Annotated in this window: 106 protein-coding genes and 1 other RNA gene (2 of these 107 cut by a window edge); 24 read left to right on the top strand and 83 right to left on the bottom strand. The window is 39.5% G+C overall.

The annotated features are described in order from the left end of the window. Positions 1–225 carry the start of a hypothetical protein gene (locus AC6JA8_RS00805; protein ID WP_497975336.1) on the bottom strand. 597 nt of this gene lie to the left of the window's left edge, so the window shows 225 of its 822 coding nt (coding positions 1–225); the start codon lies at positions 223–225; the stop codon falls past the left edge of the window. Between the two features lie 168 nt (positions 226–393). Here AC6JA8_RS00805 and AC6JA8_RS00800 point away from each other — a divergent pair, with 168 nt between their 5' ends. Continuing rightward, positions 394–798: a hypothetical protein gene (locus AC6JA8_RS00800; RefSeq protein ID WP_102241961.1), complete on the top strand. Its 405-nt coding sequence runs from the start codon at positions 394–396 to the stop codon at positions 796–798. A 3-nt stretch (positions 799–801) separates the two neighbouring features. On the opposite strand, the gene AC6JA8_RS00795 is transcribed toward AC6JA8_RS00800, so the two are convergent. Further along, positions 802–1,035 (bottom strand): hypothetical protein, encoded by a 234-nt coding sequence (locus AC6JA8_RS00795; protein WP_497975335.1) that lies wholly within the window; start codon positions 1,033–1,035, stop codon positions 802–804. A 39-nt stretch (positions 1,036–1,074) separates the two neighbouring features. Continuing rightward, positions 1,075–1,323 carry a hypothetical protein gene (locus tag AC6JA8_RS00790; protein WP_102241959.1) on the bottom strand — a complete coding sequence of 83 codons (249 nt, stop codon included), beginning with the start codon at positions 1,321–1,323 and terminating at the stop codon, positions 1,075–1,077. A 104-nt stretch (positions 1,324–1,427) separates the two neighbouring features. On the opposite strand from AC6JA8_RS00790, the gene AC6JA8_RS00785 reads away from it, so the two are divergent. Both AC6JA8_RS00785 and rpoZ read left to right on the top strand, forming a co-directional pair. Continuing rightward, positions 1,428–3,242 (top strand): AMP-dependent synthetase/ligase, encoded by a 1,815-nt coding sequence (locus tag AC6JA8_RS00785; RefSeq protein ID WP_497975334.1) that lies wholly within the window; start codon positions 1,428–1,430, stop codon positions 3,240–3,242. 100 nt (positions 3,243–3,342) lie between these two features. Next, complete coding sequence (gene rpoZ / locus AC6JA8_RS00780; protein WP_102241957.1) at positions 3,343–3,555, top strand: DNA-directed RNA polymerase subunit omega; 213 nt, start codon at positions 3,343–3,345, stop codon at positions 3,553–3,555. Between the two features lie 217 nt (positions 3,556–3,772). Here the strand turns inward: rpoZ and lon are convergent, their stop codons facing one another. From lon to AC6JA8_RS00675, 21 genes are all read right to left on the bottom strand, one after another. Continuing rightward, on the bottom strand, positions 3,773–6,280 hold the full coding sequence (lon, locus tag AC6JA8_RS00775; protein ID WP_497975333.1) for an endopeptidase La: 2,508 nt from the start codon (positions 6,278–6,280) through the stop codon (positions 3,773–3,775). 17 nt (positions 6,281–6,297) lie between these two features. Then, on the bottom strand, positions 6,298–6,786 hold the full coding sequence (locus AC6JA8_RS00770; protein WP_102241955.1) for a hypothetical protein: 489 nt from the start codon (positions 6,784–6,786) through the stop codon (positions 6,298–6,300). A gap of 47 nt (positions 6,787–6,833) precedes the next feature. Further along, positions 6,834–8,627, bottom strand: a complete 1,794-nt coding sequence (locus AC6JA8_RS00765; protein ID WP_497975332.1) for a matrixin family metalloprotease — start codon at positions 8,625–8,627, stop codon at positions 6,834–6,836. Position 8,628: 1 nt separating this feature from the next. Beyond that, complete coding sequence (locus AC6JA8_RS00760) at positions 8,629–9,351, bottom strand: hypothetical protein (RefSeq protein ID WP_497975331.1); 723 nt, start codon at positions 9,349–9,351, stop codon at positions 8,629–8,631. Positions 9,352–9,480: 129 nt separating this feature from the next. Further along, a complete protein-coding gene (locus AC6JA8_RS00755; RefSeq protein ID WP_497975330.1) occupies positions 9,481–12,084 on the bottom strand; it encodes an excinuclease ABC subunit UvrA in 2,604 nt (867 codons plus the stop codon). 77 nt (positions 12,085–12,161) lie between these two features. Next, entirely contained in the window at positions 12,162–12,566 is a 405-nt protein-coding gene (gene rpsI, locus AC6JA8_RS00750) for a 30S ribosomal protein S9 (protein ID WP_102241951.1), read from the bottom strand. Positions 12,567–12,581: 15 nt separating this feature from the next. Next, positions 12,582–13,022: a 50S ribosomal protein L13 gene (gene rplM / locus AC6JA8_RS00745; protein WP_102241950.1), complete on the bottom strand. Its 441-nt coding sequence runs from the start codon at positions 13,020–13,022 to the stop codon at positions 12,582–12,584. A gap of 159 nt (positions 13,023–13,181) precedes the next feature. After that, the gene (locus AC6JA8_RS00740) at positions 13,182–15,626 is read right to left on the bottom strand and encodes a BamA/OMP85 family outer membrane protein (RefSeq protein ID WP_497975329.1); all 2,445 of its coding nucleotides are present in this window, start codon (positions 15,624–15,626) and stop codon (positions 13,182–13,184) included. Continuing rightward, entirely contained in the window at positions 15,626–19,657 is a 4,032-nt protein-coding gene (locus AC6JA8_RS00735; RefSeq protein ID WP_497975328.1) for a translocation/assembly module TamB domain-containing protein, read from the bottom strand. Before AC6JA8_RS00735 ends, AC6JA8_RS00740 begins: the two co-directional genes overlap by 1 nt. Then, on the bottom strand, positions 19,641–20,810 hold the full coding sequence (locus AC6JA8_RS00730) for a hypothetical protein (protein WP_497975327.1): 1,170 nt from the start codon (positions 20,808–20,810) through the stop codon (positions 19,641–19,643). The genes AC6JA8_RS00735 and AC6JA8_RS00730 overlap by 17 nt, the downstream gene beginning before the upstream one ends. Before the next feature lie 185 nt (positions 20,811–20,995). Further along, positions 20,996–21,568 (bottom strand): elongation factor P, encoded by a 573-nt coding sequence (gene efp / locus AC6JA8_RS00725; protein WP_497975326.1) that lies wholly within the window; start codon positions 21,566–21,568, stop codon positions 20,996–20,998. A 14-nt stretch (positions 21,569–21,582) separates the two neighbouring features. Beyond that, positions 21,583–22,026 (bottom strand): type II 3-dehydroquinate dehydratase, encoded by a 444-nt coding sequence (locus tag AC6JA8_RS00720; RefSeq protein ID WP_102241945.1) that lies wholly within the window; start codon positions 22,024–22,026, stop codon positions 21,583–21,585. 14 nt (positions 22,027–22,040) lie between these two features. Further along, positions 22,041–23,372: a tetratricopeptide repeat protein gene (locus AC6JA8_RS00715; RefSeq protein ID WP_497975325.1), complete on the bottom strand. Its 1,332-nt coding sequence runs from the start codon at positions 23,370–23,372 to the stop codon at positions 22,041–22,043. An 8-nt stretch (positions 23,373–23,380) separates the two neighbouring features. Continuing rightward, on the bottom strand, positions 23,381–25,168 hold the full coding sequence (pilQ, locus tag AC6JA8_RS00710; RefSeq protein ID WP_497975324.1) for a type IV pilus secretin PilQ: 1,788 nt from the start codon (positions 25,166–25,168) through the stop codon (positions 23,381–23,383). Positions 25,169–25,279: 111 nt separating this feature from the next. Then, on the bottom strand, positions 25,280–25,756 hold the full coding sequence (locus AC6JA8_RS00705; protein WP_497975323.1) for a pilus assembly protein PilP: 477 nt from the start codon (positions 25,754–25,756) through the stop codon (positions 25,280–25,282). Between the two features lie 2 nt (positions 25,757–25,758). Next, positions 25,759–26,403, bottom strand: coding sequence for a hypothetical protein (locus tag AC6JA8_RS00700; protein ID WP_497975322.1), 645 nt, complete (start codon positions 26,401–26,403; stop codon positions 25,759–25,761). A 3-nt stretch (positions 26,404–26,406) separates the two neighbouring features. After that, the gene (locus AC6JA8_RS00695; protein WP_497975321.1) at positions 26,407–27,021 is read right to left on the bottom strand and encodes a PilN domain-containing protein; all 615 of its coding nucleotides are present in this window, start codon (positions 27,019–27,021) and stop codon (positions 26,407–26,409) included. Beyond that, on the bottom strand, positions 27,018–28,127 hold the full coding sequence (gene pilM, locus AC6JA8_RS00690; protein ID WP_497975320.1) for a type IV pilus assembly protein PilM: 1,110 nt from the start codon (positions 28,125–28,127) through the stop codon (positions 27,018–27,020). The genes AC6JA8_RS00695 and pilM overlap by 4 nt, the downstream gene beginning before the upstream one ends. Before the next feature lie 59 nt (positions 28,128–28,186). Continuing rightward, positions 28,187–28,957 carry a prepilin peptidase gene (locus AC6JA8_RS00685; RefSeq protein WP_497975319.1) on the bottom strand — a complete coding sequence of 257 codons (771 nt, stop codon included), beginning with the start codon at positions 28,955–28,957 and terminating at the stop codon, positions 28,187–28,189. A gap of 2 nt (positions 28,958–28,959) precedes the next feature. Beyond that, positions 28,960–29,730 (bottom strand): ABC transporter permease, encoded by a 771-nt coding sequence (locus tag AC6JA8_RS00680; RefSeq protein WP_497975318.1) that lies wholly within the window; start codon positions 29,728–29,730, stop codon positions 28,960–28,962. Then, positions 29,727–30,587 carry an ABC transporter ATP-binding protein gene (locus AC6JA8_RS00675; protein WP_497975317.1) on the bottom strand — a complete coding sequence of 287 codons (861 nt, stop codon included), beginning with the start codon at positions 30,585–30,587 and terminating at the stop codon, positions 29,727–29,729. Before AC6JA8_RS00675 ends, AC6JA8_RS00680 begins: the two co-directional genes overlap by 4 nt. A gap of 21 nt (positions 30,588–30,608) precedes the next feature. On the opposite strand from AC6JA8_RS00675, the gene AC6JA8_RS00670 reads away from it, so the two are divergent. Next, positions 30,609–31,442, top strand: a complete 834-nt coding sequence (locus tag AC6JA8_RS00670) for a tetratricopeptide repeat protein (protein WP_497975316.1) — start codon at positions 30,609–30,611, stop codon at positions 31,440–31,442. On the opposite strand, the gene AC6JA8_RS00665 is transcribed toward AC6JA8_RS00670, so the two are convergent. From AC6JA8_RS00665 to AC6JA8_RS00585, 17 genes are all read right to left on the bottom strand, one after another. After that, complete coding sequence (locus AC6JA8_RS00665) at positions 31,436–31,963, bottom strand: type IV pilin protein (protein WP_497976869.1); 528 nt, start codon at positions 31,961–31,963, stop codon at positions 31,436–31,438. The genes AC6JA8_RS00670 and AC6JA8_RS00665 overlap by 7 nt on opposite strands. A gap of 198 nt (positions 31,964–32,161) precedes the next feature. Next, positions 32,162–32,707: a type IV pilin protein gene (locus AC6JA8_RS00660; protein WP_497975315.1), complete on the bottom strand. Its 546-nt coding sequence runs from the start codon at positions 32,705–32,707 to the stop codon at positions 32,162–32,164. Between the two features lie 178 nt (positions 32,708–32,885). Next, positions 32,886–34,106: a type II secretion system F family protein gene (locus AC6JA8_RS00655; RefSeq protein ID WP_497975314.1), complete on the bottom strand. Its 1,221-nt coding sequence runs from the start codon at positions 34,104–34,106 to the stop codon at positions 32,886–32,888. A 6-nt stretch (positions 34,107–34,112) separates the two neighbouring features. Further along, positions 34,113–35,261, bottom strand: coding sequence for a type IV pilus twitching motility protein PilT (locus tag AC6JA8_RS00650; RefSeq protein WP_497975313.1), 1,149 nt, complete (start codon positions 35,259–35,261; stop codon positions 34,113–34,115). A gap of 7 nt (positions 35,262–35,268) precedes the next feature. Further along, positions 35,269–36,945 (bottom strand): GspE/PulE family protein, encoded by a 1,677-nt coding sequence (locus AC6JA8_RS00645; protein WP_497975312.1) that lies wholly within the window; start codon positions 36,943–36,945, stop codon positions 35,269–35,271. Positions 36,946–37,033: 88 nt separating this feature from the next. After that, positions 37,034–37,735 (bottom strand): shikimate dehydrogenase family protein, encoded by a 702-nt coding sequence (locus tag AC6JA8_RS00640; protein WP_497975311.1) that lies wholly within the window; start codon positions 37,733–37,735, stop codon positions 37,034–37,036. Then, entirely contained in the window at positions 37,728–38,663 is a 936-nt protein-coding gene (locus AC6JA8_RS00635; protein ID WP_497975310.1) for a bifunctional riboflavin kinase/FAD synthetase, read from the bottom strand. Before AC6JA8_RS00635 ends, AC6JA8_RS00640 begins: the two co-directional genes overlap by 8 nt. Next, positions 38,660–40,372 (bottom strand): BatD family protein, encoded by a 1,713-nt coding sequence (locus tag AC6JA8_RS00630; RefSeq protein ID WP_497975309.1) that lies wholly within the window; start codon positions 40,370–40,372, stop codon positions 38,660–38,662. Before AC6JA8_RS00630 ends, AC6JA8_RS00635 begins: the two co-directional genes overlap by 4 nt. Beyond that, positions 40,372–42,201, bottom strand: coding sequence for a vWA domain-containing protein (locus AC6JA8_RS00625; protein WP_497975308.1), 1,830 nt, complete (start codon positions 42,199–42,201; stop codon positions 40,372–40,374). Before AC6JA8_RS00625 ends, AC6JA8_RS00630 begins: the two co-directional genes overlap by 1 nt. Then, the gene (locus AC6JA8_RS00620) at positions 42,198–43,184 is read right to left on the bottom strand and encodes a VWA domain-containing protein (RefSeq protein ID WP_497975307.1); all 987 of its coding nucleotides are present in this window, start codon (positions 43,182–43,184) and stop codon (positions 42,198–42,200) included. Before AC6JA8_RS00620 ends, AC6JA8_RS00625 begins: the two co-directional genes overlap by 4 nt. After that, positions 43,181–43,957: a hypothetical protein gene (locus AC6JA8_RS00615; RefSeq protein WP_497975306.1), complete on the bottom strand. Its 777-nt coding sequence runs from the start codon at positions 43,955–43,957 to the stop codon at positions 43,181–43,183. The genes AC6JA8_RS00620 and AC6JA8_RS00615 overlap by 4 nt, the downstream gene beginning before the upstream one ends. After that, positions 43,954–44,799 carry a DUF58 domain-containing protein gene (locus tag AC6JA8_RS00610; protein ID WP_497975305.1) on the bottom strand — a complete coding sequence of 282 codons (846 nt, stop codon included), beginning with the start codon at positions 44,797–44,799 and terminating at the stop codon, positions 43,954–43,956. Before AC6JA8_RS00610 ends, AC6JA8_RS00615 begins: the two co-directional genes overlap by 4 nt. Positions 44,800–44,802: 3 nt before the next feature. Further along, positions 44,803–45,753, bottom strand: a complete 951-nt coding sequence (locus AC6JA8_RS00605; RefSeq protein WP_497975304.1) for an AAA family ATPase — start codon at positions 45,751–45,753, stop codon at positions 44,803–44,805. A 3-nt stretch (positions 45,754–45,756) separates the two neighbouring features. Beyond that, entirely contained in the window at positions 45,757–46,890 is a 1,134-nt protein-coding gene (locus AC6JA8_RS00600; protein ID WP_497975303.1) for a class I SAM-dependent rRNA methyltransferase, read from the bottom strand. Between the two features lie 181 nt (positions 46,891–47,071). Continuing rightward, the gene (locus tag AC6JA8_RS00595) at positions 47,072–51,379 is read right to left on the bottom strand and encodes a hypothetical protein (protein ID WP_497975302.1); all 4,308 of its coding nucleotides are present in this window, start codon (positions 51,377–51,379) and stop codon (positions 47,072–47,074) included. A gap of 6 nt (positions 51,380–51,385) precedes the next feature. Beyond that, positions 51,386–52,216 carry a hypothetical protein gene (locus tag AC6JA8_RS00590; protein ID WP_497975301.1) on the bottom strand — a complete coding sequence of 277 codons (831 nt, stop codon included), beginning with the start codon at positions 52,214–52,216 and terminating at the stop codon, positions 51,386–51,388. 63 nt (positions 52,217–52,279) lie between these two features. Next, complete coding sequence (locus tag AC6JA8_RS00585) at positions 52,280–53,593, bottom strand: hypothetical protein (protein ID WP_497975300.1); 1,314 nt, start codon at positions 53,591–53,593, stop codon at positions 52,280–52,282. Between AC6JA8_RS00585 and AC6JA8_RS00580 the strand changes: the two genes are divergently transcribed. Further along, the gene (locus tag AC6JA8_RS00580) at positions 53,592–55,964 is read left to right on the top strand and encodes an endonuclease MutS2 (RefSeq protein ID WP_497975299.1); all 2,373 of its coding nucleotides are present in this window, start codon (positions 53,592–53,594) and stop codon (positions 55,962–55,964) included. The two genes, AC6JA8_RS00585 and AC6JA8_RS00580, sit on opposite strands and share 2 nt — an antisense overlap. Here the strand turns inward: AC6JA8_RS00580 and lepB are convergent. The 8 genes from lepB to AC6JA8_RS00540 all read right to left on the bottom strand — a co-directional run bounded on the left by lepB (position 55,961) and on the right by AC6JA8_RS00540 (position 63,031). After that, on the bottom strand, positions 55,961–56,767 hold the full coding sequence (gene lepB, locus AC6JA8_RS00575; RefSeq protein ID WP_497975298.1) for a signal peptidase I: 807 nt from the start codon (positions 56,765–56,767) through the stop codon (positions 55,961–55,963). The genes AC6JA8_RS00580 and lepB overlap by 4 nt on opposite strands. Beyond that, positions 56,739–58,187, bottom strand: coding sequence for a penicillin-binding transpeptidase domain-containing protein (locus tag AC6JA8_RS00570; protein WP_497975297.1), 1,449 nt, complete (start codon positions 58,185–58,187; stop codon positions 56,739–56,741). Before AC6JA8_RS00570 ends, lepB begins: the two co-directional genes overlap by 29 nt. 52 nt (positions 58,188–58,239) lie before the next feature. Further along, positions 58,240–58,833, bottom strand: a complete 594-nt coding sequence (locus tag AC6JA8_RS00565; protein ID WP_491639051.1) for an RlmE family RNA methyltransferase — start codon at positions 58,831–58,833, stop codon at positions 58,240–58,242. A gap of 3 nt (positions 58,834–58,836) precedes the next feature. After that, the gene (locus AC6JA8_RS00560; RefSeq protein WP_102241914.1) at positions 58,837–59,169 is read right to left on the bottom strand and encodes a barstar family protein; all 333 of its coding nucleotides are present in this window, start codon (positions 59,167–59,169) and stop codon (positions 58,837–58,839) included. Positions 59,170–59,261: 92 nt separating this feature from the next. Continuing rightward, positions 59,262–60,212, bottom strand: coding sequence for a sigma 54-interacting transcriptional regulator (locus AC6JA8_RS00555; RefSeq protein ID WP_497975296.1), 951 nt, complete (start codon positions 60,210–60,212; stop codon positions 59,262–59,264). Positions 60,213–60,265: 53 nt separating this feature from the next. Next, positions 60,266–61,054: an inositol monophosphatase family protein gene (locus tag AC6JA8_RS00550; RefSeq protein WP_497975295.1), complete on the bottom strand. Its 789-nt coding sequence runs from the start codon at positions 61,052–61,054 to the stop codon at positions 60,266–60,268. Between the two features lie 383 nt (positions 61,055–61,437). Next, positions 61,438–61,671 (bottom strand): hypothetical protein, encoded by a 234-nt coding sequence (locus AC6JA8_RS00545; RefSeq protein ID WP_102241911.1) that lies wholly within the window; start codon positions 61,669–61,671, stop codon positions 61,438–61,440. 115 nt (positions 61,672–61,786) lie between these two features. Continuing rightward, a complete protein-coding gene (locus AC6JA8_RS00540) occupies positions 61,787–63,031 on the bottom strand; it encodes a hypothetical protein (RefSeq protein WP_497975294.1) in 1,245 nt (414 codons plus the stop codon). Positions 63,032–63,544: 513 nt separating this feature from the next. On the opposite strand from AC6JA8_RS00540, the gene fliD reads away from it, so the two are divergent. The 12 genes from fliD to AC6JA8_RS00480 all read left to right on the top strand — a co-directional run bounded on the left by fliD (position 63,545) and on the right by AC6JA8_RS00480 (position 74,945). Then, the gene (gene fliD / locus AC6JA8_RS00535) at positions 63,545–64,933 is read left to right on the top strand and encodes a flagellar filament capping protein FliD (RefSeq protein ID WP_497975293.1); all 1,389 of its coding nucleotides are present in this window, start codon (positions 63,545–63,547) and stop codon (positions 64,931–64,933) included. A gap of 22 nt (positions 64,934–64,955) precedes the next feature. Then, a complete protein-coding gene (gene fliS / locus AC6JA8_RS00530; RefSeq protein ID WP_102241908.1) occupies positions 64,956–65,363 on the top strand; it encodes a flagellar export chaperone FliS in 408 nt (135 codons plus the stop codon). A gap of 16 nt (positions 65,364–65,379) precedes the next feature. Next, positions 65,380–65,784 (top strand): hypothetical protein, encoded by a 405-nt coding sequence (locus AC6JA8_RS00525; protein ID WP_497975292.1) that lies wholly within the window; start codon positions 65,380–65,382, stop codon positions 65,782–65,784. A 136-nt stretch (positions 65,785–65,920) separates the two neighbouring features. Next, complete coding sequence (locus AC6JA8_RS00520; protein ID WP_497975291.1) at positions 65,921–66,595, top strand: hypothetical protein; 675 nt, start codon at positions 65,921–65,923, stop codon at positions 66,593–66,595. Between the two features lies 1 nt (position 66,596). Further along, entirely contained in the window at positions 66,597–68,261 is a 1,665-nt protein-coding gene (locus tag AC6JA8_RS00515) for a glycosyltransferase family 9 protein (RefSeq protein WP_497975290.1), read from the top strand. Between the two features lie 28 nt (positions 68,262–68,289). After that, positions 68,290–68,436 (top strand): hypothetical protein, encoded by a 147-nt coding sequence (locus tag AC6JA8_RS00510; RefSeq protein WP_158649508.1) that lies wholly within the window; start codon positions 68,290–68,292, stop codon positions 68,434–68,436. Then, positions 68,420–70,120 (top strand): glycosyltransferase family 9 protein, encoded by a 1,701-nt coding sequence (locus AC6JA8_RS00505; RefSeq protein ID WP_497975289.1) that lies wholly within the window; start codon positions 68,420–68,422, stop codon positions 70,118–70,120. Before AC6JA8_RS00510 ends, AC6JA8_RS00505 begins: the two co-directional genes overlap by 17 nt. Positions 70,121–70,127: 7 nt before the next feature. After that, complete coding sequence (locus AC6JA8_RS00500; protein WP_497975288.1) at positions 70,128–70,559, top strand: DUF8042 domain-containing protein; 432 nt, start codon at positions 70,128–70,130, stop codon at positions 70,557–70,559. Then, on the top strand, positions 70,511–72,028 hold the full coding sequence (locus AC6JA8_RS00495) for a sensor histidine kinase (protein ID WP_497975287.1): 1,518 nt from the start codon (positions 70,511–70,513) through the stop codon (positions 72,026–72,028). Before AC6JA8_RS00500 ends, AC6JA8_RS00495 begins: the two co-directional genes overlap by 49 nt. 16 nt (positions 72,029–72,044) lie before the next feature. Continuing rightward, positions 72,045–72,428, top strand: a complete 384-nt coding sequence (locus AC6JA8_RS00490) for a response regulator (RefSeq protein ID WP_497975286.1) — start codon at positions 72,045–72,047, stop codon at positions 72,426–72,428. Continuing rightward, positions 72,415–73,317: an NAD(+)/NADH kinase gene (locus AC6JA8_RS00485; protein ID WP_497975285.1), complete on the top strand. Its 903-nt coding sequence runs from the start codon at positions 72,415–72,417 to the stop codon at positions 73,315–73,317. Before AC6JA8_RS00490 ends, AC6JA8_RS00485 begins: the two co-directional genes overlap by 14 nt. Then, positions 73,314–74,945, top strand: coding sequence for a DNA repair protein RecN (locus AC6JA8_RS00480; protein ID WP_497975284.1), 1,632 nt, complete (start codon positions 73,314–73,316; stop codon positions 74,943–74,945). The genes AC6JA8_RS00485 and AC6JA8_RS00480 overlap by 4 nt, the downstream gene beginning before the upstream one ends. Here AC6JA8_RS00480 and AC6JA8_RS00475 read toward each other — a convergent pair. The 10 genes from AC6JA8_RS00475 to AC6JA8_RS00430 all read right to left on the bottom strand — a co-directional run bounded on the left by AC6JA8_RS00475 (position 74,942) and on the right by AC6JA8_RS00430 (position 84,554). Continuing rightward, positions 74,942–75,703: a UDP-2,3-diacylglucosamine diphosphatase gene (locus AC6JA8_RS00475; RefSeq protein ID WP_497975283.1), complete on the bottom strand. Its 762-nt coding sequence runs from the start codon at positions 75,701–75,703 to the stop codon at positions 74,942–74,944. The genes AC6JA8_RS00480 and AC6JA8_RS00475 overlap by 4 nt on opposite strands. Positions 75,704–75,755: 52 nt before the next feature. Continuing rightward, on the bottom strand, positions 75,756–76,463 hold the full coding sequence (locus AC6JA8_RS00470) for a PilZ domain-containing protein (protein ID WP_497975282.1): 708 nt from the start codon (positions 76,461–76,463) through the stop codon (positions 75,756–75,758). 132 nt (positions 76,464–76,595) lie between these two features. Beyond that, positions 76,596–77,429, bottom strand: coding sequence for a flagellin N-terminal helical domain-containing protein (locus tag AC6JA8_RS00465; RefSeq protein ID WP_497975281.1), 834 nt, complete (start codon positions 77,427–77,429; stop codon positions 76,596–76,598). 445 nt (positions 77,430–77,874) lie between these two features. After that, positions 77,875–78,708, bottom strand: a complete 834-nt coding sequence (locus AC6JA8_RS00460; RefSeq protein ID WP_102241895.1) for a flagellin N-terminal helical domain-containing protein — start codon at positions 78,706–78,708, stop codon at positions 77,875–77,877. A gap of 249 nt (positions 78,709–78,957) precedes the next feature. Further along, a complete protein-coding gene (locus tag AC6JA8_RS00455) occupies positions 78,958–79,791 on the bottom strand; it encodes a flagellin N-terminal helical domain-containing protein (RefSeq protein WP_497975280.1) in 834 nt (277 codons plus the stop codon). A gap of 259 nt (positions 79,792–80,050) precedes the next feature. After that, the gene (gene rfaE2 / locus AC6JA8_RS00450; protein WP_497975279.1) at positions 80,051–80,512 is read right to left on the bottom strand and encodes a D-glycero-beta-D-manno-heptose 1-phosphate adenylyltransferase; all 462 of its coding nucleotides are present in this window, start codon (positions 80,510–80,512) and stop codon (positions 80,051–80,053) included. A 4-nt stretch (positions 80,513–80,516) separates the two neighbouring features. Continuing rightward, positions 80,517–81,287 (bottom strand): RDD family protein, encoded by a 771-nt coding sequence (locus AC6JA8_RS00445; protein ID WP_497975278.1) that lies wholly within the window; start codon positions 81,285–81,287, stop codon positions 80,517–80,519. Between the two features lie 78 nt (positions 81,288–81,365). Further along, positions 81,366–82,064 carry a 16S rRNA (uracil(1498)-N(3))-methyltransferase gene (locus AC6JA8_RS00440; protein WP_497975277.1) on the bottom strand — a complete coding sequence of 233 codons (699 nt, stop codon included), beginning with the start codon at positions 82,062–82,064 and terminating at the stop codon, positions 81,366–81,368. Further along, positions 82,061–83,038: a 50S ribosomal protein L11 methyltransferase gene (locus AC6JA8_RS00435; RefSeq protein WP_497975276.1), complete on the bottom strand. Its 978-nt coding sequence runs from the start codon at positions 83,036–83,038 to the stop codon at positions 82,061–82,063. The genes AC6JA8_RS00440 and AC6JA8_RS00435 overlap by 4 nt, the downstream gene beginning before the upstream one ends. Beyond that, positions 83,028–84,554, bottom strand: coding sequence for an ABC transporter substrate-binding protein (locus AC6JA8_RS00430; protein ID WP_497975275.1), 1,527 nt, complete (start codon positions 84,552–84,554; stop codon positions 83,028–83,030). Before AC6JA8_RS00430 ends, AC6JA8_RS00435 begins: the two co-directional genes overlap by 11 nt. A gap of 78 nt (positions 84,555–84,632) precedes the next feature. On the opposite strand from AC6JA8_RS00430, the gene udk reads away from it, so the two are divergent. The 3 genes from udk to AC6JA8_RS00415 are packed head-to-tail and all read left to right on the top strand — an operon-like array spanning position 84,633 to position 87,516. Beyond that, positions 84,633–85,283 carry a uridine kinase gene (gene udk / locus AC6JA8_RS00425; protein WP_497975274.1) on the top strand — a complete coding sequence of 217 codons (651 nt, stop codon included), beginning with the start codon at positions 84,633–84,635 and terminating at the stop codon, positions 85,281–85,283. Then, positions 85,280–86,908 carry a ribonuclease J gene (locus AC6JA8_RS00420; protein ID WP_497975273.1) on the top strand — a complete coding sequence of 543 codons (1,629 nt, stop codon included), beginning with the start codon at positions 85,280–85,282 and terminating at the stop codon, positions 86,906–86,908. Before udk ends, AC6JA8_RS00420 begins: the two co-directional genes overlap by 4 nt. Continuing rightward, a complete protein-coding gene (locus AC6JA8_RS00415; protein ID WP_497975272.1) occupies positions 86,905–87,516 on the top strand; it encodes a hypothetical protein in 612 nt (203 codons plus the stop codon). Before AC6JA8_RS00420 ends, AC6JA8_RS00415 begins: the two co-directional genes overlap by 4 nt. A gap of 22 nt (positions 87,517–87,538) precedes the next feature. On the opposite strand, the gene ftsZ is transcribed toward AC6JA8_RS00415, so the two are convergent. The 15 genes from ftsZ to mtnP all read right to left on the bottom strand — a co-directional run bounded on the left by ftsZ (position 87,539) and on the right by mtnP (position 105,443). Beyond that, positions 87,539–89,215 (bottom strand): cell division protein FtsZ, encoded by a 1,677-nt coding sequence (gene ftsZ / locus AC6JA8_RS00410; protein WP_497975271.1) that lies wholly within the window; start codon positions 89,213–89,215, stop codon positions 87,539–87,541. Between the two features lie 35 nt (positions 89,216–89,250). Further along, entirely contained in the window at positions 89,251–90,531 is a 1,281-nt protein-coding gene (gene ftsA, locus AC6JA8_RS00405; RefSeq protein ID WP_102241884.1) for a cell division protein FtsA, read from the bottom strand. Positions 90,532–90,597: 66 nt separating this feature from the next. Next, positions 90,598–91,377 carry a cell division protein FtsQ/DivIB gene (locus tag AC6JA8_RS00400; protein WP_497975270.1) on the bottom strand — a complete coding sequence of 260 codons (780 nt, stop codon included), beginning with the start codon at positions 91,375–91,377 and terminating at the stop codon, positions 90,598–90,600. A 23-nt stretch (positions 91,378–91,400) separates the two neighbouring features. After that, a complete protein-coding gene (locus AC6JA8_RS00395) occupies positions 91,401–92,300 on the bottom strand; it encodes a UDP-N-acetylmuramate dehydrogenase (protein WP_497975269.1) in 900 nt (299 codons plus the stop codon). A 33-nt stretch (positions 92,301–92,333) separates the two neighbouring features. Continuing rightward, complete coding sequence (locus tag AC6JA8_RS00390) at positions 92,334–93,221, bottom strand: hypothetical protein (protein WP_497975268.1); 888 nt, start codon at positions 93,219–93,221, stop codon at positions 92,334–92,336. Next, positions 93,214–94,602, bottom strand: coding sequence for a UDP-N-acetylmuramate--L-alanine ligase (gene murC / locus AC6JA8_RS00385; protein WP_497975267.1), 1,389 nt, complete (start codon positions 94,600–94,602; stop codon positions 93,214–93,216). Before murC ends, AC6JA8_RS00390 begins: the two co-directional genes overlap by 8 nt. 40 nt (positions 94,603–94,642) lie before the next feature. Further along, positions 94,643–95,842 (bottom strand): putative lipid II flippase FtsW, encoded by a 1,200-nt coding sequence (gene ftsW, locus AC6JA8_RS00380; protein WP_497975266.1) that lies wholly within the window; start codon positions 95,840–95,842, stop codon positions 94,643–94,645. A 106-nt stretch (positions 95,843–95,948) separates the two neighbouring features. Further along, positions 95,949–97,337, bottom strand: a complete 1,389-nt coding sequence (murD, locus tag AC6JA8_RS00375) for a UDP-N-acetylmuramoyl-L-alanine--D-glutamate ligase (RefSeq protein WP_497975265.1) — start codon at positions 97,335–97,337, stop codon at positions 95,949–95,951. Between the two features lie 29 nt (positions 97,338–97,366). Then, on the bottom strand, positions 97,367–98,434 hold the full coding sequence (gene mraY / locus AC6JA8_RS00370) for a phospho-N-acetylmuramoyl-pentapeptide-transferase (RefSeq protein WP_497975264.1): 1,068 nt from the start codon (positions 98,432–98,434) through the stop codon (positions 97,367–97,369). Positions 98,435–98,468: 34 nt separating this feature from the next. Further along, positions 98,469–99,872 (bottom strand): UDP-N-acetylmuramoyl-tripeptide--D-alanyl-D-alanine ligase, encoded by a 1,404-nt coding sequence (locus AC6JA8_RS00365; protein WP_497975263.1) that lies wholly within the window; start codon positions 99,870–99,872, stop codon positions 98,469–98,471. A gap of 5 nt (positions 99,873–99,877) precedes the next feature. Then, positions 99,878–101,290: a Mur ligase family protein gene (locus tag AC6JA8_RS00360; protein WP_497975262.1), complete on the bottom strand. Its 1,413-nt coding sequence runs from the start codon at positions 101,288–101,290 to the stop codon at positions 99,878–99,880. A gap of 3 nt (positions 101,291–101,293) precedes the next feature. Continuing rightward, positions 101,294–103,267, bottom strand: coding sequence for a penicillin-binding transpeptidase domain-containing protein (locus tag AC6JA8_RS00355; protein WP_497975261.1), 1,974 nt, complete (start codon positions 103,265–103,267; stop codon positions 101,294–101,296). A 17-nt stretch (positions 103,268–103,284) separates the two neighbouring features. After that, positions 103,285–103,602 (bottom strand): hypothetical protein, encoded by a 318-nt coding sequence (locus AC6JA8_RS00350; protein ID WP_497975260.1) that lies wholly within the window; start codon positions 103,600–103,602, stop codon positions 103,285–103,287. 27 nt (positions 103,603–103,629) lie between these two features. Next, a complete protein-coding gene (gene rsmH / locus AC6JA8_RS00345; RefSeq protein ID WP_497975259.1) occupies positions 103,630–104,598 on the bottom strand; it encodes a 16S rRNA (cytosine(1402)-N(4))-methyltransferase RsmH in 969 nt (322 codons plus the stop codon). Beyond that, positions 104,598–105,443, bottom strand: a complete 846-nt coding sequence (gene mtnP, locus AC6JA8_RS00340) for an S-methyl-5'-thioadenosine phosphorylase (protein ID WP_497975258.1) — start codon at positions 105,441–105,443, stop codon at positions 104,598–104,600. Before mtnP ends, rsmH begins: the two co-directional genes overlap by 1 nt. Before the next feature lie 85 nt (positions 105,444–105,528). Between mtnP and AC6JA8_RS00335 the strand changes: the two genes are divergently transcribed. Then, positions 105,529–106,716 (top strand): hypothetical protein, encoded by a 1,188-nt coding sequence (locus tag AC6JA8_RS00335; RefSeq protein ID WP_497975257.1) that lies wholly within the window; start codon positions 105,529–105,531, stop codon positions 106,714–106,716. Here AC6JA8_RS00335 and AC6JA8_RS00330 read toward each other — a convergent pair. From AC6JA8_RS00330 to AC6JA8_RS00300, 7 genes are all read right to left on the bottom strand, one after another. Further along, positions 106,708–107,298, bottom strand: coding sequence for a GTP-binding protein (locus tag AC6JA8_RS00330; protein ID WP_102241869.1), 591 nt, complete (start codon positions 107,296–107,298; stop codon positions 106,708–106,710). The two genes, AC6JA8_RS00335 and AC6JA8_RS00330, sit on opposite strands and share 9 nt — an antisense overlap. A 9-nt stretch (positions 107,299–107,307) precedes the next feature. After that, a complete protein-coding gene (locus AC6JA8_RS00325) occupies positions 107,308–107,841 on the bottom strand; it encodes a roadblock/LC7 domain-containing protein (protein ID WP_102241868.1) in 534 nt (177 codons plus the stop codon). 11 nt (positions 107,842–107,852) lie between these two features. After that, positions 107,853–108,446: a recombination mediator RecR gene (recR, locus tag AC6JA8_RS00320; RefSeq protein WP_491638966.1), complete on the bottom strand. Its 594-nt coding sequence runs from the start codon at positions 108,444–108,446 to the stop codon at positions 107,853–107,855. A gap of 3 nt (positions 108,447–108,449) precedes the next feature. Further along, a complete protein-coding gene (locus AC6JA8_RS00315) occupies positions 108,450–108,761 on the bottom strand; it encodes a YbaB/EbfC family nucleoid-associated protein (protein ID WP_102241866.1) in 312 nt (103 codons plus the stop codon). A 91-nt stretch (positions 108,762–108,852) separates the two neighbouring features. Beyond that, positions 108,853–110,571: a DNA polymerase III subunit gamma/tau gene (gene dnaX, locus AC6JA8_RS00310; RefSeq protein WP_497975256.1), complete on the bottom strand. Its 1,719-nt coding sequence runs from the start codon at positions 110,569–110,571 to the stop codon at positions 108,853–108,855. Positions 110,572–110,662: 91 nt separating this feature from the next. Next, positions 110,663–110,758, bottom strand: an RNA gene (ffs, locus tag AC6JA8_RS00305) — signal recognition particle sRNA small type. A 41-nt stretch (positions 110,759–110,799) separates the two neighbouring features. Beyond that, the gene (locus AC6JA8_RS00300) at positions 110,800–111,804 is read right to left on the bottom strand and encodes an alpha/beta fold hydrolase (protein ID WP_497975255.1); all 1,005 of its coding nucleotides are present in this window, start codon (positions 111,802–111,804) and stop codon (positions 110,800–110,802) included. 117 nt (positions 111,805–111,921) lie between these two features. On the opposite strand from AC6JA8_RS00300, the gene AC6JA8_RS00295 reads away from it, so the two are divergent. Continuing rightward, positions 111,922–112,608 carry a YjjG family noncanonical pyrimidine nucleotidase gene (locus AC6JA8_RS00295; protein ID WP_497975254.1) on the top strand — a complete coding sequence of 229 codons (687 nt, stop codon included), beginning with the start codon at positions 111,922–111,924 and terminating at the stop codon, positions 112,606–112,608. Between the two features lies 1 nt (position 112,609). Beyond that, the gene (locus AC6JA8_RS00290; protein WP_497975253.1) at positions 112,610–113,332 is read left to right on the top strand and encodes a sulfite exporter TauE/SafE family protein; all 723 of its coding nucleotides are present in this window, start codon (positions 112,610–112,612) and stop codon (positions 113,330–113,332) included. A 2-nt stretch (positions 113,333–113,334) separates the two neighbouring features. Here the strand turns inward: AC6JA8_RS00290 and AC6JA8_RS00285 are convergent, their stop codons facing one another. Both AC6JA8_RS00285 and AC6JA8_RS00280 read right to left on the bottom strand, forming a co-directional pair. After that, positions 113,335–113,814, bottom strand: coding sequence for a nucleoside deaminase (locus AC6JA8_RS00285; protein ID WP_497975252.1), 480 nt, complete (start codon positions 113,812–113,814; stop codon positions 113,335–113,337). Next, positions 113,807–114,526, bottom strand: a complete 720-nt coding sequence (locus AC6JA8_RS00280) for a hypothetical protein (protein WP_497975251.1) — start codon at positions 114,524–114,526, stop codon at positions 113,807–113,809. Before AC6JA8_RS00280 ends, AC6JA8_RS00285 begins: the two co-directional genes overlap by 8 nt. 169 nt (positions 114,527–114,695) lie before the next feature. Here AC6JA8_RS00280 and AC6JA8_RS00275 point away from each other — a divergent pair, with 169 nt between their 5' ends. Next, a protein-coding gene (locus tag AC6JA8_RS00275) for a porin (protein WP_497975250.1) crosses the window boundary here: on the top strand, positions 114,696–115,343 show its 5' portion. 423 nt of this gene lie beyond the right edge of the window; 648 of the gene's 1,071 nt are visible here — the first part of the coding sequence; its start codon is at positions 114,696–114,698; its stop codon lies beyond the right edge, outside the window.

The following is a 115,343-nucleotide window of genomic DNA, read 5'->3' as shown; positions in this document are numbered from 1 at the left end:
AGAGTTCGATCCTTTAATCCCCAGCCCATTAGTCAGTTTAAATTTTTTGTAGAAATCCTTGGCCGACAGTAAATTTACGGCCTTTTTCACACTGCCACCTAAAGCCTCTGCATTTTTATTTAAAACATCCGCCGTCCCTTCCTGACAGGGAACGCTAGAATCATGACCTTCATGAGCGAAGGCCTGAGACATTAGGAATAGAAGAAAAACCAGTGTTTTCATCATTTTTAGTTTAGCATGGCTGATACCCGATCATTTTCATTTGATCACCCTTTCAGGCAACTTTTTCCCACCGGCCCCTCCCTTTCGTAGCGCTTCTTATCTAGGTGGCCATTGGCGCCGATAAAAAAATAAGATTCAAAGACTGCACTTTGAATAACGGCGAGTTTAGTCATGAAAAAGTTTTTTGAGCTACCAGTTCTCTTTATGATTGCTTTGACATTTACGGCTTCAATGGCCATTGCCAAAGATTACGTCATTTACAGCATCGCTCAAGACATCCCTATGGGCAATAAAGATGAAATTATCAGAAAGAACTTCTACGTGGACATGGGTAAAAACCAAGGCGTGAAAAAAGGAAGCGTCCTTGATGTTTACCGCGTAGTCTCTGTTCTTGATCCATATGAAAGCAAAAAACGCTTCAACCACCGTGTGAAAATCGGTGAGGTAAAGGTTCTTCATGCCGAAGACTCTTCTGCTATTGGCGTTTTAAATAAGCTTGAAGAAGGCGAAGAAACACCAGTCTTTGAAGTTGGAAAACTAATGATTGGGGATATTGTAACGGTAAAAGTTAAGTAAGCCTTAGCTTTTGGCGTGTAGCACGGCCCTTCTTTCCTGAATTGATTCCGTCATTTTATTAATCGCGGCAAGTGCTTTTTCCAGGCGCTCAATCTCGCGTGCTTCTACATTCGGATTATCTCGTAATGTACGAAGAACAAATGTCGTCATCCCATGGGCCACGACTATGTGATTTGAAATATCATGAAGAAACTTTCTTTCTTCAGCCGTTGTTTCTTTCGATGTTTCTTCACTCATAGTCTTTCCTCTTTTTCGAAAGTATATCACGTTTTTTATTTACTCAATTTTTTTATACTTAAGCAACGTCACTTCCAGCACAGATTCTCGCACACATTTCAAAGTAACCCATAGCAGGTAATCCTCCCCCTTATCCAAGGCCACCGATTGATGAGGGTAGACATGAATTTCCTTAATTTTTAGTCCACTATAAAAACCGCGGAAGTGAAACCTGAAAAAAGTTTTTTTACTGCGTGGAGAGATTCTCTTGGCCTGACAACGTGAGAGAATTAAGATCATATCTTGCATAAAATACTCCAGTATCAAATGCCTTGATATTGCAGAAATCGAGCAAAAGTTTTTTAACTAAGATGCCGAAATTAAGTTAAGCAAATTATTTAAAGGTTCAATTTATGATGAAAGATTCAACAATTTCAAAACTCTTTTTTAAAAAGACTTCGAAATCACCTCATAGAAAAGCTATCGGATGGGTTGATGGAAACGACCTTAACTTCTACAACAACGATGAATACCAACAGAAAGTTCGTCAGTTTTTTTACGGACTGATTAAATTAGATACTCAGCCCCAAGACCGCGTAGCGATCCTGGCACAAACTTCTAAAGAGTGGCACTTTTTTGATCTTGCAACGATGTGTGCACGCGCAGTAGTGACTCCCGTCTACCCAACTTATCTTGCTCACGAAGTTGAATACATTCTCAACCACAGTGAAACAAAAATTCTCATCCTGGAAAACGAAGCTCAGATGCAAAAGATTCTTGAGATCCAACACAATCTTCCGCATCTGAAATATATTGTTGCCTTAAAAGAAGTCACTGAAGACTCAGTGAAAAAACTTTCAGACAAAATTATTTTTCAGAGTTTTCAACAATTCCTCGACAATGGGGCAGCTGAATCACAGAACTCTCCTAAACTTTTTGAAGCGACGATTGAAGCCAGCGAGCCGCAAGATATTGCTTCAATCATTTACACTTCAGGGACAACTGGTGAACCAAAAGGTGCTGTAATCTCTCAACGCGCTTTTGTGGTTATGTTAAATAACGTCTACACTTCCCTGAAAACAAATATTCTTCCAACAGACCGAACGCTGACGTTCCTTCCGCTCTCTCACGTCTTCGGCCGTTGTGACTCGCTGTTGAACTTAGTTTTTGAATTTGAATGCGTCTTTGCTGAATCTCTTGATAAAGTTGTCGACAACCTTCAGGTTGCTAAACCAACTCTTCTTCTGGCCGTTCCAAGAATCTTTGAAAAGGTTTACTCAAAAGTTCTGGAAAATATCCAAAAGGAAAACGATCTCAAAAAGAAAGTTTTCGATTGGGCACTTAAAGCTTCTAATGATTATTTTGAAAAAATTAATCAGGATAAATCACCAAGCACCTATGAGATTCTGCAAAAGAATCTTGCTTATAAACTAGTCTTTGAAAAAATCTACAATCGCCTAGGTGGACGTATTCGCTTCTTAGTTTCTGGAGGTGCTCCTATTTCTCCTGAAATTATCCGCTTTATGCAAAATGCGAATCTTACGATCCTTGAAGGCTACGGTCTGACTGAGACAGTTGCTCCTTGTATCCTGAATCCTCCAGTGAGACAGATTCCGGGAACCATCGGTCTGCCTCTTGGTGATGTACAAGTGAAGTTCGCTGAAGACGGCGAGATCATGGTGAAGACTGAGGCAATGCTAACAGAATACTACAAAAACAAAGAAGCTACGAAAGAGGCCATTAAAGACGGCTGGTTTTATACCGGGGATATTGGAGAACTTACAGTCGAAGGCTACGTTAAGATCACCGACAGAAAAAAAGACATCATCATTACCAGCGCAGGAAAAAACGTGGCCCCTCAAAAAATTGAGAACACGCTTAAGCTGCAAAAGCATATCTCCAATGCCATGGTTGTCGGAGACCAGAGAAAATTCCTGGTCGCGATTATCAGTATTGACCACGAAGCCTTCCGCGACGATGGCGTGAGCGGCAGAACCTATGAAGAGCTCGCTGAGGACTCGAAAGTGTATGAGATCGTCGACCAGGAGATCCATGCCGTAAACAAAGAGCTCGCTAGCTTTGAGAGTATTAAAGGGTTTTTTATTGCACCGAGTGATTTTACGGTCGAAAACGGCCAGATTACCCCTTCCTTGAAGCTTAAGAAGAAGGTTATCCTGAAAACTTACGCTAAAGAGATTGATGCGTTATATAAAAAGCTGGAATCATAAGGGACCCAAGCGGGTTCCTTTGACAAAAATACCGATTCCGTCTATAACCTAAAGTTCGTAAATCTATTTTTAGCCCCAATCGGCTTTAGGAGACAATCCAATGGCAAGAATTACTATCGAAGACTGTTTAGAAAAAGTTGAAAACAGATATGAGCTAGTTCACCTAGCGACTAAGAGAGTAAAGCAACTAAGAGAAGGAGCTGAGCCTCTAGTTAAATCTAAAAACAAAGAAGTTGTAACAGCACTAAGAGAAATCGCTGCTGGTAAAATCAAGCACGCTCCAATCAGCGAGTACGACTCAGACGAATTCTAAGACCTTATTCTTCATTTATTTCTTATATAAAAGACCGCCTAATTTAGGCGGTTTTTTTATGCCCAAATCTTAAGGTTAATTCCATTTAAAGATAAATACCGGTATCCGATATGAGAAGTGTAAACATCTCATGTTTGCACAAGAAACGGGGAATTGTGTTTATCTAGAGTGTTTATAAAAAAGGCCGGTGGAGACCGGCCTTTCTATTTTTAGATCATTACTTTTTCAAAGCAATTTTTAGAACTTCATCAAAATGCGCAACCGGATAAAACTTCATTCCTTTTCTATGAAGAGCTGGAACTTCTTTTAGGTCTTTCTCATTTTGTTTTGGAAGGATGATGTTTTTAATCCCAGCGCGTTTTGCCGCCAGAACCTTCTCCTTAATCCCACCAACAGGAAGAACCTTACCTGTTAAGCTTAACTCCCCTGTCATGGCGATATCAGAATCAACCGCTTTGTTAGTCGCTAAGCTGTAAAGAGCAAGGGCCATCGTAATACCAGCAGAAGGTCCATCCTTAGGAGTTGCTCCCGCAGGAAGGTGAAGGTGAACTTCGTGTGCTGCCAGGTAATCTTCATTCTCATGCTCATCTTTCTTAACAACTGGAGTTGCCGGAGCTTTAGTCGCTTTCTTCTTAACTGGAACTGGCTTCTTCTCGTCCATTTGGTTTTGAAGAAGTTTTTTAACGTATGAGTAAGCTAGTGTTGCTGATTCATTCATGACGCCACCAAGCTGACCTGTAAGCTTGAATCCTTTTCCTTTAAGAGGAAGAGTTTCAATGAAAAGAATCTCTCCACCGTATGCAGTCCAAGCAAGACCTGTAACAACACCTGGTTTATTTTTCTTTTCTGCAGAGTCAGAGTGGAAACGTGGAGTTCCCAGCATTTCTTCCAGACTCGTTGTTGCTGGAACAAATTTTTTCGCTTTATTTTTAGGGCGAGACACTTTTTCAAGAGCTGCACGTCTACAAAGTTTAGCGATATGTTGCTCAAGAACACGCACACCTGGCTCACGAGCGTAGTCTGCAATGATTTTCTTGATAACGTTTAAGCTTAGAGAGAAATCTGATTTTGTCAGACCATGTTTCTTAAGCTGACGAGGAATAATCCATTTCGTTGTGATCGCTACTTTTTCTTCCAACGTATAACCAGAGAGCTCAATAACTTCCATACGGTCTAGAAGGGCTTCCGGGATATCGTTGATGTAGTTAGCTGTCGCAATGAAAAGCACTTTTGATAAATCAAAAGGGATGTCCAGGTAGTTATCGATGAATGTCGAGTTCTGTTCTGGATCTAGAACTTCAAGTAGAGCTGATGCAGGGTCACCTTGGAAAGACTTCCCGATTTTATCAATCTCATCCAGCATGATAACCGGATTGTTTACTTCGACTCTCTTTAAGGCCTGGATGATCTTACCTGGCATTGCTCCCACGTAAGTTCTTCTGTGTCCTTTGATCTCTGCTTCATCTCTCATTCCCCCTAGAGAGAAACGGTAGAACGTTCTTCCTAGAGATGCGGCGATTGATTTACCAAGAGATGTCTTACCTACTCCCGGAGGACCTGCTAAACACAGGATCGTTCCGTCGTATGAAGGCTTAAGCTTTCTTACGGCAAGGAATTCAAGAATTCTTTCTTTGGCCTTCTCAAGACCGTAATGGTCTTTTTCAAGGATCTTTTTAGAAGCAGCGATATCGATGTTGTCATCTGTCGACTTCTTCCATGGAAGTTCAATCAACCATGTTAAGTAAGTTCTCGCTACGTTGTATTCTGGAGATGAATCTGGAATAAGCTCCAGTCTCTCAAGTTCTTCCTTCGCTGTTTTTAAAACATCTTCAGGCATTCCCACTTTTTCAATTTCTTCTTTGATTCTCTTGATATCGCGAGACTTTTCATCCTCTTCCATACCAAGCTCAGAGCGGATAACTTTTAGCTGCTCACGCAGGAAGTACTCTCTTTGATACTTGTTAACTTTATCGTTAACTTCATCTGAGATTTTCTTTTGGATATCAGCTACATCTTTTTCACGCTTTAAATAAACAAGAAGTTTCGCAAATCTCTTCTTAACAACAAGTGTTTCAAGGAAATCCTGCGCTTCCGGAATATCGAGAGAGATCGCGAATGCGACAAGGTCGGCCAGCGATCCCGGAGATGGCGAGTTTAACATCGCCAGCTTCATCTCTTCATTGAAGTATGGATTGATTTCTGAAAGTTTCTTTACCTGATTAATAACTGATCTTGTATAAGCATCAAGTTCTTCATCAGTCTCAAGGATGTCATCAAAAACTTCAATTTTTGTTTTTAAAATTGGAGACTCAGAAAGAATTTCTGAAGCTCTGTATCTCTTCATCCCGTGAACAAGAACGTTCACTGATCCATCTGGTAGTTTAAGTTTCTTTACAACCTTACAAAGAACCCCAACTTTGTAGATATCACCTGATTTGATCTCTTTTTTATCGAAATCAATTTCTTCCTCAGGGATCACTTCGCCTTCATCATTCTTCAGGTCGTTTTTAACCAAGTTAAGAGCAACATAACCTGTTTTTAAAAGTGACTCATCCAGTTCTGGTGTGAATTTTTCTTCACTCAGAATAATAGGTGCGATCATTCCCGGGAAAATCGGGCTGTTCATGATCGGGATAATAACAACGACTTCAGGAAGCTTTGGTAGCTCTTCCTTGCCTGTCGACGGCTTTAGTTTTACTTGGAAATCACTTTCTAAATCAGACATTATTAAACTCCAGGAAATTAATTTTTCAAATCAATAACGAGACGGCCTGGGTTTTCCAGGTAAAAAATATCAGCGATCACTTTGCCTTTTAATTGCATATCAATAGACAAATGATTTGATTCGATTGGGAAAAAATTGATCTTGTTAATAAAACGAGTATTGGCCACAGTCTTAAAATCTTTAGCTAGGCTTGTTTCAAAAATATCTAGGTACATTTTTTTATCATCTGAAGAAATGTGTCCGTAGATTTTTGGAACTTGATTTGTCGAGAAGTCGATAACGATTCTTTCAAAACCTTGTTTTGGGTTATACGACTGGCGCAGAGATTTAAGCGTCGATTGAAGCTTAACTCCACCGTTGTGAAAGATTCCCTTTTCAACGTAGATTGAAGTTTTGTTGTTGCTTAGTTTTCTGATTCTTTCTTTTAAAAGATCCTGGCCTAGTGCTGGTCCTGTAAAGATTGATGTTAAGCAAAACAGAGAGAGAGAAAGAGCGACAAGTTTCATATAAGCCCCGGCTAAATATACTCATAAAAAGTATAAATCAGCTTGGGTTATCTTGCTATATGTTTTGGTTTATTCTGCTTAATGATTGAAGAGGTTAGATGGCAAAGAATTAGACTCAAAATCAGACCAATAAAAAATCCTCCCGGCCCATTGCCAGATCCGCCGTTAAGGTCCACCGTTCCACAAGCGATACCATCGTCTTTCTTGCGCGCCCCACTCGATATCGTGCCCTTGGTTGTGAAATCTGTTAACGCGTAAGTGTTGTTTGCATCAGTACATTGAGTGTTGTCAGTGAGCACTTGTTCCTTCGAAGACACCAATGAAAAAGTCGAATTTCCATTGTCTCTCACAATAGATGCACTGACTAAATAGAAGTATAGAGAATCTTCAAAGTATCCCGACGATGGGAAATAATCTGTTTTAGTATACGGAAGCCCATTCGGGAAGTTGGGGAATTCCATTGATTCAGGCGTCACAGTAATTTCGAAGTTATTATCCGACAAAAGTGATCTGTTAATCGGAACGCGTACAACCGTTTCAAGATTTAACCAGCCATCCGATTCCTGAACATATTTTGGCGTGACACTAGTTGTTCCGGAATCTCTTTTAACAGAAATATTGGCCTTAAAGGGAGAATAGAAACTTTGGTTTAAAATCCTGAACTCAGCATAAAGGTTCCCGGTCCCCACCGCATCCCAATCCGAAACGCCGGAAAGGTCCATGCGGAAATAATCAGCACTTCCCGATTGCCCCATTTCTTGAGCAGAGAAAAAACCAACAAAAGCGTTACCTAATCCACTCATCACACTACTTTGGATATCAAAACCCGCCGGAGTGATGTTTTTATTTTGCATATACTCCACCGGAACATCAAGGCCACAACGAATCGTTACATTCCCCACATTCACGCTTGAAGAATTAAGACTCACGGCCTGAGGAAAACCCTCTCCGGCAGAACCACATTTCTGAAAGAAACTTCCGCGGTATTTTTTCGAGTTATCACAGTAATCGTAATGGGCATTTGAGTATTTATTAGGAAGACCTACAAGCACAATTGGTGACGTGTACAAGTAATACTTGTCATTTTTATCCAGGCCATCAATCACAAAAGTTCCGTCATAATCACTGATATTAGATCCGGCCACTTGCCCGGTTTTAAGTGAAATCGCCTGAACATGAACTCCAAAAACACTAATTAATGAGCGCCCACCAACAATTTTTCCATTCAATGACCCTTTGGTAGAATCACCATTCGGGTAAATAGAGTAAACTCCGGCCTTATCATCACTCGATATTTGGTTTTGTCCTCTGCTTAAAGCATAAAACATACTCGAGCCATTAACCTGACTATGTCCTAAACCAAGAAAGTGCCCCATCTCATGGGTAAGAACGTTCCCTAGATAATTTACCTCTATCACACTCGTAGAAAAGGTAAAATTATCATTGATCAAAATATCTGCTTCAATAATTTCACCGGTGTTATTTTTATAATAAACCTGAGTGACTCCAACAACACCTGTCCCGTTAAAAACCGAAGGGTCTGTTGAAAAGTAAATTTCATTTAATCCCGTCTGTCCGGAGCCAGCTGTTTGGTTTTTACGCAAGCTGATTTTAGATTTTCCATCCCATTGAGCAATCGAGTTGGCGGCAATCGACTGAACCGTCGCCGAAGAAAGAGACTGAGTGTTTGTACTGTTAACAAAAATATCTAATAGTGCAATGCCGTTCGTCCAGTGGACTAAAGAGTCGCTGGTCGTGCGGTTTTGCACATAGGCCTTCGCCTCTGTTAAAAACAGACTTACTGAAAGTGAAAATAGAATCGCAATAACTGTTTTTTTCAATTTAAGTTCTCGTTCCCTTTTTCAACTTCCACCACATCGTCAAAGCACTAATAACCATCAAACCGAAAAAAGACCACATGGCCACAATGCCATCATTGTGTCCTTGCTCATCGACCTGCGCCGGAGCACGTTTTTCAAAAGTTACATTTTTGGCAAAGACGCCCTGTTTTTTTGATCCTTCAACAGGAGCAGCACTATCAACCTCAGGCGCACGAGTTGTTTTAAATTTCATTTTGATCATGTCGATCATACGCTCTTTTTTTACCTGACCGATATCGGCGTCGTATGGGAACACGCTCGAAACATAATAAACCTGCCCGTCGCGGTTTTCGATTTTATATTTCCCCATAGTGAAATTGCTCAGGTAAATTTTAGATTCAATTTTCTTAAGCAAAAGAAATGATTTCTCTCCAACTGCAAACTCAGGAGCTCCATCGATAAATGAAGTCACCCCGTTTACCGTTCCTCCCGTCATGGTAATTTTTAAAAACTCTCCATCCAGGTCGCTATTGTCTAGGTTGTAAGATTCACTCATAGCAAATGTGTACTCAGTAAAAATAAGTCCCATTTTATTCATGAATGATTTTTTAGATTTGAGTTCCACTTCAGCAGCGCTGTTTGATTCATCGACTAACTTCTCCAAAGGCATAACTTGGAAAGTCGTGGCAAATGCACTCAATGAACTTACTAAAAGAACTAAAATGAATAAGCCTTTCTTTAGCACTGTCTTCCCCCTGGAATTAAGTACTATTTTATCGGCTTTTCATTCTTATAAATTGATAAAAAAACAGTGGTTTGATGACTAAAAAATAGACACCTTTCTCTCTAGAAATGCCTGCAAAGCTGCTGATTTTTAAAACTCAATCTGATGGTGAGAGATTTGAGCAAAAAAAGCATTTTGGTCAATTACTACTACGGTGTTGCCACTGCCAGATAATTGGTGCAAAAGCTCAGCAAGAGGGGCGTACTCGTGATGAGAAAGACCACTCGTGAGGTTCTCGAAAATGATCATCGCCCCCTGGATTTTTTTATCCAAAAGAGTAAGAAGTTGTAGCCTTTGTCTTTCTCCACCAGAGAGTGAAATGAGCGTTCTATCAAGCGAAAGATAATCCAGCTTGAGGATTTTAAAATACTCCCAGATTCTCTTTCCTTTTGGCGTAAGTTTAATATGCCCCAGGACTTCGGAAAGTGGAAGATTGAAAGCCTCATAGGCCGTCATCGTTCCATCTGAAATATTGGCGTAATAAGGTTTTAGCTTTTTCCCTTGGCAGTCTTCACAGACAAATTCCACGTCTTCCATAAATTGCATTTCTACAATCTTTACTCCACGCCCTTCACAACTCAAACACTGCCCAAGTTCTGAATTTGAAGAAAAATGCCCTTCTTTAAGTCCTAACTTTTTTGAAACTTCCAACCCTGCAAAATACTTGCGCACGAATCCACCAAGGTCAGTATAAGTGGCCACAGTAGAGCGCGAGCTGATTTTATCCAAACTGCTATTGATCACAATAACATCTGAAACATCTTTGACGCCTTTTAATTTCTTAAATGTATAATCTTCAAATGACAGCCTGGTTCCATAAACATTTTTATGAATTTCATTGGCAATGATATTCACTATAAACGATGTCTTCCCGGTTCCCGACTCGCCGTGAACCCAGTTGATTGCATCTTTTTGAATTTCAATTTTTTTCTTAGTGAGCCCTCTGATATTGGCCTCTTCCAGCTCAATAAAATGTTTCGGCCCTTTTAAATTGTAATCGAACTTTGGCAGTTTATTTTTATCTTCTTTATACGGCCCCTGATACAGAACCTCTCCACCGCGCCCTCCAGCAAACGGTCCCATCAAAATGAGTTCATCCGAAGTCGATTTTAAATACTCCGAGTGCTCGACCATGATGATGGTATTTCCCTGATCGCGAAGTGAGCGCAGGTACTGAATCAATTTTTTCTGAGTTGAAAGCGAAAGCCCTAAGCTTGGCTCATCCAAAACAAACAACGATTGCGAGCCTTCATAAGAAAGATACTTTGATAAAAGGAGCCTTTGGTATTCACTCGAACTCATCGAGCGAACTTTTCTGGTATTTTGTAAATGCCCCAATCCCAGGTCCACTCCAACCAGATAAAGGCGCTCGAGCTTTTCAAAAGTCGTCATTAACTTCTCATGAAGTAAAACAGACTTTAAATCCTCTTTAATTTTTTTCAAGCAAGCACTTGAATCAAAGAAATTGTTTTTTAAGAAATCTTTATAAGTAACCACTCTGTCTTTAAGTACAAGTGACATACTTCCTGCTCTTTCAGAAACACGAGTCCCTTCACAATCTTCACACAGAACTTCAGTCTGCATGCTTCTCATGTAAATACGAATGTTCTTTTTATAGCGCTGAGTTTTTAAATATTCGAAATACTCATTAAAGCCTTCGTATTTTCCGGCCCCATCATAAAGGAACTTCCAGATGCTTTGCGGCTGATCCTTAAAAGGAACATCAACATCGTAACCAGCTTTTTTTGCTTCTTTTAAAAAGGTCGGAAACAAATGCTGAAAATGGGAGAAATTAAGAAAATTAATCGCCCCTTCACGAATAGTCTTTGTCGGGTCCTTAACCAATTTCTCTCTGTCGTAAGTTAAAATCGCACCATGCCCTTCACACGTCGGACAAGCACCAAGAGCATTAAGCGGTGAAAGCGACTCTACGTTAGTGACCTTCTGGGCCTCTGAATGGCGGTTGCAAACCGGGCAACGGTATTCATAAGTGTGCTTTAACTGAATCTTTTTCTTCGCCCCCAATACATAGAGTAAAACGTCTGCATCTTCGCGCAGTTTTGCTTCTTTAAGTTTTGGAAGAATTTGATCTATATTTTTTCTTTTCACTCTAAAGAGTTCATACCAAGGGTCTTCCTCGTTAAACTCATTGAGCGTTTTACCAAATGACCTTGATGGATTCATCTCGCTCGAAACTGTGCGACGGTAATCATCCGCTTTGGCAAAAACGTGATACACCTCTTCATCAGAGGCCTTCTCTTTTTTAAGTTTTAGAATCTCACTTTCCATCGCCAGGAATTTTTCATACGGAACATGATGATCAGGACAAACAAACGAGCCCAGCTCCATAAAAAGACGCTGAAGCCTCTCATGACCCCCTAAAACATCCAAGGCCACTGGTCTAGAGTTAATGACCGGATTGTGCTGAGGAAGTCCCCAGGCCGGCAATACAGGATAAATACTATCGACATCAACAGTATGCGGGATTTCCCAAAAAAACTTCATATCGGTCGGAAGCGAATTGATAAAACGCCTCTTCGACTCTGTTAACAGAGTATGAAACGCCAATGAACTTTTCCCCGATCCCGACGGACCAGCGATACAAGTGATCTTTCCTTGAGCGATATCAATATTGATATTTTTTAAATTGTGAGTTCGTGCGCCGCGAACCTTGATGACATTAAAGTTCTGCATGATTGGATTCTAGGCCCAGAAAATAAAAAAGCCCACATTTCTGTGGGCTTTTTGCGAGGACAATATATAGACAAATATTATCTTTTCGAGAATTGGTATCTCTTTCTAGCACCAGCGCGTCCAGCTTTCTTTCTTTCTACAGCTCTTGGATCTCTTGTTAGGAATCCAGCAGCTTTTAGTTCAGAACGAAGACCTGGTTGAACTTTAATAAGTGCTCTAGAGATAGCTAGGCGGATAGCTCCAGCTTGTCCAGAAATCCCACCACCAGCAACGTTGATTACGAAGTCGAATTTCTCAGCAAGTTTTACTAGGTTTAATGGTTGGTTAACAACGTATAGGTTAGTTTCTTGTTTAAAGAAGTTTCTTACGTCTCTTTTATTGATTGTGATTTTACCTGACCCGTTAGCCATGTAAACTCTTGCAACAGCAGTTTTTCTTCTACCGATTGCGTGTGTGTCGTATGTTTTACCTTTTGCAGCCATCTTATGATCCTTTTATTATTTTAATTTATATTCAACTGGGTTCTGAGCAGCGTGATCATGAGTTGCGCCTGCAAAAACCTTAAGCTTTGTTAATTGTTTTCTACCAAGAGTGTTCTTTGGTAGCATACCTTTTACAGCTTCCATAACGATTAGTTCTGGGTGCTTTTCAAGTTGTTCTTTAGCAGATCTAGTTTTGATCCCGCCTGTGAAGTTTGTGTGCCAGTTATATTCCTTAGCATTCCACTTATCACCAGTGAATTTTACCTTATCTGCGTTGATAACTACTACGTAGTCACCAGAATCAGTATTGTAAGTAAATTTTGGGTTCAGTTTCCCTCTTAGGATGTCAGCAATTTGAGTTGCTAGTCTTCCTACGATTTGGTCTTGAGCATCGACTACGAACCATTTTTTGTCTGCTTCAGCTGGCTTTAGAACGAACGATTTTTGAGTATACATAAACGCTTTCCCTTAAAGTGATCCCTTCAATATTGTTTTTCGCGAACGAAAAATTACGAAGTATTTATTCAAATATAAAATGCAGAAAAATGCAAGTGTTGTCCCTTATAGCGAGTTTTACGGCCCTCCGTCAAGCACTTCTTGGAGAGAATCTGGAAACTAAAAGAATCCTATTGAGAGGTGGAAACGACCTACTGAGTCGCGTTGCTTGTCTGCATATGCCTTGCGCTGCAGCTTAAATCCATAATCAAAGTCCAGGGACCCTACAGGGGTCAAGTACTTAAGCCCAGCTCCAACGGAAGTTCGCAGTTTTGTAGGTTGAAAATCGCTCACAAATACTCGCCCAGCGTCAAAAAAGACTCCTAATCTCAGGTTGTCAGTCAGGTTATAACGAGGTTCAAATTTAAGGGCCGTAAAATAAGCTTCCTTTTGAACAATGACTTCCCCGATCGGAGTTCCATCCATAAGCCTGTTAATCTCCCCCTGGTCGTATCCGCGGATCTCATCATAGCCGTCCAACCTGAACACCTTAATACTTGGAATATAACCGCGTGTGCGCGGCTGCCCATTGGCATTGAGAAGGACATTTCCGTTGGCGTCTTTTAAGACATCTTCAGCAAAGTTTTTCTGGTATCCGGCCGCAATTGAAAGCGCCAGAGTAAAATCCCCAACAGGATAATAGAAGCGGTTGCGGCTGATCACTTTAACAAAATTCACTTCCAGGTCTTTTTCATGCATCGATCCGAAGTACTTATTGGCCCACTCAGAAGATAATGTAAAAAAGGCCCCTTTTCTTGGATTAATCACATCATCTCTAAAGTCAAAAGTAAGCGTCGGAGTAAGACCTCCGATCGAGAAGTTATCATTATCTTTTTCTTCAGTGGCATCAAACTGAACAATGCGCTCGAACTGGTAACGTAACGACGTTGAAAACCACCTATTAAAGTTCTTAGAAAGCTGTGGGGAAATTCTTAAAATATCAGCATCGAATCCATAGAAACGAATGCGCTGATAAGAGGCCGATGTTTCAAATTCTATCTGAGTCTTTATATACTCATGAAAAAGATAAGGCTCGGTGAAGGTCAAACGTGACGAATATTCAAACAAGTCCTTGTCATCTTTTCTTCTTCTCTCATCAAATCCATCTAAATTAAAGCGCTCGTTTCCTTGAAGCCTTAAACTCAGTGAGCGGTTCATCCCACCAAGGTTATTCCATGAAACACCTGTAGAAAGTTTAGCCCCCAGGTCAGTACGAAATCCTGGAGCCACTTCAATCAGACCGAAGTCCTTTTCTTTAACCTGAATCACCAGATTAGTTTTTGCACATCCAGACGCTTCAGATTCATACATCATATAAGGAGTGATACGCAGGGAAGAGAACAGGTTTAGACCCGAGAGTTTCTGTCTTAGGATTTCCAGCTTCCCAGGAGTGATCAGCTCTCCGGGTTTAATATCAATTTCGCGGTTAATAACCGTAGATTTAGTTTTCGCATTTCCATTTATAATGGCTTCGTTAAAACAAATCTGACGATCAAGAGCGATTTCTGGTTTTAAATCTACATAAGTATAGGCACGGTCATAAACCATTAGGTCATTGCGGTTTAAATTAGAGATTGTCGCAAAATAATACCCTTCGTTTTGGAAATGAATGATCATCTTGCGAAGGTCACTTTCAATTTCAACAATATTGATCGGCGTCCCTTCTTTGTTAACCAGCGCGCTCTTTACACCAGTGGCCAGCTCTTCTGGAACTTTCTGAAAAGTGATGTTTCTTAAAATGACTTGTTGTTTTTCTGCAATTCCGTACTCAATACTGACTGTGTCGTCTTCGTCATTAGTCACAACTCTCGGCTTTGAAACCTCGACAAAAACAAACCCACGGCTTAAGTATTCCTTTTTCAAAATATCCGAGAACTCATCAAAGAATTTTTTATCATAAAAGCCACCTTGGGCCAGGGGAGTTCCATTCTTTTTAAAGATCTCTTCAATCTCTTTTGCTTTAAGATATGAATTCCCTCTATAAACAATTTCTTTAACGATAACCTTAAAACCTTCATCAATAACAAAGAAGTAATTGATGACTTTCCCTTTTTCCAGGTCCTGGCCTTCATTTTGGTAAAACTTTACACCTGTCTGATAAAAACCCGTCTCCTCATATTGATCGGCAATATAAGTAGCAAGGCCTGCGATATCAAATTTTCCGAATTCGTTTTTAATTTTTTCCAAAAGTTTAGTTCTTAGCTCTTGATGGCTAAAAACACTATTTCCTCTGAATTCAAAGTTCACTCTCTCTCTAGGCTCTACGGTAATCTTAGCGTAAACATTCCCGCCTTCAACCTGAAGTTCGTGTTTAACAACGGCATTGAAATACCCACTATTAAATAAGTCTTTGGTGATCTGATCAATTTGGATTTTTAAAGTCAGGTTATCGTACGTTTTTCCAGTGATCGCTTTAAAATAAGTTCCAAAACGCTTCTTCATCGCCGGGTTATTTAACTCGACAGCTTTTAACACCGCACCCTTTGGTGCGGATGATTCCTGGGCCATGGCCAGATTAACCATCATGGTGCTTAAAAGTATTAAAAGAAGAAGGAGGTTTTTCATTAAAATGACTTCCTCCACTTTAAATCGGCACCAAGCGAGTTTGGCGTATTCGTGTTTTCATCTTCCGTCGGCTTAACTTCGTAAACCCCTTCTAATGAAAAGTTCTTATTGATGTTAAAATTGATGTTCATTTCCTGCTTCTGTTCTAATGATCCACCAATTGTACTTGAAAGCGATACATCTACGCGATTGTTAATTTGCTTATTAATCTTAACTTTTGTCGCAGACTTTAGTCTGCTGGTGCTTCCGTCACTCACTGCAGACTTTCCTGAAATAAGTGTTGTCTCATCTTCCTTAAATTCCGGCTGCACGCTGAGCTTTAATCCCAGAGTTGAATTGAGATCTTCATTGATTTTAAGCTGATCCACTAAAAGCGTCCCGATTCCTACAGTTGTAACAAACCTGCGCTCACCAGCTTCCAGGTTTTTTGACATATCTGAGGTGACCCCTAAAGTTAGAAGCGATAGTAAATCTTCTTTTGAAAGCGCTGGCTCTGATGAAAGCTCAACATTAACGTTGCTGATGGTTCCAGATAGATCCAGGCGCATATCGTAGTCGTTAATCTTAGCGGCACCAGCAAACTTCAAATCAGAAATCCGGTTCTTGCCGCGGTCTCTGATTTCTACATAACCCTGGCTTAAAGCAAAGTCGTGGCCTTTGAATTTGAACTTACTAATATTTGGAACTGTCTCCAGCCTGGTGTTAAATTCAGGGGAAAGCACATCTCCAGTCACCTGTCCGTTTCCACGGAAGTACACTTCCACCATGTTATTTTTAATTAAAACCGGGCTTGCTGTTTCAAATGAAAGGTTCAGGTCAATAAAGCCCTTGTTTCCTAAAACATCTTTTTCTGGAAGATACTTTTTATATTCATCAATACTGACTTTGTTTTCTTTCATCAGATCAGCTGGGTCTTCCAGGATTTCTCCATGAAGGAAAGTCACTTTACCATTGAGTTTATAAGGAAGATCAGTTCCTGTGACTGATCCCGTACTGCTAATAATAACATTCGAACGTTTAAAAAGTGGTACAGTCGCGCGGTCAATCTGATAGTTAAGGTTAACTTGCGGGTACATATCATCGAAGAAAATCTTCCCGCCGATTTTAAACTCACCTTCTCCATAATTCCCGCGCATTCTGGAAATCTCAAAAGATTCACCATTTTTAATAAGCGTATAATCAAATGAAGTGATGTACCCCGGAAGTCCCTTGATCTTTAACGAGTGATTGTCTCCTGAAATATTGAGATCTTTCACAGTAATGTTTTTATTTAAAACGACTTTAGACTGACCTTTAATAACACCAACGGCGCGCTCAATGTAATTAGTGGCCATTTCAAAAAGACTCGCCTTAAGAGCAAAGCGGTGATCAACTTCAATTACACCGTTAGAAAGATTGCGTCCCCGACTTAAGAAGAAATCTTTTCCATCATGCAAACGAAGATCCCAGCTTTTAACAATCCCTTCATCAACCTGAATCATGTTGTATTTTGGGTCAATCTGCAGAGAAATATCGCCTTTCTTTAAAGTCAGGTCTTCAACATCCAGGAAGAAGCGTCTTACGCCCAGTGACCCCAAGCTGATCTGAGTGTTGAGTTTCGCTTTAATTTTACCGTTGATCCCGCGATCGATCATATTGTGAGCAGAGAAAACTCCCAAGAACTCTCTTAGGTCACCAGTCTCAATGCTTGATTTAATGGCCGCGATATCGGTTTTAAAACTGACTAGTGAATCGACTTTAATCTTTCCACCCAAAAGGCTGGCGTTAGTTACGATATCGTTAGTGTTAATATAAAAAATTGCCGTTGATGATGATGCCGGCGCATTTCCGATAAAAGCATTGGCCACTCTAGTTTTAAAACGTGAACTGAAATCTTTCGTTGTTCCATTTCCGTCAAAGTCTAAGAACAAGTCCCCATCGTACTCCAAATTTAAGTGGCGATAAAAATTAAAATCTCTTAAACGCAGAGACTGCGTCGCTCCAGTGAGATCAATGTAATCATTTTTTAAATTCACATTCACATTCGCATTAAGTTCACCACGTGATTTATTAATTTTAATTTGCTTGAAATTTAACAAACTATTGGCCAGAGAGAACTTAAGCGAAATTTTCTCCGCCTCTTCTCCGGCAACTTTTAGATCGGTCCCTTTAATTTGCCCGTCAATTTTTAAAGTATCGAGACCAAAGCCCCCTTTGACTGCATAATTGGCTTCAAAGTTAAACTCTGGATCTACCGGAAGCTTAATATTTTTAAAAACCAGCTGATACATTTTTCTGGCATCAGAGAAAGTCGTATTAGCGAAATCAATCTTAAGGTCCATCCCTTCGTTCTTATCATCAAACCCTAAACGCCCTTTGGCATTGAAGTTTGATTTATTAAAGACACCATCCAGATTCCTGATATCCATTTCAAGTTCATTTAAGGCCAGAGAAAAATCAGCCTTTACTTTACCAAAATTCAATTCAACAACACTGAAGTTATTCCATTCAACATTGAAGTCAAACATAACATCATCAAGTGGCCCTGAAACTTTAAGATTGGCCGGTCCAGACCCAGTGAGTTTTACGCCGGCAATCGGTCCCAATGCCTGAAGATCAATTTTTGAATTTGTGACATCAACGTTAATTCCTTTTTCAGAAATTTTCCCGACCGCATTTACAAGTGTATTGGGCATCGACAATTTAGCATCAAGATTAACTGAATAATCTTCGTTAATCGTAACAGTCGTATTTTCTAAATTAAAACCACTATTTTTTAGAATATCGCTTTTACCATTAGGGGTCGTCAGCCTGAAATTCTGAACACTCGCTTTCTCTTTAATCGTAAAAACCGCTCTATTACTAAAAAGTGCCGCTTCCACATCTCCACTCACTGAGCCTTTTAATGTTTCAAGTGAGTCCTTGGCAGCTAACAAAAAGGTATTAGTGTATGCATTTTTTAATCTAAGGCTGAAATTAAAATCAGTGAATTTACCGGTATTCAGATCGAGGAATGCCTGAGGTTTTCTAAGCAAGTACTCTTCAATTCCATTTTTTGCCTGAAGCTTTTGGGCAATCAAGAAGTTCTTCTTTTTTGCCACTGTTCCCTCGACGGCCTGAAGCTTGATCCAAGGAGTATCAGCGTTAGTTGCATGAAAAGTTAATACGACATCAGGGTTATCAATCACTCCAGATGTTTCAAACTCTCCTTTCAAATCCCCCTTGATTGCTTTGATATCCGATGGAAGTGTCTTAAAATTATTGAGAACAGTTTCAACATTGGCCGTTAAAGTTCCTGTTGTTTTTAAATGCAGCAAACTTCCTTCATTAAAGGCGGCACCCTTGAGTTCAACAATATTCTGGTCTTTTTCAACTTTAAGCTCGTCAATCCTCCACTCTTCTTTTTCCATCGCTCCCAGGAGTTGGATTTTAGAGATATTAACTGGAGCAAAGTCAGGGCTGTCATGTTGAATCGAAAGATCAGAGATATCACCTTTGACACGGACACCTTTGCGCGATGGTGAAACTGAAAGCTTATTCACGTAGAGCGATGTTGTATCAATATCCAGTTTGATTTTTTCCAGATCAAGAATATTCAATCGCACAGGCAACGAAGTAAGGATTTCTGTATATTTAGCAAAGATCTCTCTGGTTTTAAGTTCTCTGACAATTGTGTCTTCTTCGCTTTTTTTGTAGATGTCTAAATTAACCGATCCGTCGCGAACGCTGACTTCATCGATTTCTAATTCGCTGGAAATGAAACTGGCGTAAGTGAAGGCCACCTCAAGCTCTTCGGCCACAACTTCAACATCAAGCAAAGTCGGATCTTTTTTTACAACATGAACATTTTTAAAAGTTGTTGATAAGGGAACAAGACTGAAATCAACACCAGAGAAACTTAATTGAGCACCAAATTTTTGAGTCAAGATTCTTGAAACTTTCATCGAAGCTTCATGTGAGAATCTTTCTGAGTGAATGAATCTCCACCCACCATACAGGGTGAGAAAAGTGATCACCAAAAATACAAGAAGAATTTTATTTAATCTCTTCAAGACTTCTTAACCTTTCTCCCACTAAACGATAGTGCGGGTTTTGCTGTTTAATTTTGATAAAAATATCTTTCGCTGCTTTATGCTTTTTTAGCTTAAGTAAACTTTCCGCCTTAAGATAATAGAAAGCCAGGATCTCATCGTTGAGAAGCGGTTCGCTTCCCGTAATGTCATCCACCATATCTGAAACTTTGTAATATTCTGCGTGATTGAAAAGGGCCTGGGCCATCATGAACTGGATGCTAATTCTTTCTTTCACATTCGTCATCAAAGGAATAACTCTTTCGCTTAATCGAACGACAACTTTATCCATTCCCAAAAGACCAAAGGCCACGATCATGTCTTTGCCTTTTGAAAGTAGCTCATCATCATGTAAATCTTCAATTGAAAGAAGGATTTTTCTTTGTTCAGTAATACTTGGTTCAACTGCACCAGACATCACGTCCATTGCCAGTTGATCATAATCAGCATGAAGCTTATCTGCTTTTTCAACAGTGCTTGCTTTTGGCTTCTTCTCTTCAAAGCGTTTAGTGTTAACCTTCTTCTCTTGTAAAAAGGCCATGAACTTTTTTTGATGATTCGTTTTATTGAGTTGAAATGCTTTTTCCATCAAGGCCAGCATCAAATCTTTATCGTAATAAAACTTAAGAATGAATTCATAAGCAAGCTTCCAGTGCTGGAGTTGCCAGTTCTCCTCGAGAAGCAGGAAGTATTTCAACGACTCTTTTGAGTTTTTCCACATCTCTGGATGAAATTCAAAAGCTTCTGATTCTTCCAGTGAGTCGACATCTTTTTTCCCGAGAATGTATTCTGCTGCATGAATATTTTTATGGTTTTTCAACATACCATAAGCTGCAAACTCCGCGAGGATTTGCTTGATGGCAGGAACTCGTTTGAGTTCTACCAGGTAATCGAGAATGAACTCAGCATAATTTTTTGCGAGCTTAATTTTTCCTGAACGATACGCAATCTTCCACATCTCAAAATATAATCTTTGAGCTTTTCTTTCACGAAAGTCGCGATCCATTTTTTCAAATGCAGATAAAATGATTTCGTCATTGCCCGCATCTTTTTTTGAAATCAAAAGATCGAGTTCGCGCAGAATTAATGTCCATTTCTTTTCATCAATCAAACGATGAAGGTGTTCAAATTCCAAAAATTTTCCCTCACTTAAAATTAAGTTAAGTTATTGAGATTATTTTTATTTTAACCCGAAAATCGCTGGAGAATGAGGGTAAATATATGCCTGCCAAATTTTTTTAGTTGAGGATTTTGGGTGGAGATATTTTGAAGTGGGCACAAATAAAAAAGGCCCCATTTTGGGGCCTTTTTTAAGTCGTCTTATTTTGCGTTAGCGCGTTCGATGTATTCACCAGTACGCGTATCAATTTTTAGAGTCTCACCTTCTTTGATGAAAAGTGGAACTTTAACTTGAAGACCTGTTTCCATAACAGCTCTCTTAGTTGCACCTGAAGCTGTGTCACCTTTTAGTCCTGGATCTGTCTCAGCAACTTTAATGAAGATGAAGTGAGGGTGCTCAATCGAGATTGGGCGACCTTTGTAGTAAAGTACTACTAGTTTAGATCCTTCCATTAAATAATATTTGTCATCTCCAACCTGCTCATTAGTCAGGTGGATTGTTTCGAAGTTTGATTGGTCAAGGAAGTTGAATCCGTCAGCGTCTGAATATGTGTATTCTACTTCTTTTTCTTCTAGGTCTGGAGCTGTAACGTTAGTTGAAACTCCTGACTTCCAAGTTCTTTCGATAACTTGTCCAGTTTCCAGGTTTTTAATTCTAGCTGTTACGAAAGCAGAACCTTTACCAGGGTTAGTAAAATCAGATTTCAAAACGACGTAAGGTTTCCCTTCAACTTCAATTTTTAAACCTTTTTTGATCTCGGTAGTGTCGTACATAAATATATTCCTTTTTAAAAAAGCTGAGACTTAACAGCTGTAAGATATGCGATTTTTCCTAGGCCTTCCATTATGATTGTTGAAGCTTTTGCAGTCAACTTCGTTTGCCTGAACTCCTCACGTCTGTGAGTGTTAGAAATATGAACTTCAATCACCGGGCATTTCATAAGGCAAAGCGCATCAAAGATGGCCACACTCGTATGAGAGTAAGCTCCGGGATTAATAATTAAGGCCTTATAGTTTTTTTGTGAAGCTTCCTGGATCTTAGTGACAATCTCACCCTCGATGTTGGATTGGTACCACTCGAGTTTTACATTATCCTGTTCCAGTGATTTTTCTGTATAATTTTTGATTTCTGCGAGAGTTAACGACCCGTAAATTTCGGGTTCGCGAGTGCCGAGCATATTGAGATTCGGCCCATTGATGATGAGAAATTCGCTATTTTTCGTTTGATTCATTCTCGGACAACCTATCAAACGCGCGATTGATAATCCAGTGCTCTTTTTTGAATTTTCTTTAAGAATTGGCCTAATTTTTCTTCGATCTTGCGCTTTTGCTCTTCGGATTGGGCAATTTTCTGGTCGATTTCATCTGGAATCGGGTCACTTGCAATTATTTCGGCCTCAATCATCTCTTCATGGCCTAGCTGCTGATCCAGAATATCCATCAGGTTTCTACGCCCATCTTCCTCTGAAATTTCTTTTAAAGCTTCGAGATGAGGTTTATTGGCGATAGGGATTTCGATTTTAATCTCAGGAACTTTTTTTACAGGGACCGGTGTTGAAACTGGCTCAGCTGTATAAGGTCCCATCAGTGATTTGATCTCTCTGATTTTTTGAATCGTTTTTTCGTCTTTTGGATTGAGGATTAAAATCTTCTCTAAAACTTCCAAGGCCTTTTCAATATGACCTTGTCCGCAGTAAAGATCGACAAGTGTGTGAGTGACAAGTGGAACTTCACCCGCTTCATCTTGTTCGCTCTCTTCCTCTTCTTCATCGTCTAAATCTAAAGCTACATATAAATCAGGAGCTGTTTTGATTTCAACTTGTTCAAATTTTTCCAATAACGTAGGTTTTGTGGTTTCTGGTTTTTCTTCAACCGGTGTTTCTTCTTGCGCAGAAGATCCCAGGTCTAAGGGTGTATCACCTTTTTTCAAATTCCAGAATTCGTATGGATCTTCTACTGCTGATGGTGTTTTCTGATCGCGACTTAAATCCAGGGCCATCCAATCATCAAAATCTGCTTTTGAACTTGCTGGCTTACTTTGTAGTTTATCGATATCAAATAATTGATGGTCATCAATCTCAGTTTTTTTATTATCATTTCTGAATTCAGATTCTGGAATGTAGATAGGCTGATGAACCGGCCTGTATTGCTCTTCTATCGAGCGCTCAAGTGTTGAAACCTGAAGGGCCACTTCTTTATCGCGAGGATTAATGAATAAGAGATACTTGTAAGTATCAAGTGCTTCTTCTTTGTAACCAAGCTCCAGACAAACATCAGCAAAAAGTTTTTGCAGACGAATATTATCACGGTTGTTTTCAACCAAAGGTCTTAGAGTATTGTATGCAAGATTGTATTGTTTTAAGTCTGAGTAACAGAACGCCAGCCCAAGATAGCCCATGACATAAGTTGGATGAAAACGAATCCCTTGAGCGAGAATTTCCATCGCTTTGTCTGTCATACCAAGTTTTCTATAAGTTTCAGCAAGAGGCGCAAAAACTCTCGATCGCGGATTTTTTTCGTAATCCGCCTGATACTTTAGAAACAGTGGTGATAGAAGCTGTAGTTTATCTTTACTCATTGGTAAGCTTAGCCTCTGTCAACTAAACCAGCTTCTTCTTGGTTAATAATTCTTGGAGTTAAGAAGATAATTAACTCTTTCTTTTCGTTTCTTGGATTGTACTTTGTTCTGAAAAGCCAGCCGACTAGTGGGATGTCTTTTAAGAAAGGGATACCAGAGTGGCTTTCGTCAGAAGTATAGGTATAAATACCACCAACAACCACCGTGGCACCATTATCAACCAAAACTTGAGTCATGACTTTACGTTTTGTTTCGTTTCTTGGTGTTGTAATGTTAACCTGTGGATCTAGTGAATCCTTTTGCATTTCCACACTAAGTGAAATTGCACCTTCATTTGTAATTTGCGGAGTAACACTCAACTCAAGCTTGGCACTTTGTAATTGCCAAGAATTTGTCGTTCTTCCATTTTCAGCCAATGTCTGAACCTGAAACCATGAATTCTCATCCTGAACAATTTGAGCCTTAACATTGTTTTTAGTGATAACTTTTGGACTAGAAATGATCTTCGCTTTCGCCTCACTCTCCATTAAGTTTAGACGAAAATTTAAATCAATAAGACGATTAAACTTTCCAATCGTTAATCCAAATACGTTCCGCGTAGAGTCTGGGCCCGTGCTAAATGAAAAGGCTCCATTGTTTCCAGATGAACCACCTGCTCCAAGTGGATCATAACCAAATGTCAAACCTTGATCTAACCCGATCTCTTTTGTATAACGTTCAGTTACTTCTACAATTTTTGACTCAATAAGAACTTGTGGAGTTTGAGTATCAAGAAGCTCTACAATTTTTTTTACTTTTTCAATAACATCAGCTGTATCTTTGACGATTAAAGAATTGGTTCTTGAATCCTTAGAGATTTTTCCTCTTTTTTCAGTAGAGTATTCGGCAAGAATTTTTTGCAAATCATCGATGCTTGCAAAACTTATTGGGAAAACTTTCGTTAACAAAGGTTCTTGCTCAAGAGTTGATACTTTTGCTTTTTTGATTTCCTCTTGTTCCTTGATAGCATTTTCCAAGGTATTTACAATCAAGATCATTCCATTTTTTTTCGCAACCAGCTTGCTCATTTCTAAAACAGTATCCAGCGCTTGATCCCATGGAACATCAACCAAACTTAACGATATTGGAGGTAGAGCTTTTGCATCCTCGGTAAGAATAATATTAAACCCTGATGTCTCCGCAATGATACGTACGATCTCTTCAGGCTTAACGTTTTTTAAATTCATGGTAATTTTTTTACCAATATATTTCTTACGACCTGACATCGTAACATTCTCAAGAATGTCTTCAATTGTATCTGACTTTGGGATATTTAATCGAGTTGCTTCTTCTTTGGAAACATCTGCAATTTTCTCTTTATATGTTTGTCCTTCTTCTGCCTTTTTTTGAGAAAAAACGCCGTAACGATTTTCAATTTGAAGAATAACTTTATTTGGCTTTCTAACAAGTGTTGAGCGAACATTGTCTCTTAATTGAATCGCGACTCGAATATCCTTATCTGCTTTGGGTTTTTTATATGCTTTTACAAAAACAACACCACCGGAAAACTCCGAAGTGTCAAAAGCACGCATCACTCTATCTGTTGCAGATACATCTGTTAGATCAACGATAATTTGTTTGTCATCTTTGACCTGGAACTTACTCGCTTGGACATCATTATTATCAAAAATAAATTCCAATTCACTCACTTCACCTTTTTGGGTAAAGTTTATGGCCTTCATTTCACTGGCATTTGCATGCGTTGGAAGAAGGAAAAATAGATAAAATAAAACACTAAGAAAAAATCCTTTTTTCATGCAACTCATCCCTAAGTTATCATGTTATATCCTCTATAATTGAAGACTTAATTCATTATAGCATCAATTTGAATTTTGTTGCTTTTTTTTAGGATTTAATAACCGACTTTTTTAATCATTTGAAACTGGAATAACTGTTTCAAGATATTCATCTTGATCATAAACGTTGCGAATTTTTTCTACTAAAACCACTCCTCCAGGAAGAATTGCTTTAACCTCAGCTCCGTTCTCACCAACCTTCATGCCTTCTTTAACATAAATGATTTCCCCCCCTGGCCCCTTATTGTCATCAGATACCTTAATCATCGCTCTTCTTTCAGCACCAATTACAACACCAATGACATGCAGACTCTCAATTGAGCGCCCTTCAAGAGAATTGGTATAGTTTGTATAAATACCGTTTAATCTTTCTCTGGCCTTTACTTGATTTGACTTCTTTTTGTTAATTCTTCTCTTAAAAGGATCTCTTAAATCTAATGGATTTTTAACGTATGTCTTGCTTTTAAAAAGATTATATTGATTACTCGATTCCTGAGCATGTAAATCAACTGAAAAAAGCATAATTAGAGAAATGATAAAAAATTTCACAATTATTCCTCCTTTACCGCTTTGGCTTTCGCTGCGCTGGGATGCTGGAACTTCTTCTCAATCTCTGCAATACCTCTATCTTCTTTGAAGTTTGCATTATAGCGATAAGCTTCAATAATGAAATCGCCTCCAATTATTTGAAATTTACCACGCTGAGGCTCTTCAACTTTCTTAAAAGTTGCCTCTCCAACGTTTAAAATTCTTTTATTTTCACCAATTTTTTCAAGCATGATTAAAAATTGCAGAAATGTTGCTTTTGCTTTAATCCTATAACGGCGAGCAAGAAAGAATCCTCTATCGATTTCTTGCTCTGGGGCAATACTAATATCTTTTATATTTACATCCTCAGCCATTGATCGAAGTAAATGAATATTTTCGCTATCCGATATTTCACTCGGTAACAACTGTTGCATTTTTTCAATTTCAATAGCGACTTTTTCAATCTTATCTTTTTCTTCTTTAATATTTGAATAATAGTTCTTGATTTCTCTTTCAGTTTTCTTATTTCGCACAAGCATATTTCTTTGCACTTCAACTTGTGATTCTAGACCTAGAAACTCTTCGTTTTTTGTTTCATAGATGTTATAAAATTCAAACACAGCATAAGCGATGATAAACCAATGTAAATTTTTTAATAATTTTTCCATGGATTATTTCGACCTCATGTCGTAATTGATAATTTTTCCTTTTAACTCAAACGACTCATAGTTAGTAGTGATTCCATCAAGAGTTTCACGACGATTCTCTTGGACAGATGGAATAATACTTCCTCCAAAATAAGGTGAATCATTGATTGATGTAATAAACTCTCCAATCGCTCTTGGAGTATACGAGCCTCCCTTAATCGAGACTTCATTTTTATCATTGATCACCATGCTCTCAAACCAAACATCTTCTGGAATACTTCGAGCAATTTTTTCAAGAATTTTTTTAGGATTTGTTCTTGTTTTTAAGATCTCATCAACCTGAACTGAGCGATCTTGCAATCTTTTTACTTGGCCTTTATAAGCTTCTACTTGAAGTTTAATGTCATTATCTTTTTCGATAGATTTTGCAATCTTCGCATTTTGAGCTGTTACCTGCTCAAGTGTCGCACGAACTTCATTCATCTTATCGTCGAACATGTATGAGCCAACAAAGCTCGGCATATAATAGATGACGAATGCCACACCAAGCATCTTTAAATTAAGATTGTTAAGGTCAATTCCAAGAACTGTTGGAAGAACTAGGGGTTGCTTTTTCTCGAGTAAGTTTAACTCAATCATTTCGGCAAGCTCCTCATGGCCAATCCGATTGCACAAACACCTTTAAATGCAATTTCATTGATCATATCTTCCGAAATATTATTCTGATTATAACTCATTGTGGAAAACGGATTTAAAATTTGCACTTCTGTTTCAAAGAGTTCTTGTAGCGCTTCAGGAAGACCTGGGATCAGCGCACTTCCCCCGGTTAGAATACATCCATCAAAGCTTTCTTCAGATGTTGAATTCACCCAGAAATCGATAGTCTTTTTTAATTCTGTAAAAAAAGTATCGAGAACTTGGTTAATCAAATCAACAATCTCTTCTGGTATATTCCCGTTTCCATCTCCATGGATTTTTAAACTTTCCGCTTCACCATAATTAACACCCATCTGTCTTTGAATTTCTTCAGTAATGGTTAATCCACCAATATTAATTTCCTTAAAGAAAACAAGAACACCATTTTTATAGATCATGAAGTGAGTTTTTTGAGCCCCAAGATCCATTAAGATCCAGGTCTTTCCCTTTGCCTTTACTTCATCGCCCATAACAGCTTCAAAAACATTGATGGTCGCGGCAGCATTTAAATCTACAATTTTTACTTTTAGTGTAGAACGTTCAACAATCTCTTTAAACGACTGGAGGACTGTTTTTTTCACTGCTCCAATAATGACGTCAACCCCTCCCCCTTGATTTTCCCCAACAATACTAAAAGAAATGTTTCCTTCATCTATGGGAAAAGGAAGGTATTGCTCTGTCTCCCAAGATACCTGGTCTTCTATTTCTTCATTTGAACCACCAGCGAGTTGAAGTCTTTTAATGAGAGTATTTGGTCCAGATAATCCGAGACATGCAAATTTATTGCTCGAATTAAGTTCCTTAATTCCCTTTTGGAGAGCTTTCAGAATTTCATCTTCTTTTTGAATCTCATCTTCAATGATGGTCCCCTCCGGCAAATCAACCGATGCGTACCTATTGATTTTATAATTGCCTTCCGAGATATGAGTGATTTCAGCGAGCTTTATAGCGCTTAGTCCGATGTCTATGCCAATGACGCCCTTAGGCCCGACATAAAACATCTCGTTGATTTTCTCTCTAATATTTTCAACAATATTCTTTGGATCCAAGAGTTGCGCCTTTCACAATTAATTATTAATGAAATTATACATTTAATAAATAACTCTGATCAAGGAATATATGATATTAGATGTTTGAACCAGTCTTCAGCAAAAATTTGAATAGCGGCTACTGCTATAATAAACGGCCCAAATGGTATGTGATTATCCCTCTTAATTAATTTAGTCGCTATCAAACTCAAGCCAACCACAGCACCAACAAAACAACTCAAGAATAAATTCTGCATAACCCCCATAGGACCAAGATACAATCCTAAAGCTCCATAAAGTTTAATATCGCCTCCTCCTAATCCTATCTGTCCTTTCAGTTGATAGAAAATCCAACTGACCAGGAAAGGGAAGCCGAAACCTAAAACTCCACCCAAAAGCCAATGAGTCCATGGAGTTGTAAAGATACCTACAAATGCAAATAAAGTTGCGAGGTAAATATTAATACTATCAGGGAGTATTTGATGCTTTAGATCAACTATAAAGTGGACTAAAAAACAACAGAACACGCTGAAAAAAAATAAGAAATTAAAAATAGATTCAGAACTTAATTCTTTGGGGGCTATAGTGTACGCAAAAAGACAAGTAATAATTTCTACGGCTGGATAGACCCATGAAATTTTTATTCCACAACCAGAGCAGCGCCCCTTTAAAAAGATATAACTAATAACTGGAATGTTCTCATACCAATAAATTAATTTATTGCAATTTGGACAAGAGGAACGAGGATAAGCAATATTAATTTCTCTTGGGATCCTGTAGATCAGAGCATTGAGAAAACTACCAACAAGAAGTCCGAATACGGAAAAAAATGAAGTCACCACTATTTCCATTCTTAGTCCAGGTTCCGTTTTTTGAAAATGACTATGATCGTTGCAAAAAGAGCAAGGAGATAAAATGCAATATAAAGCTGAGTATTTAATAAATATTCAAGTGAAATACTTTGCTTATAGATTAAGAAATCTTTGAGGTTTAAGCGATAAAAATTTGGAATAAAAAAAGTACCAATATCAAGAAGCGCTTTAAAAAAGGGAGAGATTTTCACAAAGAAAATTTTTGATGTTTCATTAAGCGCATGCCCAACAATAAAAATACAGATAGTATAAATTACTGACAATGTTGAATTCGTAATTAAAGAAAATAATACTGCAAAAGCAAGAACTATAAAGGCTTCTAAAAAAGAAAAATAAAGCGCCCAAACAAAGAGCGAACTCAAACTCTCTCCCCCATAATAGACATACAGGCCTAAACTTAAAACTCCCAACAAGAAAGAATTCAACAGCAACACAGTTGAAAGTCCTAAAATTTTCCCAATTAAAAAAGAAGCCCTCGAAATAGGTCGAGAAAGAATCATATAGAGTGTTCTTTGGTCGATTTCTTTGCTTAACAAGGTAGATCCTATAAACACGGCGATTATCAAATTAGATATTGCCATAATTCCTAAACCTACATCTAATGCCACTTTTGCCGGAGCACCATAAGCAAATTCCGAAGCAACATAAGTCACTAACAATAATCCCATTGCTAGAAAGACAAGACTCATCATCAACTTGCTGCGATAAACCTCTAGAAAGGTAAATTTAGTAACAGTAAAAACACTATTCATTTTTTTATTCTGTAAATAATTTCTTCTAATGTCATTTTATCTTTTTCTAGCTCAACAATATTGACATTATTAGATAGCAGCTTCAGAAGAATGCTACTTTTTTCACTCTCAGTAAAATTCAAACTTCGAAGAGCGGATCCTTCATAATATTTAATGGTGTAATTATCTCGACTATGTTTTATGATGAGATCATCAATAGTTCCGTTATAAAGAAGTTTCCCTTTTTCAATAAAAACGACTTTATTACAAATTTCTTCAACATCTGCCACGATATGACTACTAAAAAAAATCGTCACACCTTCTTGGTTTAACTCCTTTAGAATAACTTTAAATTCTTTTCTTCCAACAGGATCCAGCCCTGATAGCGGCTCATCCAGCACAAGGAATAATGGGCGATGAATTAATGCACTTATAAAGCCCAGACGTTGTTGCATCCCTTTTGAATAACCTCTAACTAAACGATCTAAAGCATGATCAATTTGAATTTTTTCTGACCATTGTCTTATCAATTTATTTAAATCGTTTTTAGGAATCCCGTTGAGACTTCCTATGTAAATTAGGAACTCTCGACCAGTAAGATGTTGGTATAAATATGCTCTCTCCGGTAGATAACCTATTTTTGAGCGAATTGCACTTGGCCCAATACCTAATTCTTGACTAAAGTTGATCAATCCACTTGTTTGGCGACTAAAATCCATCAAGATCTTAATCAGTGTTGTTTTTCCTGCACCATTAGCACCTAAAAAACCAACGAGGCTTCCCTTTGATATATTGAATGAAACATCATCAACTGCAACAAAAGGTTTTTCCCAAAAATGATTTTGAAATTTCTTAGTAATATTAACGAATTCAATCATAATATTATATTATATAGTGGTATGAAATTAAGTAAACACATAAACAATTCGCTTTTCATTCTAATAATTGTCTTTGGGCTGCTTGGCGCTCACTACATTTCATCTCAGTCAGAGAGACCTGCTCTTTTCGTTAGGAAACAAGATAGCTCTGTAAATATTGAAGAGAATTTTTTTCGTTTTTTTCATTTTGGACAGAAAAGACTCATTTCTTCAATAATCTGGATTGCAACTATTCTTGAAAGTGATCATGACCACTACAAAGGGAAAGACTTAAACTCATGGATGTTTCTTCGCTTTAACACTATCAGTAATCTAGAGCCTCAATTTTATGAAAACTATGCTTTTGGGGGCCCCTACCTTTCAATTATAAAAGATGATTTAAAAGGTGCTTCGATTATTTATAACAAAGGACTTGAGCAATATCCTGAAGATTTTTATCTCTTAAAAAATGCGGCATTTCACTTTCATTTTGAGATAGAAGACTATCAACGCTCACGAGAAATCCATCAAAGGCTACTACATCACAAAATGACTAACCCTATTCTTTATTCTAGCTTGGCGAGAATTGAATCTGAAATGGGTAATCTTGAAGTTGCTTTTGCCATACTTTTAAGCAACTACAAAGATCTATTGGAAAAAAATCAAAAGCCTCTTGCAAATAAAACATGGGACAATTTATATTCTATCCGCGCAGAGATTGATCTAGAATGTCTCAATAAGGGCCTTCGTAAGCTTTGTAGATTAAAAGATTTAAACAATGAAGCTTATATCAAAAACAGTCATAACCAATATATCGCGCCCAAAGCATGGGCCCCTTTCAGAATTAAAAAGTATAAACACTCTCCTGATCAATAGCCTATTTGCGCATTAATCAATGACTTTGCTTCGTTAATTGTCCAGCGGTCTTTTGTGTTGGCTCCAGAACCAGAAATATTTCCAGCAGCACCTGCCAGGAAAGCTGTCGTCGCTGTTGCTGAAACAAAAGCTGTTAAGTCCGCGGCCGCTGTTGCCACACCTGAAGCTGTCAGTTTATTTGTCGGATCTACCGCATATTGTGCCGCTGCTGCCGAACAGATTGTCGAACCCGCACGAGTATTAATTTGTGCCAAAGAACCAGCATCACTCCCCTGGAATCCTATGATATAATACCCTTTTGGTGGCTTCTCATATCCAATCTCACCGATACATGTACCAAACGTATCGTAATCGGCCTGTGCGCCAACTTCCGTAGAATAAACTGCGGCCAACTGAATTTTTGCTTCTGTTTGTTTTGACTTTGCTTGATACTTCTTAAAGTTTGGAACAGCAATCGCTGAGAGAATACCAATAATTGCAACTACGACCATCAACTCTACAAGAGTAAATCCACCCTGCATACTTTTTAAATTTATCACGAATAGCTCCTTAAACATGAGTCTAATTAGTATTATGGATGCTATTTATTTTAAATGACTAAAAATCGCTGTTTTTAAAGCACAATATTGGTTCAAGATTTCCTAAAAAAAAGCTGTTGAAACAAAAAGGACCCCAGATTAGGAGTCCTTAATAAACTAGGTATGAGAAATTTAAAAAAACTAGTAACCGATTTGAGCATTAACTAATGACTTTGCTTCGTTAATTGTCCAGCGGTCTTTTGTGTTGGCTCCAGAACCAGAAATATTTCCAGCAGCACCTGCCAGGAAAGCTGTCGTCGCTGTTGCTGAAACAAAAGCTGTTAAGTCCGCGGCCGCTGTTGCCACACCTGAAGCTGTCAGTTTATTTGTCGGATCTACCGCATATTGTGCCGCTGCTGCCGAACAGATTGTCGAACCCGCACGAGCATTAATTTGCGCCAAAGAACCAGCATCACTCCCCTGGAATCCTACGATGTAATACCCTTTTGGTGGCTTCTCATATCCAATCTCACCGATACATGTACCAAACGTATCGTAATCAGCCTGTGCGCCAACTTCCGTAGAATAAACTGCGGCCAACTGAATTTTTGCTTCTGATTGTTTTGACTTTGCTTGGTACTTCTTAAAGTTTGGAACAGCAATCGCTGAGAGAATACCAATAATTGCGACTACAACCATTAGCTCTACGAGTGTGAATCCATTCGGATTCTTCAGAATCTTTTTCATAACTACTCCTATTTGATACCAAAATTAAGATTTGGTATTTTTATTAAATTTTGTCTCCTTTTACACTGATCAAACATTAAGAGTTCAAGCGTTGTAAAACTAAACAAAATTATCCTTACCAGACTATTATAGGCCCATCCTTGAAAAAATAAACCCTTATTTTAAGTGGTTATTTTTTCTACTCTGCCCCTCCCGCCGACATAAACATTGGCAGATACATGGCAACTAATATTGTCGCTATAATCCCCCCCAACACAACGATAATCAAAGGTTCGATCATTTTGGTCATAGAACCGACTAATTGATCTACCTCGTCTTCAAATACCTCTGCTACCCTAGCAAGCATTTGATCTATTTGACCTGTTTGCTCACCTACGCGAATCATTTGGGTTACCAGCTCCGGGAAATATTCAATCTTACTCAGTGGCTCTGTTAGCGTCTTTCCTTCAATAACTTTCTTTTTAACTTCTTGAATGTCTTTGGCAATAACAGTACTGTCTAATGTTTCAATACAAATATCTAAAGCGTCTATCAATGCAACACCAGCACCCAAAAGAGTTGCTAGCGTGTTTGCAAATGAACTTAAATTCCCTTTAACGACGACTGATCCAAATAAAGGTATGCGCATACTGAAGTTGTCCCACATGACTTTTCCGGACGGGGTCTTAATATAAGAGAGAAATAAGACAAGCCCTATAATGACAGCTGGAACCATAATTGGTGTATATGTCCCCATAAAATTTGAAGTATCAATAACGAATTGTGTGACCCACGGTACTTCTTGACCTGTCTCTTTCAGCATTCCTGTAAATTGAGGAACAACAAAAACCATCATCCCCCAAATAACCAAAGCACCAACACTGACAACAATAGATGGATACATCATTGCAGACTTAATCTGTGCTTTAGTCTTCTCTTGTTTCTCCATGTGAACAGAGAGTTTTTTCAAAATCTGATCTAGAATACCGCCGGCTTCACCAGCACGAACCAGGTTACAATATAATTTATCAAAAGGCTTTTGTGCCTGCATCGCTTCAGCAATTGTCTTTCCCTCTCCTACATCTGCTGCAATTTTCTTAACCGCTAGTTTTAATGTTGGATTTTTTTCAGAACGATACAAGATTTCTAATGCTTGAAGAATAGGAACACCAGCACTGATCATAATAGATAACTGTTTTGTAAATGAAGCAAGCTCTTTAGGCTTAACCGATGATCCAAATCCCTTCTCAACCATCCACGCCCCAAGATCAAACTCAAGAATCGTTGGTGGAATAATCTTTTTTACACGCACACTTTGAGCGCGCAGAACTTTTCTCACTTCTTTTTCAGAAGCGGCATCAACCTGTCCTAAAACTTTTTTCCCGTTGGCATCAAAGCCTTCGTATTTATAAATTCCCATTTAGCTCTATTTTACCTTCACACCCAGCTGTGCTGCAAGCTCATCCGGTGCATTTGAGTAACTCATTGCTACGTCGACAGAAATAGAACCTGTCTCAACATGTTTTTTCAAACTTTGGTTCATGGTCACCATACCAGTCTTATCCTGACCAATTTGCATTTGTGAGTAGACCTGGTGAAGTTTGTCTTCGCGGATCAGGTTTCTAATACCCGCAGTTGGAACCAGGATCTCCATCGCGGCCACACGGCCCTTTTCAAAAGACTTGGCAATCAGCTGTTGAGAGACAACTCCCTGAAGTACGAATGACAGAAGTGTTCTTACCTGAATCTGCTGGTGGGCCGGGAATACGTTGATAACACGGTTGATGGTCTGAACACACGAGTTGGTGTGAAGAGTACCGAAAACCAAGTGACCTGTTTCCGCAATCGTTAAGGCAGCTTCAATTGTTTCCATATCACGAAGCTCTCCCACCAGAACGATATCAGGGTCCTGACGAAGTAAGCTTTTTAAAGCATTACTAAATGAAAGAGAGTCACTTCCAATCTCGCGTTGGTTAACTAAACACGATTTGTGAGCGTGGACGAATTCGACCGGATCTTCGAGCGTGATAATATGTCCGGCCTCATGTTGATTTAGATAATCAATAAGGGCCGCAAGTGTTGTCGACTTACCAGAACCAGTAGGTCCTGTTACCAGAATCAGGCCGTTACTTACGTCACACATTTTTAGAAGAACGTTAGGTAAGTTTAGCGATTTAAAATCCGGGATGATACTTGGAATGATACGGAAAACAGCTGCGACTGCGCCTTTAGAGTTAAAGACGTTGGCACGAAAGCGAGCAAGGCCCTTAATCCCGAAAGAAAAATCGAGTTCGAGCTTCTTCTCAAATTCGTTCTTTTGATCCTCAGTAAGGATCTGATAAATTAATCTTTTTGTGTCTTCACCAGTAAGTGCTGATGTTTTAACTTTAATAACCTCTCCGTGAACACGAAGTCCAGGTGAAGTTCCTGAAGTGATGTGCAAGTCAGATGCACCACTATCAACCATGAGCTTGAAGAGCTGCTGGATTTTCAGGTTTTCGTTTCCGGCCCCCTGATTGGTTCCAGTCTGTGTTAGCCTGGTTGAATTAGCTTTCGTTTGCGTTTTGCCTTCCATAACATCCCTACATTTTATCTGAAGCTGAGTTTGATACTGCTTCATCTACTGTCGTTAACCCCTGGGCAACCTTAGTGAGGGCCGACATTCTTAATGTTTTCATTCCGTCTTTGATCGCTTGACGTTTAATTTCATCTGCCGATCCATTTCTTAGTAAGATTTCCTTGATTGAAGGAGTCATCTCTAAAACTTCATAAATCGCGACACGTCCCTTGTAACCAGTGTTGTTACAAGTAGAGCATCCTTTTCCTTTATATACAGTAATTTTTTCTGCTGATGCAGGAGATATTCCCAGTGCTACCAATCCTTCTTTTGTAATATTTGGATCGACGTCTTTGCAATCTTTACAAATTTTACGACACAGTCGTTGAGCAACAACAACGTTTAGAGCTGCTGCTACCAGGAATGGCTCAATCCCCATATTGATCAAACGAGTAATCGTACTTGGTGCATCGTTAGTGTGCAGAGTAGATAAAACCAAGTGACCAGTAAGGGCCGCTTCAATAGCGATCTCACCAACCTCATGATCTCTGATCTCCCCAACCATGATGATATCCGGGTCCTGACGAAGAAAAGACTTCAAACAGGCCGCAAAAGTTAAACCAATATCTTTTTTAACGTTAACCTGGTTAATCCCTTCAAGGTTAAATTCCACCGGGTCTTCCGCTGTCGAAATGTTTGTATCAATCTGATTCAGTTCTGCCAGTGCAGAATAAAGTGTCGTCGTCTTTCCTGACCCTGTAGGCCCGGTAACCAAACACATCCCATAAGGCTTATAAATACCTTCTTTAAATACATCAATTTGTTTTGGCTCAAATCCCAGCTTCGTCATATCGAGCTGTAAGTTAGATGAATCCAGAAGTCGAAGTACGATCTTTTCACCAAAGAGTGTTGGCAATGAAGAAACACGGTAATCGATAGGCTTACCACCAATTTCAAGTTTAATACGACCGTCTTGCGGTTTACGTCTTTCCGAAATATCCATTTGAGCAAGGATCTTAACTCTTGAGATAATCGGAAGCATTAACGTACGAGGAGGTTTTGCTGACTCTATTAAACTTCCATCCTGACGGTAGCGAATACGGAAATTATTTTCATAAGGTTCAATGTGAATATCAGAACACTTCATAACGAAAGCTTCTGCCAGAATCTTATTTACGTATCTAATAACGTCATCACCGATATCATCTTCGTTGATGTTTTCTTCTTTTTTCATAGCATCAGGTTTGATTTCCCTGATGGTTTCTAAAACGTCTTCGATATTTTCCGGAACTCGTGTAAAAATATCGGCCCAAGAAGAAAGGCTGGTTAAGATAAATTCAATTGGATATTGGAAAAGAGTTTGCAATTCAGCTTGCAACTTAATCAATGATGGATCATAAATGGCGACACTCACCGCTTTAGCATTCTTTTGAATTGGAAGAACGCGGTACTTAATGATGTCACTCTTCTTAACAATCTTTAAAATTCTCTCTGGGATTTTAGCTTTTGAAAGATCAATATATGTAAGATTGTAATTGTCTGCAATTTGCTTGGCGAATCTGACATCATCGAAGAATTTAAATTGAAGTAAACCAAGCTCAGAAATAATCATTTGATCTTTGTCGATAATAAGAGGGCGCAAGTCCTTGATAGGAACCATCCCCGTCTTAGTTATTACATCAACAAACTCTTTTCTGAACATAAAGTTGTTTTCTTCTTTGGTTTCAGTTTTACGATATTTGAATAACTTATCGGATGAAGTTGAAGCGATCTTAAATCATTCTGCGAGATTAGGAGAACTTACGATCAGACCAAAATGCTACAGCATAAAAAGCTTGTCGCTCAAGCATTTCGAGTCCATCTGTGTATTGATGAGTTTTAGCAGGCAATTGTGATGAATGAGGAGGGAAATTGTAATTAAAATCCCAAAAAAGAGCTGTTATTGGAAGATTTCCGTTAAAAACAAACTCCCGAGCGCAGGTGTTTATGATCAATGGCCTGCCGTTTTTTTCATGAAAATAATCATTTAAATTAAGTTGATTAAAATCCTTTGTTAATTTTCGAGATAACAAATGAAAAGATAATTGCAGATTTTTGAGAGCTTGTTGAGCGACAACTGACATAACTCCATCCCCAAGAATGACAATTTCAAGTTGTCCGTACTTAGTCTGAAAGTCTTTTAAGATATCAACGATTGCCAGGTAATCAGTATTTTCTCCCCAGATTTTATCTTTTCCTTTTTTTAAGCAATTGATGGCACCTAAATTTTTAGCAGATTCTGTTAACTCTACTTCTGAAAGAAAATGTTTTTTATAAGGAGAAGTAATATTGATCCCATCGTATTTCGACAGAAGCTCACTGGCCTTGGGAATATCACTTTCATTTTTATAATCGAGTAGATCATAGTGAACAGCTGGAGAAATAAGCTTCCTGTACATTTCCGGCGAACGGGAATGAGCTATATCTTTTCCTACCAGTGCAAACTTATTCATGTTTAAAGTAGTCTCTTGCCAGATCAGCATCAGCTTTAATCTGAGTGACCAGGTCATTGACGCTTGGGAATTTCTTTTCGTCGCGAAGTTTTTTAATGAAGCTTACGCGGATTTCTTCGCCGTAAATATCATGAGTAAAATCTAAAAGATGGCTTTCAACATGAATATCATAACCAGTATTAAATGTTGGATTGACTCCAATATTTGTGACTGAGTTATAAACCATATCTTTAATTTTAACTTGGGTAACGTAGACGCCTTTGGCCGGAATAATTAATTCTTTGTCATAACCTAAGTTGGCCGTAGGAAAACCAATTTTCTTTCCACGCCCTTCGCCTTTAATAACTCTTCCAGAAAGAAAGTAATTTCTCCCCAGGAGATCATTGGCTTTTTCAATACTTCCTGATTGGATTGCCGTTCTGACTTCTGTCGAAGAGACAGGAGAACTTTTTACTTTAAATTCTTGTTGCAGAATAAGTGACGTCTTTCTTGAATCACAGAAATTTTTGGCCACATGAAAATCACCCGACTTATTGGCCCCAAAAGCGAAATCATGTCCTAGATAGATCTTGGCAATACCATCAAAAGAAAAAATAAATTTATCTAAAAAAGCCTCTGGTGAAAGTGTGCTGAAGTCTCTGGTGAAATCAATTTCCAGGAGATAGTCCACTCCACATTCTGCTAAAAGCTCTCTTCTTTCTGCATAAGTGTTAATTAAAAAACCTGTATGAGATTTAAGAATTTGTAACGGGTGTGGGACAAAAGTCACAACCACGAATTTGGCATGGTCCTGAACACTGTCTTTTTTGATGTGAGCAAGAAACTCTCTGTGTCCAAGATGAACACCGTCAAAATTTCCAATCGTCACATTGATTTTATTTTCGTTATAAACGTTTTTAAGTTCTTTGAGGTCTTTTACAACAATCATATATTCTTCATCAGTTCATCAAAGTGTTTTTTCTCAAACACAATGTTGCGCCCACTAGAATGTCTCGACTGGGCGTAGGTTCCACCTTCCGTGAAGCTTAGAGCGTTTCTAAAGTACTCTTTTGATTCCGGTTTAAGGTTACTTTCATTTATAACATTTATAATTGAAATACCACCCGACGACATCTTATTTGTTTTATCCAGGGCCGCAAGCACCCTATAAAGCTCAGAGTAATTAAGGCCTTTTTTCTTTAACATCTTCACGTCGCGCTTAATCAAGCTGTGAAGATCAGAAGGACCTGAAGACTTCATTCCCGAAAGCCCCCATTGAAGTCCGATGATGACCAGGGCAAAACCTAGGATGCTATTTAATACCATAAAGCCGCGGTCAAACCAGCGCCCTTGAGACTTAAAGCTTGGCGCCACTAGGCCAATGGCATTTTTCTCAACCGTCTTCGTATTTTTAGCAAAGAGGTTATTTAAGAAATTGTTGTCATTAGAACCTTGGGCCTCAGGAGTTTGCGAAGCTTCTTGTTTATTCCCACCTGTGCCCGTGCTCGCCATGGCCGTTCCACTCACCTCTAAAGCAGGAATAGAAACTTTCTTTTCAATGTATCTTCCAGACGATGGATCAAAATAAGAGAGCGCTAAGTCTCTAGCAGCAATGTTAACTGGACCTCGAGCAAGAAGAGTGTATTCAAAAAGCTTTTTCGCGGCCTGTGTCCCAATCTCTGTCACTTCTGATTTCGTGTCGAATTGCTCCAGGTTATTATCAGCATAAATCACCGGTGCATCCAGATTTTCCAGCGCCCCCTTACCTTTTGCTTCCAGCTTAATTTCAATTGGCTCATTAACCAGGTATTTTGATTTTGGAACAGATAGTGTGAACTCATGCTCTCCTACCAAACCTGTGAAACTTGCCGGCACACCTTCAGTTGGCAGAGGAAGCACTTCGATCTCCACGCGAGAACTTGAAAGGTCTTTATTTCTAGCGCGCTGGTTGAACCCAAAGCCGCTATAATCATTTTCATAAACCTGAACTGAAATCTTCATCGGATCAAGGACGGCCGTTCCGGTTTTTTCCGGATACAGACGTGCCGAATACGCCAGGATTCTCTTTAGCACTTGCCCTTTGTACTGAACCGTTTCCACCGGCGAATTGATATGGTGAAATCTTTTAATGAACTTATTTAACTTAGGAAACTCTTTAACGTCATTGGCCGCAATTGAGCTTTTAAAATATAAATAGTAATTAACATCCAATCCTTCACCAAGATAAACCTTGGTCTTAGAAGCTTCTGCTTCAATGAAAGCATCAGGGATTCTTCTTGGCTCACTTAAGACGTTGATTCGCACTTCTTTAACTGGAATAGTCTTGCCATTCATTTCAACTTTGATATTTCTTAGGTAAACCTGCCCAGACCTTTCGGCCTGAAGTTCATAAACGACAGCTTGCTCTTTAGTTGTAGTGAATTTTCCGTTGATGACAACCGTTGAGATAGAAAGACCTTGAGATCTTTTTCCTAAAACAGAAGCTCCGTATGGTGTGAAGGAAATATAAGGCTCTTCGCTTCCTGAAGCTTTAATTTTGAACGTGACAAAAAAGCTCTCGTTGATGACGCCTTCTTTGGGCTCCACTTCAACTTCGACATCCTCTGCTTTAACAACGAAGGAAAACAACAGGCACATTAATAGCATTATAACTTTCATTACCAATCTCTCTTTGGTTTAGATGAGCCTCTTTCATTGGTTGAGGTATCCATCATCTTCTTTTGCAGTTCGCGGTCATCACTCATGATTTGTTTTACCATTGCCGGAGTCTTTACCATTCGGCGTTTCTGCTCAATCATTTTTTCTTTTTCTTCTAAAGACTGAGGCTTTGTAGGCTCTGGGCGATCTGGTTTATCGAGATCCTTAGGATCTTTTTTATTTTTATCGTCTTTATCTTTGCCTTCGCTCTCGTCTTTTTTCTTATTTTGATCCTGGCTTCCTTTGCCATCTTTGTTATCTTTATTTTCTTTGCCGTTTTTGCCTTCTTTACCTTTATCGTCTTTTTTATTCTGGTCGTCTTTTTCTTGACCCTCTTTTCCTTCTTTGCCCTTATCGTCTTTATTGTCTTCTTTATCTTTCTTGTCTTGTTTATCGTTTTTGTCCTTACTCTTTCCTCCGCTCTGATTCATAGTCAGGAGAATGTTGTGCCGCATACGATTTTTAATCTCTTCGTCTTTGGCATTTTTAAAAACTTCTTGAATAAGTGGCATCGCCTCATCAAGTTGGTTGGTCTTTAAAAGAGCGGTCGCACGGTTAAATAGAACTTCCTGCTCATCATTACTTTTGGCGTATTCTTTATAAAGTTCACTGGCCCTTTGGTCCTCATTGTTTTTCATGAGGTTCTCGGCAATTTTTAATACTTCTTTGCGATTGGCCTTCCCTTTCTTCATCTTGTCCATATCTCTTAATAGAGCGGCCGGAAGTTGCTTCGTTTGTTTTTGTTCTTCTTCCTGGGCCTGGGCGGTATTTCCTCCGAGGAAAGAAACAAGAAGAAGGGCGATACTGACAATCTTTTTAAAACTTCCAAAGCGCCCAAAAACAACCGACACGCAGTAAACAATAATGGCGGGGATTAAAATTAAATGTGAAAAGACCGGACGAATTCTCATATCTCCTTTTCCATGGGCCTTGTTATAAGTTCCGCGGAAAAAGTTTAGGATATCTTCTGTTGGAAGAGAGTATGAATTGGCGATCCAGTACTTATAATTCTTAACATTCTTTCCAATTTTTTTGATGTAATTTTCATCAAGCCTTGTTGTGACCGGCTCACCTTTTTGAGTTTTATAACCTCTAAAGCTTCCATCGTCCCAGCGAAGTGGAATATTTCCCCCTTTTGCTGTTCCAATCCCTACAACGGCAAGGTTGATATTGTTTCCAAGCTCAACATCCATTCCATCTTCGCTTTCTTCAGCATCTGTAAAAACCAAGATGTTACCTACTGCTGATTTTTTATCACCTTCAAAATCAAAGTAGCCAACGGCTTCGGCAATCGCTTGAGAAATATTTGATCCACCGGAAACAGAATTAGTCTTTTCCATCGCAGCTAATCTTGAATCCAAAAGATCGACATCGTCAGTAAAAGGAATCAGACGTTTTTGGATATCAGAGAAAAGAACCACTGAAATCTGATGTCCGGCCGCATTTTTAACAAAGTGGCGGGCAAGCTGAATCGCTTTTCCAAAACGGCTCGGGCGCACATCTTCGGCCAGCATACTGGCAGAGCTATCTAGTATAATGATTGTTCTTTGATCTGGAAGGACTGACTTCACTCTCTCTTCCGGTCCTCTTAAGTCTAAAAGAGAGGCCAGCATTAAAAAGATGCTCGCTATATAGAAAAATGCAGATAATCTGCTCATCCAACTTCTTTCAAAAAACCAATAAGTCTTTACCCAGTTAAAATACTTGCGGTTAAGAAACGCCAGTAAAAGAGCAAAGGCCAGAGCTCCACCAAGAATATGCGGAAGGTATTGGGTATTAACAAAATTCATGGACCCTCCCTTAAAATCAGGCGGCGACCAAGCTCAGCTCCAATTAAAAGAAGAACTCCATTAAGAAGGAACTTAAAAAATAGTTCTTCATAAATAATTTTCCCACTTTGCTCGATCTGAGTTCTTTCTAATTTGTTAATGTCTTTTAGTACGTTTTCCAACGCACGGTTGTCGCGGGCCATGTAAAACTTCCCGCCAGTTAATTTAGCAATTTCTTGAAGACCCTTTTCATCAACACTTCCACCCGGAATCATTTGGTAGCGCTGAACTCCAAACATATTTGGTCCAACCGGGATTCTAGCGTCGCGGGCACCACCGATACCAATCGTGTAGATTTTGATCTTTTGCTCAGCCGCCATCTCCGCCGCTTGCAATGGAGTCAATGTCCCGACGTTACTCACTCCATCTGTCAGCAGGATAATAACTTTATTTTTTGCCAACGACTGAAGAAGGCGCCCAACACCTAAGGCCAGGGCATCGCCGATATTTGTTCCATCACCGAGAGCGCCCAGTTTAATTTGAGCCACCATTTTATTAATCAAGTTAAGGTCTGTTGAAAGAGGAAGAAGTGTAAAAACTTTCTCCGCAAAAATAACAATCCCAATTCTATCTTGTGGAAATAGTGAAACGAACTCTTGAATCTTTTGTTTAGCTGCTTCAAAACGATTCGGCTTTAAATCTTCTGCCAACATTGAGCGCGACAAATCCAAAACGACAAAAATATCGTTAACTTCAATCGTGTTTTTATCCATCCCCATCGGACGCCTTGGTCCGGCCAGAGCAAAAGCAATGTATAACCATCCGGCCACACCAACCAAGAAGAAGACTGAACGCAAGAAAGGAAATCCCTTCTTTTTGTACTTCTTTGGAATAAAAAGCTGAGGTTTCTTAAAAATATAAAAGAAGCTAATAATCCAGAAGATTAAACCAACGGCTCCCCAGATGGCGTAATGAATATGTTGGAATTCGTAATTCAAACTCATTTCTCAAAGCTCCTTCTGATAATATCAAAAGAGGCCCTCACTTCGTTTAGCTCTTCATTGTTCCAGTCTTTTTTAAACTGATACTGATTGAGTATTTTTAAAAACTCTAAATGCGCTGGGGCTTTATCAGGAAGCAGTGCCAGCCACTTGTTCTTTTCGATATAAAGCTTTTCAAAATCTTCTCGTTTACTCGCCACTCTAAAAAGCTCGTCGTATCTCTTTCTATCTTTTTTTGCCTGATCAGGTTTAAGGTTAATTAAAAATTCTTTAATCTTTTGTCTCTTAACAAACCCTAAAATTAAAAGCACAATTCCAGCTCCTGTGAGAATCATCCAAAGCTTTGATGAATCGAGCGACTGATCTAAGATGTAAAAGTCCTGGCTTTTATCCCCAAGTGGAGTGACTTTGACGTCACCAGAGCGAAGTTCAATTAATGATTCATTGTACTTTAGCGCATAGATCGGCTCTACTTTTGTGGACTTCACAATAAAAAGCCCTTTGAGCTCGACAACATCGGCATTATTTGGTGAAGGAGCAAGGCTCGTAATTTGAGCCAGGTAAAAAGCGTTAAATAGGGTGCCTTTTTCTAGTTTTTTAAATTGAGAAAGATCGGCGTTTTCAATTGGCCACACGCGAATAGTGGCTTCAATAATATCTCCTTCCTTAAGCTGGCCGATATTTTGTGATGGAAGGAATTCACTGTTAATAGTTTGGGCCCACACAGTGTTGATCATTAAAAAGAGAACAACTAAAAAGGAGTAGATTGTTTTCATCTCATCTCCTTTACAAAATTTTCCAGGTATTTCTCCTGGATTCGCAGACGTCTAAAGCGTTTTCCAAATTCATTGTTTAAGTCTTTTTTTCCGGAAAAGTCATACTTCCCCACTGTCGATCTGGTCTTTGCACCGGATGAAGCATGAAGTGAGTAAGGCAATGTCTTTGCTTCATCTAACGGAGAGAGAAGCTGGAAACAGTGAACATTTGATCGGACTAATAGTTTCTTTAAGATCTCGCTGTCTACAAAGTCATTGAAGTCAGATAAAAGAATGATTTCTCTCTTTCTACTTAAATGCTTCATGATTGAGATATATTTTTGCTTACTATCCACATTCTCTTCAAAATGCCTTTCTGTGTTGATTTTTCCTTTGCTCGTCAGAATCTTTTTCTCTTCCAGTGTCGAGATCAAGTGCGTGATCCCCTTATCCCCTGAAAGTTTAGGCACGTTAATAACCTCATCTGTTACAATAAGGGCGTGAACAAAGTCATTCGTTTCTTTTGCTAGAAGATAAAGCAAACAACAAATTTCAATGGCGGCCTGAAGTTTTGAAACTCCATTAAAACCAGTCATCATTGTTGATGAAGCATCAATAACGACAACGATCTCAACATTTCTTTCTTCATTAAATGTTTTGACGTAAGGATTGCTGGTTTTAGCAAGGATTTTCCAGTCAATGAATCTGATATCGTCACCAAAGGTATAAACCTGATGCTCTTTAAATTGAAGTCCAGTTCCTTTAATGTTGGTCTTCAACATCCCAATAGAATGGGAGTTCGCCCTTCTAAAGAGATTGGCGCGAAGTTTACCGACAACTTTTCTGACTTCGTTAATATTCATAAATTACACTAGCGATTTAGCAATCTTTAGAGCGACATCCGCTCCCTTAAAATTATCAATTGAAGCTTCATATGAAAGAATCAATCTATGCCCAAGAATACTTGGGACAACCTTTAAAATGTGATCAGGAGTAACAAAGTCTTTTCCATCCATAAAGGCCATGAACTTTGAAACTTTATAAAGCCAGATAACAGCTCTTGGTGAAGCTCCTGAAAGAATCACTCCATTATATTCTTTCGGGAAAAACTCTGAGCCTGGTCTTGTCGCGTGAACAATTTTAACAATCAGGTCTTTAATTTTTTCGTCTACATAAATGTTTTCAACAATCTCTTGAGCTGTAATCAAGTCATCTGTTGAAAGAACTGCTTCAAGTTTATTGAGAGCACTCTTTTTTAAATCCAGGATATTTTTTTCTGCTTTAAAAGATGGGTAATCTACGTTGACCTTCATCATGAAACGATCCAGCTGAGCTTCTGGAAGCTGGTATGTTCCTTCTTGCTCAATTGGGTTTTGAGTCGCAAGTACAACGAATGGAGAAGAAAGCCTGTGAGTTTCATCCCCGATGGTTACTTGTTTTTCGGCCATGGCCTCTAGAAGCGCTGCCTGAACTTTTGCCGGCGCACGGTTGATCTCATCGGCAAGTAGAAGTTGTGTAAAAATCGGCCCGAATTTGGTACTAAACTCTTCGTTCTTCTGGCTATAAATCATCGTCCCAATAAGATCCGATGGCAGAAGATCGGGTGTGAACTGGATTCTTTTAAAAGAAAGATCACAGAGCTTACTAATGGTTGATACCGAAAGAGTCTTACCTAATCCCGGCATCCCTTCAATCAATAAGTGACCTTCACAAATCAGTGAGGCCATAATCGCATCCAGCAAATTATCCTGTCCAAAGATAATTCCCTTGGCCTCTTTAAGTGCTTCATTAATGCGTGCGCGAACTTCCGTGCTCATAAATTACCCTCTACAAACAAAATAAACTAAATATTTAATATAAAAACTTTTATCGTTAAATCCACTGAATGGGTGATCGAAGCCCTGTGCTCCTAAATCCAACAGGTGAACTTTTTGTGAGTTCTTAAGAGCTGCATCCTGAACTGTCTTATCCAACTCTTCATAGTTCACATGGTGAGTGCAAGACGCTACTACCATTATCGCTTCATCATTAAGAAGTTTCATCGTCTTTAAATGAAGCTTTTCATATCCCTGAAGTGCTGTGATTTTATTTTTTTCAGACTTAGTGAATGCTGGAGGGTCACTAACGATAACATCGTATTTTTTTCCGGCCGCAATAGAGGCGTCGATAAACTTAAAGACGTCTGAACGCGTGAACTTTCCTCTCCCTTCAAAACCATTCATCTTTAAATGATTGGTTGTGACTTCTTCCATATTTCCCTGATCGACAAACTCTACGTGTTCCACGCCGGCCGAAAGCATATGCAGTCCCCAGCTTCCTACGTAAGAAAATAAATCAAGGCCTGTTTTTTTAGCAAATGCTGTACGCTTTAGAAGGTTTGCCAGCTTGCTTCTGTTTTCACGGTGGTCGTAGTAATAACCAATCTTCTGCATAACCTGCTGAGTGATTTTATACTTCAGACCATTTTCTAAAACGTCCAGGTCTTCATTGATTTTTTCTGGCTCATGAATTGGCAGAACTTCAGCTTTGCGATACTCAGGGTTATCAAAAAAAAGAACTTTTTGATCTGGGTAGTGCTTAATGATTTCACCTTTAATTAAATCGCGAAATCTATCCATTCCCGCAGTGTTGATTTGTGCAAAAATATATTTTTGATACTTATCCACAATGATTCCAGGAAGGGCATCATTCATTCCGTAGACAAGTCTTGCTCCGTGATTGTAGTCGAGAAAAAAATCTCTTTTTCTAAAAGCAGTTTGCAAGTGTTCGATTATGATTTCTTTAGCAAGAGTCTCTTCATCTGTTTTCACGTTCACTTTTTTCTGAACGTCTTCTTTTAGAATTTTGATTTTATAAAAACTCTCAGCATACGGATTGATGTATGCGATGTAATTTTTTTTGGCCTGTTGATCTTCAATGATCACCCACTCACCTGGACGAAGACCTTTTGGCATTTCAAAAAGATCCTTTTCAGAGAGTTCGCGCTCACCACGAGCGACTTTCAGAGAAGACTTGTTTTGGAGAATTAGTGCTTTCAGAGCTGGCCTCGAGAGAAGATAAAATACTGTTATCTCTATAGTATAGAAGGAGTTTATTTTTCTTCAACAAGGAAGGGAAATGTTTTAATTGATTGAATCAGTTAAGTTTAAAAGGAGGCTTCACTTCTTTGATCTTAAGCGCTGGGATAAGGTCATCAATCATACGGGTTAGTTGATCAAAGTTTTCGACTAATAGCTTACGTGTGGCCACTTTGAAGTAAGTTTCACCGCTAGATGATTTCTTATTGAGGTATTTAACAACATTGGCCATTTCATCGAAGTGGTAATTGGCCGGGCAATCCGTAGCTCTTCCCGTGCAAACCACGTTCTTTGTCGTAAAGTTCATATAATCTCTGATCGGAGTCAGGTCCACTCGCTCAGCATTGGCCACTCTATTCAGGTTAAGACCTACGGCCTTAAACCATGAAGCCTGGTTTTCATGCAGAACATCGAGATAGCGGTAATCGTCGCGGATTAAGAAATAAGTCTGAGCGACAAATTTAGGGTTTTCCAGTCCCCCTAAAAGTAAATCTAATCCCTTTACTGTTTTACCTGTATTGCCTGCTAATCTTGGGTCTGCTTGCTCATCAAAAAGCACTGTTTGCAGAATATTGAAGGCATCATTTAACACCAGGTAAGCCGTGTTCTTTTCTGGAATCTTAGTTGATTCAAGAGACTCGATAAAGAAAGTCAGCGCCGTATTAAGCGGTCTGAAGGCATCGATTAACTTCATATCTGTTGGCATGTAATTTTTAAGGGTCGGGTAATAATCGACTAACTTTTCCAGGGCCAGGAATATTTGCAACAAATTGTTGTTCTTGTAACGAGCGTATTGGGATTCATCTTTTGGAGTCGTCCCAAAGACAACATCCGGAGTTCCAAGATAAGCACCAACCAGAAGTATTCTGGCGATCGTGTCTTCAACTAAACGACTGTCATTGTAATTTAGTGAAGCGGCCCAATCGACAGTTTGTCCAATCATGTTTTGGCTTTCACCGGCCTGTACCGCAAGAACTTTTCTTAACAACCTTTCAGCTGAAGGAGCTGCTTGTGGCAGATCAAACCCATAAAGAAGTGCATCGTTTACACGATTCATGCGCTCACTTTCGATAAACTTATCAAAGTCTGCTCTCGTTCTACCAACTCTGTCGCGGATAACTCGGGCAACATTAGACCACATATTCATCGCAGTCATTTCACCCAGGACACGTCCGTTATGCTGGACAAGATATTCATCTTTTAATGGAAAGAGCTGAACTTCCTGTGCTTTTTTTGCTGAAGAAGCAACCAGCGTTTGCTCAAAAGTTTTTAAAAAATTTCCATAAGTCAGGCGTTTTTCTAAGCCTCGACCATTGTTTACATCCAAAAGAGAATCAAAAGTTTCAAGCGCATTTCTTCCTTCGCGAAGATCACTATCACTCATTGAGCGTCCACAACGCACACCTGGGATTTTAAGACACTTTGAAAGAAGTCCTTTTCTCTTATCGACTTCATCATTGTAATCGTCAGCTTGTGTAACCGCATTTAAGAAAGCTACTCCAAGATAGTTGTTTCCAAAACGCACATCGCGGATAACAACTTCCACTCTTTCCAGAACAGTTAGAGTTTCCGTTGATGTCTTTCCATTCTTATTTACATAAGTCGTTTTGATACGGTTAACCGGCAAGTCTTTATCACTCGTATCATACATGTACTTCATTGTTTCCTTTAAAGTCATGCGGTATTTTTTCGTCTTCTTTCCATAGAGTGGAATGTTTAATCCTTCACCAGGCTTTAAAGCTAAAAGAAGTTGATTAACAGCTGTCCCCTGCTCTTTTTCCCAAACAGTTGCCAGGTACTTAGCAATATTAATGGTGCGCTCTTTTACAAAGTCTTTTGAGGGGCATGCGTTCGGTGCTACAAATTGATTGATCACTTTTTCACAATCAAAGGCCGGGTCATAAGTTCCAGAAAGTGCCGTTTGAGCTTTGGCCAATTTTCCACTCTTCACCCAATCAGAGTAATTAGTCATTAACGTCGCAGCATTTTTTGAAACAGTATTTGCATAAGCAAAATTCTGTTCGCGAGTAAATGTCTTAAGCATCGCATTTCTGTGAATCTGGTTTTCTTCAGGTTTCACATTTAGCCATCTTGTCAGCCAGTCTAAATTCTTTTCAATTAAAGCGGCCGCTTTTTTATCTTCAAGATGGTAACGGCTTGCCGTCATTAAATAACGAACACCATCTTTCGTTGGCAATTGAGAATTAACATCTCCAAGGAGTGTATTGAGAATGTTTGCAGTTCCCAGAGTCGTATTGAGCATGTAGGGACTCATTAAGCCTTTTTCACTTAAGATAGTGTCTTCACTTCCCGAACCTGGATTAAACTCTTTATAAGTCTCTTCAATTGAATTCATCCAGCCAAACATTCTAAAGGCTATGTTCTCACTAGTAACCTTTGTACAGGCCACAGGAAGTCTTCTGACCAGCTGATAGAATCCATTCTCAAGCTCACTGAACTTTTGCATACATTCAACGACGGCTTTAGTGTCATAGTCTGGATCATTTCCTGGATCATAAACAACTTTAAACTTGTAGCGCTCCATACGTGAACGAGTCACATACTCATCAGCTTTTCGATAGGCTAATTCTTCTTTGGCCGAGGCATTGATATTTGATCCATTAGAAATAACTTCCAAAACTTTTAGGATCTGATCTCTACCAAAAAAACGCTTAAAGTCTGCGAGTGTTTCCTTTCCGGCAAACTGGTTAAACATATCCTGAAGAGACAGGTAAGACATTTCTTCGTCCGCTTCCGACCCCATCCATTTGTCTTTAAATACTGGTTGAACATCTCTGATGTCATCCATGAATTTAGTGTAAAAATCAAACAGAAGAACAAACTGTGTATCGCCTTCAAAGTGGCGGTCAACAAAGTTAAAGACGAAGTTTTTTTCTGTTGGGTTAAAGAAACTCCAGAAGTCTGCTACACCTTTAAATTTAGGGTCGTACTCTTCTTTTAAAAACTCTTGAGAAAGCTCACCCAGATTGATGTAGGCTTCTGGTGGTAGCTTTTGAACAACATCAAAAAGCACTGGATAAAAATCGCGAGTGCGCTTAATAATCTGTTCATTTAATGTATTGGCATTTGAGAATAAATCACTAGCGATAATGTCAAAAAGGTAAAGGTTTTCAGCAAAAGTCTTATCTAGATCCCCTTTCGCTGTTGTGTGAACGGCCAGGAATTTAATTAAATCATAGAATTTCTTTTCGCCCAAAAAGGTTGAAAGATTAGTCATCATCTTTATGAAGTTGACATCATACTTGTTCGTCTGAAGCTCTCGACAAACTTCAGTCGACATCTTAAGACCGACAATCGCCGAAGCAGAGTAATCATAATAAGCTTTGTAATCTCTTGTTCTTAAAACTGTGACATAATCGGCTAGGTGAGTTTTGAAGTTAAATTCAACCAACTCGTTTGGATCCATTGTGTTTTTAATCGTGCAATTAAAACCTTCATCATAAGCTTGCTTTAAACCTTTGATCTCTCCAACAAAAATTGGATTGGCCAGAATCGGGTATTCTACTAAGTCTCTGAATTTCTCACGAGACATTTTTACATCATTAAGCCATCCGTAAATCCACGGCTGCCCATTTTTATTTCCAGTTAAAAGTACTTTTGGTAAAAACTCGCGATCCTCTTGTCCCAGTCCCTTTTTTACTTTATCAGCAATGGCATCAACCAGCCTTAAGCGAAGAGCGATAAAAAGTGGGTCTGTTTTGAATTTATTAACTTCTGCACGAAGCTTTTCTTCATCAGTTGCACTAATCGCCTGAGTAAGACTCTTCACCACCATTGAAGCTCGGTCAATTGTCTCTGGAGGAGTATCTACCAATCTAATAATATTTTTTAATGAACGTTTTGTCGGAATATTGGCCAGGCGATCCTGACAAATGTCTTCCGATGGATTATCCACACACTTAAGCATGGTCTTAACTGAGTCAAAAAAGTTTGTTTCATTAAGAGCGACTAAAACACGACTTAAGTCATCCAGGCCATTTTTTGAATCAAGCTCTTTGATGTTTCTAAAAACTTTATCTCGACGAGAAAGGTTTTCAACGAACTCTTTATCTATCGGGGCCATAAAGTGGTTCCATGAAGAACCTTGAACTCTTTTAATCGACTGATACATTGACGGGAATTCTTCTGACCACTTAGTACATTTAAAGAGCATCAGAACGTTCTGGTGAAGCAGAACTCCTTTATTGAAATTAACCTGGCTACAAGCTTCGAGTCTTTCAATTTCCTGCTGAGTGGCAACTTCACCACCATCAATGCTTGGCGCTTCTTGTTTTGAACAAGAGAAATTCAGCAGTACTAAAACTGCTAACAAGCTTTTAGTGAGGTGTTTTACCTTTAACTTCAAATAAACCTATCTTCTTAAGCCTTCATTCATAAAGCGTTGTGCTTTACCTGTATTCACTTCATAATTTGAAAAACGAATAACTGAACCCGATTCACTTTTTACTTTTTTCTCTTTTTCTTTTCCATGGGCCGGTATCACTGCTTCAGTTACGTTTTTAACTGTAACCTTTGCGGGAAAACCCATTCCTTGAAAAGTCGCATACTCTACTGTATTTGTTGTCGTTGCAACAGCAGTTCCCTGCTTCGTAGTTGTAACGATCTTATCCATAACAAGCTTGTTATTACTCCACGACTTTGGCGTCTGGAAAAATTCTGTCCTAACCTGCGAGTAAGCAACATTGGTTTCTACTGTTTTCAAGCGACCTGTTTTATCAAAAGTGATATCTACTTCCGGCACGGCCATAGTGTATGTATCATCGATGGCCTTGATGAGTTTACCATCGGCAATTGGCGCAGCTTTGAGCGTGTAGCCTTTGAATTTCTCAGAGAATCTCTCAGGAATGATGAACTCCAGCTTTCCTTTAATGAGTGCTGCTAAATCATCGCGCACTTCCTGGAATCCTTTTGGTAAGCCCATTACTTCAATTTTGTACTGAGATGGTGAAAGCCAATAAATTTTAAAATAAACATCAGTTAACTTTCCGAAGTTTCCTGTTTTATTCAAAATATCGACTAGCTTTTCAATACGGGCCTCAAAAACTAAATCGTTCAGACCACTTTTTTGTGGATCATAATTTCTAATTTCATATTGTTCAATTTCTTCAATTTTAGTCTGCGACCATGCCACCGTGTTAAACACGGTGAAGATTGAAGCTGTTAGTAATAAGAAAGTTTTCATTTTGACTTTACCCCTAAATATAATATCTATTCTATAGAGTGCTGGCGCAGCCTGCAATCAGGCCTAGACCATGGTAATTATTTCTGTCCAATTAATATAATTGCATCTCAAATATTTCGGCTTCTTAATGATAACTTTACCCTGCACGCCTTTCAAACCTTTTACGTGCTGTAGTTGACTATACATGACGGGTATCTCATTGATAGTGAGTTTTGAATAGTCCCTTAGCATCGAAGCAATGGCCGACAAATCCTCTCCACTAAGCTTAGAAAGATCATCTGTTTTTACCAGGCAATGGGCACCAGTATAGTTCTCAATATGAAACCAATAATGCTCTTTTGCTCCCTGAGAGCGCAGCCAATCATTGCTGGCAGCATCCAGAGCAATAGCTCCACTGAGATTTTTCAGCTTAAAATGTTTTACATTATATTCGCTTTCTTCTTTTTTCTTTTGTGCAGAAGCTGTCTGCCAAAGTGGTGCGATGGCTTTTTCCTTGGTCACTTCAAATTCAAAATCGCCTTGCTTAACTTTAAAAAGCTCTTCATCTGTTTCTTTAAGTCTTCCCTTGAGAATCTCCTCCGCTTTTTTTAGTTTTTTAACCTTATTAAAAACCACATCGCGTTTTTGCCACTGATTTAAATTTGAAGAGAATTTAATTTTGTGTCCATGAAGCACTGACTGGTGATCAGCAAGATTAAGTCCTTCTTCCGAAAGAAGATCCTCTTCGATAAGTTTCCACTTTTCTACGTCGTGAAGATCGTGCGAGATATTACCCAATTTCTTTTCCAGAAACTTCTCTTTCTTTTTCTGTAAAGGCTTTCCACTCACCTTCTTCTCTTCATCTTGAAAATAATTGAGGAGTGTCCAATTCGAAGGTTTGGCATTATCTACAGAGGAAGCCTTTCCCAGGAACTGATCAACCAGGTCTGTAATATTTTTTCCTTTTGAGGTCTCTCCATTCCAGCTGGTGTATATCTCTTCTTTGGATTGTTTGATAAAAAACAGGCCACGGTCTTTGTAACCAAATGCAAAAGAATTATCGGTGTGTTCATTTTTAAAATGAAAGAGCGATAAAAAATGATTGTCATCGACTTCCATTTTTCCCAAGCGAGCACCCACTAAATATTTTCTCACATAGTCTAAAAGACGATCCTGAATCCTCAAATAAGACGGGGGAAATTTATTGGAAAAGAAGATTCCTTCATACTGGTTTCCTCTCCCTATGTAGAGAGCGACGTTCTGCCCTGGGAATCGGAGCCCCAAAACCAGGAAATGAGGTGTAGTGTAGGCCTTTTGAACCGGATAGAATTCATTTTTCGAAAAGAGAGTGTTATATTCGAGAGAAGTTTGTCTTAATTGTTGGTGAGTCTGTATCATGGCCCTTAATCTTCTCAATGGTAATTCTGAAGCTCTCGAGCTCCTCGACTGGTCGATGCTTGTCTCAAGCATCTCAAGTTTATCACATTTTGAATTAACCAAAACAAAATTAGAAGCTCCGCCTGCGGCAAGAAGCATTGCGATGATTCAAAGTGACCTCAATTTACTTGAAGGTTACTTGGCCAATTACGATGATTATAGTCTGTCATTCAACAGTAAACTTCGCCTTCTGCCTGAGAGTGAGACATTCTTTAAACTTATTCCGGATATCAAACGCGAGAAGTTTTTCGAAGCGCGCGAGCTGCACTTTCTAGCGCAAATTGCTGAGTGCTATATCGAATGCCTTCCTCTTTTCTCAAGTCTGGTTTTTGAAGAAAACTACACCATTGAAAGAGATAAACTTTCCAAAATCAAACGTTACTTTACTAATCCTTTACGAGATTTTGTAGACCACAGCGGGAATGTCTCTTACGAAAGACATCCTGTCTTAAAAAAACTGTATGCAGAAGTTCTGGCGCTAGAAAATGACCTGAGAATTACCGTTCAGAAGGCCGCTAAAAGTGATCTCTACTCTTCAAAACTACAGCTAGATAATTTTGATATCATCAATGACCGCTATGTTTTAGCAGTGAGATCTGACTCTTATAATTCTGAATTGGGTCCAATTGTCGCCCGCTCTCAATCTGGAATGACTCTTTTTGTTGAGCCTTATGAAGTAAGAGAAAAAGGTAACAAACGCATTCACCTGCTCTCGGAAATCGAATCAACGATTCTAAAACTGACGATTGAATTAAGTAAGGTTGTTCACGGTTACTCTGACGAGTTTAAACTCATGAGCGAATGGAGCCTGGCCCTTGATTGGCTCAACACCAAAGCGACATACACACAAAAGCTTGGTCTTTCAAAGCCGACACTCAATGAAAAATTCTATTTTGAGTTTAACGGTCTTTATCACCCGCTTTTAAAGGCACCGATTAAAAATAATGTCCTCCTGGATTCCGGGCACAAAGGTCTTATCATCTCTGGTCCCAATACCGGAGGGAAAACAGTTGCATTAAAATCGATTACGCTTTCTCTTTTAATGGTTCATTTAGGACTGTATGTGCCGGCCGTTCACGCAGACATTCACCCTGTAAGCGATTTATTTTATTTCAGCCATGATCATCAAAATCTTTCTGAAGGATTGAGCTCATTTGCCTCGGAATCAAAATACTACTTAGAACTTCTACAGTCACTTGGTCCTCTGAACCTGATTATTATCGATGAGATTTTCAATTCGACATCTTCTGAAGAGGCTTCTGCTCTGGCGATTGCCTTCCTTGATGAAGTCCATCGCCGTTCTAATTCAAAAGTTGTTCTTTCAACTCACCATCAGGTGCTAAAAACATTTATGCACTCTCGAGGTGATTATGTTTCAGCGCACGTGGGTTATGATTTTGATCTCAACCGCCCTACTTATAAATTAATTCTAGGTGAGCCAGGAAGTTCACTAGCTTTTAAAATTTTTGAAAATCTTTCTGAGAAATTCGGTTTAAAAACTGGTATCAGCGAAAGGGCCAAAGATCTTTTAGATAAAAAACAAGTAACCTATGAAACTCTCCTGCAAGAGCTTTCACAGAAGAAAATTGACCTAGATAAGTTACTTGCCCAAAACCGCACGCTTAACATTGAGTTAAAAAATCAAAAGTCTTCAATGGAAGGGACTCTCTACCTCGAGCGCGAACGCATTATCACGGACTACACTAAAAAAATTAAATCGCTTTTTGATCAAGCGGAGACTCTCCTTAATGATGTAAAAAGTGGGAAAACAGCTAACCGCCGCACACTCAACAATGAAATTGGCGGCATTCAGTCTGCACTCATTAAAGAAGCTCCGGAAAAGAAAAACAAAGAAGACCCGGAAAATATCTACGCTCACATGCGCCCTATTGAGTTTGAAGAAATCAAAACTAACGATACGGTTTTTTCTGTTGTCATTAGAAAGAACGTTAAGGTTCTCAACACGAACCCACGTAAAAAAGAAATTCAAATCCAGCACGGGGCCCTTTCTGTCTGGGTTTCACCATCTACCCTTCGCTACCCATCAGGTTCAAGGCCACCAGCACCTAAAGTCAGTATCAATATCCAAAAGTCCGTTCGTGGAGATATTGAAGTCGACTGCCGCGGAATGCGCCTGGAAGAGTTTCAAAAGATCGCCGAGCAGTCTATTGATGAAGTTATCACAGGGGAAATCCCTTTCGTGACTATCATTCATGGACATGGTGATGGTGTGCTTAAAAATTGGCTAAGAAGCTATTTAAGGAAAGAACACCGCGACCTTCGATGGGAAAACATCGAAGGCAATGACGGGTGTACTAAAATTTATTCTTAATTAATTGGAGTTCCAATGCGCCAAGGACGGAACTTAGCTGGGTTTTCCCCGAATGGGAAAATCAAAGAGAACCATACGAACATTGCTTTACCTTTGATTTGTTCATGAGTCACAAATCCCCAATAACGGGCATCGTATGAGAAGTCGCGGTTATCACCCATAACAAAGTAGCTGTCCTTTGGAATTGTTACTTTGTCGTAGTCGACCTTATAGTAGTTGTCATTGTCTTGTTGGATAACGTGTTCAACATCACCAGTCTTAACATGATAGAATTTCAGATTGTAGCCTTTAAACTTGTCGTCCATATCGGCCATGATGTCTTTTCCATCAAATTCTTTTGGCTCAATCGGCTTATCGTTGATGTAAACTACTTTGTTTCTGATTTCCAGCGTGTCACCAGGAAGGCCCACAACGCGCTTAATGTAGTTTACCGAAAGATCTTTTGGGTATTTGAAGACGATGACGTCTCCTCTTTTTGGTTCACTTTTTCCAGCGATATAAATAGGGTTGAAGCTTGTTTCCCCAAACACCATATCAGTGAAAGGAACTTTAAGTCCGTAAGCAAATTTGTTAACCAGGATAAAATCCCCAATCATCAGAGTTGGGATCATTGAGCCTGATGGAATCCTGAAAGGCTCAAAAAACATCGAACGGAAAGTCAGAACAGCTACAATAATGATAGCGATCGATTTGATTTCTTTGATGAGCTTTTGTTTTTTAGAGAGGTCTGCCTCTACACTTTTCATCAAATCAGCATGCGGATCTAGCTGATCATTAGATTGTGGTGTTTGATTTTCGTTCATTGCGTTTACCTATTTCTTTTTTAATTGCGCTTCTTTTTTTTCCTGAGACGATTTTCTTTTTTGAGGGTCTACTGGCAATACTCCTTTTATAGACTTTTGCCTTACGCTTTTTGTTTTCAGAAACCATTCTTGGCATTTTTACCATCGTGATAGGAACTGGCTTCACGTTATTGTAATAATACTCAATGATGTTTTTAGCAAGCATTGTCGATTTTACGTGCCATCTTTTAACGTTAACGTTCATGACACTAATCGAAATACCTTTGCCACGCTCTTGGTCACGAGGAATCGCGAAGGCCGAGAACCAGTCTCTCTTACCGAATGGTTTACCACCCGTAATACTTCCTGTTTTCCCACCGATATCAAGTGCGTTTTTATAACCGTTATTCATTTTACGGAATGACTTTCTCGCCGTTCCACCGTCAATCGTCATTCCCATCATCTCCTGCATTTGTCTTGCAGTCTCAGCTGATAGAACGCGTTTTTCTGTCGAGTTATTTTCCCAAAGAGTTTCACCCGAAGCATCCACTAACTTCGTAATCATCTTTGGCGATCTCATCATCCCGTTGTTGGCAATGATTGAAGCCATCATCGCACCATGAATAGGAGAGATAACTGTCTGGTCGTTAAAACCAGAAGCAAGTTCAGCTAGGTGATAATCATCATCAGCTGTTCCAATGTGCGATTGAACGAAATCAAATTCAGGAAGGAACTGTTGATTGAATCCAAAGTTCTCCGCCATTCTCACTAGCTTATCGCTGCTGATATTTTGGATGGCCGCTTTACCGAAGATAACATTGTTTGATTTAGCAAAAGCTGTCTCAAACGTTTGAGACTTATCCCAACGGTTGCTTTTAGATTCATCTAATTGGTATTTAAAAAGGGTAGTGCTTCTTCCACGGAAATCAAAAGACGTCTCTCTTGTAACCTTTGTATTTTGAAGAAGCTCAGCTGCCGTAACCATTTTAATTAAACTGGCAGATGGGTGAGTGCTCGCTAAAACCAGGTTATTGTCGATGTTGTTTGTTTTTCCTTCAACACCTACAGCGGCCAGGACTTCACCAGTTTCGTTATCAATAACGGCAACTGTCGCATAGTCTGAGCGGTATGATTTTAAAAGCTTCTTAATATACGCATCAAGCTGAGGATTGAATGCATATTCAATTTTTACTTTCTTTTTGCCTACATCAAGAGTTTGAGGCCAATCGCTACCAACCTGTTTAAAGGTCCTGTCGATTGAGAGTCTTAAATCGTCTGGGAGTGGGGTTAAACCAGGAGCTTTCGCTTCCTTTTCCACTTCAGCGGCATTGAGTTTTTGTCCAAACTTACCTTGAAAAATGTTGAAAGCAGTTCCACCTACAAAAAGAGTGAGGAACGCTGTGGTAACAACTAAGGCAAACTTACTGTTCGTCTTTTTCACTAAACTTATCCATGTTTTAGTTACCATGCAATTACTAGCGCATGAGCTACTATTATGGCCTAAAATCCTTCCCAATGACAAAATATTCTTTACTAACTGAGCGGGTAGATTTTGGTCTCAGATAATGGAACTCGGAAAAGAGCTTCTTTTGCTCCTTCAGAAATACCTGAGCATCGTTGGATTCGAAAACTTTGATGACGGTGTTTCCACCTGGTTTTAAAAATTTCGGCATTAAGAAGAAAACCATCTCTACTAAATTTAGGGACCTGGCCTGATCAACCGACATAATCCCTGTGGTATTAGGGGCCATATCTGATAGGACCACATCGAACTGGTCCGATACACCAAGCTCTTCCATCGTTTCGATAGTGAGAATGTCTCTCTGAAATAAACGGACGTTTGGGACACCTAGAAGTTTCTTATTTATGTCTCTGACATCGGCACCAATTACCAGTCCGTTGACACCAACTTTTTCAGAGGTGTACTGAACCCACGATCCCGGGTGGTAACCGAAGTCGATGACCTGATCATTTTTTTTCAAAATTTTAAAGCGCTCATCGATCTCTTCAAGCTTATAAACGCTTCTTGCAAGAAAGTTATCTTTCTTTGCTTTGTGAAAATAATGATCTTTTACTTTAAACGTCATTGATTACTCTAAAACTAAAACAACTTTTGGGTTGTCGTCAGAAGCATCCATGATCGCTTGAATTAAAGCATCAGTGTAATCTGCGCCTAATTTGCTTTTTAGAATGCTTACAAATTTGATTTTAATAATGGTCTGGCCTGAATAATCAGAGCTCAGAGTATCGTAAAGTGCATCGAGAGTTTTTCCGTAGTGGCGAGGAAAGTTTAATTCCTTTGCCAGCGTCGTATGAAGATGGTCTTGTGACTTAATTTCTTTACCGTTAATTAAAACAGAACCAGATGCCATAACCTGAAAAGACAAAAGCAGCCCGCTTAAAGCGATCATTGCGTTTCTCATAAACTCCCCAAGGAAACCAAGATAATTTGATTGCTAGCTTTTGCTCTTATTTCAAGCAATTGTCAATGAAACTCCCTGGGGATCTGTATTTTTTACGCAGCAAAATCGAAGGCTTCTGCGCGCATTTTCAGAGTGTTGATGCTGTATTTACGCGCCTTCTGAATAAGGGTTGTTTTACTGATTCCCAAACGGCGTGCCGTCTCGTTTACTTTGCCCCCATTCTTGGAGAGCATCGACTCTAAAAAGACTTTCTCAAAAAGCTCCTGACTTTGATGAAAGTCTTCCGGAAATCCGGCCAGAGCGTTGATCTCTTTCGGTAAAATCACCTCATTTTGATCATGGGGGAAATCCGCACTTTCAATGACATTCTTTGACGACACGACCAAAGCAAACTCCAGCGCATTTTTTATCTCGCGGATATTTCCTTTCCAGCTTCTGCCCATTAACAGTTCCATTGCTTCATTTGAAAGCCTGGCATAGGGGCTAAAATGCCTTTCCTTGAGTTCATTAAAAAGTGTCTGAATAGTTTCTCGCAACTGTTTTTTATCTTCACGCAGTGGAGATAATTCCAGATGAAAAACTTTAATGCGATAATAAAGGTCTTCACGGAATGAGCCACTCTCTACCATTTGTTTTAAATTGCGATTGGTCGCCATAATGATTCTTCCGCGAAAATCTAAAGCGACACTGCTACCAACAGGAGTGAACTTTCTTTCTTCCATTACGTAGAGCAGTTTCTTTTGTGCTTCCAAAGACAGCTCGCCGATTTCATCTAAAAACAAAGTTCCAGACCCCACATCTTGTAAATAACCACTCTTATTTTCCAAAGCTCCGGTGAAAGACCCTTTCTTGTGGCCAAAAAGCTCACTCTCTAAAAGATCTTCTTTTAAAGTGGCCAGGTGAACGGTGAGAAATTTTTCTTGATGAATAGATGATTGCCGATAAATATCGCGCGCAAGGTGAGACTTCCCTGTTCCGGTTTCGCCGGTAATTAAAAGAGGGGCCTTGAGATTAATGCATTTTTCACGCAGAAGTGTATTCATAGTTTCTCCGGTTAACAACCAGAGAAAGTCATACAATAATGACTAACAAAAGATCAGCGGGATTCGCTCATCCTTTTTTCTTTTTCATTTTTGAATTTAATCCACAGGTCTTCAGCAAACTGATCCGGGGCCCACAACAGCATCCCTTTCATGTTGACCTCATCGAGATTTTTGATTTCAACACCATTTTGGTAAAGCTTAATTCCACGGGCGGAGCAAAGTACACTTCCTGCGGCAATATCCCAAATATTTTTTGGACTTAAGCTTAAAACGAAATCACAGGCTCCACTGGCAAGCAAGGCCAGTTTGAAAGCGATACTTCCACGCGGGGTGATTTCGATTTTAGGATCAATATCGAGCAGAAAATTAAAATAACCTTTCTCAAATTCTGAGCGCGATACCATTCCCAGGATTTTTTGCTGAGATTTATTTGATGAAGGAACAAAAGGGATGCTGCTATCGAGACTAAAACCACTAAATGGATTGTAAATCCAGGCGTAGTTCTCGGGATGAGAGATCTCCGGTGTCTTCATTAATGCCAACGACACCGCACACTCAGGTCTTCCCTTAATTAACTCCCTCGTTCCATCAATTGGATCGAGAATAGCGCAGGGAAAAGTAAGATCTTCGTATTCTTCTTCGCTAAAAAATGAATAACTTTTATAAACAGAATGATTCAGAATTTTTTCTTTAATGAGATTTGAAACAAACAAATCGATTTCAGTGACAGCACTGTTATCGCTTTTTAAATTCACGTCGAGAGTTTTAATTGCATTTGGGCCAAACAAAAAACTCATTTTTTTTGTCAACTCAAGAATAACTTCAGTCTGAGCGTTTTTCATAATATTCCACCGTGCGCAATGAAAATTTCTTACAATTTTTAATCTAATTTAGTTGACTTGATTATTTTATCAACAAAATGGACAAAGTTATCCACATTTTTACATATTCGATGGGGATTTCAGCACATTTTAGTCCATTTTCCTATTTCATTATTTTAAATAGTTAGGAGCGATATTCACATGCATTTTTCACTTGCCATTCTATAGGGGTAGTTTTGCCACTGAAACACCGTAGTTATTCACAATAAGTCAAAAAATTGTCACTCGGGTATTATTTCGAGAGAGGTTTTGTAAGAATGCTAATTCTTAGTGTAAAGCACACCATAAGCACTAAATTGCTTTATGTAACGCTAATAATTCATAAACCAAATCTGGTTTAAGTCTTAATTGTTCTCTGCTGTCGAGAGAACTTCAACATCCCCGCCACCTTCAGCAACAGCGACAGCAAAAATCTCTCTATCGTACTCGTTAGAGCTCATTAGATTTGTGAGAAGTTTCATGTGTCCGGAAGCTGGGTCGACAAAGATAAAAGGAGAGGTTTCGAGTTCAGAGCGGTTCAGGTTGTGAGAGCGGAGAAAGTTTTCGTAAATCCCTTTAGTCAGTCCTGATCTAAACATACGACTCCATGGTAAGCAATCACTTCATTGTTCTTGCTTGTATATAAGTGTAGCACATTTTTGAAAAAGCAAAACAGTTAGCTGAACTCTTAACTAAAACGTAAAAATGTTTCAATTAGCTATTGAATATCCTAATAAACAGCTTCACTCTTCCTTCAAAGTGGGAATCGAGCAAACAAATCAAGATGTAAACCACGTAAATCATGTTGCGTTTAGAGCGCAGACGAGCAATTGACTGGAAGATAAGCTCTAATGGAAGAAGACTTAAAAAGGCCAGCGCCCACATCGTCCCAAAACCACTTACCAACGAGTTATCCCAGATAATCGAGAACCCTATGAAAATGAGATAGGAAAGAATGACTATGTTGAGGCTGTGTTTTTCCATCTGAAAATCTTTCATGATGGCCGGTTTTTTAAAGTAAGTGCGAAAGACGGCGATCACAATCCCAAAGATTCCCAGGACGAAAAATCCTTTGCGGTCGATCTCTCTGCCTGCATTGGTAATAAAAGAGAAGTCCAGCGAGTGCAGTGGCTGCAGCAGATCCGAATGCGAGAACAAGTGAAGCAGAGTTAAGATAATTCCAAACAAGGCGTATCTTAGAAGCTGGCGTTTATACCAGCTAGTCCTGTCTTTTAAGAAAAAGAAATAAAGAAGGCCGATTTGAAAGAACACCAGGACGGCGTAACTTTGATTGATCAGCGCTCCCCAATAACTCACTAGTCCCAAGAAAAGTCCCGCGCGGTAAGTGGAGCTTTTAGTTACCCATAAAAGAGTCCAAATCCAGATGAGTGAATAGGTCGTTAAAAACGAAAACTCAATGTTGTGAGTGAGTGTTTTACTAAATGACCACGACGACACAAGGGCAAACACGCCAAGAAGCGAAAGCCTGCGTGAAACGAAAAAGCGCAAGAAAGCATAAAAGACGAGCAAGAAGAGCCCAAGGCCCACGATATAAAAGTGCAAGCTCCATGCTAAGCGGAAAAGCCCCGGATACGTTTTAAACGGGTAGTAGTTGACGATCATGAAGTTCCAGAACGGATTTCCAATCTTTTCTAACGGATCAAAATAGAGTTTTAACAGATCAACGTTGGCCTGTGGTGGAAGTTCTGGCACAGAAAAAACAAACATAAGTAAAATGAGGGCCACGAGTGTTTTTTCAAAACGATCGAGGAATTTAAATTCACCAAAGTTTGAAGAAACTGACTCCTGAATAATCTTTCCACGCGTGGGCCAGGAGTAAAAGAGCCCGAGCACCGCCCAGGTTATCCAATAACTGTTATATACCCACTTAGAACCCAAGAAACTAACCAGGTTAAAAAGCAGGATAAAAAAGAACATTCCTAGAAATAAACGGTACACAACCCTATCGATTGAGGAATTCACTCGGAAATAAATTTTAAGTCTATGATCGATTTCTTTTCCGAGTAAAAACCACTGGCTTACAATGAAAAGAATGTAGAGACTCATAAGAAAGGCGAGTGCCAGAGGTTTTAACTCAAGTCCTTTTTGTACATAAACGGGGATTAATAGAAAGGAAAAATAGCTAACTATTCGAAAAGTGAAGAACTTCCACTTTAATTTAAAAATGTTTGAACCATTTGCTAAAGTATTTTCCATAATAACCGATTAATTGAGTAAGAAGTTCATCCCATACTGGACTTCGAAAATATCCTAGAATAAGAGACCGGGCCCCATCCCGGTCTTTTTTATTTTAGGGCATCCCGAAGAAAATTCACAGGAATTAATACTGTATCCCCTCAGTCGGTTTTCACGACTAAAACATACTAGAGCAAAACCTGCCTCATTCTGATTTGGTCCTATCAAATATGTTATTCTTACTCGTAGCGACCTCGAAAGAATCAGGAGGATTTTTTGGGTATTTCGTTTGGATCCATCGGAACTGGACTTCCTAAGGATATTGTTAAGCAGATCATCGCTGCTGAGCAAGTTCCTGTTCAGAACATGGAAAAGCAAAAAAGCAAAATCCAGGACAAAAAAGGTCTTGTTGATCAGTTGGTAAAGCTGGTTGAAGACGTGCGCGGAAACCTTGCTTTAAATGCCAACGCCCGATCTCTTCGCGAATTCAAAGTTGATACAAATACAGACATTATTGGAGTGAGCACGGATAAAACCAGAGCTCTTCCAGGTTCATACCAGATAGAAGTTGTTTCTCTTGCTCAAAAATCATCGGCGATGTCGACTGGTTTTGAAGACAAAGATGAAAGTTATGTTGGTGTAGGGTTTATTCAGTACACGCTTCCCAATGGTGAAACCAAGGATATTTATGTTGATTCAGACAACTCTTCTTTAACGAAGATTGCAAAGCTAATCAACAAAGACAGCAATCTCGGAGTTACCGCTAACGTCATCAATGACGGATCGGGATCAGACACTCCCTGGAGACTTATTTTAAGCTTAAATAAAACCGGCGATGATGCCGCTGTGGATTTCCCTTACTTCTATTTCGTTGACGGGGATGAAGACTTTCAGTTGGAGTTCCAACGAGAGGCCCACGATGCAAAAATTAAGCTTGATGGTTTTGAAATCGAAGCTCCTGAAAACAGAGTTGCCGATTTAATTCCTGGAGTGACTCTCGACTTAAAAAAAGCAAAACCAGGTGAAGAATTCACACTGAAAGTTTCCGAAGATATCCAGGCCGTAGGGGCCAAAGTTAGTGATCTCGTGGCTAAATTAAATGGAGTTTTAAGCTTCATTAAGCAGCAAAACACGATGGATGAGAAGACTGATACATCCAGAACACTCGGTGGGGATATCATGCTTCAATCACTTGAAGGTCGTATCCACAGTGCGGTCTTTAAAGATGTTCTAACAGACAAAGGATACATGAGAGCTGGAGACATCGGGTTAAGTTTTACCCGCGAAGGTCTTCTGCAATTCGATGATAAAAAATTTGAAGCCAAGCTAACTGAAGACTACAACACTGTCGCTCAGGTTCTAACTGGAACTTTCACTCCCGAAGGAGGAAAAAGTGAAGGTTTTATGGATAACCTAAACGGTATGGTGAACACAGCTCTTCGTATGCCAGACGGGCTCGTGCAAAGTAGAAAGAAAACGCTTCAAAGCAACATCGAACAAATCGATAGAAGAATTTCTCAGAAGCAAAAGTTTATTGAAGAAAAAGAAAAAAATTTAAAAGATAAGTTTTCACGTCTCGAAGGAACGATCTCTCGCATTAAAGGACAAGGTGCAGGAGTTGCTTCGCTTGGTGGTGGCGCTGATCCCGTTCAACAATTAGGTTAATTAGGAATTTAGGAGGAAATATATGAGTTATGGTTATGGAGCTTATAAAAAGACAGCGGTAAGCACAGCGAGCAAAGAACAAATTCTCCTGATGCTGTACCAAGCAGCAATTAAAAACTGTAAAAAAGCAATCGAGGCTATTGAAGCAAAACAAATCGCCAAAAAAGGTGAGTATATTGGAAAGCTTCAAGACATCGTCATCGAACTTAACAACAGCTTAGATTTTGAAGTAGGTGGAGATATCGCTAAAGAGCTTTCTTCTCTTTATGACTACATCCTATTTTCAAGCTCACAGGCCAACATGAAAATTGATGCTGAACCTCTACACGGATGCTTAAACGTTCTTAACACTCTTTACGAAGGATGGAGTGAAGCTATTAAGAGTTTAAAGGCCGCTCCAGGTGGAACAACTGAAGAAGTTAAGAAGTAATTAGCGAGGATAAAATATGATCAATGCACTATTTGAAAACATTCAACAACACCTTTCCATGCTCGATTTGGCCCTTTCAAGCTCGCAAAGAATTGCCAGCATGGCCAGAACAGAAGATTTAGATGGAGTGGTAAGTGAAACTGACAATCGCGAAAGATTGGTCAACATTATCGCGAAACTCCAGCATTCAATTGAAGAGCAAATCAATCAACTAAATGCATCTGAAGTTAGCGGTGATGATATCGGTATCCTGAAGTCATGGTTTCAAGATCTTAGCATTTGGTCTGAGAGAATGATTGAACTTGATAAAGAAACTGTTGAGATTTTAAGTCAACAAAAAGAAAACACCACAAAAGAAATCGCCCACATTTTCAAAAACAAAGAAATGTTCAAAGGCTACAATCACTCTTCAAAAAAGTAATTTTCACTCGCAAGCCTGGATCTTCCCACATTGACAAAGGTCCAGGCCCATGAGGTAATAGAGGCACAGATCTAATGATTAGATCTGCTATTAATTTTGACCTTTTTGAACCTTCAGGATGAGGAACAGGGGTACCATGAATCACCTACCAATTATTTCTTCTTACGAGATTAAAACATCAAGAACTGAACAGAAAGTTCCTGTGGTTAATGGAGTTCATCTTCATTCAATCTATAATCCATTCAAGGAAGCAGAGAACTTAATCAACAGCAATCTTGAATCACTAAAAAATAAAAACGAAGTGCTTATCCTTGGTTTGGGATTTGGTTACCACGTCAATTACGCCATTGAAAAACTAACAGAGTTTCACGGCAACAATTTTAAAATCATCGTTATTGAACCTAATCATCAGGTTCACCAGGATTGTCTGGACTTTGATCTTTTAAATAAGAAAAATGTCCTGGTTTATTCAGGCTTCACGGCAAATGAACTTTACCGCGATCTGGATTTAATCCACTTTCTTCTAAGAAAACCCGCGATGCTTGCGCACCCGGCTTCTTTTAATCTTTATCAAATGTATTTTAAAACCTTCCTGACTTTCGAAGCTCCAACTCAACTGGAAGAGATTCAAAAGTTCACAGAAGTAAGAGAAGTCAAAAGCTACCTTAAGCTTTTTGCCGGCGACTCTACTTTTGAAGAAGCGCTTTATAATGAACTGCCAAAAAAAGAGCAGTTCAATTCAATGGACTTTCTAGCTATGGCCTTGGTGGAAATGACAAAAGGCAGCCGCGAGACAACGGGAGACGCTTAAGATGAAAAAGATTTTAATTATTAATCTTAGAAGACTCGGCGATGTGTTCTCAACATCTCACTTGATCAATTCTTTAACGGCTAACAGCGGAAACCAAGTTTCTTTACTTACATACAAAGAAAGCTCAAAGGCCGCAGAAAACCTTAAAAATGTTTCAAGCCTTTTTGAAATTGACCGCAAAGAACTCATTACTCTTAAGACAAATAAACTTTTCTCTGATGGGTTTGCATTTGAGCAGCTCTTTAACCAATTGAGTGCTATCAAGTCTCAGGAATGGGATCAGATTATCAACTACTCTAACGATGTCGTTGGGGCATACCTGTGCTCGTACTTAAAGGATTCCACAAAACAAGTTATTGGCGTTCATTACAACGCTCAACGAAATGTTGTGACTCAAAACGACTGGGAACTGTTATTTAATGACGTTCTCCCTGTAGTTAAATACGCTCCTGTTCACTTTGTTGACTGCTACCATAAAATGGCCGGCACAAACCTGGTTAAAGACGGATCAAAAATCACGACCAACCCAAAATACAATGAATCGGCCTACAACAATATCAGTGCTGTTAAGAAAGCAAGTGAAGCCGGAGACAACGCTAAAGTTATTGGTATCCAGCTCAAAACAGCTGATGCTTCTAAAGATATTCCAGAGCAAACCTTGCATGAGCTTATTTCACTCATCAGACAAAACTCTGAACTTATACCATTCGTTTTAATTGCTCCAACAAATGACGAAAGAAAAATGGCGGCAAGCTTTAATGAAGCTCACAATGGTGAGCTTGTAGTCGTTGAAGCTGATTTATTAGCAGTGACTTCTGTATTAATGAATGTTGATCTTCTGATTACTCCAGATACAGCTGTAAAACATATTGCAGACCTGACAAATACCCCAGTTCTGGAAATCTCATTGGGACATGCTCCCTTCCTGAAGCAAGGAAGTTACTCTGAAAACGCTCTGATTTTAACAGACGTTATTTCAACGAGAGAATTTACTAAGAACAATGCTCCACAAAGAACTAATATCTCTGCTCATGACATCATGGCTTCAGTTCTTTACTCGCTGACAAAATCAAAAACAATTAAGCCACGCCTGTCTCCTGGTGTGACTCTATACCAATCATCATTTGATCAAATGGGAATCCGCTACTCGCCGATTGCCGGAACAATTGATACTCAGATTGAAATCCACAGATTGATGTCGAGACAATTAATCAACACGATGTTTGAACAAAACCCGGACAACAACATCTACCGCGATGTCTGTAACCTGGACCTTAACATGGCCACAGAGTGGACTAACCATGAAAAAGGAATCGTCACAAACGTAATGAAAGATATTCTGGGAACACTACGATCTCTTCTTCAATGTGCAGAAAACCGCAAGAGTTCACGCGATTTCGTTATGAATCTGGGGAAACTTATCACGCACCTTGAGAGCGAATCCCTGGTGCAAATCCCGGTTTCAATGTTTAAGAGCAAGATTGAATCCATCAACGTCAAAACGTTTGAAGAAAACGCCAAAGAAGTTGAAGTCCTGCTTTATGAATTAAAGTCAGATATGCAAAAAATTCTTCAATGTCTAAAAGAGCTTGAGATCCAAATCAATGCAAGCAAGATGGAAGACATGATAACGAGAAATTTAGAGTCTACAAAGACTGTAGGCTAAGACATTCTCTTAACAACCAGGATTGGTTATGAATTTACTTCAGGATGATCTACATAGAGAATTCAACCGCATAAAACTTATGCTGGAAAATGGACAGCCTTTAACAGACGAAGATCTAAAGATTATTCTTCTGGCAGAGCTTAATGAGGAGGATCTTCATGAAAGCAAGCAATAAGGAAGCAAGCGCTCCGGTAGCAAGACCAACAATCGCTATTATGCAAATGACTCGTCTGGGAGACCTTATCCAGACAGCTCAAGCGATTGAAACCCTAAAAGTAACTCACCCACATTACCGAGTGGTTTTAATTGCAAGATCTCAGTTTGCAAAGCCATTGGGCTTTCTTCTGAATAATTACTTTGATCATATCTATACTTTAGATACGACTTCAATGTTTCAAGACAGTGAGACAGTGGGACTTTCAAAACCATTAAATGGGCTTAATGCCTTTTTAAATGAAGTGAAGTCTGAAAAGATTGATGTTTTAGTAAACTTATCTTTTTCAAAGTCTTCATCTCATCTGGCCTCTCTAATCCCGGCCGTTCATAAAGTTGGTTCATACCACGACCATAACAACAAAGTGGTGATGAACGACAAGTGGTCACAAATGCTTTATTCGACAGTGATGAGAGGGGCGCTTAATCCTTATTCACTGGTAGACCTATTTAAAAATATCATTGGTATCAAGGCCCACGAGCCAGCTCGCTCACCAAAAGCGAATGCTCCACGTGCCAATATCATCGTTGTTCACCCTTTTGCTTCAAGCGAAAGAAAGGCCTGGAAAGCAGAGAAATGGGTTGAAGTGATTTATAAAACGCTTAAAGAAAATGATAAGCAGACAGTGACAATTGTCGGGGCAAAGAATGAAATCTTAAAGGCCCAGGTTATTACAGAGAGCCCACTTCTTAAGCAGTTTTCTTCAAGACTTCTAAACGTAACTGGGAAGACTTCACTGGAAGAGCTTTCTCAAGTTGTTGCCAGTGCGAAACTTTTTGTTGGTCACGATTCGATGGTTGGACACCTGGCGGCCATTCATAATACGCCGTCATTGACGATTTCTCTTGGAAACGTTCGTCCACACGAAACGACTCCATACCAGGCCAATGCCTACAACATTGCCCCGAGAACGAAATGTTTTCCTTGTTTTCCAAGTGATGACTGTGCTTACACTCAATGCCATCACGATATTCCTTATCAACTGGTAAGCAATATCATTAAGCAACTGACAAGCGGTGCTCCGATTGATGCTGAATGGATGAAATCATCAAACTCAAGCTTTCATTTAAGTTCAGTGAACTTCTACCGCTCTCGTTTCCAGAATGGATATTTCACACTGGATAACCTGATCGATACACAGCTGGACATCAACGATATCTTCAGGACACTTTATAAAGTTACCTGGTCGTTTGTTCTCTCTGATGTGGAAGACAGCCATCCATTTCCAAAACTTTCTCCATCCACTCACCGCGATCTTCTGGATGCCATGACTGGCCTTCAGCACTTGTTTGAACTCTCTGAGTTCGGACAAAAGTATTCGCGCTATATCCTTGAAGAAATTTCCTCAGCAACTCCAAGCATTTCTAAAATTAAGGAATACTCTAAAAAGATTGATGAGATTGACCACCTTCAGAGGATGGTTCAAAAAACTTCTCCTTACCTGGCGCCAATCATTGATTACTTCACCGTAAGAAAAGGTAATCTTTTTGGTGAAAACGTGGTTAAACTAACTGAGAGTTCGTATTACTGTTTTGAAGAAAATGCACATCTCTCAAGCGTGATGTACGAACTAGTTCAAAACACAATTGCTGAATATAAGATTATTGGCAGTAAAACAAAGACCCGCTCGGATCTAAACAAGTAGGAAGCTTATGACGTCTTTAAACAAAGAAACGAAACAAACATCGCTGGACCTTGCCTTTGAATCAATTGATTCATGTTTTGGATACGTAGACTACATTACTGCACAAATTCAAAAACTAATCGCTCAATACAACCAAGGTGAAATCGACACGGCCCACCAGTCATTTGTTGAAGTCATCGAGCTTATGGATCTTTATATCCAGCTGGTCTCGCGCGTATACCGCGTTTTAAGAACAGACCTGGAGCAAATGAACTTCAAAGATGAAAGCATCCAGAAACTTGAAATCCACCTTCTCTCAGTCATGAAGGCCCTTCTTCAGGCGAAAGAAAAAAATGACACGATCATGCTTTGTGACTTGCTAGAGTATGAACTGGTCGATAACCTTACTCAGTGGAAGATCAAAGTTTTACCAGAATTAAAGAAATTAAAAAATTACTAAGCTCGGGCAACCTCGAGCTTAGCTCTCTTGAATTCAAATCAAAACCTATCCGCTTCACTCGCAGCAGCTTTGAAAAAAAAGTGCTGAACTCTATTAAGTCTGGCAAGGCCCACGACTTAGAAAGAAAATACCTACACAAAGAAGAGCTTAGAAAGCTGCTTTTTTCTATTAGTGAAGTCAAAGAACTTCCAGCAGAAATCCTGCGTCTTCCGTCGCTGTCTTCCTTTGAATCCTGCCACGTGCTTGTTCATGAAAAAGGAAAACCAGTAGGACAAAATTATTACGCTTATCACGGAGAAAATCAGGAAACCAAGCTGATTGCCGTTCAGAATTTTAACTCGCTTTTTAACCTGGTTAAAAAAAGTAAAAACAAAATTTTTAATCAATCGCTGAGTTTAAAAGATGACTTATCTGTCGTTGGAAATTTCCTGGCGCGCGAAATTGATTTAAAAAACTACTCTGTTATTTACCTCATTTCCCGCAACTCTTTTCTGCCTCCAAGCACGGAAGAGCAAGATGAATTCCAGGCCCTTTCGGCCTTTTTGCACCCACTTCTTCTAAAGATTTTGGATAAAGAAAAAAACGATTTAAAAAAAGAAGTCCTAAGGAAATCATTAGAAAATTTCCCGGAGAAAATCGCCGTCAAAAAAAATAACCATACTGTTTTTACAAATAAAACAGACGAAACGGCTTATGAGAATTCTAACCTGATGATCTTCCCGATTGAAGGCGAAGAACCAATGAGTATGGAGCTCTCAAATATCAGTAAAGACCAAATCTCTACTGAGCTCTACCACTCTCAGCGCGTTTCTCTTTTGGGAGAGCTACTCAATACACTTCAGCACGAACTTTCCAATCCGCTTTTTGGTCTCAATCTCACAAGTTCTATTTTAGAAAGTGAAGCCACCAACCCGGAAACAGAAAGTGTCTTGAATGAAATCTCGCAAAATGCGAACCGCTCACAAACTATCATCAAAAACTTCTCCAACCTTTACAACGATCAGCAGGAATTCAAAAAAGTGAACCTGTATCGTTTTATGGAAGAGGTTATTACGCTGACAAAGAGTGAAACCAAAGAAATCGCTAAATCAATTCAATGTATTGGTTTTGAACAAAACCTTGAGATCATCACTAACCCGACGATTCTGACGCAAATCATCTTTAACCTGATTATCAATGCGGCCCAGGCAATTAAAGAACACAATAGTGACTACCGCAAAAATAATATCACCATCAAACTGGTTAAGACCGAAGGAAACCTGGAGATTTCTGTGATTGACGATGGGCCAGGTGTCAAAGCTGAGCACATTTCGACGATTTTCCAGCCGTTTTTTACTACCAAAGATTCCGGAACCGGACTGGGGCTTTCCATCTGCCAAAACCTGGCCCATCAGCTGGGAACTAAAATCGAATTTAAAAACAATTCCCCTTTATTAGGTGCAACTTTCTCGATAAACTTACCTGGTTAGCCCAAGGAGTTATATCTTGAAGAGAATTCTACTCATCGAAGATGAGCCACTGATTCAAAAATCGCTGAAAAAGCTTTTAGAAAAACGTGGTGCTGAAGTTACTGTGGAAAGCCGCGGTCGCGATGCGATCGGACTGATTCTCAATCAGCAATTCGACAGAATTATCTGTGATCTTATGCTTCAGGACATCTCTGGCTTCGACGTCATCGAAGAGGCCAAGGGCCGCTACACAATGTCTGAAATCAGCAAACTTTTCATTATCATTACCGCCTACAGTTCTCCGCACGTGATTGAGAAAGCCACTCAGTACGGGTGCATGCTTTTATCAAAGCCATTTGAGAACATTGATGAGGCCCTCAATATTTTCATGTCTTCGGGAGGCACTAGTGGCCCAAGTTAAAAATATCACTATCGTACTAAAACCTAAGGTCACTTCTGAATTTGAAAGTATTCTTCCCAACCTGGCCTCATGGCTGCATAGAAGAAAAAAAACTGTTTTCTTTCTTTCAAAAGAAAAAGAGCGCCTGACAAAACTTTTTAAAGGCGATCTAAAAAACCTAAATTTCGTTGAAGAAAAAAACCTACACGACAATACTGACTTGATCATCACTATGGGTGGTGACGGAACTCTTATTGGTGTCAGCAGAAACGTGAAAAAATCATCTCCTCCGATTTTCGGGGTGAATATGGGACACCTTGGTTTCATTACTGAATTTTCTAAGGTTGAGTTCTTTGACCAGCTTGAAGAAACCCTTCGTGGTAACTATAAGCTGACGACACTTTCACTGTATCAAGTTGAAGTGTTCAAAAAGGGCAAAGTGATTTTCAAAGGAAACTTTTTAAATGACCTGGTTATCAACAACAACCAGATTTCAAGAATGCTGACTCTTTCTGTTGAATCAGAAGGCGAGCATATTTATAACCTTTCTGGGGATGGTTTAATTATCAGCTCACCGATTGGTTCAACGGCTTACTCACTGGCCGCAGGCGGGCCGATCATTAACCCTAAAGTTAATGCTATCACCATGACTCCAATCTGTGCTCATAGCTTGACTCACAGACCGCTGGTTATCCCGGATAACACAAGTGTCACAATCAAAGCTGCCAAGCCGGATGAAATGATTAAACTCACACTTGATGGCCAGCAAGCTTTTGTCATCAGCTCTCAGGAAACAGTCCGCGTGACCAAGAAGAAATCGCTGAATGTCCGCCTGATTAAAAATACCGACCGCACATACTTTAGAACACTCAAAGAGAAATTCACACACGGGATGAGGGATACTAAATGAAAACAAATGAAACACTTTATTTGAAATCATTAAACTTACAAAACTTCGCTACTTTCGAAAATCAGGAAATCCAGTTTGATATTAAATTCAACGCCATCGTAGGTGAGACTGGTTCCGGGAAAAGCTTAATCTTAGATGCTCTTCAAATCATCTTTGGCGCTCGCGCTGACAAGAAACTCATCAGAAAAAATGCTGAGTTTGCTACAATTGAGGCAGTGTTTTCGACTAACGATCAGACAATTAAAACGTATTTCCACGATATCGGTCACCCATTTGATGGAAACGAAATCGTAGTGAAAAGAATTATCTTCGCTAACGAAAGCTCAAAGTCATACCTTAACTTCCAATCTTGTTCGGCGTCTCTTCTAAGCTCATTTGCTAAACGTTTTGTGGATTTAGTAGGTCAATTTGAAAACCAGAAGCTTCTAAGTGAAGACTATCAGCTGGTTCTTCTTGATTCATACGCTGGTCTTGAAGGCGATATTAAAGATTATCAAAACCTATTTTCACAATTAAGCGCATTCAAAAAAGACTTCAACGACCTGATCCAGGAGAAGAATCTTAGAGCGCAAAGAGAAGACTACGTTCGCTTCCAACTTGAAGAATTAGAGAGATTAACTCCAAGTCTTGAAGATGAAGCTGAGCTATTAAAGAAAAAAGACCTGATCTTAAACGTAGAGAAAAGACAACAAGTTCTTGGGTCTCTAGCAAGTGCCATTTCTGAAGACGAAATTAACTTACTGGACCTTTTAAAAACTTGTTTAAGTAAAGCTGACAAAAGTGGTGGAATCGTTTCAGAAGAAATCACTGCAAAACTTTACGAAGTTAAGGCGCTTTTAGAAGACGTTTCATACGATCTCTCTAAAGACCTAAACGCGACTCCTGATGATGAGAACATCGAAGAGATCATGGACCGCCTTGATACTTATCAAAAACTAAAAAGAAAATTTGGTGGATCAACTGAAGAAATGATTAAGGCCTTTGCAGAATTTCGCGCTGAACTTGATTCATTCTTCCAGGTTGATGACAAGATCGCTCTTATCTCTAAGAAGATCAGCGACCTTGAAAACCGTTGCCAGACTTTTGCTGAAGAACTTCACAATATCAGAAAGGCGAGAGCTGAGGCCCTTTCTCAGGAGCTGACAACGAAAGTTCGCGACCTGAAAATGAATGGAGCAACTTTAAAAATCAACGTTAATAAAAATGAAACTCTAGGCCCTAAAGGATTCTCTAAAATCGACTTTATCGCTGAAACAAACCCAGGTGAAGGCTTCTTTAAAGTTAAAGAAATTGCTTCTGGTGGAGAGCTTTCAAGAATCCTTCTTGCGGTAAGACAGATCCTTTCAAGCAACGATACAATTTCTGTCTTCCTATTTGATGAAATTGATACTGGTATCGGCGGTGAAACGGCCATCTCAATTGGAAAGTCACTTCAGTCAGTCGCTGAATACTCTCAGGTTCTGGCGATCACTCACCTTCCACAAATTGCTAGTTTTGCTACTCAAATCATCAATGTATCTAAAACGACAAAAGTGATCGAAGACCAGCCAAGAACTGTTTCGATTATCGAACTGGCGATGGGCGCTCAAAGAGAGAGCTTCATCCGCGCCATGAATCCTGAAATCTAAAAAATTGATTTAAAACTTATGTCTCCATCTTCGATGGAGATATAGGTTTTTGTATGTTGAGCGTAGCCGTTATTGATGTATTCAAATCCCGACGGTGATACGTAGTGGTCTTTCACGTGGCTATGGCCTAAAACAATCACATCAAATGTGCGCTTCTTGCGAAAAACTTCCACTGACAATCTGAAATTATCTTTTACAGGTGCCAGGTCTGCATCTGTTGAATAACGTTTATTATTTCTCTTGCGCGATTTTTCGGCCGAGTACTCTCCGATTCCTTTAATTAAAAAATGCGGCATTAGATAATTGGCGTAATAGCGCAGAGGAGGCGATGTCACCACGGCCTTAAAGAGTTTATAGCTTGGGTTATTAAGCTCGATATCATCCCCGTGAGCAAGGTAAATCTTTTTCCCGCCATTCATAAATTCAAAAAATGGGGCCATGGAAAAAAGAGCAGGGTCGAGGTCTGCATGGACCATAAAAAATTTTCTATAAAGAAGCTTAATATGAAAATCGTGATTCCCTTCCACATAACAAATATGCGTTCCATTTTTCATCAGCTTTTTGATTTCATCGAAATAGGCCTGGTAACGGACAAAGTACTGCGTAAGAGGCCCAATCATCAGGTCAAAAATATCACCTAATAAAAAGACAACATCACTTGATTGAACGTCTGGATTTCTTAAAAATGTCAAAAGCAGATCTTCGGCCTGGTCTCCGGCCCTTTTAATGTGAACATCTGATATGGCAGAAAATTTCATAAGCCATTATCGAATGTTTTACGACTTCTGTAAATTGTATATTGTCCGGCAATTAATTGGCCTTTTTAACATGTGCCTGAAGTAAAGACTGGTGAGCAATGAATTCTACCAGGTATTCTTTGTCTTCTTTGCTCATTTCCATAAAACGGAAAGCGATCTTGTATCCACCGTAAGGAAGTGTATCTAACTTAAAGCGGTCGATAGTGATTGCATTTACACACTCGGCCTTAACCTTGAGTTTTCTACCAAATACGTCCAGGGTCATAAGTGGAAACTCTCTTCCACGGGCAACAACAACTTTGTCTGTTTTAGGAAGGATGATAGCAAATCCACCAATACTGATATCAAAAATGGATTTTTTAATAGGAAGTTTATTGAGTTCAAAATTCACATAACACGTTTTTGTTGGCTGAAGCCTTTCGTGCTTTCTTCTTTCGTAGAATGAGTAATCTTTCGGAGGATAAAGCTTTACAATTTTCCCACCCGAAACACTTTTTAATTCTGTAGAGAAAGAAACTGAGAGCTCTGGTACATAAATGTTCATCATGCGGTCGCCAGAAATAACTTTAGCAAGTATTTCTACCTGCTCTGCTTTCACTTCCAGTTCAATTTCGTTGTAGTCTTTTCTGAAGGCCTTCACCTTGAGTTCACATTTTTCTACAACTCCGCCGAGAGATTGCCATGCAAAAAAAGAAAAGTTCCCCTGGACTGCTTCTACAATCATTCGGTCAAAATCTTTTCCTCTTTTTTGCTCTTTCATAAAAGCTCTCGTTTATTTTTTATTCTGTTAGCTTCCTAAAAACCTCTCCCTCACGGGAGAGGCTTGGGGATTAACAGAAGATTCTCTTTTTTATCAAGCCGGGAGATCACTCTCCCGGAATTTGTTTTTTAATTAACCAATCAGTCTTAGTGCAGAGTTTGGAATCCCGTTAGCTTGCGCCAATGTTGATACCGCTGCGTTCTTCACTACCTGGTTAGAAGATAAAGCAGCTGTTGCTTCTGCTACATCCACATCCTGGATTACTGATCTTGCAGAGTCCTGGTTGATTGTCTGAACTTCAAGGTTCTTGATAGTCGATTGAAGTCTTGACTGAATCGATCCAAGGTTCGCTCTTTGTCCTGATACTTTTTCAATCGCTTTATCGATTGATCCGATTGAACTTAAAGCATCATCTTTATTAGCAATATTTGTACTCGCGATCCCAATTGATGAAGCTGACGAGTCAGATTCACTAGAATCGAATGTAATTCTGTTTTGTTCTCCGGAGAATGCACCTACCTGGAAGTCCATTGCACCTTTACCTTTACCGTTTAGAAGTTGTGTTCCGTTAAACACCGTTGATTCTGAAATACGGTCGATCTCTTTTGAAAGCTGTTGGTATTCTTTATCAAGGAATCCTCTTTCCTGATCACCAACTGTATCCGAAGCGGCCTGGATCGTTAGCTCGCGAAGACGGATAAGGATGTTTGATGTTTCATTTAGTCCCCCTTCAGCAGTTTGAACTAAAGACACACCATCGTTCGCGTTTCTTGAAGCTTGTCTTAGACCTTTAGTCTGAGCTTCTAAGTTAGTCGCGATCGCAAGTCCGGCAGCATCGTCAGATGCTTTTGTGATTCTCTTACCTGAAGAAAGTTTTTCAAGCGACGAATTCCCCGCGTTTGAAACTTCTTTCAAGTTCTTTTGTACGTTCTGAGAAGCAATGTTTGTAGCAATTCTTAAACCCATGATAGTCTCCTGTTTTAAAGAAGGTCCCCACCCTCTTTTTTGTTATTGACTGCTTTTGTCAGTCAAACAACCTATCGAAACGTTCGGGCAAATACTTAAGTGAATTGCTTTGATCAGGTAAAATAAAATGATTTTTTCTGGAATTACAGAAGGTTAGGGCAGGAAAAAAACTGATAAAAATGCTCTCATCAGGTACTCACAATGTCGAAAATCAAGCCCAAAAAACCCTCCCGCCTATAATTGCGGGGAAGCGGGAGGGTTGGGCTTAAGTATTAGAACATAACAACCATTGCGTAATCATTATGTCCTATGGAGACTACTTAAATTCTTATTCTACTTCTCTTCACTAGTTACTCTATTCAGAGTGAGTTAGCTTTTTTTAAAAGAGAGCGTTTCAACTCATACTGTGTAACAACCCACAGGAGGAAACGCTCTTCTTTAAAGCTTACCCAATCAATCTAAGAGCAGAGTTCGGGATACCGTTTGCTTGAGCTAGAGTTGAAACCGCTGCGTTCTTAACAACTTGGTTAGAAGCAAGGTTTGCAGTAGCTTCAGCAACATCCACATCCTGAATAACTGAGCGAGCACTATCTTGGTTAATTGTTTGAACCTCTAGGTTCTTCACAGTAGACTGTAGTCTTGACTGGATAGATCCAAGGTTCGCTCTTTGTCCTGATACTTTTTCAATCGCTTTATCGATGTCACCGATTGCTGAAAGAGCATCACCTTTTTCTGAGATCGAAGTTCCCTTTACACCGATTGCAGATGCTGATGAATCAGACTCTCCAGAATCAAATGTAATTCTATTTTGTTCACCCGCAAAAGCACCAACCTGGAAATCCATTGAGCCTTTACCTTCACCGTTTAGAAGTTGTGTTCCGTTGAACACTGTAGACTCAGAGATACGGTCAATTTCTTTTGTTAGCTGTTGGTATTCTTTATCAAGGAATCCTCTTTCTTGCTCTCCTACAGTGTCTGAAGAAGCTTGGATCGTTAACTCACGAAGACGAGTAAGAATGTTAGTCGTTTCGTTTAATCCCCCTTCAGCAGTTTGAACAAGTGAGATACCGTCGTTGGCGTTTCTTGTCGCCTGTCTTAGACCTTTAGTCTGCGCCTCTAAGTTAGTAGAGATCGCAAGTCCGGCAGCATCGTCAGATGCTTTTGTGATTCTTTTACCTGAAGATAATTTTTCAAGCGACGAGTTCCCCGCGTTTGAAACTTCCTTCAAGTTCTTTTGAACGTTCTGAGAGGCAATGTTTGTTGCAATTCTTAAACCCATGATATTCTCCGTTTTTCGAGGGCCCCCGCCCTCTTTTGTTAATATCTGATGTTTTTTATCAGACAAAAACCAGATCGGAGTACTCGGTTAAAAACTTAAGCGCTTTGCTCGGTTAATATCAAGAATTCTTTCAATTACTTTTTATTTCAAAGACTTAAGAAATCAGAAATGGCATGAATTTTGACGAAGGCACAAATAAAAAAGGCCCTCTTTCGAGGGCCCTTCTTTGTTTTAAGAATGTTTTTCTAATTAGCCAATCAGTTTTAGTGCAGCTGAACCAGAGTTGTTAGCTTGCGATAGAACTGAAGTTGAAGCGGCAGAAAGGATGTTCGATTTTGCCATTTCAGCAGACTCAGCTGCGATATCTGCATCTCTAATACGAGAGTTAGCAGCAGCTAGGTTCTCAGTTCTAGTTTCAAGGTTAGAAATAGTAGACTGTAGTCTGTTTTGTAAAGCACCTAGAGAAGCGCGGTTACCGTTAACAGCATTAATAGCGTTGTCGATCTTTTCAAGGTTCTCTTGCGCATTAACTTTAGTCTGTACTCCTAGTCCTTCGATTCCAAGATCAGCGATTCTCGCGCTTGAATCTTGTGGCTTATATGAAAGACGATCGTTTTTAGCGTCGTTCATAATACCAACCTGGAATTCCATTGTTTCACCTTCACCAGTTAACAGTTGTTTCCCGTTAAACTGAGTTGAGCTTGCAATTCTTTCTACCTCTTGAGATAGATGTTGAAATTCAAGGTCCGCAAATTTTCTTTCAGTATCACCAACAGTATCAGAAGCTGCTTGAACAGAAAGTTCTCTAAGTCTGATTAGAACGTTAGAAACTTCGTTTAATCCACCTTCTGCAGTTTGGATCATTGAAATACCATCTCCTGCGTTTCTTGTAGCTTGTTGAGAACCACGGATGTTAGCTTTTAACTTTTCCGAGATTGCTAAACCTGCTGCATCGTCACCAGCTTTGTTAATTCTTGAACCAGAAGACAACTTTGCAAGTGTATCTGCTTTTTTCGCTTCTACTTGCGATAGTGAACTCTGTGCTCTTAATGATTGCGTGTTTGTGTTAATTCTTAATCCCATACTAATCTCCTAGAATCATGCCTTCCTCCTTAAAATTTAAGATTCAAACAACCTTGTATGAATCCTTGTTAATTTAAGCTCGCTGTCCCATCAGCTTGCTTGACTTAAATATCGGAGTAAAAAAAAACGAACTAAAGTACTTTCTTTAAAAAAAAGGCAATAATTTCCATTACTTGATTGAACTGATTTGCTCAGGTATTAAGATTTTTTAAATGATTTCAAGATGTTAACAAATGTCTAACTTGATGATTTTACTAGACTAATGCTTGCCTTGGACGGCCTTGATGAGATTGCTTGTAGAATATCCGCTTTTAAACATGAGGCTTTTGACTTCGCCCCCACGAGAAAGAACAAATTCAGATCCTACTATTTGTTCTGGTTTCCAGTCACCGCCTTTAACCAGCACATCAGGCTTAATAAGCTTGATAATCTCCAGTGGTGTCTCTTCTGTGAAGATCTGAACACAATCAACGGATTTAAGGTTTAAAAGCATGCTACCGCGGTCTTGTTCATTGTTGATCGGGCGATCTGGGCCTTTAAGTTTTCTCACGCTCTCATCAGAATTGATGGCCACGATGAGCAAATCACCTTGCGCCTTAGCTTCATTGAGATACTCCACATGTCCTAAATGAAGAATGTCGAAGCATCCATTGGTAAAAACAATTTTTTTACCTTTGTTTTCTTCAATAAACTTTAATGTGGCAGGTGAGAGCTGTTCCATAATTTTATTTTACCACTTTTGTATCTGATAAACGTCCCTGGAAATCCAGAAGCATTGGCAGAAAAAGGGCCACACCAGAAAGAAGAGAAATAAGTGCGCGTGTGAAAGTATGTTTTACTGACACTTCAGATCCATCAGCTTTTACCAGTCTGATTCCAAAGATTGTTTTCCCCGGAGTTGAACTTAAATCTAAAATAGTAAAATACAGAAGGTAGTAGATAGAGAAAATTGCAGCTCCAAAAGCCGCCAGGTCCTGAGTTGAAATCAGGCGAGAGTACATATGGAACTCAATTCCTGAAGCAAACACTAACAGGGCCCCAGTTAGCGCCACAAAGCTCGCGATCACTAGTACATCAACAACCCATGCAAAGAATTGTGATGTTTGCGCCGCTGTCTTTTTTGCTGCTGCTTTTTCAGCTTTTACTTCTTCTTTTTTAATAGGCTGTTCAAATAGATTTGGAACTTCCATTGCCGGAGCAGGTTTAGTTGTCCCGTAGAAAGCTTCAAGGCCAGAAGGAAGGTGGCTTCCGACTGTCGTTTTTGGTTGAGACACACTTGGCATTGAACTTAGAGAAGACATTGGCGTTTTTGAAGGAGCAAATGGCTTCACTTCTTTTGGCGCAGGTTTAAACGATGGACGTTTTACGTCGTGGTGAAAACCAAGACCTTTAGTCATCGGCTTAAATGAATCTTCACTAATTTGGAATTCATCGAGGTCAATTTGAATTTGTTTTGCATCTTTTGAAGACGAAAATGAATGAGATTCTTGATTCATATTCTACCTTGATCAGTTGTGTGTTTCTAAAATTAGAATCCCACAAACAATACAAAGCATCAATGGATTTTTTGATTCTTATTTAGGGCCACTTTGGGCCGCGAGTAAATAACCTACCGAAGATGCGACCGCTGTTGGCGCTCTTAGAATTGGTGTCGCCAGATGAATCTCAAGAACACTCTTATAGGCCTGAATCATCGCTACCTCTTCAGGTGAAAATCCACCTTCTGGTCCAATGAGAATTGTCTTTTTTGGGCCCTGCATCTGGTCTTTTTTAGCTTCCGCTGGACGCGAATTAAAAAAGACGATGGTTTCCTGGTGTTCTTTTAAAAAAACTCCCAGTTCTCTTTGTTCATGAATGACCGGGAAAAAGGGATTATTAGATTGAATCAGAGCACTTTCTAAAATTCTCTGCACGCGCTCGCTGGGTGCATATTCATACTGAGAGTATTCTGAAACAAGTGGGTAGATTTCATTAATCCCTAACTCGACTGCCATTTTTAAAATATCTTCAAAAGCATCTTTCTTCGGCATCGCCACCGCCAGAGACAATTGATGTTTTGGCGTAAATGTTTCACTCTTAACAACTTTGATCTCAATCGTACTTTTAGCTACTGATAAAACCTTGGTAGTGAGAATTGAGCCCTTGCCGTTTAAAAGCAACAGGTCTTCATTGGCCCTAATGCGCACAACATTTAAGTGGTGAGCGGCATCACCTGTCACAACGATGGTTTCATTGCCAGAGATATTATCGAAGGAGTGAAAAACAGCTCTCAAACTTTATCCTTGAATAAAATGGCACTCCAGTCGCCTTTAGAAACAACTGATACCTTTTCCATATTTGAGTAGGCGTTTACGATGGTCTCAACTTGATGATTCAGAATTCCTGAAACGATCAGGTAACCACCACTCTTTAAAGAAGCATCAATCGTCGGCTTTTCGCTGATGAGAACATGCTCCAGAATATTGGCAAAAACTAAATCATATTTTTTAGGATTATATCTCTCTCTAATAACTAGCTCTGTGCCTTCCAGATTCTCTCCGGCAAAGTTCAGCACTAAGTTTTGCGTGCAGTTTTCCAGCGCGCTTCTGTCGATATCTACAAAATGAGTCTGCATCTGTTTTGTTTTCATCGCTGCAATTCCCAGAATCCCTGAGCCGCAACCAAAATCAAGACAAGTGCTCTTATTATTAAACTCATTCATTACCTGGTCAAAAAGCACCAAACAAAGAAAAGTCGTCTCATGTGTTCCCGTTCCAAATCCCATACCTGGATAGATATAAACTTGTTGATGAGCTTTTTTTACATGAGTGTCTGCCATCCATTCAGGTATGATCTCTATATTGTCCGAAACGTGGATGGGATTATAAAACTTCTTCCACTCTGCATTCCAGTCTTCAAAATCTCTTTGAGCTGAATAAAGAGAAATCTCAGGGTAATTCTCTTTAATAAATGAAATGAACTCTGCTGCGTTTTGCTCATAATCCCCCTCGTAAAAGAAGTATTTATAAGTCACAGCATCCTGATTAATTGTCGCTTCTTGAACTTCATCAATCAATGTTTCTGGAATGTCTCCACCTGAATAAGCGCGCTCGCCCAGAATTTCATCAACACGGGCCTCTTCTAACGAAAACTCTTCTACACCGTCACAATTAAAATCTTCGAGTGCATAAGCATTGATTGATGGGGACCACTCAATCGTGGCACGGTTATATCCAAGGAGAACGAAATTGAACTTTTTATTTTCCACAGTTTTTCTCAAGCGTTTTTAAAGGGTAGAAGCTTCCTGTTGATTCCAGCTTAATGTCGGATAAACAGCTTCTTCCAATCCAGATAATATTCAAGTGCCACAGGTTAATGTTGGCGTAATCTTCGTTAATCATTTTTAGTGCTTGTTTGTAAAGGGCCGTGCGTTTTTCTGCATTCGTTTCTACTGTTGCCTGGTCTAAAACCGCATCTACTTTTGGGTTATTGTAACCAACACGATTCCCTCCTTTAGGTGGAGTGTTCCCTGAGTGGAAAACGAATTTCAACATATCCGGGCCGGTGAATCCTACCCATTGGCCGACAACGATATCAAACTTTCCGGCCTTAAACGCACTCATATACGTTCCCCATTCCTGAATAGAGATATTCACAATCATCCCTTCTTTTTCCAGGTAATGCTGAAGAACTTCTGCAATCTCGATACTTGCTTTGTTGTTATTAACCTTCCAGTCAATCTCTAAGAGCTTCCCGTCTTTTTCCAAAATGCCGTTTTTATTTTTCTTCCATCCAGCATCTTTTAAAAGTTGCCTTGCCAGGATGACATCATTTCTTTCTACATCTCCCGGCTCAAACATGTCACCAAAAGCAGGGGAGAACATACCAATTGAAAGAACCGCTGTGTTTTTTAATTTGTATTCTAAGATTTCTTTTCTTGGAATAAGAAGTGAAAAGGCCTTTCTGACTCTAATATCTTTAAATAGATCGCGCTTATGATTAAGTCCCATAAACTGAAAATTTCCACTCGGCATTTCCCAAACCTTGATTCCCGGTTGAGACTTAAGCCAGAAAACCTTTCGTGGAGACATATTAGCCACTGTCAGGTCGATCTCTTTATTGATAAGTTTTAAAGCCAGTGTTGTTTCATCTTTTACAACTTTAAAAACGAGGACCGGTCTTTCTTTATTTCTTGGCTCAACCACAATCTCCAGCGGCTGAACCTCTTTTAAAACGTAGTCACCACACCCGATAATATCCAATGGCTCAAACGTTTCTTTGTTCAGATCGTTGATCTTAACAATTTTAAGCAGTGAAAGGTTTGAAAGGTTTTCTAATGAAAAGTTCTTAAAAACAACTTCTACTGTTTTTGCATCTTTCACGTTTACTGCTTCGATAGACTCATAAGCTCCCATGAAAGTTGATTTAATTTTTTCGTTTTTAGCAAAGTATTCGTATGACTTCTTAACATCCTCAGCTGTTACGGCCGTGTTATCAGAAAATGTCAGTCCCGGGCGAAGAGTAAAAGTAAAAACGTGTTTTGCCCCATTCATTTTTTCGTCGAATTTTTCGCAGGCAATACAAATAAATTGCATTTTCTCGTTGAAGTCTACTAAAGAGGCATGAACCAGGCGGTTAATGTTCTGTGAGTTGGCATCAGTTGAATAAAATGGTGCCAGATTGTTCGGACTGGCCGAAATAGCGATGTTAATTCTTTCTGCGCCCATTGCACGTTGAAATAACACAGTCACGAATACGACAAGTAGCGCTTGAATCAACTTCATTAATCTTCTTCCTTCTTTCTTTTGTAACACCTTTAATTTATCATTTTATACAGAAAAAACCAATTGAGGAGCGCTCTCGTGCATATCATTTCTATTTGTGGAGGATCAGGATCAGGAAAGACAACTTTTGCTGATAAGGTCATTAAAAACGTCGATCAGGAAGTTTCAGTCCTGCACATGGATTCATATTATCTTCCCAAACTCCCTAAGGAGCTTAGCACTTCTACGGGAAGGCCAAATTTTGACCATCCCGATGCCTTTGACTGGGATCTTTTAAAAGAACACCTGGAAATGCTTAAGGCAGGAAAAACGGTAAAGAGCCCACACTACGATTTTAAGAAAAATGCTCGACTTAAAACTTCAAGCATCATCAAGCCGACCAAGGTCGTGCTGTTTGAAGGAATTTTTACTCTATATCAGGAAGAGATCCGCAAAATGTGTGACATCACAACATTCTTGCATGTTGAAGCTGACATCAGATTCATCCGCCGCCTTCACCGCGACGTTGAAGAAAGAGGAAGATCTCTGGACTCAGTGATCACTCAGTACTATGAAACAGTAAGACCGATGTATCAGAAGTACCTCGATCCTCAAAGACAATACGCTGACTTCATCGTCGGTGAAGAAACAGATATCGCCGCAAGTATTCTAGCGGCCAAAGTTAACCAACTCTTCCACGCTAAGGAAGTTAAAGTTATAGAAAAGAAAAAGAGCAAAGGAAAAAGATGAAACAACCGCGCATCAAGATAAAGCCAGTCGGAGGAGTCGGACAAATCGGTTCGAACATGACTCTGATCCAAGGTAAACAAGACACCATTATTATTGATGCCGGCATTCTGTTTCCCTACGAAGATTTTTTCGACATTGATTATCTTATTCCAAACCTGGACAACATTCCTGAACCAAGCCATTTAGTAATCACTCACGGGCACGAAGACCACATTGGTGCCGTTCTCCATGTTGTAAAAAAGTTTCCTAAGATTAAAGTCCTGGCCTCACCATTTACGGCCGGACTCATTAGAAAAAAGCTTGAGTTTAATCGCCACCCACATCCGATCACAGAATACCGTCATTTTGATCAACTTGGGTTTAATGACTTCACGATTGACCCCATTCACGTCAATCACTCGATTCCTGAAACTGTCGGTCTTTTAATTAAAGATATCAAAGAAGAAATCGGTTTCTTCTTTATTTCGGACTTCAAGATTGATTTCAAAACAATCTACGAGCGCCCTTTTGATTTTGATAAGCTGATCAAACATTCAAAGATGCTAAAAAAACGCGTCCTTCTTTGTGACAGTACAAATATCACCAGCTCAACCAAAGAAACACCTTCTGAACAAGACTTAATTCCTGTTATCGATGGAATCTTTGCTGAAACAAAGGGAAGACTGTTTATTACTTGTTTCTCTTCCAACATCCATCGCCTGATGACTTTTATTTCCATGGCAAAAAAGCATGGACGAAAACTCGTTCCGCACGGGCGCTCAATGATTAGTTATCTCAACACGGCTAATGAATTAGGAATGATTCCAGATTTCCAATCAGTAGTTAAGATGACTGAAAGTGTAACTCCTAACGAAGAAAATATTGTTGTTCTTCTCTCTGGATGCCAGGGTGATTTTCGCGGGACCTTTAGACGCTTTTCAATTGGAGAAGACTCTCAATACAAGCCTCGCCCGGAAGATACGGTTGTCCTAAGTTCAAAAGCGATTCCGGGTAATGAAAAAAAGATTACCTTATTAGTTAATAAACTCTCAGAAGTCGGCTGCCATGTCATCACTCCTCAAGATAAGTTAATCCACGTTTCCGGCCACCCAGGTCGCACGGATTTAAAAATGCTTTATGAGAAATATGACCCCACAGATATTGTTCCGATTCACGGAGAAAGTTATTTCATCCGCGAGCACATTGATTTCATCAAAGAAGCTTACCCTAAAGCGACTCCTCATTATTTCTTAAACAATGATGAACTTTTAGTCAGCGATGACTTAAAGATCAGTGTCTTTGATGGAGAAACAATCGAACCGGTTATTATTCATGGGAAAGGCATTGTTCTGGAAAGAGAAAAAATCAGCGAAAGGCGAAAGCTGGCCACAACAGGCTCAGTCTTTATTTCTCTGAAACTCACTTCAACCAGGGCCAAAGTAGAGAAGTTTTCCTTTAACTTCTTAGGTCTCCCAACTCTGGTGACGTCCAATGAAGAAAAATTTAAGCGCTTTTTAGAAAATTACTTTATCCAGATTAACTTTAAAGACGAAGAAAAGACTAACGAAGAACTCAGAGTGGCCGTCAGAAGATACTTTGACCAAATCCTGGGTTATAAACCGACAACAACGATTCATATTCTATGAACAATTTTTTACAAGAGAATCTCTTTGCTATTATTTTGTTCCTGATTTTGATTATCCTGCTTTTAATCGGGATCATTGCTTTTGTGGTGGTGAAGCTTCTTTTATCTAAAACCGCTCAAACTCAGGTGCAAGCTTCTCAACCCCAGCAACCAGAGCGCATCGTCCTGACTCCAACAGTTGAATCTCCTCTTGTTAAAGTTAAAAAACTTTCAGAAGAGTATGTCAGTGAAAAGTTTTTCTGTGAAAATCACCCGGATGTCGCTTCCGTTGGCTCATGCCTCATCTGTGAAGATGTCTTCTGCGAGAAGTGTTTGATTGAGCATGAGAATATGTACTTTTGCAAAGAGCACTTTAAAACATTTGCCAATAATAAATGGAAGCAAATCACTGATGTGAAGACGACTCCGAACACACCAGAAGACGGGCTCTTTGTTTATCATTTTAAACGCCACTTATGGAAAGACAAACAAACACCAAGTTTTGTTCTTACCCATTACAAAATCAATATTGAAGAAGACTTTATCGAATCGTTTGTGCAGTTGAATGTTTTGGAATCTGATGCTGATAAACTGGCGAAAGATATTGAGAGATTTAAGGCCAAGCACTAAGCCTGGCCTTAAACGTTTCTAATTAAAGATCGATATTCTTGTTAAAATCTCTTGGAGCTGGTCTTTGCTCAGTTTTCTCTTCTTTTCTTAGGTAAGAAGGAGTGTCGAATTCATCTTCGTCAAAGTTAATGAATCCAAGCTTTTCTGCAATCGACTTAGCTCTTGTATTTGTTCCACCAACACCTGCTTCAGAAGCCTGAGACCCAGAAGATACTGGAGACTGAGGACGTGAACCTGTGTTTTCGTAACGGTTAGCTGCATCTCTGATTGATTGGATCAATCTCGATGGTGGCTGTTGCTGAGCTGCTGGTTGAGAAGCAGCTTCTCTAGCTGAATATCCACCTTCTTCTTCCTGAGCTGAAGAGTTATGGTAAGCAGCTCTGTCGCTCATAAAGCGGTCAAAGTCTGAACGGTCTTCAGTTTGGTAAGATGAAGACTCTTCTCTAGCTGATGATTGAGAAGAGTATGAAGGAGCGGCCGCTGGTTGAGAAACCGGAGCTTCCATCACTGGTGCTGACGGCTGAGCAACTGGCGCTTGCTCTCTTACTGGAGCCGAGAACTCTCTTGGAGCTACGAACTCTCTTTGTGGAGCTGCATATTGTGCTTCAGCAGCTGCTACTGGCTGAGTTGCCGGTGCAGATGTTTGAACGTTCTGAGTTGCAAAAGATGCTGTTGATTGAGCTGACTGAGATGATCCTAATGATTGAGAAGAATTCATTCCAGCGTGAGCTCTGATTTGTCCACCAAGTCCAGTTGCGATAACTGTAACTTTAATGTCATCACCAGAATTGTTATCGATAACAGTTCCGAAAATGATTTCAGCATTTTCATCAGCTGCTTCCATAATAAGTGTAACGGCTTCATTTGTTTCATGCATAGAAAGTGAGTCACTTCCAGTGATGTTGATGATGATACCAGTTGCACCATTGATTGAGATGTCTTCAAGAAGAGGTGAGCTGATAGCTTCAGTCGCAGCTTTAATCGCACGACCTGCACCAGTAGCAACCCCAGTTCCCATAAGAGCAAGACCTTTGTTTGCCATTACAGTTGAAACGTCAGCAAAGTCTGCGTTGATGTGACCAGTGTTATTGATCAGATCAGAAATACCGCGAACTGCATTTAGAAGAACTTCGTCAGCTTTTTTGAATGTATCTACTAGAGAAAGGTTTTCTCCAGCAAGGTATAGAAGTCTTTGGTTAGGAATTGTAATGAGAGAGTCTACGCTTTCTTCAAGGTTTCTAATCCCTTCTTCAGCTTGCTTGAATCTCTTTTTCCCTTCGAATACGAATGGCTTTGTAACAACACCAACCGTAAGAGCACCAAGCTCCTTAGCTAGTTTTGCAATTACTGGAGCAGCTCCAGTTCCTGTTCCACCACCCATACCAGCAGTGATGAAAACCATATCTGCACCTTTTAGGACTTCAGAAATTTTTTCATAGTCTTCAAGAGCAGACTTCTTCCCGATTTCTGGGTTAGCTCCAGCTCCAAGACCTTTAGTAACTGTCCCACCAAGCTGAATTTTTGTTTCAGCAAGAGAGATGCTTAGTGCTTGAGCATCAGTGTTAGCAACAATATATTCTACGCCCGAAAGACCTGAGCGGATCATAGTGTTAACGGCATTACATCCACCACCACCAACTCCAACAACTTTAATCTTTGCACCGTTAATTCTGTTATCTGTACCTGTCATTTCGAACATATATTCCTCCTACGGGACCTATATAAATTTAAGTTTTAAAAAATTTCTTTGAAAACTGATTTTAATGACTCGCTTAATTTCCCAATCAGATCGCTATTTGAACCTTGAGCTTCATTTTCTTTAAATGTCACTCTGTGGTTGTTAGCTGATGCCTGGCCTTGAACGTGAACATAAGGCTTTCTCTTAGCAGCTTCCAGAAGAAGTCCTAGAACTGTAGAGTATTTTGGGTTTTGCATAATATTAGTCATCCCACCAAATGGAATTGGGAAACCAATCTTGCACGATCTCATTAGAATGTACTCTCCTAACTCCGGCATCCCTTTAATAAGAGCACCACCACCAGTTAGAACGAATCCACCTGCGATTTCTTCACTTAGTTTTTTATCATCAATCATTGCACGGATCACTTCGAATAGTTCTTCAGCGCGCGCGCCAAGAACTTCTGCGATTACACTTAATTGAACTTCGCGAGGCTTAGTTCCAGACATACCTTGAACTGTAATATGTGCTGATTGGTTAAGTTGTTCTGCGAGAACACTTCCGTGATTGATTTTAATTCTTTCTGCTTCATTGTGAGGAATCTTAAGCGCTACTGCCAAATCATTCGTGAAGTGGTTACCACCAATAGGAATGATTTGAGAGTGGATAAGACTTCCGTCTTTCCAAACCGCGATGTCAGTCGTTCCACCACCGATGTCGATAAGAACAACACCCAGTTCTTTTTCTTCATACGAAAGAACGGCTTCAGAAGAAGCTAGAGGTTGAAGAGTGATATGTTCAGCATCAATACCTGTCTGCTCAACACACTTCACTAGGTTTTGGATAAGAGGAATAGACCCGGTAACGATGTGAACGTGAGCTTCTAGTCTCACACCACACATACCGATTGGGTTTTTAATCCCTGTTGTATTGTCTACACGGAATTCCTGAGGAATCACGTGAAGGATATCTCTATCTGAAGGAATCACGACTGCTTTAGCAGCTTCAAGAACGCGGTCAACGTCGTCTTGAGTGATCTCTTTACCTTTAATAGCAACAACACCAGAAGAGTTGAAACTGTAGATGTGACTTCCGGCAATCCCGATAGTCGCACTTCCAATATTCACTCCGGCCATCAGGCGCGCTTCTTCAAGTGAGTTTTGAATTGAGCGTACTGTTTTATCAATATTAACAACTGACCCTTTCTTCAAACCATATGAAGGGTGAGTTCCGATACCGATAATTTCTAATTCTTGATTTGGATGTTGAAGTCCAACGATTGTACAAACTTTCGTTGTTCCGACATCGAGGCCTACGATGATGTTTTTGTCGTTCATAGTGAGAATCCTTTCTCTATATAGAAGCGATATTTTACGACAGAGTCATTCTGTCCTACAAAAATCCTAGAATTTATCCTTAAACTTGACAACAACTTTTTTGCTGTTTGTAAGATTGATAATGGCAGGGATTTTCTCCTTCAATTCCATATAATTCACAATCTTATCCAGCTTTACCAGCTTGTCGTTCCACTCATCTAGTCCCATAAAGACACTAGATGGATGCCCGTTAATTGAGAGAATAATCGTTAGCTCCTTATTTTCATTAAGGATGACTTCCGAAAGTTTTTTTCTAAGTCCCGGTCTCATTTCTTTTACCAGGCCGGTAACATCTGCCTGGATCTTGTCTTCCATTTCTCCAACCGGCATCGAAAGGTAAGGAAGATCTTGCGTTAATTTCTTTTCAGATCGAAGAAGGGCCTCATAAGTCGGGTCATATAATTGCCCGTTATCCACAAGGATCGCCTCATAAGATTCAGCACTATCCTTTCTGTAGATTTGGACTTTCATTAAAGGCTCAGGGCAATTGAAGTTTAAATCTAAAACTTTGCTGAAAGGATCATATTGGATTTTATAATCAGAAACGAAATACTTATCGCTCCACTTTTCGTTTACGATCTTCATCTTTACATCGCGAAGCGAGTGCGACTGCTCAAATGTTTTTACTACCTGAAGGGCCATCGTTCCCGCTGGACGAGTTGGGCATTTTCCAAGATTTGATCTGTATGAAAGTTCGGCGTTGAATTGCTCTGTCGGGCCGAGAGACGAAATAACGATGTTAGTGAACACCAATACGGCAATCACAACCAGTGCGATAATGAATTTTTTCGACTTAAAAAATGCCATCCTGACAATATTCCTAGCTACTGCTAATACTCAACTTCGGTTTCAAACGAAACACCAAACTGAAGTTTCAATTCTTTTTGAAGAACAGTGATCATTTCCATCACGTCTTCGTATGAACTTTCGCCTCTGTTTTCCATGAAGTTGGCGTGTTTCGGGCTAATCTGCAAATTCTTTATGGTTAGACCCTTGAGGCCCATTATATCTATAAAAAGACCAGCTCGACAAGTCACGTCGCGGAGTTTGTCGTGATGGTTTTGAAAGATGCATCCGCACGTCCATTCTTTTAATGGTTGAGTGCGAGTTCTCATATCTAAATACTCTTTAATCTTTTTAGAAATAGCGGCATCAATACCAAAGTGAATCAGTCGGGCTTGATAAATCACATCACCAGAATCAACAAAGTGATTGTGCCTGTATGAGAAAGAACCTTTCTCTATAATAACCGACTTTTCTTCTCCGTTTTTTGTGATGAGTTTTACTTCCTTTATAATGGTTCCGATTTCACCGAGGTTTGTTCCGGCGTTCATAAAGATCGCGCCCCCCAGACTGGCCGGGATTCCCGTGAAAACTTCCCATCCTTTAAGACCAAACTTATTTGCATGACTGGTTAGAGTCGCTAAGCTCACTGAGGCCGGAAGGATGTATTCATCACGAGGAGCTTCAAAAACTCCGCGGTCGAAATCAAAATCTAGTTGTATATAAGGAAGCTCTGCTTTAGCTGGAAGAAGAATATTAGCTCCCCATCCCAGGACTCGGTAATCAATTTTATTTTGAGTCAGAGTTTTTGTAGCAAACTTTAGCCCTTCAACAGTCTTTACCGTAATTAAATCTCCACGAGCATCGAGCCTCATGGTCGAGTACTTCTTAAGATCTTTATCGATCTCAACAACGATGTCTGAATGATTTAATAATTTTTCTAGCATGAATTCATGCTACCGAATATTCAGTGGGATTGTCTACGGCTTGGGCCAGCCGGTTTGATGCTTATTAACCATATCCATAAATTTCTTAATGGCCTTATCGTTAACCGGTCTCCAGTTTACTGTCTGCCCCTTAGTCCATTGAAACTTCCCATCTCTATAATTTAATGAATACATCGGGTCACTATCATCTGGAATCGGAACCATCATCTTAAGAAGACCATTTTCTTTGGCGTAATCCCCAAGATTTTCAATTTCAAGGGCAGCGTAAGGCATGTCATCCTTCCACAAAAAGTATTCTGAATTAGAAGAGATCGAATACTGTTCCCAATCTTGTTTATAATAGAGAAAGCCCCACATGACAAAACAGCGATCCAGAATATCACGGGGTTCATTTTTCTTTTTTCCTGCGCGGTCTACATCGCAGTTATAATAATTAAAAAACAAGTGAAGTTTTTCTCCAGTCAAACTATCAACTTCAGCTTTATACCAGAGCCTGTTTTCTTCAAAGAACATCTCGTATTTACCGTTAAGACGATCTTTTTTTGCACTATGCTTTTCATCCGTCAAAGAAATGCTTTTAAAAGTCTTTTTGATTTCGGCCGAAACTTTATCCTGAAAATCTCTGATGCTTTTCGCCAGGTTGAAATAATCAACAGGTTTTTTATCGCCAGAGCTTTTGTCTGATTCTTCTCTGGTCACAGTCTCAGTCTTTAAATTTTCTGTTTCTTGAAGAGACTCTGGTTTAACAAAAAAAGGTTTGCGATCTTCACCTTTAGGAGTTTCTATGATTTTTTGTTCTGATTGAAGAGATTGCGAATTTAATTCTTTGGGGTTTTCTTTATAAGACAGGAGATAGGTCGTTGTGGCCCCCAACCCAAAGGAAACCAAGGCCACAACTAAAAGTTGAATTTTGCTATTCAACGCCCGCCCATTTTCTGGCAACTTTTCCGATTGACCCTGCCCCTAAAGTGACAACGATCGTCTTATCTCCCTTGTGCGATTCAATCACCTCTGGAAGTTTTTCGATGTTTTCAATCTTCTTAGCAAAGTTCGGGTGAAGACGGTTAATGTCTTCAATCAGTCGCTCTGTTGAAATCCCATCGAGTGGGTTTTCGCTGGCAGCGTAAATTGGAAGTAAATAAAGTTGGTCAGCATCGTTAAAGCAATGAAGGAACTGATCCCAACAATCGCGCGTACGCGTATAACGGTGAGGTTCAAAGATTACGATTTTTTTATAATCAGGACGCGTGTCTTTGACAATTCTTAGAGTCGAAGCAATTTCCGTCGGGTGGTGGCCGTAATCATCAACCACTTCAAAAGATCCTGCTTTATGCAGAAGCTGGAAGCGTCTTCCAACACCTTCAAGTTTTCCAACTGCTTTTGCCACATCTTTAAAACTCAATCCCATATGAATTGCCAGAGCTGTCGCTCCAAGGCTGTTTAAAATATTGTGGCGTCCAGGAAGATTGATTTTAAATCTCTCCATTTTTTCGCCTTTATAATAAACGTCAAAACTTGTTTCAAAGTGACCAAACTCAATATTGCGGGCTTCGTAATCTGCCGTTGTTTCAATTCCAAATGTTACCGTTGGACGCTTCATTTCTGCTTTAAGCTTCATAAGCTTTTCATCATGAGCATTGAGGGCCACCACGCCGTAGAATGGAATCTTATTGGCAAACTCTACGAAAGCGCGGAATAGGTTTTCTTCCGTGCCGTAGTGATCCATGTGGTCGTTATCAATATTTGTAATAACTGACATAACAGGAGATAAAAGAAGGAAAGATCCATCTGATTCATCCGCTTCAGCTACCAGGTAATCTGATTGGCCAACTTTCGCGTGACCATCCAGGTTTTTAACAATCCCACCAATGATGTATGTCGGGTCCAATTTACACTCTTGGAGAATTGTCGCTAAAAAAGAAGTCGTCGTTGTTTTACCGTGAGTTCCGGCAACAGCAAGACCGTATTTTAAGCGCATCAGCTCAGCAAGCATTTCTGCTCTTCTGATAATCGGAATTCCTTCTGCTCTCGCGCGAAGCATTTCCGGGTTTGTTTCATTAACTGCAGATGTATGAACAACAACCGTTACGTCGTTTAGATTTTCTGCTTTATGGCCAATGTGAACTTCCGCTCCCATTTTTTTTAATTTTTTTACGTTAGCTGACTCAGCTACGTCCGATCCTGAAACTTTATATCCTAAAGACAAAAGAACTTCAGCGATCCCGCTCATACCGATTCCACCAATTCCCACGAAGTGAATTTTTGCATGGTTTGGCTTTAGTGCCGTGTGATTGCGGAACATAACGAACTCCTAAAATGTATATGATCGATCCTTGAGAGATTTAGACGTAAGCTTCTTCGTGCCCGCTCTCATCTCCAGTAGCTTTTCTTCTACCAGATGATTCTCTTTTTGGCCTGAAATTGTTTTCAACGCCCATAAGTTCATTGCGGTATCCATTAACGACAGACAGCAGGAGCCCTATCCCAAAGAAGTTACAGAGGAGCGATGACCCACCATAACTGACGAACGGAAGGTTCAATCCTTTTGTCGGAAGAAGACCTAAAACAACGCCCATATTAAGTAGGGCCTGAAGACCTAAAACAAAAACGATGGCCGACGCCATGATCACACCGATGCGGTCTCTAACTTGAAGTGCCAACTTGAAACCAAAATAGATGAAGGCCACAAAAAGGCAGATTAAAAAGAAGACCCCGATAAACCCAAGCTCTTCCCCGATAACAGAAAAGATAAAATCGTTATGGGCTTCCGGAAGATAGAAGAGTTTTTCGTTACTGTTACCAAGCCCCTGGCCGAAAGCTGATCCGTTAGCGAAGGCCATATAAGATTGGATGATCTGGAAACCTGACCCCTGTGGATTCTTCCATGGATCAAGATAAGTTAACATACGTTTTACACGGTAGGCCTGCGAGAAAAGAATGAAGACCCCACCAACACCACCGGCAATCAATGAGTAGTAGAAGTATTTTCTTGGAAATGAACTCATGAAACAAACAAATGAGATAACAACAAAACAAATAAAGAAAGTCCCGAAGTCCGGTTGTTTAATTAAAAGTGCCAACGGCAGAAACAGAGTTCCCCCGTGTTTCATGCGCTCTTTATTATCCATCTTGTTCCAGTTTTCAAAGAATGAAAGTGCCGAAAGGATGACCGTGAATTTTACAATCTCACCCGGCTGAAGGCTCATGCCTCCCATCGTTAACCAACGGCTTGCACCTTTAGCTGAAGCTCCAATTCCTTTAATGATTGTCAGCGCCACAATAGCAGAAGCAGCGATATTGACGATGTAGCCGTACTTTAACCAGAAAGTGTATTTTGTTTTAGAAACAGCAAAAGTCACACCGATCGCTAAAAAAAGATAGATGAGTTGGCGGATAATATAGTGATAAGGGCTGCCGAAATTTTCATTGGCCAGGATATAACTGGAAGACCAGACCATAATAAGTCCAATCGTAATAATAATCGCCAGCGTTGAAAGAAACGCTTTGATCAGCCTGTCTACATCATGAAGTTGTTCATCCATATGTATTAGGATAACAAAGATTTAAATGGATGGAGAAAATTTGTAGAAAAAAAGTGGAGTGGTCGGGTATACAAAAAAGCCTCCCGAAGGAGGCCGTTTTTATATTTTATAATTGATAAACGAGTTTCTTGAAATAGTTCCCGCGCTCTTCGTAGTCGCGGAAGAAATCCGATGCCGGGTTTCCTGGAGACAGAAGAATAACATCTCCCGTTCTAGACTTTTGGTAAGCAAACAGAACTGACTCTTCAAATGAACCGACAATGTAAGTCTGGTTATGATCGCCAAGAGCTCTGTTTAATCTCTCTTTACACTCTCCCACTAAAACTAGAACGCGAGCGTTTCCGATCATGTCCTTAGCAAATGGATCGAAGTTAAGGTCTTCGTTATCTTTACCACCAGCAATCAAAATAACTGGTTCTTTGAATGATTTAAGTGAAGCCAGCATTTCTGGCATAGTTTCAGCTTTTGAATCGTTGTAGAAGCTTACGCCATTTTTCTCCATGATGAATTCCATACGATTTGGAATCCCTGGGAATTTCTCAATACAAGTTTGGATTGCATCGTCACTTACATCAAGGGCCTTACAAGCAGTTACTGCTGCCATTAGGTTTTCGCGATTGTTTTGTCCCACGATTCTCATTTTAGAAACTTTAAACTCTGAGTGATAGTTAATGTTCGAGTGGATTCTTCTGTCGTGGAAGTGAGTTCCCTGGATCTCGTTCATTACCCCAAGAGTTACATACGAGCGACGAGAGTACCAGTAAAGCTGGCAGTTCGCGTTTCTAAAGAATGCGTTGTTAGCAAGTGAATCGTAGTTTGCTACCAGTGTATCTTCTGGAGAAAGTTTTTTGATGATTGAAAGTTTTGTTTCAATGTATTCAGAAACTGAAGAGAAGTTTGCTTTTGAGAAGTTCTCCCCGATATTCGGGAAAACAACTAACTTCGGATGGAAATCCTGAAGTGACTTCATCTGGATTGCTGAAACTTCAACAACCACATAATCAATCTCGTTCATGTTTGGAAGAAGGCAGTACTCAATGAATGGCATTTCTGACGTTCCACCAACGAATACGTTTTTCCCGTCAACTTTAAGAGTGAAGCCGATCATCGCTGCGATTGTTGTACGACCAAAAGATCCACAAACAGCGACAACTGGTTTTTTACAAAGTTTATAAGCAAGAGCGAAGTCTGAATAAACTTCTTTTCCGTTCTTGCGTGCTAATTCTAATTGAGGAAGATTCGGATTAACTGCCGCTGAGTAAACAATAACGTCTGCTTCTAAGAAGTCTTCGTCTTTGTGTTCACCGAAAGTCATCTCTAGAGGTGGTTCGATTTTTTTAAGCTTCTTAACTGACTTGTTAAGGTCGAAGATAGGCTTGATATCTGTGACTCTGATTTCGCATTCTAATTTGTTGAAGAAATTGATCAGAGAAAAACCAGTCTTGCCAATACCTACGATAAGAACTTTCTTACCTTTAAATCTTTCCATTTCCATTCAACTTTCCTCTTAGACTAACTCGACGACTATCTAGTCTTTAATGTCGAGAGTGCCATGATTGCCAGACACACACTGATAATCCAGAAGCGAACTGTTACCTTCGTCTCCGGCCAGCCAAGCTTTTCGAAGTGATGGTGGATTGGTGCCATTTTAAAAACGCGTACTCCGCGTGTTTTAAATGAAACAACCTGGATAATAACTGAGAGAGCTTCGATAACAAAAATTCCGCCGATAACTACAAACAAGAATTCTGACTTCGCAAGCACCGCAATCGTACCCAATGTTCCCCCTAAAGATAGGGATCCAACATCGCCCATGAAAATTTGAGCTGGGTATGAGTTATACCATAAAAAGCCGATTCCTGCACCTATAATAGCCGCAGTTAAGACAGTGATCTCTCCCATGCCTTCGAAGTATGGAATGTAGAGATACTGAGAGATTTCTTTGTGACCAGTAACGTAAGTCAGAAGACCCATCGTCGCCGCACTCACCATGATCGGCCCAATGGCCAGACCATCGAGACCATCCGTTAGGTTAACTGCGTTACTAAATCCAACAATAACGATTGATCCAAACAGGATATACCAGTAGCCAAGATCAATAATCGGGGATTTAAAGAAAGGAAAGTACACATCAGTGTTGATGATATTTTGACTCACCATAATATACATAGCGACAAGAGCTGTTCCAAACTGCCAAACAAGTTTCCCCTTGGCCGAAACACCCTTCGTGTCTTTCTTTAAAACTTTCAGGTAATCGTCATAAAAACCAAGTAGGAAATAAGAAAATGTGACCCCTAAAGTGATCTTAAGCGGCATAGAAAAAAAGTTTCCGCAGATCAGAGTCGTAACAAAAATACTCCCCAACATGAACACACCGCCCATAGTCGGAGTCCCTTTTTTCTTAAAGTGAGACTCAGGGCCGTCATTTCTGATGATTTGTCCAAACTGCTTCTTCTTCATGAAGTCGATGAAGTAGTGTCCCCAGATAATCGAAAGAACTGTTGCGATTAGAAAAGCAATCCCGGTTCTAAAAGTGATGTACTTGAAGATGTTAAACAGGTGATGGTGTGGGTAGAGTAAATGGTAAAGCATCCTTACTTTCCTATTTTTTAAGTTTTAACCAATATTAAACTATACCCATCAGGGTTTCTAGTTGTAAAGAGCGGCTGGCTTTCACGAAGACAAACTTGTATTTTTTTCTAATGTCTTTCCACTCAGAAAAGAACTCTTCTTTGGTGTGGTAGTGACTGACAGGACCCGGGTAACCATTTAGATAAAACTCGCGATATCTTCCAATAAAGGTCACATTTTTAATTCCCAAAGATTTTACATGTTCTGCGATCTCTTTATGCATCTGTGGTGCATGGTCTCCGAGCTCATTCATATCACCTAAAACAAAGTAGCAGTCATCAAGAGAGACCCCTTTATTTTTCATGACCGTTACAAATGAATCCAGTGAAACTCGCATCGAACTCGGGTTCGCATTATAAGCATCAAGAAAGATATTATCTACCCATTGCGACCTGTTCATATTTGGCTGCTCATACTTTGAAGCGGCCACTGCTAGTTCTTTAATCTTTTTTGGAAATAAGCTCATCGCAAAGATCGTTGTCCCTGCCAGGTTTTTTAGATTGTGGTGCTCAAAAATATTTTTATTATTTATCCACACATTTTTCTTATCAATGTTAAAAGAAATCTCATTTCCATCGATATCAATTTTCACATCCCCGTTCTTTTCACCATAAGTCACAAGGCCTTTTGATTTTTTAAGTTTTGCCAGATACGGGTCATCGGCATTAACCACAAACGATCCCTTGCCTTTGGCATTTTTAACAACTGAATCGTAAAGGGTTCCTTTTTCTTTAAAGATTGCCTCCATCGTTTTTAAAAATTCGATATGGGCCGCTCCAATGTTGGTGATCATCCCGTGTTCCGGTCTGGCAATATCACAAAGAACCTTAATCTCACCTGCGTGATTCATCCCCATTTCAATGATGGCCACCTTATGTTTTTTATTCAGTCTAAAAACAGTAAGTGGAACCCCAATGTGGTTATTCAGGTTTCCCTTAGTCGCCAGGACTTTTCCAGGAAGAATTGAATTGAGGAGAAAATAAATCATTTCTTTATGTGTTGTTTTACCGTTTGATCCAGTTACACCAATAATCTTTCTGTCTTTATCTGCTTTTCTCCAGCCTTCGATATGTAAACGAGCGAGTTCTTGAATAAAAAGAAGAGTGTCTGTAACAGTAATAAAAAGTGTCTTGGGATAAAAAGCAGCCAGCATTGGCACTAATTCTTCGCGCTCTTTAGTCGAATTAAAAACCACAACCTTTGCGTCCAGATTTAAAACACCTTCAAGGTAATTGAAAGCATCGAAGTTCTCCCCAACCAGGGCCACAAAAGTCTCTCCGGCCTGAAAGCTGCGTGAATCTGTATTGATTTTTAATTCGAACTCGCGCCCTTTATGATCAAAAGCGCTCGTCATCGTCTTAACTGTTTTAAGTTTAAAAAGAAGTTTTGAAGAAACCATTAAATTTATCCGCGTTTAAATTGAGAAACGATATTGAAGTCACTAAATGGGTGCTTCACACCCTTGATTTCCTGATACTCTTCATGCCCTTTTCCGGCGATAAGAACGATTTCTTTCTTCTTCATCGCTTCAAGTGCAAAAAGGATTGCTTTTTTACGGTCGACGACCGCTTCGTAACCGGTGCTGATACCGGCGATGATGTCGATAATAATATCTTCCGGCGCTTCGTCGCGAGGGTTGTCTGATGTGACGACAACTTTATCTGCAAATCCAGCAACCGCCTTACCCATAAGAGGTCTTTTGGTTTTGTCGCGGTTTCCACCACAACCAAAAACAACCGTTAGTGAATGATTCGGGAAAGCTTTTTTAATAGCTTCGCCGATATTGATCAAAGCATCCGGAGTATGGGCATAGTCAACGATGGCCATGCCTTCGTTGTCCATTTCAATAACTGAAAATCTCCCTAGTGGTGTTTTGATATTTTTCAAACTCAACGAGTTGATTTTTTCTTCGCCCCAAAGATCTGAATTCAACTGAAGGGCCACTTCCGCATTACTTTGATTGTAAGATGAATGATAAAAAAGCGGTCTATCCGTCATTTTTCTTTCATCGAGAGTCATTGCCACTTTCACTCTTGCGTTTGGGTTTTTCTTTAGAATATTTTGGTATAGATCTTTTTCAAAAGAAGGGACAATTAAACTCTTTCCTTCTTTTAGGTATTTTTTTTCGATAAGCATCTTGGCATCAAAATACTCTTCCATCGTTTTATGATAATCGAGGTGGTCCTGAGAAAAACTTGTCCACGCTGCTGCATCTAAAGCGATGTCATAAATTCTGTCTTGAGCAAGAGCATGGGAGCTTACTTCCACAAAACACGCCTGATATTTCTCTTGAAAGCGATGAATGATTTTTCTGAATTCAACATACGAAGGTGTTGTTGATTCTAAATCCTCAATCAAGGCCCCATTCGCATCCTGAACACCGATTGTTCCCACAGAAATCGCCGGGTGACCAAGCTGAGTACTGATTTGCATCGCCAGGTTAACCGTTGTCGTCTTTCCATTAGTCCCAGTGACGCCGATGATTTTCATCAGCCCTTTATTTGGAAACATGATATCTAAAACTTTCTTTTGCAGAATAAGGAATTTAGCCGCATCAACAAAAATACAATTATCGGCCTTAACCAATGATTCGGACCCATGATTTAAAACAATCAATCCAGGATTTTTTCCTTTCAGTCGCTTGTTAAAATCTTCAATTGATTTTTCATTGTTATGAACTTTATAGAAAACAACGTCGGCCTCAGTCGCCGTTTGCAGATTGGTTGTAATATTACTTACAACTCCATCAAGCTGAGTCAGTGTGTTTCTAGAGGCAATATCTGCATTTAAAACGTCGACAAGTTCTTTTTTGTTCATGACCTATTCGTATGTTGGAGGTGAATATTCTAATTTCACAACAGTATCATCGCCAATCGGTGTTCCTGCTGGTGGGTATTGTGATGAAACCACTCCCATTCCTTTATGAACAACTTGAAGGTTTAACTTCAACGAGATGTTGGTCGTTGTAATCTTATCCAGCCCCATCATGTTCGGCACAATCCCAGGAGTCAAGCTTCTTGAAGCCGCTTCTTTAACCTGAACCATGTCGATGTTGGTCTTAACTTTTTTCAGATCGTAATCATTGTCTTCGTGTTCTGCGAGTCTACTAATGTCTTTATTTTTATAAAGCATATACTCCGCCAGGTTTTTAAACACTGGACCCGCAACCGCTCCACCGTAATATCCGCCAGTTTTTGGGTTATCAATATAAACAGCGATAACAAATTTTCTATCGACGTTAACCGGGTATCCGATGAACCCAGAAACATAACCCTTATATCCACCGTTTTTATCTACTCGTTGAGCAGTCGCTGTTTTCCCCGCAATCTGGAAGTGAGGGATCTTGGCGTTTCCACCCGTTCCTTTTTCAACAGCTAATACCAGGGCCTTTGTCAGGTCTTCTGTATTTTTTTGTGACAGGACTCTTCTTCTTTTCTCTAATTGATTCGCATTTTCAGGTTCTAATTCTGAAACCGTCACCTGGTTTGGATCGCGCTTAATAAGTGTTGGCTTAATGTACTCACCACCGTTGGCAATCGCCGCATAGGCCGCCATCATCTGAACACCTGTTACCGCAATACCTTGACCGAAACTGATGTTACTTAGAGAAAGAGGAGTGACGTTGTCTGCCTCAGTAAAGATACCGCGAGATTCTCCCGGAACTTCAATTCCAGTTTTATTTCCAAAGTTTAGTTCTTTTAAAGTCTCTTTTAATTTTGGGAACGTTAAATCAAAGGCCAGTTTTGTCGTTCCAACGTTTGAAGAGTAACGAATAATATCTGCAACTGAAATCCATTCAAACTTCTCATGGCTTTCAGCTTCTTTAATCCAATGATTATCAACTCTCATTCTTCCTTGTTCAGCGTAGTAAGTAGAATTGATCGTTGCTGTCTTGTGCTCAAGAGCAGAAGCGGCCGTGAAAATCTTAAAAGTTGACCCTGGCTCAAATGGATCAATAGCAAAACTTAGTTTTCTTGATTCCGGAGCTGATCCTTTAACATTGTTTGGATCGAAAGTAGGGTAGTTGGCAATCGCCAGGATTTCTCCTGTTGTTGCATCAATAACACCAATCCCACCTTTATCTGCATTGTGTTTTAGAACAGCTTCTTTTAAATATTTTTCGGCCATTCCCTGGATGTCTTTATCAATCGTCAGGTAAATGTCTTTTGCTTGAGCTGTGACATCCTGATGGCTTTCGAACTTAATCGCGCGGCCCTTATTATCAATCGTGTATTTTAGAGTAACCGGATTTCCTCTTAACTCTTTGTTGTACATGTACTCAAGGCCAGAAAGACCTGAGTTATCAAGACCAACAAACCCGATAACCTGAGACAGAAGCTCATGATTTGGATAAGTTCTCTCCGGAGTTCCTTCGATAAAGATTCCTTTTAATTCTTTAATATCTTCAACCTGATCTTTTGACAGTCGAAGTTTTCTGCCAAGCCAAGTGAATCTCTTTCTCTTTTTGATCGTCGTAATCATTTCTTTGTAAGAAAGCTCCGGAACAATCTTGGCTAGTTTTTTATAAACATCATTTTTCCCGTCAGTTGATTTCGGGATTGTGAAGATACTGTATGTTTGAACGTTAAGAGCAAGAGGGTGGCCTGAGCGGTCGTAGATGTTTCCGCGTTTTGGATAAACAGTCGCCTGTCTTAAAAATTGTGAATTGGCGCGAACAATGAGATCTCCAGCATCAATTAGCTGAACCTTAAATGCTTTTCCTAAAACTAAAAGGAAAAACAAACAGAAACAGGTAAAAACAAAGATGATCCTATTTTTTTCAACTCTATTCATAATTCAATTTCCAAATCCTATGGAATGACAATAATTTGATCCTGCTTTGGTTGATCCAGGTTATGTACTGCCGCTAATTTTCTTAACTTTTCAGCTGAAAGCATTCTTGCCTTCTTCGCTTTTAATTCTTTGTTATCTAGAATAACTTTTTCAATTTCGCGGTTTGTTTTTGTGATGGTGTAATCCATCTCAACATTTTTCATGCGAAATAGAACAAACAAAATGGCCAGTGTGGTGAATGATAAGAAAATGGGAAAACCCTGTGAGCTGAAAATAATTTCTTTTATTTTCGCGCCCAACTGAAATTTTTCAGAAGATTTCTTTGATGCGGCCATAATCACTCCTTGATTAAATGCCAAATATCATTGCTTATATTTATTCTTGTCTTTTTTAGTTTCTACTCTTTCTAATATTCTTAGTTTAGCACTTCTTGAACGAGAATTGTCTAAAATTTCTTGCTCAGATGGAAGAATTGGCTTTTTTGTTAAAACCTCTACAGGAAGCTCGGTTTTTTGAGAGGCGTCCCTGAAAACATTCTTCACAATGCGATCTTCGAGAGAGTGAAAGCTGATGATAGCGAGGCGTCCGCCTACTTTTAAGAGTGGAATTAGTTGATCAATTGTGTTGGATAAAACTTCAAGTTCCCGGTTTACTTCAAGTCTTAGGGCCTGAAATACTCGAGTTGAAGGGTTGGTCTTTCCGTAACGATGCTCTTTTGGATAGCAATGGAAAACGATATTTTCTAATTCTTTGGTCGTCGAAATTCGTTTCTCTTTTCTTTCAGTCACAATCTTCGCAGCGATCTTTCTCGCGTTTTTTTCTTCGCCGTACTCTTCAAAAATTCTTCTTAGCTCCTCTTCGCTGTATGAATTGACGATCTCCTCGGCCGTTTGAAATTCATCCGACTCGTAATCCATGCGCATATCAAGTGGACCATCAAAACGGAATGAAAAACCTCTACCGGCCTCATCGAAATGATGTGAAGACACTCCTAAATCCAGAAGAATTCCCTGGAATCCACCGTCAGCAAAAACTTCAGGTGAGTGCTCTCTGATCATTGAAGAGAAGTGAACAAAGTTTGTATCGATAAGCTTAATTCGATCACCCATTTGTTCTTTTTGGATTCTCTCGTTTCCATTTTTTAAGGCATCCGGGTCCTGATCTGTTGAACGAACATTAAAAAGGGGATTCCTGTATAAAAATTCAAACGTGTGTCCGCCTCCGCCAAACGTCAGATCGGCGAAGTAAGACTTCTTATCCAGAGGCGCCTTTTCAGTTAATGAATCGACGCACTCATGTTTTAAAACTGTGTAGTGACCTGTGTAGCTCATTACTTTAGAAGTACTTCTAAGATGTGAGTTTGCTCAGCTGAAAGCTTTTCTGGCTTCGACATAACAGCAAACGTATTTTCTTTTTTAATCTTAAATGGATTCGCGTGAAGCTTTGGAAGAAGCTTCTTTAAAACCGCATGTGCCGATTGATTGTTGGCCGACATAACTTTCATGATTTCTTCAAGAGTACAGTGCTCTTCTTTCCAGCAATCGTAGTCAGTAACCATGGCGATTGTTGCATAGGCCATTCCTGCTTCTTTTGCCAGGTAAGATTCTGGTACGTTTGTCATACCGATAACACTTGCACCAAAACTTCTGTAGATATTTGATTCAGCTTTTGATGAGAACTGAGGCCCTTCGATACAAATATATGATCCGCCAGCTCCGTGTTTAACACCTGCTTCTTTACATGTTTCAACAATCATCTTTTGCAGTTGAGTATCGACAGGTTCAGCAACAGACACGTGACCTACGATTCCATTTCCAAAAAAAGTTCTTTCGCGCTGGCCTTTTGTCCAGTCGATGAACTGATCAGGGATAACGAAACTTGCTGGTGGAAATTCTTCTTTTAGAGAGCCAACAGCTGAAACAGAAATAATATATTCAACACCAAGCTCTTTAAGAGCAAAAATATTCGCTCTGTAATTAACTTCAGACGGAGTGAAGTTATGGTGTTTTCCATGTCTAGGTATAAAGAAAAAAGGTGTACCATGAAGGTTGGCTTCGATCACCTCAGAACTTGGAGCTCCAAAGGGAGTAGAAACTTTGTGTTCTTTAATAACTTCAACACCTTCAATCTTATATACGCCGCTTCCACCAATGATGCCGATCTTAATTCCGCCCATCTTACACCTCTTCAAATTTGACGATTTTTAAATTTTTATGGGATGATCTTACACTGTTATTTTCCCCTAGGAAATGTAAAAAGAAATGAGTGCCATTCACGTATTATCAAAGTCTTTTTCTCACTATAGATCTCGCATCCAGAAGAGAAAGGACATTCTTAGCTACGCTAAGCACACCAGCACTGAAGAAATTATCTTTAATCTTCAGAGACTGGTTAAGCTTAAGGACAAAAAAGATGTCCTTAAAACGCTTCTTTCTATTACAAATTCCAGCATCTGGCTGTCTCGTTCGGCCTTCACTGTTTTAAAGTCCTACTTCGATATCAGCTCAATGGAAAACCTCAACCTCAATAGCGAGAGGGCCCAGGAGATCATCTCTTGTGTGACCAATAAGCGCTCGGTTGATGCCACAGACAGTGAAGTTTTCCAGACAATCTACCATGAGCTTGCTCACTCACACTTAGTAAACGATTACCGCACTCCACTCAAAGTGCCTGAAGTGAAAGTTACAATTGTGCTAGTCTCTGGTGTTTTCAATGAAATCTTCTCAACTCCTGCTTTTAAGCGTGGGGCAGAAACACTTTTAGATCAATACGACATCAAACATATCGCTCCAGTTGTCGATGGAAGAAAAGGTGCTCGTGAGAATTCACTGGCGCTAAAAAAACAAATCGAAGAATACATTGATGCCAATCCAAATGAACGTTTATGGTTTTTCTGTTTCTCAAAGGGCGGAGTAGACACTCTTCACTATCTGCGCTCAAAAGGCGACAAACTTTCAGAAAACATCATTGGTGTTTCTTTTATCGCCACTCCGATTATGGGAAGCGATCACATCAACAATAAACTGCTAAAACTTGCTAATACAATCGGAAAAGTTCCAGAGAACGTCTCTAAGAAAGTTTTAGGAAAAGACGTCAACCTGATTGCCAGTGAACTTCAAAAATCGCTTTCAAAGAATTTCAGAGAAAGCTGGTTTAAAAAGAACCATAAGCAATTGCCTTCAAGACTCTTTTATACGGCCATTGCTTTCGAGTCGAAGTGGCATCAAAGCCATGTGTGGATGATGCTTACAAAAGCTATTTTTAGAAGCCAGAAATCAAATGATGGGATTGTTGATGTAGAAAATGCTCAGTTCCCGTTTTACTTCAACGGACACAATCTCGGCGTTCTCGAAGGCCACCACTTAGTGGGAAGCCGCTCAAGCTTTTATGACCAGGAGGCACTGATGAAGGCCCATCTGATCTACCTCGACTATAAAAACTTACTCTAATCCGCCCTTAAGATTCATTAGAACTAATTTCGAAATCATCTTCAGCGTATCAAAGACACCATTTCCTTTAACAGCTACAGCTTCAAACTCAGGCACGCCCCACTTATTAAGTGCATTGTGCAGGTCTTTAATCGCTGTTGTATTTGGAAGGTCTCTTTTATTCCACTGCATGACCAGAGGGATTTTAGTGATATCGTAACCTTGATCTGTCAGGTTCTTCTCTAGAGATTTTAGTGATTCAATGTTCGCTTCCATGCGCTCAACCTGTGAGTCGGCCACGAAAACAACTCCATCAACACCTCTTAGGATCAGCTTTCTTGAAGCCTCATAAAAAACCTGTCCAGGAACAGTGTAGAGGTGAAAGCGCGTTTTAAAACCGCGGATTTCGCCTAAATCAAGCGGCAGGAAATCAAAGAAAAGCGTTCTTTCGTTTTCTGTATTAAGTGAAATGATATTGCCTTTACTGTCGCCGCTGGTTTTCTGATAAACATACTGAATGTTTGTCGTCTTTCCACCAAGCCCTGGCCCGTAATAGACAATCTTGCAGTTAACTTCTTTGTTTACATAATTTACAAAAGACATGGCCTTACCTTAATTTTTAATGAACGCAAATAATCTATCCATTTCCGCATCGGAAATATCGCCAAACAGATACTCGCTCTTATCAAATGCTTTGTTTGTTTTTTCTTGAGTAGCACGGTGATCCTTCAACTCTTGGTTTAAGAATTCACTAAAACTTGCTGCCATCTCTCTCATTTTATTTTTAATGAAACCCGGGTTCACTTCATCGTGATAAATCAGACCTAAATAGAGTTCTTCCATATCAGTAGAAATAGGTACGATATAGATACCCTGTGAAGACGTATCAAAACTCAGTCTGTATCCCTCTTTTGCTTCTTCTTTAGGAATGAATTCTGACAGCGCTTTTGAGGCCTGCCACACACCACTTAACAAAGCTCCAATAGAAGACTTTGAAAGTGAGTTGGCCAGATTGTTGTTGTGATAAAGGACCACACCGTCAGCTCGGATCATAAAGAATGAAAAGCGATTGATCTTTTCATCGATCTCACACGATTCAAAAAAGGCCTGTACATACTTTGGAATTTTGCTCGTTCTATTTGTCATTATCATCCAACTTATAAATGCCTGCGGTTTTCAAGCGCTTTAGTAATCGTCAGAGCATCGACGAATTCCAGGCTTCCGCCCATTGGAATCCCAAAACCAATACGATCAACGCGAACACTATCCGGCAGCATTTGTTTAATGTAAGCACAAGTTGCATCCCCTTCAACTGAAGGGTTTACAGCTAAGATCACTTCTTCGATCTCTTCGTTTTTCACGCGCTCGATGAATTGATCCAGCTTAAGCTCATCAGGTCCGATTCCCAGTAACGGGTTTAGAACACCAAAGAGAATATGAAATTTACCTTTAAAGTGCCCGCTTCGCTCAATGGCCAGACAGTCAGTCACCGATTCAACAACACAAAGTGTTTTTGAATGGCTTCTGCCGTAATCCAGACAGATCTTGCAAAGCTTATCATCACAGAACATCCCACACTTTTCACAGTGGTTTAGTTCAGCGAGTGCTTTAACCGCTTCAGCAAAATGAACCAGGTCTTCCTTGTTCCATTTTGTCATAATCAGCGACTGGCGCAGGGCCGTCTTCTCACCAACACCAGGAAGGCGAGAAAACTGTCTTACAACCTTTAAAAGTTTTTCTGGTAATTCCATAGATTAGAACATTCCTGGGATGTTGATTCCACCAGTAACTTTTGACATCGCAGCCGATACCATGTCTTGTGATTCTTTAATTGATTGATTAACAGCTGTTTTTACCAGCTCTTCAAGACTTGCAACATCGTTAGGGTCTACACATTCTTTGTTGATTGAAATAGAAACGATTTGTTGTTTCCCTGTGATTTTGATTTTGATCATCCCACCACCAGAAGAAGTTTCTAGTTCACGAGACTCAAGCTCTTTTTGTAATGTAGCCATTTTTTGCTGCATTTGTTGAGCTTGTTTCATTAAGTTTTGCATTCCTTTCATATTCAACTCCCTTGTTCGTAAAACTCTTAAAAATACGTCTTTCTCATAACGTTTTCATTGCGAAGTAAAATGCTCCATTGGAGCATTTTACTCACTTCTTTTGATTATCTAAAATAACTTTATCTACTTTCGAATTAAAAATTTTCTCTGCTTCTTTTAAAAGCGGGTTGCTCTTAAACTCTTCCACGCGATCCTGCATTGTCATTTGAGCTTTTTGTTCTCTGATTTCTGCCTGAGTCACAAAATCTTCTTTCTGAGTCACCTGAACCAACTCAAGTTTGATATTGTTTGGTTCAACTTCAAAGTACTCACTCAGGTAGTTTAAAACCTTCTGAAAAACTTCCGGCTCATTTAAATAATCCATAAACACCTGGCCGGAAAAACCAAAGCCAAGTTCAATATTCAAATAACCATTTTCCAGGCGAAGAGGATTTAATGTATTTCCTTGCTCCAGATTAGAAGCTGAAGCAGGTGAGCGCGCAGAAAGATCATTTAAAAACCCTTCCCACGTTAAATCTTTTTTCCCAGCTGGCTTCGCGGCCTGAGTAGGCGCTGCTGCCGGTGTCTCTTTTTTAGTTTCAACATTAGCTGGCGCAATCACCGCATCTCTTTCGCTGGCAATTTCCGACATCAGTGTTTCAAGTTTTTGAGCGACACTCATTTCTTTTGGAGCTTCTTCGACAACTGGTGCAGGTGCTGGAGATGCTTGTTTTGTTTCCGGTGCTACAGTTGCTGATGCCGCTGATGCATTTTGAGAGCCGGCAATCTTTTGGTTAAAGAAACTTCTTCTCAAGGCCACTTTGTACATCAGGACTTCAAACGCTTTTTCTGGAGAAATAGAATTGAAGATCCATGTTGTTTCTCTGGCCACTGTTTCGTAAATCCAGATTAACTCTGCTTCACCCAATGCACTTTTCTTTTTTAAGTTATTAAACAGTTCATCTAAAAGTGAGCTGGCAATATTTTTAACCGGTACGTTTTCATTTAATAGTCTTCCGTATACGCGGCTAAGCTCTGCTGTATTCCCGGCATAAATCGCTTCAATGATTCCACTGATCGCTTTAGGTCCGGCAACACCAAGAGATGTTGTCAGCGTTTCTTCTTTAATGAAATTGTCTTCTGAGAACGTCAGTACTTGATCAAGAAGAGAAAGAGTGTCGCGCACAGATCCTCTACCAAGAACAGCTAACTGCTGAACAAGCTCTTCCTGTTCAAACTTAATCCCTTCAATCTTAGAAATTTCTTTTACGTGATTTGCTAAGGTTTCCACTGAAACGTTTCTGAAATCAAAACGCTGACAGCGAGAAAGAACTGTCCCTAAAAGTTTCTGCGCTTCAGTTGTGGCAAAAATAAACACAACGTGAGCAGGTGGTTCTTCCAGAGTTTTTAAAAGAGCGTTGAAGGCATTTGTTGAAAGCATATGCACTTCATCGATGATGTAAACTTTAAAGCGACCAGAAGTCGGCAGGTAGTGAACGTTGCTGATAAGATCGCGGATGTTATCAACACTGTTATTTGAAGCTCCATCGATTTCAATGACGTTCATCGATGTTTCTGTATCGAAGTCCAGACAAGCAGGACAAGTCCCGCAGGCATTGATATCGGCAGTGATGTTTTCACAGCGAATAGCTTTGGCAAAAATTCTCGCCACTGATGTTTTACCAACACCACGAGTTCCAACCATCATGTAAGCATGGCCGATTTTATCTTTAGCAATAGCGTTTTGAAGCGAGCGGGTAACGTGCGATTGTCCGATCACATCTTGAAATTTTTTAGGACGCCATTTCCTGGCCAAAACTTGGTATGACATTTTATTCCTTAAAATTGCTTAGGAAATTCGAGAATTTTTTCCAGATTAAAAGGTATTAAATTTAGCGGAATTAGTAAATGGAATTACAAGAAGTAGCTAGGAAAACAGCACAAAGCAGAAACAGCTACCGTTGCTCCCTTCCGGGCCTGGCGGGGTTGACCGATCGTACCTTTGCTGCCCCCTAACTACCGAGGGCATCTTAGTAAATTAACGGGCCTTGTGTCAAGGCTATAACTCTGGAAGAAAGACTTTCATGAACCCAGAAAAGTCTTCGACGAATGGCACATGTCCGAGTCCTTTCATCGTCACCAGCTTTCCTTGCGGAATCATTTTAGCCACTTCTGGCCCAAGCTTCGGATAGTTACCCATAATCTTCTGGTTTTCTGGTGACGCCCATGCTTTCCCAATGGCCGTCTTGTCTCTATCGCCATTGATGAGCGTTGTTTTCATCTTTAGTTTTTTGAACTCATAAACTACTGGCTGCGTATAAATTAAATCTGCAGTCAGGGCCGCATTTCTTGCCACTAGCGCATGATCCGGTCCCTTGGTCCAGCCAACTGCTGGTACAATCATTGGTTCATACTCCGCTTTCCAGTTTCCGTCATAGTAGGCCGCTTTTTGATAATCGCGAATCTTGTCTTCATTGTTTTTTAACTCGCCAGCATAAAGCTCATCCACTGTTTTGTAAGGAGCAAGAACTTTGTAGTCTTCAAGTCCGATTGGATTGACCAGGACCAGTTTTTTAACTTTTTCTGGATACATTAGTGCGTATCTTGTTGCGAGCATTCCACCCATTGAGTGACCCACTAATGTAAATTCCTGTGCACCGACTTGTTTTAAAAGATCATCTGTTAAACGAGCGAGCAATTGAAATGAGTATTGAAAATGTTCTGGTTTTGATGATTTTCCAAAACCAATTTGATCAGGAACAACCACACGAAAACCCTTATTCACCAATTCTTTTACGATTGGTTCAAAGTAAAACCCACCAAAGTTTTTTCCATGAAACATCACGACTGTTTTTTTCACATCGCTGTCCGGTTTGATGTCCATGTAACTCATTTGTAATTTCTGCCCTTGTGTTTCAAAGGCGTAAGAACTTACAGGGAAGGGGTAGTTATAGCCACTTAAAATGGCATCAAAACCATTTTGTGGTTTTTCTGATGTCACAACTTTTTTTGTTGCACACGATGCAAGCAGAGCGAGAGATAATAAACAAATAATCTTCTTCATAAACTCCTCAGGGTTAGGTTTTTTATGGCATAATCATTATGAAGGCAGACATTTTCATGTCAATGAAATATCATGCTCATGCCATTAGGCACTTTTTTGTAATTGGAGTTTTCTCTCATGAAATACAATCTTTTTCTCTTTGACCTCGACGACACACTTCTTGATTTTCAAGCTTCAGAAAAATTGTGTTTCACTCAGACATTTATTCACTTTGGAGTAAAGGATCTTTTAGAAGAGATTCATAAAACATACAAAACAGAAAACAACCTATTATGGAAACAACTTGAAAGAGGTGAAGTTGATAAAGACTTTTTAAAAGTTGAACGCTTCAAGAGAACTCTCGACACTCACAAGATTGAGATCCCTCCCCATAAAATGTCTGAATTTTATCTGGAACAACTGCCAAAACATGTCGTTCTCATTGATGGAGCGGTAGAACTTTTAAAACACGTCAAAGAGTTTGGCGAAATTGGAATCATCACTAACGGCATTGAATATACACAAAGAGAAAGAATCAAAAACTCAGAGCTAAAAGACTATATTGATTTCATTGCGGTCTCAGAAGAATGTGGTTTTGCAAAGCCAGATGTACGCTTTTTTGAGTTTGCGGCCAGCAGATCCAAAAACTTTGTCAAAGAATCGACGATTATTATTGGCGATCGCTTTGATGCTGACATCGTGGGTGCGCACAATTTTGGGATCGACTCGCTTTGGTTTAACCAGCACAAAACAGCAAACACATCAAACTTGAAGCCAACATTTGAAGCTCATTCACTGGCACAAGTAAAAGAGATACTGAGCTAAAATGGAAGCACACGACTGGATTATTGCCTTTAGTGCCTTTATCTCAGAAATACTGGGCACATTAAGTGGCTTTGGTTCATCGACATTTTTTGTTCCACTGGCAACATTTTTTGAAAGCTTAAAACTTGTCCTGGCCATTACATCTATTCTTCACTGTTTTGGAAATATTTCTAAAATCTATCTCTTTAAAAATGAAATTAATTTTAAGAGTTTTGTACAGTACGCTCTTCCTTCTATTGTAATGACGGGAATAGGTGCGACCCTGGCCATCTATTTCTCCAGTTCATGGCTGGAAAAGGCATTGGGTTTATTCCTGGTAATTTTTGCTATCTATAAATTCTTTTCTAAAGACATCACCAAAAAACTTTCAACTAAAACGTCCTATTCTCTCTTAGGGCTTTCGGGTTTTTTAACTGGTCTGATTGGCACAGGTGGCGCTATTCGCGGAATTGTTTTAAGCAATATGGCCCTCTCTAAAGACTCCTTCGTTGCTTTATCAGCTTTTATTGATTTTGGAGGAGATCTTCTGCGGGCCATTTTATATATTAGCAACGGCTTCATGGATTGGTCGCAATGGTTTTACATACCACTCATGATGATTGCTGCGTTTTTAGGGTCTTTTATCGGAAAAAGGGCACTCTCAAGAATTAACCAAAAGCAGTTTGAAAAGATCGTAAGCTTTTTCATTCTTCTAAGCGGCTTAACAATGTTGTTTGGGAAATAATTTTAAAATTTATAACTGGTACGTTTCTCTTTAAAGAAAGTCGAAAGCAATTTTGAGCATTCAAAATGGCGAAGCCCACCCATAACAGGAAAGCTGTGGTTTAACTTTTGATCCTTATAGAAATTATAATTTAAACTCAAGGCTCCACCCTTTGTGTCATAGGCTCCAAAATAAAGATGACTGATACGTGCTTGCACTAGAGCACTCAAACACATCGGACATGGCTCAAGTGTGACATAAATAGAGCAGTTCAATAAACGCCAGTTGTTTAATTTCTTAGCTGCTTCGGTGATGGCCAAAATCTCAGCATGCCCGCATGGATTATGGACTTTTTCTTTTTGATTATGAGCTCGTGAGATGATTGTTCCTTCTGAATCAACGATCACTGCCCCTATAGGGACTTCGTCTTCACGATAGGCCTTGTGAGCTTCTTTCAAAGCTTCATCCATTAGCCATAAATGATCATTAATATTTTTAGTCATGAGCAAACTTCATCTTGCGCTTATTATTTTTCTGCTTTTTCCACAAACGCTCCAGGTGAATATAGCGTTTTTTATTACTCTTACTATCAAACTTAAATTGAACACCATAGATGATAGGGCGTCCGATCACATCGCGTCTTTTACTCATCACCACGCCACGAAGTAATACGTTATCCTCATCAAGTGCTGCATTGATAACAATTTCTTCACCAAGTTTCAACTCTGAGAAACTCGCCACACATCCGGCCTGGCGTCGAAGATCTGTTAGTCGAGCTGCAAATTCATTTTCACCTGACTTAATTGAGATTTTTAGATCATCTCTGTATCTAAAGTCATATTCCCACCAACTGACGACAGGATAATAAATAGGAGATGAGAGAAGATACATTTTAAAGACTAAAATAAGTGTCGAGATAAGATAGAGAATACCAATGTGTTCATTATCTAAAATGTAAAATTGTTCATAGATTTTAAAGAGTAGATAACAAAAAAGCAGAGCAGAAAAAGACCAATAGGTATAATAACGATGCTTGATTGTGCTGTAGTAAGGCTTAGCGAGCCATAAGAAAAAAAGTAATCTAATAAAGAGGCGAAACTTTGGTGTGGCCACGATTTCTGTCATTATGGCCAAGTGAATAAGAAAGAAAAAAGAGCGCATCAAAAACTTGATTGTTTTAGTTTCGTATCTAAAATTAAGTTCGATTGATTCCATTTACTTTTATTCTTCTTCGATTCGAGAAATATTCTTACATCTTTATTATGAAGTGATTTCTGACTTTTTCAAAGAATCTTAACAAAAAATTGATACACAAAGCAGATAAAGTCTGAGTAAACTATTTCCATACATTTTTTCTTATCAATAACTCATACAAGGATGAACAATGAAAAAAATGCTAACTTTTGCTGCTATCGCAGCGGTATCAACAAGCGCACACGCGTTTGATTACAAATTTAATCTTGAAGGTCGTGCAGATTTCATCAGCGCGAACACAAAGACAACTGCTCAAGCTGGAACGACAACTGAAGCAAAACAAAATGGTTTTTTGTCTAACCTTATCCGTCTAAACATGATGGGTAACATTAACGACACTCTATCATATAGAATGCGTTACCGTTTCAACAAAGAAAACGCTAATACAGACAGAGACGATTCAACTACAAACCTTGACTACTTATACGTAGACCACAAAAACCAATGGTTCACAACTCGTTTTGGTAAAACAAACTGGGCTGAAGCTTACGGACGCGAATCATTCATTTCTTCTACAGATCTATACCTAGCTACAGCTGCTTATACAGCTTATAACGACAATATCGGTAACTACCGTTTTGGTATTTCTGGAACTTATACATTCCTAGAAACTCACAAGTTAACACTTGCTATCTCTAACCCAAACAAAGCAAAATCTGATACAACTGGAGAAACAAAAAATACTTCTCTAGCATACGGTATCCACTACTCTTCAGTAATGTTTGATAAAATGTTCCAACCAACATTATCTTATACTCTTGCTGCTCAAGATGGTGAC

The sequence above is a fragment of the Bacteriovorax sp. HI3 genome, from assembly GCF_059738875.1.
This window is presented reverse-complemented; position numbering and strand designations above follow the sequence as displayed.

Excerpts from the sequence above, each read along its gene's own strand:
- AC6JA8_RS00800 (WP_102241961.1), top strand. The coding sequence starts at position 394 with ATGAAAAAGTTTTTTGAGCTACCAGTTCTCTTTATGATTGCTTTGACA.
- AC6JA8_RS00795 (WP_497975335.1), bottom strand. The coding sequence starts at position 1,035 with ATGAGTGAAGAAACATCGAAAGAAACAACGGCTGAAGAAAGAAAGTTT.
- AC6JA8_RS00790 (WP_102241959.1), bottom strand. The coding sequence starts at position 1,323 with ATGCAAGATATGATCTTAATTCTCTCACGTTGTCAGGCCAAGAGAATC.
- AC6JA8_RS00785 (WP_497975334.1), top strand. The coding sequence starts at position 1,428 with ATGATGAAAGATTCAACAATTTCAAAACTCTTTTTTAAAAAGACTTCG.
- rpoZ (WP_102241957.1), top strand. The coding sequence starts at position 3,343 with ATGGCAAGAATTACTATCGAAGACTGTTTAGAAAAAGTTGAAAACAGA.
- lon (WP_497975333.1), bottom strand. The coding sequence starts at position 6,280 with ATGTCTGATTTAGAAAGTGATTTCCAAGTAAAACTAAAGCCGTCGACA.
- AC6JA8_RS00770 (WP_102241955.1), bottom strand. The coding sequence starts at position 6,786 with ATGAAACTTGTCGCTCTTTCTCTCTCTCTGTTTTGCTTAACATCAATC.
- AC6JA8_RS00755 (WP_497975330.1), bottom strand. The coding sequence starts at position 12,084 with ATGCAGAACTTTAATGTCATCAAGGTTCGCGGCGCACGAACTCACAAT.
- rpsI (WP_102241951.1), bottom strand. The coding sequence starts at position 12,566 with ATGGCTGCAAAAGGTAAAACATACGACACACACGCAATCGGTAGAAGA.
- rplM (WP_102241950.1), bottom strand. The coding sequence starts at position 13,022 with ATGTATACTCAAAAATCGTTCGTTCTAAAGCCAGCTGAAGCAGACAAA.
- AC6JA8_RS00740 (WP_497975329.1), bottom strand. The coding sequence starts at position 15,626 with ATGAAAAACCTCCTTCTTCTTTTAATACTTTTAAGCACCATGATGGTT.
- efp (WP_497975326.1), bottom strand. The coding sequence starts at position 21,568 with ATGTACGACACTACCGAGATCAAAAAAGGTTTAAAAATTGAAGTTGAA.
- AC6JA8_RS00720 (WP_102241945.1), bottom strand. The coding sequence starts at position 22,026 with ATGAATCAAACGAAAAATAGCGAATTTCTCATCATCAATGGGCCGAAT.
- AC6JA8_RS00715 (WP_497975325.1), bottom strand. The coding sequence starts at position 23,372 with ATGAGTAAAGATAAACTACAGCTTCTATCACCACTGTTTCTAAAGTAT.
- pilQ (WP_497975324.1), bottom strand. The coding sequence starts at position 25,168 with ATGAAAAAAGGATTTTTTCTTAGTGTTTTATTTTATCTATTTTTCCTT.
- AC6JA8_RS00700 (WP_497975322.1), bottom strand. The coding sequence starts at position 26,403 with ATGGAAAAATTATTAAAAAATTTACATTGGTTTATCATCGCTTATGCT.
- AC6JA8_RS00695 (WP_497975321.1), bottom strand. The coding sequence starts at position 27,021 with ATGATTGAGTTAAACTTACTCGAGAAAAAGCAACCCCTAGTTCTTCCA.
- AC6JA8_RS00685 (WP_497975319.1), bottom strand. The coding sequence starts at position 28,957 with ATGGAAATAGTGGTGACTTCATTTTTTTCCGTATTCGGACTTCTTGTT.
- AC6JA8_RS00680 (WP_497975318.1), bottom strand. The coding sequence starts at position 29,730 with ATGAATAGTGTTTTTACTGTTACTAAATTTACCTTTCTAGAGGTTTAT.
- AC6JA8_RS00675 (WP_497975317.1), bottom strand. The coding sequence starts at position 30,587 with ATGATTGAATTCGTTAATATTACTAAGAAATTTCAAAATCATTTTTGG.
- AC6JA8_RS00670 (WP_497975316.1), top strand. The coding sequence starts at position 30,609 with ATGAAATTAAGTAAACACATAAACAATTCGCTTTTCATTCTAATAATT.
- AC6JA8_RS00665 (WP_497976869.1), bottom strand. The coding sequence starts at position 31,963 with ATGCAGGGTGGATTTACTCTTGTAGAGTTGATGGTCGTAGTTGCAATT.
- AC6JA8_RS00660 (WP_497975315.1), bottom strand. The coding sequence starts at position 32,707 with ATGAAAAAGATTCTGAAGAATCCGAATGGATTCACACTCGTAGAGCTA.
- AC6JA8_RS00655 (WP_497975314.1), bottom strand. The coding sequence starts at position 34,106 with ATGGGAATTTATAAATACGAAGGCTTTGATGCCAACGGGAAAAAAGTT.
- AC6JA8_RS00650 (WP_497975313.1), bottom strand. The coding sequence starts at position 35,261 with ATGGAAGGCAAAACGCAAACGAAAGCTAATTCAACCAGGCTAACACAG.
- AC6JA8_RS00645 (WP_497975312.1), bottom strand. The coding sequence starts at position 36,945 with ATGTTCAGAAAAGAGTTTGTTGATGTAATAACTAAGACGGGGATGGTT.
- AC6JA8_RS00640 (WP_497975311.1), bottom strand. The coding sequence starts at position 37,735 with ATGAATAAGTTTGCACTGGTAGGAAAAGATATAGCTCATTCCCGTTCG.
- AC6JA8_RS00635 (WP_497975310.1), bottom strand. The coding sequence starts at position 38,663 with ATGATTGTTGTAAAAGACCTCAAAGAACTTAAAAACGTTTATAACGAA.
- AC6JA8_RS00630 (WP_497975309.1), bottom strand. The coding sequence starts at position 40,372 with ATGAAAGTTATAATGCTATTAATGTGCCTGTTGTTTTCCTTCGTTGTT.
- AC6JA8_RS00625 (WP_497975308.1), bottom strand. The coding sequence starts at position 42,201 with ATGAATTTTGTTAATACCCAATACCTTCCGCATATTCTTGGTGGAGCT.
- AC6JA8_RS00620 (WP_497975307.1), bottom strand. The coding sequence starts at position 43,184 with ATGAGTTTGAATTACGAATTCCAACATATTCATTACGCCATCTGGGGA.
- AC6JA8_RS00615 (WP_497975306.1), bottom strand. The coding sequence starts at position 43,957 with ATGAAAACAATCTACTCCTTTTTAGTTGTTCTCTTTTTAATGATCAAC.
- AC6JA8_RS00610 (WP_497975305.1), bottom strand. The coding sequence starts at position 44,799 with ATGAATATTAACGAAGTCAGAAAAGTTGTCGGTAAACTTCGCGCCAAT.
- AC6JA8_RS00605 (WP_497975304.1), bottom strand. The coding sequence starts at position 45,753 with ATGAGCACGGAAGTTCGCGCACGCATTAATGAAGCACTTAAAGAGGCC.
- AC6JA8_RS00600 (WP_497975303.1), bottom strand. The coding sequence starts at position 46,890 with ATGCCAAAAGGTCTTCGTCCAGGTGAGTGGGTGATCATTGAAGATCAA.
- AC6JA8_RS00590 (WP_497975301.1), bottom strand. The coding sequence starts at position 52,216 with ATGAAAACTTTCTTATTACTAACAGCTTCAATCTTCACCGTGTTTAAC.
- AC6JA8_RS00580 (WP_497975299.1), top strand. The coding sequence starts at position 53,592 with ATGGCCCTTAATCTTCTCAATGGTAATTCTGAAGCTCTCGAGCTCCTC.
- AC6JA8_RS00585 (WP_497975300.1), bottom strand. The coding sequence starts at position 53,593 with ATGATACAGACTCACCAACAATTAAGACAAACTTCTCTCGAATATAAC.
- lepB (WP_497975298.1), bottom strand. The coding sequence starts at position 56,767 with ATGAACGAAAATCAAACACCACAATCTAATGATCAGCTAGATCCGCAT.
- AC6JA8_RS00565 (WP_491639051.1), bottom strand. The coding sequence starts at position 58,833 with ATGACGTTTAAAGTAAAAGATCATTATTTTCACAAAGCAAAGAAAGAT.
- AC6JA8_RS00560 (WP_102241914.1), bottom strand. The coding sequence starts at position 59,169 with ATGAGAAACGCAATGATCGCTTTAAGCGGGCTGCTTTTGTCTTTTCAG.
- AC6JA8_RS00555 (WP_497975296.1), bottom strand. The coding sequence starts at position 60,212 with ATGAATACACTTCTGCGTGAAAAATGCATTAATCTCAAGGCCCCTCTT.
- AC6JA8_RS00550 (WP_497975295.1), bottom strand. The coding sequence starts at position 61,054 with ATGAAAAACGCTCAGACTGAAGTTATTCTTGAGTTGACAAAAAAAATG.
- AC6JA8_RS00545 (WP_102241911.1), bottom strand. The coding sequence starts at position 61,671 with ATGTTTAGATCAGGACTGACTAAAGGGATTTACGAAAACTTTCTCCGC.
- fliS (WP_102241908.1), top strand. The coding sequence starts at position 64,956 with ATGAGTTATGGTTATGGAGCTTATAAAAAGACAGCGGTAAGCACAGCG.
- AC6JA8_RS00525 (WP_497975292.1), top strand. The coding sequence starts at position 65,380 with ATGATCAATGCACTATTTGAAAACATTCAACAACACCTTTCCATGCTC.
- AC6JA8_RS00520 (WP_497975291.1), top strand. The coding sequence starts at position 65,921 with ATGAATCACCTACCAATTATTTCTTCTTACGAGATTAAAACATCAAGA.
- AC6JA8_RS00515 (WP_497975290.1), top strand. The coding sequence starts at position 66,597 with ATGAAAAAGATTTTAATTATTAATCTTAGAAGACTCGGCGATGTGTTC.
- AC6JA8_RS00510 (WP_158649508.1), top strand. The coding sequence starts at position 68,290 with ATGAATTTACTTCAGGATGATCTACATAGAGAATTCAACCGCATAAAA.
- AC6JA8_RS00505 (WP_497975289.1), top strand. The coding sequence starts at position 68,420 with ATGAAAGCAAGCAATAAGGAAGCAAGCGCTCCGGTAGCAAGACCAACA.
- AC6JA8_RS00500 (WP_497975288.1), top strand. The coding sequence starts at position 70,128 with ATGACGTCTTTAAACAAAGAAACGAAACAAACATCGCTGGACCTTGCC.
- AC6JA8_RS00480 (WP_497975284.1), top strand. The coding sequence starts at position 73,314 with ATGAAAACAAATGAAACACTTTATTTGAAATCATTAAACTTACAAAAC.
- AC6JA8_RS00475 (WP_497975283.1), bottom strand. The coding sequence starts at position 75,703 with ATGAAATTTTCTGCCATATCAGATGTTCACATTAAAAGGGCCGGAGAC.
- AC6JA8_RS00470 (WP_497975282.1), bottom strand. The coding sequence starts at position 76,463 with ATGAAAGAGCAAAAAAGAGGAAAAGATTTTGACCGAATGATTGTAGAA.
- AC6JA8_RS00465 (WP_497975281.1), bottom strand. The coding sequence starts at position 77,429 with ATGGGTTTAAGAATTGCTACAAACATTGCTTCTCAGAACGTACAAAAG.
- AC6JA8_RS00460 (WP_102241895.1), bottom strand. The coding sequence starts at position 78,708 with ATGGGTTTAAGAATTGCAACAAACATTGCCTCTCAGAACGTTCAAAAG.
- AC6JA8_RS00455 (WP_497975280.1), bottom strand. The coding sequence starts at position 79,791 with ATGGGATTAAGAATTAACACAAACACGCAATCATTAAGAGCACAGAGT.
- rfaE2 (WP_497975279.1), bottom strand. The coding sequence starts at position 80,512 with ATGGAACAGCTCTCACCTGCCACATTAAAGTTTATTGAAGAAAACAAA.
- AC6JA8_RS00445 (WP_497975278.1), bottom strand. The coding sequence starts at position 81,287 with ATGAATCAAGAATCTCATTCATTTTCGTCTTCAAAAGATGCAAAACAA.
- AC6JA8_RS00430 (WP_497975275.1), bottom strand. The coding sequence starts at position 84,554 with ATGAAGTTGATTCAAGCGCTACTTGTCGTATTCGTGACTGTGTTATTT.
- AC6JA8_RS00420 (WP_497975273.1), top strand. The coding sequence starts at position 85,280 with ATGAAACAACCGCGCATCAAGATAAAGCCAGTCGGAGGAGTCGGACAA.
- AC6JA8_RS00415 (WP_497975272.1), top strand. The coding sequence starts at position 86,905 with ATGAACAATTTTTTACAAGAGAATCTCTTTGCTATTATTTTGTTCCTG.
- ftsZ (WP_497975271.1), bottom strand. The coding sequence starts at position 89,215 with ATGTTCGAAATGACAGGTACAGATAACAGAATTAACGGTGCAAAGATT.
- ftsA (WP_102241884.1), bottom strand. The coding sequence starts at position 90,531 with ATGAACGACAAAAACATCATCGTAGGCCTCGATGTCGGAACAACGAAA.
- AC6JA8_RS00400 (WP_497975270.1), bottom strand. The coding sequence starts at position 91,377 with ATGGCATTTTTTAAGTCGAAAAAATTCATTATCGCACTGGTTGTGATT.
- AC6JA8_RS00395 (WP_497975269.1), bottom strand. The coding sequence starts at position 92,300 with ATGCTAGAAAAATTATTAAATCATTCAGACATCGTTGTTGAGATCGAT.
- murC (WP_497975267.1), bottom strand. The coding sequence starts at position 94,602 with ATGTTCCGCAATCACACGGCACTAAAGCCAAACCATGCAAAAATTCAC.
- ftsW (WP_497975266.1), bottom strand. The coding sequence starts at position 95,842 with ATGGATGAACAACTTCATGATGTAGACAGGCTGATCAAAGCGTTTCTT.
- murD (WP_497975265.1), bottom strand. The coding sequence starts at position 97,337 with ATGGAAATGGAAAGATTTAAAGGTAAGAAAGTTCTTATCGTAGGTATT.
- mraY (WP_497975264.1), bottom strand. The coding sequence starts at position 98,434 with ATGCTTTACCATTTACTCTACCCACACCATCACCTGTTTAACATCTTC.
- AC6JA8_RS00365 (WP_497975263.1), bottom strand. The coding sequence starts at position 99,872 with ATGGTTTCTTCAAAACTTCTTTTTAAACTTAAAACAGTTAAGACGATG.
- AC6JA8_RS00360 (WP_497975262.1), bottom strand. The coding sequence starts at position 101,290 with ATGAACAAAAAAGAACTTGTCGACGTTTTAAATGCAGATATTGCCTCT.
- AC6JA8_RS00355 (WP_497975261.1), bottom strand. The coding sequence starts at position 103,267 with ATGAATAGAGTTGAAAAAAATAGGATCATCTTTGTTTTTACCTGTTTC.
- AC6JA8_RS00350 (WP_497975260.1), bottom strand. The coding sequence starts at position 103,602 with ATGGCCGCATCAAAGAAATCTTCTGAAAAATTTCAGTTGGGCGCGAAA.
- rsmH (WP_497975259.1), bottom strand. The coding sequence starts at position 104,598 with ATGAGCTACACAGGTCACTACACAGTTTTAAAACATGAGTGCGTCGAT.
- mtnP (WP_497975258.1), bottom strand. The coding sequence starts at position 105,443 with ATGGGCGGAATTAAGATCGGCATCATTGGTGGAAGCGGCGTATATAAG.
- AC6JA8_RS00335 (WP_497975257.1), top strand. The coding sequence starts at position 105,529 with ATGAGTGCCATTCACGTATTATCAAAGTCTTTTTCTCACTATAGATCT.
- AC6JA8_RS00330 (WP_102241869.1), bottom strand. The coding sequence starts at position 107,298 with ATGTCTTTTGTAAATTATGTAAACAAAGAAGTTAACTGCAAGATTGTC.
- AC6JA8_RS00325 (WP_102241868.1), bottom strand. The coding sequence starts at position 107,841 with ATGACAAATAGAACGAGCAAAATTCCAAAGTATGTACAGGCCTTTTTT.
- recR (WP_491638966.1), bottom strand. The coding sequence starts at position 108,446 with ATGGAATTACCAGAAAAACTTTTAAAGGTTGTAAGACAGTTTTCTCGC.
- AC6JA8_RS00315 (WP_102241866.1), bottom strand. The coding sequence starts at position 108,761 with ATGAAAGGAATGCAAAACTTAATGAAACAAGCTCAACAAATGCAGCAA.
- dnaX (WP_497975256.1), bottom strand. The coding sequence starts at position 110,571 with ATGTCATACCAAGTTTTGGCCAGGAAATGGCGTCCTAAAAAATTTCAA.
- AC6JA8_RS00300 (WP_497975255.1), bottom strand. The coding sequence starts at position 111,804 with ATGAAGAAGATTATTTGTTTATTATCTCTCGCTCTGCTTGCATCGTGT.
- AC6JA8_RS00295 (WP_497975254.1), top strand. The coding sequence starts at position 111,922 with ATGAAATACAATCTTTTTCTCTTTGACCTCGACGACACACTTCTTGAT.
- AC6JA8_RS00290 (WP_497975253.1), top strand. The coding sequence starts at position 112,610 with ATGGAAGCACACGACTGGATTATTGCCTTTAGTGCCTTTATCTCAGAA.
- AC6JA8_RS00285 (WP_497975252.1), bottom strand. The coding sequence starts at position 113,814 with ATGACTAAAAATATTAATGATCATTTATGGCTAATGGATGAAGCTTTG.
- AC6JA8_RS00280 (WP_497975251.1), bottom strand. The coding sequence starts at position 114,526 with ATGGAATCAATCGAACTTAATTTTAGATACGAAACTAAAACAATCAAG.